A 112,719-nucleotide genomic window follows, 5' to 3' on the forward strand; every position below is an offset into this window, starting at 1 on the left:
CTGACTGTGCCCGAAGCAGGACGGGCGGTGCGGGAGGCGCGCTCAGGCCGTGGCCACGCGCTTGAGGCGCAGCACCTTGACGATGGAGACGAGCGCGCCCACCAGCAGCAGCACGGCCCAGATGAGCCCGAGGATGGCGACGATGATGGCGCCCACCGCGTCGGTGATGCTCACCAGGATGCCGGGCACCATCCCGTGGAGGAAGGACACCACGGCATTGGCGAGCAGGGACGTGAGGTAGAGCAGCACCAGCCCCTTGTTCTGCAGGAAGCGCTGGTGCGCGAGCACGAGGCACACGCCCGCCGCCAGCTTGAAGGTCATCAGCAGCCCCAGCGTGCCGGCCGCGCCGCCCCGGTTGAAGAAGCCCCACACCGCCAGGTAGGCGATGGTGCCGAAGGGCGCGGCGCAGACCAGGCTCACCATGGTGATGAGCAGGCCGATGGCCGCGAAGAGCAGGCCGATGCCGGTGAGCAGCGCCACCACCGAGCCAATCAGCGTGGCCAGCCCCTGCACGCGCCCGTGGACGCGCTCGGGGATGAGGAGGCTGGCGCCCATCAGCGCCAGCGTGAGCAGCAGCAGCCCGTCCACCAGCGCGAGGTAGGGAATGCCCATGCCCGGCGTGGGTGGGTTCTCCTGCTGCGTGCGGAGCACGTCTCCCATCTCCACGCCCTCGCCCTCGCATACGGACTTGTGCAGGGGCAGGCAGTCCTCGGGAAGTCCCGGGGGCGGTGCCTGGCAGGGCTTCGTGCCCTTGAGCGCCGAGCAGTCCGGCGGCTTCTGGGGAAGGAGCACGGGCGAGCCCACCTCCACGAGCACGGCGAGCACCAGCAGCACCAGCGCCGCGATGAAGAACGGTTTCCGCAAGCGGTCCATGCCCCATCCCCCGGATGGCGCGCGTCGGAGCGGCGCGCGCGGGGAGGATAGGCACGGCGTCGGAGGCCTCCGGGCCGCGGCCCGCGTGAGTGTCCGGGGGCACACGGGGCCTGCTCCCGGAGGGCAGGGCACTGCCGGTATGCTGCGGCGGCAATGTCCGAACCCGCACGCGCCCGAAGTTCCAGCCCGCCGGCGTCCCTGCTGACGCCCGAGGACCTGCGTCGCAAGCTGGAGGGGCGGCTGGAGCTCCTCGAGGCGATGCTCCCGCGCTACCGCTGGTTGGAGGAGGCGCTGGAGGACCGCGAGTGGCAGGGCCAGTTGCGGGCGCGGCCCGAGCATGTGGCCGAGGTACTGGAGCGCGACGCCGCCTGTGTGGAGGCGCTGGAGCGAGCGGCCCGGCGTGCGGAGCTGGAGGGCTGGCCGGAGGACTCGCCGGTGCTGGAGACCGTGCACGAGGCCCGCGTGCGCCGGGAGCGGGTGGAAGCCCGGGTGCGCGAGGCGTTGGCCTCGCTGGCCCCGGTGTCCGGCACGTCCTCGCTGGAGGCCGACCTGCGCCGGCTGGCGGAGCTGGTGAGAGACCCGGTCTCCTTCGTGCGGCAGCCGGGAGAGTCCTTCTCTCTCCTGATGGGCCAGACGGAGACCCTGACGCGGTACTCCATCGGCTTCCTCTATCCGCTGGGGCTGATGGCGCTGCTCTGTGTCGCGCTCGCGGCCCTCGTGCTGGAGCAGCCCCTGGTCGGCCTGGCGGCGGTGGTGACGGGGGCGGGGCTGCTGGGCATGGTGGGGAGGTTCTCCCGGTGGATGCGCCCGGGGTCCGTCTGGTTCACCCCCGAGCGGCTGGTCTGGGTACCGCCCTCGGGAGAGCCCGTCGCCGTGAGCCTGGGCTCCATTCCGGAGGGCGGCATCCGCCTGGAGGGCAGCGGGCTGCGGGTGGAGGGAGACCGGCTCGTGCGGCTCCCCCGGCTCGGGCGGAAGCACGCGAAGCGGCTGCGCCTGTGGCTGGAGCTGTACCGCCACCCCGATACGCGGGCGAGGACGGCGCTCGTGGAGCACGCGACGGAGGCGGTGTGCTTCCCGGCCATGCTCCGCCGTGACAAGAAGTGGCAGCAGGGCCATGCCGTGCTGATGCGGCGCATGCTCTTCTTCCTCCCCGGGACGGACGCCGGCCCCGCCCTGCTCCGGGCCGCGACAGGACGGGTGCTGGACTCTCCCGTCGAGCTGGCCTGGGTGCTGGACGCCCTGCGCTGGCAGCCCGAGTCCGACCTCGACGCGTACCTCCTCCGGGCCGTGAAGGCGACGCGGGGCGCCGCATGGCCGGCGGACCTCGCGCGCCGCTCCAGGGACCTCTCGACGCCGTACGACGTCCACATCACCTACCAGGACGAGGTGGTCGTGGGCCGCGTGCAGGGCTCGCAGCTGCCAGACACCGAGCGAATCCTCGCCACCTGGGACGGCGTCCCCGTGCCCTTCCCCCGTCCGGGGGGCCACGCCTAGGCTCGCCGGCTCCCATGTCCGAACGCACCCGCACCGGCGGCGCCTCCCGCGAGGGACTCTCCGAAGAGGACGTCCACCGCAGGCTGGAGGGACGGGCGGAGATCCTCAAGGCCGCGCGTGCGCGCTACTCCACGCTGGCGTCGGTGCTGGGCGCGCGGAGCTGGAAGCGCCAGCTGCGGGCCCGGCCGGAGCTGGTGCCGGAGTGGCTGCGTCACGCGCCCGACGTCACCGAGGCGCTGGAGCGCACGCTGCGCCGCGCGGAGCTGGAGGCCTGGCCCGAGGACACGCCGGTGCTGGTGAGCGCCCGCGAGCTGGCGGAGCGGGGGAGCCGGTTGTCCGCGCTGGCCCGGCGCCGGCTGGCCTCGCTCGCGCCCGTGTCCGGAGCTCCCTCGCTCGAAGCGGACCTGCCCCGGCTGGACGCGCTGGTGCGGCACCCGGCCCCGCTCGCGCTGGCGCCAGGGGAGGTGCTCGTCTTCGACGGTCAGCAGAAGTGGCAGGCCTCGCCCAACATCTCGCCCCTGGTGCTGCTCCTGCTGCTCACCAGCGTGTGGCTCCTGGTTTTCGCCATGCTGGCCGACGCACTCTTCGACGCCGGCGGCGCGGCCCTGCTGCTGATGCTGCTCACCGTCGTGCCGTGGCTGGTGGTGGCGATGCGCTCCGGGCGAGCGATGCTGACCAGCGAGCGATTGGTGTGGAAGCCGATGCTCGGAGAGCCGGTGGCGGTGCCCCTGGCCTCCATTCCCACGGGCGGTATCCACCTGGACCCGAGGCTGCTCAACGTGCGTGTGGACGGAGCGCGCCGGGCCGAGGTGCGACACCTGCAGGACGCTCCGCAGCTGGCCGTGCTCCTGGAGCTGCACCGTCAGGCGCCCCTGCGCGGAGCTGCGCGGGCCGGGGTGCGTCTGGGGGACGTGGCCATCTACCCTGCCGTGCTGCGCGAGGGGACGGAGCGGCGGCCGGGCCAGGCCGTGCTCCGCCCGGACGGCGTGGCCTTCCTCCCCGAGGGCTGTGGCGCGGCGGCGCTCCAGGCACTCACGGGGACGGCCACGGCGCTTCCGGTGGAGGTGGAGTGGGTGCTGGAGCAGCTCCGGTGGCTGCCGGACACGGAGTTCGACGCGTGCGTGGCGCGCATGGTGGAAGCCACGGGCGGCCAGCGCTGGTCGGCCTGGGACGCGAGCTACCGCGAGGGCGCACCCGTCTGGCAGGAGGTCCGCATCACCCGGGGCGACGCGGTCCTGACAGGCGGGGTGGACTGGTCCCGGCAGGCCGCCACCGAGCGCCTCCTCCGCTCCTGGCCCCGAGGCGCGTGAGCCCGAGCGCGGCTGCTCGCGCTCACGGCGAGAGGATGAGCTCCACCAGCAAGTCGTCCTCTTCGTCCTCCTGGACGGCCGCATCGGCGTCGTTCACGTCGTACCCCTTGAACGAGAGGCCCGTGGGCACGTCCTGGCCCAGGCACGACACCGCTCTCGGCGCGGTGCCCACGCCATCTCCGTCCGCGTCGGGGTAGAGCACGGCCCAACGGAAGAGGGTTGCCTGGGTGTCGTCGCAGTCATTGCCCGCCGCCTGGGTGAAGTAGGGCGCCAGGAGGGTGGAGCCCGTGCACACCGTGCCCCGCTCGGGAGTGGTGTGGCCGTCCGTGTCGCGGTCCACGTGGAAGTAGGAGCGCGTCGTCCAGCGCGTGCCGTCCTCCGGCTCGCAGTCCGTCCCGGTGGCCGACCAGGGCGCGCGCACCGTGCCGTCCGTGCACAGCGTCGTCGCTTCACCCGAGCCCACGCCGTCCGCATCCATGTCCGCCCAGGCCTGGAGGCGCGTGTGCTCGGTGGGGACCGCGTCGTTGCAGTCGTCGCCGTTGGCGGAGGTCTTGTAGTCGGACGGAAGCGCCGCGCCGGAGCACAGCGTTCCCGCTTGGGACACCGTGAAGCCGTCTCCGTCCACGTCCCGGTGCGAGAAGGCCAGCGTCTGCCAGGCCGTGGCGTCCGTGGCCGCGCAGTCGGTGTCCACGTGGGAGTAGCCCTGGGGACGCTGGTGCCCGGCACACAGCGTCTCCTGGGCTCCGGAGCCCACGCCGTCGCCGTCGGTGTCCGGGTACACGCTCCAGCTCACCGCGACGTCGCGGTTCCCGTCGTCGCAGTCCTGGCCGCTCGGCCAGGCGTGATAGCCCTGGGGCAGCGCGCCCGCGGTGCACAGCACGCCGCGCTCCGGAACGGTGGCGCCGTCCCCGTCCCTGTCCCGGTGCTCATACGAGCGCCACTGCCAGCTCGTGCGGTCCTCGGGGGCGCAGTCCTCTCCCTCCCACGCGTAGCCCGGGTCGGGCATGGCACCCGAGCACCGTGAGGTCACCGCCCCGACGCCGAAGCCGTCCCCATCCGTGTCCACGTAGACGCTCCGCATCACCCAGCGCATGCGGTCCGCATCGTCACAGTCCAGGCCACTTTCCAGGGTGTGGTATCCGAGCGGCAGCCGGACGACGCACAGCGTGCCCTGCTCGCGCACGGTGGCGCCGTCCAGGTCCGCGTCCCGGTGCGAGTAGGGGAGCGGCTCCGCGCGCTGGAAGTCGTCGGGTGCGCAGTCGCCCTCCCGCGCGGCGTAGCCCGGAGGCGGGCGCGCGCCCAGGCAGTAGGACACGCTCTGGCCACTGCCCACGCCGTCCCCGTCCGAGTCGAGCCAGCCCGTCGTGGACTGCTGGTAGCGGGCGTCCGTGTCATCGCAGTCCGGAGCGCCGGGCTGCTCCTGGTAGCCGTCCACGGAGTTGCCCACGCAGCCCGTCACCGGGCCCTGGGCCGTCGCGCCGTCACCGTCCAGGTCGGGATGGAGGCCCTCCACCCGCCGCCACCGCGTGGAGTCGACGTCGTCGCAGTCGCCCGCCTTCAGCGCCCAGCCCTGGGGCAACGCCCCGCCGATGCACAGCGGTGTCACGGGCCCCGTGCCCACGCCGTCGCCATCGTCGTCACGGAAGCCGTCCAGGTTCCGCCAGCGCTCCGCGGAGTGGGCGGCGCAGTCGACGGAGTCCGCCGTGCCGTCACCGTCCGAGTCCCCGCCGTCACGCGTGCCGTCACCGTCCGTGCACCCGGCCTGGAGTCCCACCACGGCCAGCACCAGGGCCAGCCATGTGCTTCGCATCGTGCCCATGAGAGGAATCCGTTCCCCGCCGTGTGCCCGGAGGGGCCTAGCGACGCGTCAGCCGGCAGGTGGGAGCGAAGGTGCTGCCGTTCTGTACCATCGTGAGGAGGTAGAGCCCCGGCTTGTTCATGGCGAGCAGGGCCAGCCGGTCACAGCGCGCCACGTGCTGGCCGACGTCGAAGGCGGTCGTGCTGAGGTTGTAGGAGAAGAACAGGGTCCGGGGGGCGCTCTCGCCCTGGAGGATGCCGGTGACTTCAATTCGGCTGTGGGTCGCGACGAGGTAGCTGTCCACCGTCTCGAAGACGTAGGGCGTGCCCACCTGCGGAGTCTCCGCAGCCGCCAGGGCGGAGGGGGCCAGCCCCAGGGCCGCGGACAGCAGCGCGGCGAGACGGAGGGAGCGGTTCTTCAACATCGCGGAATTCCTCGTGAGGGCGGCGGGGGACGCGGGTGCTTGGAGGGCGCTGCCCTGAATACGCAGCGAGCGGATTTTCCTGACCATTTTCCAGGCCCTTCCGGCGTCCTTCCGACGGAGCCGGCGGCCCCGGCCGCGCTTCGCCTTGTCACGGGCCGGCCCCTGCAATACGCCTGGAGGCATGTCCTCCTCCGCGCCCGCTCCCGGGCTCCCCGCCGACTTCCTCCGAGCCATCTCCGAGGGCTTCCCCGCCGACTTCCTCACCCGGGAGCCCGGCGAGCTGCAGGAGTACGGCCGCGACTGGACGCGCGTGTACACCCCCGCCCCCAGCGCGGTGGCCCTGCCCCGGAGCACCGAGGAGGTGTCCCGGCTGCTGGCGCTGTGCCACCAGCACCGCGTGGCCGTGGTGCCCTCCGGAGGCCGCACGGGGCTGGCGGGCGGCGCGGTGGCGGCCCGGGGGGAGGTGGTGCTGTCGCTCCAGCGAATGGCGCGCCTGGGGCCGGTGGACCTGCTCGGCAACACGGTGCGTGTGCAGGCGGGCGCGGTGACGGAGGCCGTGCACCACCACTGCGCCGGGCATGGCCTCACGTGGCCGGTGGACTTCGCCTCCAAGGGCTCCAGCACGGTGGGCGGCAACATCGCCACCAACGCGGGCGGGGTGAAGGTCATCCGCTACGGCCTCACCCGTCAGTGGGTGCTGGGGCTCCAGGTGGTGACGGCCCAGGGCCAGGTGCTGGAGCTCAACGGCGCGCTGGAGAAGAACAACACCGGCACGGACCTGCGGCAGCTCTTCATCGGCAGCGAGGGCACCCTGGGCGTCATCACCGAGGCCACCCTCAAGCTCACCCAGCTACCGGGGAAGCTGGACGTGTTCCTCTTCGCCGTGCCGGACGTGGCCGCGGTGCTGCGGCTGTTCCGCGACGCACGCCAGCAGACGGCCTTCGGCATCTCCGCCTACGAGTTCTTCACGGACAGGTGCCTGGCGCGCCTGCAGCGCCACCGCAAGCTGCGCTCGCCCTTCGAGGCGTCCAGCGGCTGCTACGTGCTGCTGGAGGCCGAGCCCCGCGATGCGGCGGCGGTGGAGGCGTGGCTCGGCTCCCTGTTCGAGCGCGGGCTGGTGACGGACGGCACCCAGGCCCAGGGCGCGTCCCAGGCGTCGGAGCTGTGGGCGCTGCGCGAGGGCATCAGCGAGAGCCTCTCGGCCACCGGCCTGCCCCACAAGAACGACATCTCCCTGCCCGTGGCGGGGCTGGAGGACTTCTGCGCGGAGCTGGAGTCCGTCTTCAACGCGCGCTACCCGGGCTGGGAAATCTGCCTCTTCGGCCACATCGGCGACGGCAACCTGCACGTCAACATCATGAAGCCGGACGACATGGAGAAGGCCGAGTTCCTCGCCCGGACGAAGCAGGCCGACCCCACCATGTTCGAGCTGGTGAAGAAGCACGGCGGCAGCATCTCCGCCGAGCACGGCATCGGTCTGCTCAAGAAGGACTACCTCGGCTACTCGCGCTCGCCGGCGGAGCTGGAGCTGCTACGCGCGCTCAAGCGGGCGATGGACCCCCAGGGCATCCTCAACCCCGGGAAGGTCATCGACGCGTGAGGCGCGCGCGCCCGGGCGTCAGGACACGATGCGCGTCTTGATGTCCGTCGTCAGCCCGGCGATGGCGTCGCAGACGGGGCGGGACACGTCCTGGTCCAGGTCCATGACCAGGTAGCCGATGTTGTTGTCCGTGCTGAGCACCTGGGCGTGGATGTTGGCGTTGAGGTCCGAGACGATGCGGTTGATGTCGCGGAGCACGCCGGGGATGTTGCGGTGCACGTTGAGGATGCGGTGCGTGCCGGGGATGAGCGGCACTTCCACCTGCGGGAAGTTGACCGCGCCGGTGGTGGCGCCCGTCTTGAAGTACTTCAAGAGGCTGGTGGCCACCTCCTTGCCGATGGACGCCTGCGCCTCTTCGGTGGAGCCGCCGATGTGCGGCGTGAGCACCACGTTGGGCAGCCCCTGCAGCTCGGTGACGAAGCCGTCCGAGTTGCTCTCCGGCTCCTCCGGGTAGACGTCCACCGCGGCGCCGCCCAGGTGCTTGGAGGAGAGCGCCCGCGCCAGCGCGGGGATGTCCACCACCGTGCCGCGGCTGGCGTTGATGAGGCACGCGCCCTTCTTCATCCGTGCCAGCTGGTCCGCGCCAATCATCATGTGCGTGGACGCCACGGCGGGTACGTGCAGGGTGACGAAGTCCGACTGCGCCAGCAGCTCGTCCAGCGTGGGCACCGACTGCGAGTTGCCCAGCGGCAGCTTGGTCATCACGTCGTAGTACAGCACCCGCATGCCCAGCGACTCGGACAGCACGCCCAGCTGCGAGCCGATGTGGCCGTAGCCGATGATGCCCAGCGTCTTGCCGCGCACCTCGCGGCTGCCGGTGGCCACCTTGCGCCACTGGCCCGCGTGCACCTCGCGGCTGCGGTCGAAGAGCTGGCGCGTCAGGACGATGACCTCCGCCAGCACCATCTCCGCCACGCTGCGCGTGTTGCTGAACGGCGCGTTGAACACGGGGATGCCGTGGGTGTTGGCGGCCACCAGCTCCACCTGGTTGGTGCCGATGCAGAAGGCGCCAATGGCCAGCAGCTCCTCGGCGTGCACCAGCGCGGCGGCGGGCACCGTCGTCTTGCTGCGGATGCCCAGCAGGTGCACGCCCTTCAGCTTCTGCGCCAGCTCGTCCGGCTTGAGGGCGGAGGACGCCCGCTCCACCTGGAAGCCCTCGGCGGCCAGCATCTCCTCCGCCGACGGGTGGATGTTCTCCAACAGCAGGGCGCGGAACGGGCCCTCGTTGGTGATGGGACGCGTGGGCGAAGGGAAGCGGGCAGTGCTCATGTCGCTGTGCGTTAGACCTCGGCTCCAGGGCTGTCAAGGGCGGGGTGGGGGGGCCGGCGTTCAGGCGTCAGCGGGAGGGTAAAGGTGAACGTGCTGCCGGCCCCCACGACGCTCTCCACCCAGAGCCGGCCGCCATGGGCCTCCACCAGCCCCCTGGCGATGTAGAGGCCCAGGCCGCTGCCCCGGGTCGCCGTACTCCGCGACTGCCAGTGGCGCTGGAAGAGGCAGTGCTGCTCGTCCTCGGGGATGCCGGGGCCGGTGTCCCGCACGGCCACGCGCACCTCGGAGGCGTCCGCCACGGCCTCCACCGTCACCGTGCCCCCCGCCGGGGTGAACTTCACCGCGTTGCCCAGCAGGTTGGCCAGCACCTGGAGGACGCGCTCCCTGTCACACCGGGCCATCAACCCTGGGGACAGGTACAGCTCCAGCCGGAGGTCGCCGCGCGATGCCTGGGGCTCGATGAGGGCCAGCGCCTCGCCGATGAGCTCGCCCACCGGCTCCAGCCGGGGCTCCACGGCCAGCGGCTGGCCCGCGTCCAGGCGGGCCGCGTCCAGCAGCCGGGAGATGAGGCCGAGCATGTGCACCGCCGCCCGGTCCATGGCGGCCACGCGGCTCACCAGGGACTCCCCGCCGGGCAGTCGCGCCAGCTTCTGGTGCAGCACGGCGGCGCTCAGCCGCACCGTGGCCAGCGGGTTCTTCAAGTCATGGGAGACGATGGCCAGCACGTCCTCGCGCTCACGCGCCGCTCGCTTCGCTTCCCGGGCCAGCCGCGCATTCTCCATGGCCAGCCTCCGCTGCAGCTCGGCCTCCTCTCCTGCCTGCCGCCGGGCGCGCACCTGCTCCTGGTGCAGCCGGTTGCTCACCGCCGCGGCCCGCCAGACCACCGCCGTCAGCGACACCATCATCGCCATGGCGAAGAGGGGCCACGCCAGACGCGCATCCACCAGCCCCCGCCGCGCACCCAGGTCCACCAGCACACCCACGCCCACCGGGAGCAGGCCCGCGAAGAGCAGCCGGCGCGCCATGACTCCGCCCGCGGCGGCCGACGTCACCGTCGCCACGGGTCCCTGGTCCGGCCTCAGGAAGAGGATGCCCAGCGCCAGCAGGAGCTGCGCCGCCGCATTGTGGGGCGCGGCGCCGATGTCGCCCCCCAGGCGGTAGATGCGGTGCTCCGCGAAGGCATAGCCCAGGAGCACCGTCAGGGGGATGAGCAGGGCGGCCAGCGCGAGCAGCTGGGAGCGCGCCGTGCCCCGACCCCCGCGGTCCACGGCGAGCAGCGCCAGTCCCATCAACGTCATGCTCGAGGCCGTTTGGGGTGACATGCGGCGCCCCGGCAGCACGCCGGTCAGCTCCAGGTCCGGATGCCAGAGGTACGACAGGAGCGTGACGGCACCGGTCGCCGTCACCAGGACGGCGGCCAGTCCCGCCAGCACCTGGCGGGTGGGGCTGCCCCTCCGCAGCCAGCCGATGGCGATGATGATGAGCAGCAGGCACGTGGCGGAGGCGGGCACCATCGGCGGCACCTCCGTGAAGGCCGCCGTCACCACGTCCCTGCCCCGCAGGGCCCAGCCCGCCAGCACGACGACGCACAGGGGCAGCACCGCCGCCACAGCGACTCGTGGCAGCCTCCCCGCCCTGCGCCAGAGCCGTTGCTGTCGCGCTTCGTCCACGCCCGGCCCCCTGCTTCGGACCTTGAACCTATGAATCACCCCACGGGGCCGCCCGAGCAGGGGGGCGGACGCCGGCCTGGGGCGCTCGCCCCGGCCGCTCGAGGGCCTGCCAGGCGAGCGGGCTCGGGTCACGGTGTCGCGTGAGCCAGTGTGCGCGGAGGTGCTTCCGCTCCGTCTGGGGGCGTGGCCAAAGAGAGCGCGCGAGGGTCTTCCCAGTCGCAGCACAGCCCTGGGGAGCGTCAGGCCGAGCGCTCCCCGTTCTCCCGAAGAGTGCCCCCAAAAATGAACCATCTTCTCCCGCTGGTGCTGTGCGCCGCGCTCTCTCTCATGGGCTGCGGAGGCGATGCGGTGTCGTACTCGGCGCCGGTCGGCATCAACCTCAAGGCCAAGTCGTCCGACACGGTCAACGCCACCGTCACCGCCCAGAAGGGCATCTCGACCGAGTCGGGCAACCCCTTCAAGGTCTTCGTCGATGCTGCGCGCCAGGAGCTGGACGGCCAGTCGCCCTCTCGCGTGGAGCTCACCACGCTCACGCTCACCCTGGGCGCCGGCAGCGTGGGCGTGGCCTCGCTCGCCGACGTCTTCAGTGGCCGTGTGGACCTCCTCTTCCGCATGGAAGAGTCCAGCAACACCTACGTCGTCGGCCATGTGGAGGACCCCACGGGCAGCGGCCCGGTGTCGTTCCTCGTCGACTTCGACTCGACGGCGATGGCGCCTGACGACTACTCGCGCTTCCTCGAGAGCAAGTTCAACGTGGTCCTGCGTGGCTCGGCTGCCTCCACCTTCATGAACAAGGGCGCGGACGTCGACTTCCAGTCCACCTTCTCCTTCACCGCGTTCGAGTAGACGGGGCCGCAAGCGCTCCGTCATTCCTGGCGGCAGCCGGTTCCGCAGGTGCCCCGGCATGCGGTGGCAGACGGAAGTGCCCCTGACACCGTTGGCGTCAGGGGCACTTCTCGGTGCAGGAGCTGTCTCTCGTCAGGCCCTCGAGTGAGCTACCCACCCGTCATGCGCCGGAGGAAGCCGCCCAGTCCCTGCTCCTTGTTGCTCGGCCCGCCCTGTCTCTGAGGGAGTGGCGTGGGCTGGGGAGAGATGAGCCCGGTGGAACCCTGGCTCATCACCCCCGGTGCGGTGTCCGACGGGTACGCCCGCTCGACGGGTACGCTCGGGATGGTGGCGGTGTCCTTCGCCATGCCCTGCGCCGCCGGGCTGGCCGGAGCAGTGGCGTTGTCGTTGTGCGCCGTGCCCTGGGCTGCCGTCATGGAGGGCGCAGGGGCGGTGGAGGTGTCAGAGCGCACCGAGTCCTGCACCTCAGGCATGATGAGGGCCGAGGTGGGCTCGTCCACCAGCGCCACCGCCAGCCGCTTCATCTCCTTCTCCGGGATGTCCCGCAGGGTGATGAGCAGTTCGCCCAGGTGGTTGCGCGCATCCACCCGAATGCTCAGCCGGTCGGTGAAGTGCCGCTGGAGGTTTTCCCGGTAGTGCTGCACGCGGGCTGCGTCCTGCTCCGGCAGAGGCTTGGGTGGCGAGCGCTTGTGCTTCATCGCGCTCTGCAGCTCCTCCACGGAGCAGTCCGCGAAGGGCTTGGACAGCACCGTCCCGTCCTTCTGCGGCACTGTGATGGGCAGGGCGCCCGGCTCGCTCTCGGCCACCGTGACGCCTTCCAGCTTCGAGTATGCCAAGAGCGTGTAGAGGTTGCGCATGCCGTACTTCACCGCGACCTCCTCGGTGAAGGACCGGGCCACCGCGCCGTTCAGCGACAGCATGGCGCTGCTGATCACCTTGACCCGCTGCTTGAAGAAGTCCTGGGCGTCCTTGAATCCGCCCTTCTGCGCCAGCTCGCTGTCCACGACGTAGTTGTAGAGCCGGCCAATCTGGTGGCCGTTGCGTTGCCTCTGCTCGACGAGCTTCAGGATGCGCTTGTGCACCTGCTCAAGTGTGAGGTCACGGGAGGGCGCGTGCGTGTTGCTGTTGCTGCTGAGGTCTTCCATGGGTGTTCTCTCTGAATGCCGCGTGATTGCGACGCAGCAGCGGAGAGCAGAGGCCAGGCCAAGGTCATGAGCTTGTAGTTACGTGTGGTTATGCGCCAGCCTTGGCGATGCCACGTCCAGAACCTGGCCGTACCGTCCTATTCACGAGACGGTTGCCAGCTCCGCCTACGGTCGCGGCGAGTGCGGCTCAACGTGCCTACCTCTGCACGTGCAGAGGTGAAGGGCTTGTCGCCGCTCAACGGGTCTACCTCTGCACGTGCAGAGGTGAGGGGGCCTGTCGCCGCCCAACAGGTCTGCCTCTGCACGTGCAGAGGTGAGGGAGCCTGTCGCCGCCCAACGGGTCTACCTCTGCACGTGCAGAGGTGAAGGGCCTGTCGCCGCTCAACGGGTCTACCTCTGCACGTGCAGAGGTGAGGGGCTTGCCGCCGCCCAACGGGTCTGCCTCTGCACGTGCAGAGGTGAGGGGCTTGCCGCCGCCCAACGGGTCTGCCTCTGCACGTGCAGAGGTGAGGGGCTTGCCGCCGCCCAACGGGTCTGCCTCTGCACGTGCAGAGGTGAGGGACCCGGTCGTGGTTGAATGGTGGGGTCTACCTCTGCACGTGCAGAGGTAGACCCCGGGTTGTGGCGCAAGGACGCGAGAAGGGCGCTCGGGGCGGGCGTGCTCAGGCCATGGGCAGGGTGAAGGTGAAGGTCGTTCCCCGGCCCAGCTCGCTCATCACCTGGAGCTTGCCCCCGTGGGCCTCGATGATGCCGCGGGTGATGCAGAGGCCCAGGCCCACGCCGCTGCCGGGGACGCGCGCGGGCGGGCGCTGGAATCGGTCGAACAGGACGGGCAGCACCTCTGGGGCGATGCCCGCGCCCGTGTCCGACACGCTCATCTCCACCTGGTTCTCCCTTGGAGTGGCCGCGAGCTGGATGACGCCTCCCGCGGGCGTGAAGCGGACGGCGTTGCCCACGAGGTTGGAGAACACCTGGTGGATGCGGTCAGGGTCGCACCGCACGGCGATGTCCCGCGTGGGCGGGCGCAGCTCCAGGCCGATGCCGCGTTCGTGGGCCAGGGGCCCCAGCTCCGCGGCCTGCTCCATCAACGTGGTAATCGCCAGCGGCACCGGCGCGAGCCGGAAGGCGCCACCTTCGATGGCCGCGAAGTCGAGCAGGTCATGGATGAGCCGGTCCATGCGCAGCACCGAGCGGTTGATGGTGTCCAGGTGATTGCGCGCGCGGCCGTTGAGCGGCGCGAGCAGCGGCGCCAGCAACGACGTGGTCATCGTGATGACGCCCAGCGGGTTACGCAAATCGTGGGACACCATGGCCAGCAGCTCCTGGCGCAGTCGAGTCGCGGACTCGGCGGCCTGGCGCGCGGCGCGCTCCGCCGCGTAGAGCCGCCCGTTCTCCACGGCGACCGCGGTGGAGTCCGCCAGGGCCTGCAGCAGCGCGACTTCGCGCGCGCCCGGCAGGCGGTGCTTCGCCCAGTACGCGCCAATGGCACCAATGGGGTCCGCACGGCGGATGGGCACCATCGCCAGGCTCTTCACGAAGGTGGGGCGGTAGGCGTCGTGCGGGATGCGCTCGTCCGCGTAGATGTCCTCGATGACGGCCGCGGTGCGGTTCACCACCACCCAGCCGGAGATGCACGCCTGGATGGGGAAGCGGCGCCCCTTCCACAGCGGGGTGATGGCCTCCTCGTCGGCGTAGTGGACGTAGTCGCCCTCGCGCAGCACGAAGGTGACGCCATCCGCGCCACTCAGCTGGCGGGCGGCCCGGCGCACCAGCGCCATGATGTCCTCGAGCTCCCGGAGGTGAGCGAGCTCTCGGATGACCTCCAGCAGCACGAGTGCGTCATCGTGCGACAGGTCATCGAACGGAAGCGGGTCCTGGAAGCGGCGCAAGCAGGTCCTCCCTCGGTTGGATGGACTCAGCCAACACGCCTGGGAGGCGCAACGTTCATCCGCTCGTCACGTCTGGACGGAGGCACACCAGTCAGCCATGGGTTTGCTTTCATGGCCCGGCATATAGGGACGGCCCCGAGGGGTGACAACCGGGTGGGAGGGTGTCCGGCGTCAACCAGTTGACGAATGCAGGGGCCTCCAGGGCCCCTCAGGAGCCCTCGCGTGGGGGCTCCTGTCAGCGCGTCCCGTCGGAGGACTTCGGGGCCCGGTGAGCCAGGGGCGGCCACCACCCGGGCCCCGAAGGGGCAGCTGGCCTACTGGACGGTCCAGGCCACCGTGCCGCCGCAGCTTCCGCTGCCGTAGCAGCCGGCGCGAACCTGATACGTGCCGCCCGCGCCCGCGGGCACCACGTAGGTGGCGTGCGAGAGCTGGCCGCAGGAGTCGTCGTTGCCGCCCACCTGCTGGCCGGCGGCGTTGTACAGCCGCAGGTACGTGTCGCCGGTGCCGGAGGCGCCCGCGACGGTGCAGGTTCCGAAGGAGAGCGTCTGTCCGGCGGTGAGGGACAGGTCGTGCGGGGTGGTGTTCTGCTGGGCGCTGTTGGTGTTGCTGGCGCTGTAGCTGAACGAGCCGCTGGTGGCCGGCGGGGGGCCTGCCTCGAGGGTCCACACCACGGTGCCGCCGCAGCTGCCGCTGCCATAGCAGCCGGCGCGGATTTCGTAGTTGCCGGCGGTGGTGGCGGTGAAGCTCAGGTTGGAGCCCCGGCCGCCGCACGCGTCGTCGTTGGAGCCCACCAGGGTGCCGGCGGGCCCGAACAGGCGCAGGTACGTGTCACCGGTGACGACGGCGCCCGCCAGGCCGCAGGTGCCCAGGGTGATTTTCTGGCCTGCGGTGAGGGCCACCACCTTGTTGGTGGTGTTGGTGGTGGCGTTGCTGGTGTTGCTGGCCGTGTACGTGAAGTTGGTGGCCGGCGGCGGCGGCTCGCTGCTGCACAGCCGGGTGCTGGTGGACGCCGTGCAGAAGGCCTCCAGGGCGGGGCGCACGTAGGTGATGTCCTCGCCGCGGCAGCCGGCTTCCGTGCACACGTTGACGATGTAGCAGCTCCCGCTCGAGCGGTAGTCCGTCTCGCCGCGCACCAGGATGCCGGCCACCGTGTAGCCGCCCATCTCGTACACGCCGGAGCCGGAGTTGCCGCCGAAGGTGTCCGTGCTGGCGACGAAGTAGTCCAGCGTGCTGGCGCGCGCGTCACGCACCGAGCCGCCCGAGTCAATCTTGAAGGGGATGCCGCTGCCCGAGCCAATCACCGTCACGTTGGCGCCCACGGCCAGCGCGGTGGTGGCCGTGCGCACGGGGGCCGGCGTGAAGCGCGGGGTGGCCGCACGGTCCATGCGGACGATGGCGTAGTCCAGGTTGCGCCCGTTCGTCGTGGACTGCTGGCGCACGACGATGGACTGGCAGGAGAACACGTCCTGCGAGCTCACCGCCTGCAGGGCGGAGGCGGAGGTGCGGTAGAAGTTGAAGACGAAGCGCGTGTTGTTGCAGTCGCTGGCGCTGGTGATGCAGTGGCCGGCGGTGAGCACCAGGTTGTCGTCGATGAGCGTGCCCGAGCAGAAGGCCGGCGTCGGGTCGTCCAGGAAGCGCTCGCTGCTGCAGAGGCTGTACGCGCTGCGCAGCGTGGACGCGTTGAACGTCACCACGCCGCCGCTGGTCGTGAGGGCCGAGGGCCTCATCAGCGCCACCGTGGACTGCTGGGCCCGGGCGCGCAGGGTGGTGTCCGCGTGCGCGTACACGTCCGTGCGGTTGTCGGTGCCGTAGACGACGGGCTGCCGCTCCGTGCCCGTGGGCGGGGTGCCACTGGAGGGGCCGGCTTCGGGGGCCGGACCGCAGGCCGCGAAGGAGAGGGTACACAGCAGCACGCCGAGCAGCGTGCCGCGGACGTGGGTCCGGGTGGGAGACATGGAAGAGACCACTCCAGCGACAAGGGGGGCGCCTGTCCGGGGACAGGCCGACCCACTATAGGTGGAGCACCGGGGGTCTCGTCATCCGGGTCGCCCGGAACCGGGCGCGCAGGCTCAGTCCGCGTCGGGGTCCTTCAGCCACGCCAGCGCCTCGCCGCGCGTCTCGAAGGTGCGCGTGGGGATGGTGAGCATGGCCCGCTTCGTCATGCGCCAGGCCTGGAGGCCCGAGGGAGGGTCCACCACGACGCGCGCCGAGCGCACCATGCCGCGGAGCTGCGCGAAGGCGTTGAGGCTGGCCATGGCGCTCACCACGTCGCCCGGCATCACCCGCAGCTGCGACTGGTCCACCAGCGCGGACCACTCGCCCCCCAGGGAGGTGATGGCCTTCTTCACCTCGGTCAGGTACTCGGACAGGTCCTCCGCCGTGACCTGTGGGGGATAGACGACCTCGAGGATGCGGTCCTGCGCGTGGACGGTGATCTGGAAGGGCATATGCGGTGACGGCTCCGGGCGGGCGCGCCATCCTAGCCGCAGCCGGTGACATTCCGATACCTGACGATGCGGCCCCGCCCCGGCGGGTGGGCTGCCTGCCCTGTCCGGGAGTGCGGGAAATGTCAGACCCGGGTGGTACCTCCGTCGTTCCGGTTGCACCGGTACCGCCGCGCCAATGGGGCGTGGCGGCGGTCGCTCCCGGTCAGGGGGTCTCATGAACACGAAGCTCTACGTCCTGGGTGCGGTGCTGGGCGCCGCTCCGGGCCTGCTGCCGGAGGCGTCCCCGCCGCCGGTGGCTCCACCGCAGGAGTCGCGTCCCGACTCGCGCGGGGCTTCGCGCAAGGGTCGGGGCAGCCGCGCCACGGGCGCGCTGCCCGGAGGCAACCACGCCGTGGTGGTCCCTCCGCCCGAAGTGCCCGAGGCGCCGCGCGACGCGGGCGGCGACGGCCATACGCGAAGCGCGGGTGAGGCGGAGGTGCCGCGTCACCCGTGCGAGCTCATCACCATCATCCAGGTGCCCTGCGACGAGTCGAAGGCCACCTGCGAGTACACGTACTGGAAGTGCCCGGAGGTGGTGAACCCGCTCCGCTCGTAGGTCCACCCACAGCGCGGGCGGCCGGTTCCGCCCCCGCCAGGTGAAGTGAAAAGGCGCGGTGGGTCGGGCCCCTGAAGCGAGGGCCCGGCCCACCGCGCCGGTGTTTTTGAGCGGCAGGGGCGCTCAGTTCGTCGCGCTGGCCTTCTTGAGGTGCTGGTCCAGGAAGGAGCGCGTGCGCGAGTAGGCCTCGGCCTCGTTCTTCTTCTTGCTGAAGCCGTGGCCCTCGTCGGGGAAGACGACGTAGTCGACGGGCACGTTGTTCTTCTTCACGGCCTGGACGATTTCGTCGGACTCCACCTTCAGCACGCGCGGGTCATTGGCGCCCTGGATGACGAGCAGCGGCTTGCGAATCTTCTCCGCGTGGAAGAGGGGCGAGACGGAGCGCAGCATCTCCTCCTGCGTCTCCGGGTTGCCCATCTCCTGGTACAGCGCCTCGCGGAACGACTCCCAGTAGGGAGGAATGTTCTTCAGCGTGCGCAGCCAGTTGGACACGCCGAAGATGTCCACGCCCACGTTGAACTCGTCCGGGTGGAAGGCGAGGGCGGCCAGCGTCATGTAGCCGCCGTAGCTGCCGCCGATGATGCCGACGCGCGAGCTGTCCACGTACGGCAGGCTGGCGAGGTACTTCTTCGCCTCCAGGCAGTCCAGGAGCGGCTCCTTGCCGTGCTTCTGGTCGTCCGCGGTGAAGAACGTCTTGCCGTAGCCGGAGCTGCCGCGGTTGTTGATGCCGAGCACCACGTAGCCGTGGTTGGCCAGGTACTGGATGAATGGGAAGTATCCCTTGCGCGTCTGCCCGCCCGGGCCGCCGTGGACCCAGATGAGCGCGGGCACCTTGTTGTCCGCCGTGGCCTGGTGCGGCTTGTAGAGGATGTTCGGAATCACCATCCCGTCGAAGGACTTGAAGCGCACCACCTGCGAGTCCACCAGGTCCTTCGCGTCCACCTCGGGGTTGAGCGTGTCCGTCAGCCGCTGGACCTTCTTCGAGGCGAAGTCGTAGGCGTAGAGGTTGCTCGGGGAGCGGTCGCCATTCACGTAGAAGGCCATCCGCTTCTCGCTGCGGGAAATGGACACGCCGGTGAGGTCTCCCTCGGGGAGCTGGGGCAGGGTGAGCGGCTTGCCGGCCTTCACGTCATGCACGCGGATGACGGTGCGGCCGTCCTCGTTGATGCCGGTGACGCGCCAGGCGCCGTTCTTCGAGAAGTACGTGTAGACGATGTCCCAGTCCGCCTTCTCCACCTCCTCCAGCTTGCCGGTGGCCAGCACGTAGCGCACCACGCGCATGAACTCGGAGCCCTCGTTGGTCTGCATGTACAGCGCGGAGGAGGCCGGGTCGAAGGTGGCCGAATTCCAGGTGGCCGTGCCCTTGTGCGGGGTGAGGTGCTTCAGCTCCTTCGTGGCGACGTTGTAGAGGTGGACGTCGCTGTCGGCCGTGGTCCGGGACTTGCCCAGCGACACCCACTTCTCGTCCGGGGACACGGCGCCCAAATCGTAGCCGCCGTCGTTCTGGAAGAGCAGGGTGCGCGCGTACGTCTTCGCGTCGTACCGGTACAGGTCCATGTAGCGCTCGTCGCGCTCGTTGGTCTGCACGTAGAAGGCGGAGTCGTCATGGCTCCAGCCGGCGAAGTCGGCGCGGTGCTTGTCGCCCGGGGTGAGGTCCTTCTCCTTGCCGTCCGCGGTGTGGACGTAGAGGTGGCTCAGCTCGTTGCCCCCCTGGTCCCGCTCGAAGAGGAAGCGCGCGTCCTTGGGGAAGTAGCCCACGGCGTAGGTGCTGTCCGTGGTGGAGCGGGTGAGCTGGGTGGGCTTGCCGCCCGTCAGGGGCACGGAGAAGACGTTGTAGATGCCCGTCTGGTTGGACGTGAAGAGCACCCGCTTCTCGTCGGAGGAGAAGGACGCGCCGAACACGGACGTCGTCTTCATGAACTGCTCGACGGTGTACTGCTTCGACGGGCGCGAGGGGGCGCGGGCGGACGGCGCCTTCGCGGGCTTCGCGGGAGCCTCCGGGGCGGGCGCGGCCAGCGCCAGGGTGGGGACGAGCGCCAGGGCGGTGAGCGCTCGCGACAGGGTGGGCCAGGATGCCATGCGTGCTCCAGGACTGCGGGGAAGGGAAGGCGGGCGGTGCGGCCCGCGGGGGTGGGCTCAAGGCTTCGATGGGGCGGGTGCTGGCGCCTGCTGGGGATACCGGTCCAGGAAGGCGCGGATTCGAGCGGGGGCTCGGGAAGCGCCATGGAGTCGACAGTCCTCTTGTTACTCCGCGCCGCGTCGATGATTGCGCACGACTCCAGAAACAGGTGGGACACGCGGGCCCCCCGGGCCCGCGGGTGGCGAATCTGGCGCAACACCCGACACAAGGCGAGGTTCTCAACACGCCAGCTGCCGCCGGACTGTCATTCCGAAAGACCTCACGCGGAAAAGGTTTCACCCGGGCTGTGAACGCCCGGTGCAACCCTGCGAAAGCACAGGAGCACGCCGTGGCACGCCTGACGCATTCCCCTTCACGCCGGGTACGGGCCTGGGGGGTGCGGCGTGCAGCGCATGCGGTTGGGGGAGCTGCTGGTCCGCTGGGGACTGCTGACACCGGCGCAGGTGGACACTGCGCTGGCGTGGCAGGCCCGGGGACAGTGCCGGCTGGGCGAGGCGCTGGTGCACCTGTGCCTGCTGCGGCCGGAGCAGGTCCAGCGCGCCCTGTCGAGCCAGCTCCAGGTGCCCTTCGTCCGGGGCGAGGAGATGGCGAAGGTGCCGGCCGCGGTGGTGAGGAGCGTGCAGCCCCACGTGCTCGCCCGCTTGCGGATGTGCCCGCTGCGCGTCGAGTGGCACGGCGCCCGGGGGACGCTCTACGTGGCCACCCACCAGCCAGAGAACCTGCCCAGACTGGACGAACTGGCGTTCATCTCCAACTTCACCGTGCGCCCGGTCCTCGCGCTGCTGGAGGACATCGAACGGACGTTGCGCCTGCATGGCGTGTTCGGAAACCGGGAGTTGGCGCCCATCGAGCTGCCGCCGGACGACGGTTTCCGACTCGAAATCACCCGAGGAGGTGAGCTCTAGCCCGCTTCCGCCTGCTGTCCCGGAGTGAGCCGCCAGGGTCACGCCTGCCTGGCCGCCTGAAATGCGGGGCGGGCGGGGGACGTCCCTCCGGGAAGTGAAAGCCCACCCCTTCCGCGTTGTGTTGGCGATGCACGATACCCAGCCCACTCCTACCCCCAGCGCGAAGACTGTCCCTCATGGTGAGCGCAACCGGCTGGTCGTCCCCGCGCCCGAGCACTCGTTCCGGGATGTGCTGGAGGAAGCGCGAGACTGGCTCGACAACGTCCATGCGCGGATGCTGGAGGGGCCCGACGAGGTGCTGTGGCAGAACATGCACTCGCTGCACCTGGGCCTGCTCACCCTGCGTCGGCGGTGGACTCCGGAGGTGTGGCGGCGCTTCTGCAAGGAGACGGCGAAGAAGCACCCGCTGCGGCCCTTCCTGCACCAGTGCCCCTTCACGCGCCGCGCGTATGAGCGCCCTCGCGGGTACGCCGGCGACGCGGTCCTCATCGACTACCTCTACATGGACCACGCCTCGGACGAGCTGCACGCGGGGCGTGAAATCTACCGGTACATGCACCAGCAGCCCAGCTCGCTCAGCGTGCGCGAGCGGCGCGAGCTGCTGGCGCGCACCATCGACGACACGGCCGAGCGCGTCCCGGAGGGCTCCCGAATCCTCTCGGTGGCCTGCGGGCACCTGCGCGAGGCGGAGTCCTCGGTGGCGGTGGTGGAGCGGCGCGTGGGCGAGCTCATCGCCTTCGACCAGGACCCGCTGAGCCTCGCGGAGATTTCGCACCACAATCCGCATGAGGTGGTGAAGCCGGTATGCGGCTCGGTGCGCTCGCTGCTGTCCGGCAAGACGACGTTCCGGGACATGGACTTCGTCTACTCTGCGGGCCTGTACGACTACCTGTCGGACTCGGTGGCCACGCGGCTCACCGGGCTGCTGTTCGGCATGCTGCGCTCGGGCGGGAAGATGCTGGTGGCCAACTTCGCCATGTACCCGCCGGAGACGGGCTACATGGAGGCCTTCATGGACTGGTGGCTCATCTACCGCGACGAGGACGGCATGCGCGCGCTGCTGGGCGAGGTGCCCATGGACCAGCTTGCCGCCGTGCGCCTGTACCGGGACAGCCAGGACAACGTCATCTACCTGGAGCTGACCCGCCGCTGAAAGCGCGGCCCTTCAGTGCACGGGCCCGGAGCGGGGCAGGGTGACGGTGAAGGTGGAGCCCTGGCCCGGGGTGCTCTCCACGTCGATGGTGCCGCCCAGGGCCTGCACGATTTCGCGGACAATCCACAGGCCCAGGCCGAAGCCGCCGTAGTGGCGCACGGACACGGCGCGCTCGAAGCGCTCGAAGATGCGCTCGCGGTCCTCCTCGGCGATGCCGATGCCGAAGTCGCGCACCTTCAGCCGCACGTTCCCGTCGTCCTCCGCCATGTTGATTTCAATCGGCTTGCCGGCGCCGTACTTCATGGCGTTGGCCAGCAGGTTGCCCACCACCTGCTCCAGCCGCATGGCGTCCCAGCGGCCCACCATGACGGGCGAGGCGGTGTGCAGTCGCGCGGGGCACTCGGCGCGGGTGAGGGCCTCTCGGCTGCGCTCGAGCTGGCCGCGCACCAGCGCCACCAGGTCCACGTCCTCCAGCTTGATGTGGAGCTGGCCCTGGGCGATGCGGGAGATGTCCAGCAAGTCATTCACCAGCCGCCCCAGCCGCTGCGTCTGGGAGTAGGCGGACTCCAGCTTGGAGCCGAGCTTCTCGGGGGCCAGGGGCTTCTGTGCGCTGGCGCGCACCTGCGTCTGCAGCCCCTGGATGTGGAGCTGCAGCGAGGTGAGCGGCGTCTTCAGCTCATGTGCGGCGATGGAGAGGAAGTCGTCGCGCCTGCGTACCGCCTCCTGCTCGGCGCGGTACAGGCGGCCCTGCTCCTCGGAGAGGGCGGCGATGCGGGAGAAGTTCTCCGCGTTCTCCAGCGCGGCGCCCGCCAGCACGGTGACGAACTCGGCCAGCCGCTCCTCGTCTTCGCCGAACAGCGCGCCCACCTGCCGGTGGCTGGCCACCACGCACGCCACCGTCTTGCCCCGCACCTGGATGGGGGCGCACAGGAGCGAGCGCACCCCGAGCAGCTCCATGCTCTCGCTGACGCCACCCGGCAGTCCCTGTCCCATGACGGCGATGCGGCCCGTCTCCAGGGCGCGGGCGAGGGCCGTGCGGCTGACGCCCTGGGCCTCGACTTCCTCCTCGGGCAGCAGGCCGCGCGGGTCCAGCACCACGCAGTGCTCGGCGCGCAGCAGCTCCAGCATGGACTGGCGCGCGGCCTCGAAGACGGCCTCCCGCGACAGGGCGGACGCGAGCCGGCGGCCGGCCTCCAGCACGCGTGGGAAGCGGTCCACCAGCGACAGCGTGCCCACGCCGCCGTTGTCGCGCTCCATCCGCTCGGGGGCGACGCCTTCCTCCAGCGCCTCCAACTCGTGGGTGGCCTCCGCGGCATCCTCCGCGGCGCCGGGCCAGTCCAGCGCCTGGCCCAGCGCGCCGCGCGCCTGGAGCGTCAGCGCGCGCTCCTCGCGCATCTCCTGGCTCTCGGCGACGCTCAGGGCCTGCTCCAGGAAGCGGCGCGCGCGCCGGGGGTGGCCGCGCATGGCGGCCAGCAGGCCCCGCTCCCGCAGGGCGTGGGGGAGGTTGTTGTGGTAGGTGCGCGCGACCTGGTGGGCCCGCTTCGCCACCTCGTCGGCGCGCTCCAGGAGCGCCTCGCGGCGGGCGGGGTGCAGCGTGGAGGTGCCCTCCGCCAGCTGGCGCAGCGCGGTGGCCAGCCAGGGGGCGATGGGGGCCACGTACTCCTGCCGCAGGTGGGCCTCCTCCACGAGCCGCTCGGCGCGCTCCAACACCTCCACCGCGCCGGCGGGGTTGCCCAGGCGCAGCAGGCGGATGGCCTCCGCCTGCAGGACGCCCGCGTAGCTCTGCGGGTCCGGCTGGTCCGGGTTGGTCAGCTCGCCTTCCAGCAGCGAGCCGGGGATGCGGCCTCCGGCGGCCTTGGCCCATGCCTCCAGGCCCAGGCGCTGCGCGTAGCGGTCTCCCAGCGCGAGCGCCGCCGCGTGCAGGCGCTGGCTCGTCTCCAGCGCCTCCTTGAGGCGGCCCAGCCGGTAGAGGGACATCGCAATCTGGAAGGTGGCGTTGTTCACCTCCCACGGGTCGCCGGTGCGCTCCAGCAGGCGCACCGCCTCGCGGCACTTTTCGATGCAGTCGCGAAAGCGCGACGAGGCGTAGAAGGCCAGCCCGTAGAAGTGCAACGACTGTCCCTGGCCCCACACGTCGCCCTGCTGCCGGCGCAGGGCGAGGGACTTCTCCGCGTACGCGTACGCGCGGCTGAACCAGGGCAGGGTGGTGAGCGCGGGCGAGTGCGCCGAGTACGCCTGGGCCAGCTCCGGCGTGGGCGGGTAGCGCTCGGCCAGATTCAAATCGCGCAGGTGCGCCCACAGCACGGCCATGCGCCCGCGGCGGTACCAGTAGCCGTAGGCGAGCCGGCTGTAGAGCTGCACGGCCAGCATGTCCTTCTCGCCCTCTTCCAGGGGCCGGCGCGCGAGGAACAGGCGGGGGGCCACGGTGTGGCCCGCCTGCGACACGATTTCCCACAGCGAGCTGGCGCCGGTGAGCAGGCCGCGCGGGGGCACCCAGCGCCCCAGCAGCTTGAGGCTCTGCTCCAGGTACGTGTTGGCCTGGCCGAAGTCACCGCGCTTGAAGGCCAGCTCTCCCAGCTGGCCGAGGATGCGGGCCTGCTCTGGCCTGTCGCGGGCGAGGCCCTGCGCGCGCTCCAACTGCTGCCGCGCCTCTTCGTAGCGGCCGCGCAGCATGAGGACGTTGCCCAGGCCGGCAGCGATGCGGAAGCGGGTGCCCGCGTCGGCGCCCGGCGCGCCGCGCTCGGCGATGCGGTAGTTCAGCTCCGACGTCTCCAGGGCGAAGCGCTGGCGGGCCAGGTCCGCGGCCGTCAGGGCATAGGGCAGCGCCTGTGAGTACTCGCCCGCGGCGTCGAAGTGATAGGCCAGCTCGAAGGAGTCTTGCGGCGCGCCCTTCGCGGCGGCCCGCGCGGCCAGCCGGTGCAGCTCCTTGCGCTCCTGCGGCGTCAGCAGGTCCAGCAGCACCTCACGCAGCTTGTCGTGGACGAAGGTGTAGCGCGAGCCGTCCGCCCACAGCATGTGCCGACGGCGCGGCTCGTCCAGCGCGCGCACCACGTCCGCGGGCGTCGTCCCGGCCAGGGCCGCCATCCGCCCCAGCTCGAAGGCCTTGCCCAGCACCGCGCCCACCGACATGAGGCGCAGCGCGTCCGGGGGCAGCAGCCGCAGCCGCCGCACGAGGAAGGCGGCCGCCTGGCGCGAGGAGCGCGCGTGCGCCATGGCCTCCGCCTGCACCTCCCAGCCGTGCGGGCCGGGCACCAGCACGCCGTCCTCCACGAGGCCGTGCAGCACGGCGCTGGCCATGAAGGGGTTGCCCTCGGACAGGCGCGTCACCAAATCGGTGGCCTCGGGCGGCAGGGCGCCGGCCATGGACTCCGCCAGGCGCGTCACGTCGGCGGGGCCAAAGGCGGACAGGCGCAGGTGCGCGGTGGGGGCCAGCCGCCGCAGCACGTGCGTGGGGGAGATGTCCTCGCTGCGGAAGGAGACGACGACGAGCACCCGGCCCCGGGCCTGGCGGCGCGCGAGCGACCAGCCCTCCAGCGCGCGCAGCGTCAGCTCGTCCGCCCACTGGCAGTCGTCCAGTATCACCACGGCGGGCTCGTCCTCCGTGCCCAGCGCGCCCAGCAGCGCGGTGAGGGCCCAGATGCTGCGGCTCTCACCCAGCGACTCCGGGCCCAGGCCCTGGGGGGCGACCTGGGGCAGCGGGCACAGCGCGGGCTCCAATTGCGGCAGCACCGTGCACAGCCCGGCCTCCTGGCCCGCCAGCCGCTCGCGCAGCAGCTCCGTCAGCGCGGGCCGCTCCTTCATGGTGGTGGTGATGCCGGAGGCCACTCCGGCGAAGAGCTGGAAGGGGCGCTGCGCGGCCTGGTCCAGCGCCTGCCCCTGCAGCACCCACGCGCGGTGCTGCACGGCGCGCGCTGCGAACTCCTCCAGCAGGCGGCTCTTTCCGCCGCCGGACTCGCCCTCCACCACCACCAGCCGGCCCGGGTCCGTGCGGGTGCGCTCCAGCTCGCGCTCCAGCGTCGCCACCTCCTCGTGGCGGCCGACGAAGGAGGGCTCGGTGAGGCTGCGGCGCTGGTCATGCGCGCCGGTGATGAGCTCCGGCTCCGCCTGCCCGTGCGCCAGCGCGTCCTCGATGTCGCGCAGGTCCGCCAGCGCGGACTCGGCGGACTGGTAGCGGTCCTGCGGGTCCGTCTGGAGGAGGCGGGAGATGAGCTCCTCCAGCGCGCGGGGCACCTCCACGCCCACCGCGCGCAGCCGGGGCCGCGAGGCCAGGTGCTGGCGCAGCACCTCGCCCACGGAGGTGCCGTCGAAGGCGGGACGGCCGGAGAGCGCCTCGAAGAGGACGATGCCCACCGAGTACAGGTCCGACGTGGCCTCCACCGGACGGTTGAGCAGCCCGGCCTGCTCCGGCGACAGGTAGCGCGCCGTGCCCACGGGCAAGTCCCGCAGCGACGGGTCCAGCCGCTCGGTGCGGGACAGGCCGAAGTCCAGCAGGATGGCGCGCGAGAGGGGCTCGCCGGAGACGAGGAGGTTGGAGGGCTTCACGTCCCGGTGGAGGACGCCATTGCGGTGGGCCGCGGCCAGGGCGGTGAGGACGCTGCTGCCCAGGATGAGGGCCTCCGGCACGGTGAGCGGCCCCACCGACAGGCGCTCCTCCAGTGACTCCCCCTCAAGCCAGGGCGTCACCAGGTAGATGAGGTCGCCCGAGATGCCCAGATGACGGAAGGGTACGACCGTGGGGCTGTCCAGGCGGGAGAGCACGGCGGCCTCGTGCTCCAGCCGGTGACGTGCGGCGGGGGCGAGTGCCACGGCGGACGTCACCTTCACGACGACGCGCTCGCCGGTGCGCAGGTCGCTGCCAAGCCACGTGGAGATGCCGCGGCCGGTCTTCAGCCGCTGGGACAGCTCGAAGCGGTTCCCCAGACGCCTACCGGGTTGCGGCTCACCGGGCGCGGCGCCGGCGTATTGGAAGCCCTCAGCCATTCAGTGCCCTCGCCCCCAATCGAATCGCCCCTGCGATACGGTCGGCCGTGCGTCCCTCCAACAACCTTGGGTGCCGGAATGGACGGTGCCAAGGGGGAGGCAGGCGCATGCCTTCCGTGCACCGCCTGGGACATCAACAGCCGTACATGCTTCGCTTCCCACCTGCTCAGCAGCCCGGGTAGAGGCTGCTCGGAGACCGGGTAGGCGGCCGCGCCCCCGCTGGGCATCGCTGTCCGCGCGTTGACGCGGGGCGTAGACCCGGGGGCGGGCGGTGGAGGGAGCGGCCGGTCTTCCGGCATGTTCCTCCGGCGTGGTACGCGGACGCCGGGGGCCAAGGGCGCGGCGCGGCCTGCCCGGAGTCCGCCACGCCCCCCAGACATCCGCCGGGCAACACCAGAGGACACACTCCCCATGAAGCTCCTGACCACGCTCACCGCGGCGCTCGCGCTCGCGCTGCTCCTGCCCGCCACCCAGGCCGAGGCCTCCGACTACCCGCCGGACTACGCTGTCTGCAATGTGACGGATTCGAAGACGACGGGCTCCTTCGAGGTCATCCGCCGCACCACGAAGCTGCCGGGTCGCTTCGCCACGCTGACGGTGTCCTACCGGGGCTACCTGCGCAGCAGGTACCGGGACGACCAGATCAGCATCTTCGTGAAGCTCAACGGCCAGCACGCCACGCTGAAGGCCAGCTCGGGCACGAACAGTGACGCGTACATCTATCTGAACGCGGGCCCGCGCAACTGCGGCAAGTGCATGCGCTACATGAACACGCCGCTGTGCAACGCGCACTTCGCCGCGGGCGGCCAGGAGGGCGTGTGGGTGTGCGAGCAGCCCTCCGCCACGGAGAACCACATCTTCCTGTACGGCTGGGACCCGTACGGCAACCAGAATGCGTGGGACATCTACGTGGCCGCGACGGCCAACGGCGAGTGGGACAGCAACTCCGGCGCGAACTTCTACGCGCGGCTGCCGGTGCGGACTTCCTGCTGGTAACCCCTTAGATGGTGCATCAGGCGAATAGTCACGCTTGACACCCCCGGTCCCCCGGCGGAAAAGCCGGGCCACAGATGGCGGCCCCGCCGTTACCCCCATGGGCCGCCGGGGAGCCCGGGATTGAAGCTCGCGACGCTCAAGGACGGAACCCGTGACGGCCGGCTCATCGTCGTCAAGCGGGACAACACGGCCTACGCGCTGGCCACCAACGTGGCCCTGACGCTGCAAGCCGCGCTGGACGACTGGGACGTGAAGGAGCCGCAGCTGCGCGCGCTCGCCGCGCAGCTGGAGGCCGGCACGGTGCAGAGCCGCCCGCTGGACGCGCGCGGCCTCCACTCCCCGCTGCCCCGCGCCTACGAGTGGATTGACGGCAGCGCCTACCTCAACCACGTCATCCTGGTGCGCAAGGCGCGCAACGCCGAGCCGCCGCCCACGCTGAAGACGGACCCGCTCGTCTATCAGGGCGGCTCCGGCGACTTCCTCGCGCCCTCCGCCGACATCCCCCTGGCCGACGAGGCGTGGGGCCTGGACTTCGAGGGCGAGGTCTGCGCCATCCTCGGCGACACGCCCCAGGGGACGAAGGCCGCCGACGCGGAGAAGCACGTCAAGCTGCTGATGCTGGCCAACGACGTCTCCCTGCGCAACCTCATCCCCGACGAGCTGGCCAAGGGCTTCGGCTTCTTCCAGAGCAAGCCCGCCACCGCCTTCAGCCCCTTCGCGGTGACGCCGGACGAGCTGGGCGCCGCGTGGCATGACGGCCGCATCCACCTGCGCCTCCAGTCGGTGCTCAACGGCGTGCAGGTGGGCGACACCGACGCCGGCCCGGAGATGCACTTCTCCTTCTTCGACCTCATCCAGCACCTGTGCAAGACGCGCAGCTACACCGCGGGCACCATCCTCGGCAGTGGCACCGTGTCCAACGCGGACCGCGCGCGCGGCATCTCCTGCCTCGCCGAGCGCCGGATGATTGAGACGATTGAAGAGGGCAAGCCGAAGACGCCCTTCATGAAGCCGGGCGACACCATCGACCTCGAGATGCTGGACGCCGAGGGGAGCAGCGTCTTCGGCCGCATCTCCCAGACGGTGAAGAAGGTATGAAGGCGCTCCGGCTCCACAGCTACTGGCGCTCGTCCGCCTCGTGGCGCGTGCGCCTGGCCCTGAACCTCAAGGGCCTGAAGTTCGAGTACGTGGCGGTGCACCTGCTGAAGGACGGCGGGCAGCAGCACACGGAGGCCTACCGGGCCCTCAACCCCATGCGCACCCTGCCCACGCTGGAGTGGACCGAGGACGACGGCACCGCACGTCGGCTGTCCCAGTCGCTCGCCATCCTGGAGTACCTGGAGGCGCGCCACCCTTCGCCCTCCCTCCTCCCCAAGGACCTCTACCTCCAGGCGAAGGCCCGCATGCTGGCGGAGATGGTGAACTCCGGGATGCAGCCCATGCAGAACCTGTCGGTGCTGCAACGCATCAAGAACGAGCTCAAGGCGGACGAGAGCGCCTGGGGCGCGTACTGGAATACCCGGGGGCTGGAGGCGTTGGAGGCCGCGGTGAAGCCCACGGCGGGCCGTTATTGTGTGGGGGACGAGGTGTCGGTGGCGGACATCTGCCTGGTCCCCCAGCTCCATGGGGCCCGCCGTTTCGCGGTAGACCTGTCGCCGTACCCCACGCTGCTGCGCATCGAAGCGGCGTGCAATGAGCTTCCCGCCTTTCAGGCGGCCCACCCGGACCGGCAGCCCGACGCGGTGCCGGCCTGACACTCGCGGAACCGCAAGGAGTCCCGGACATGGCGAAGCTGGAGTCGCTGGGCATCAAGACGCTCGAGAGCATCCACTGGTACGTGCACGACCTGGAGCGCAGCCGGAACTTCTATACGAAGGCCCTGGACTTCGCGGAGCTGGGCGTGTCGTCGCCGGAGCTGGAGCAGCGCGGCCGGCAGAAGTCCGCCGTGTTCCAGGCGGGCGACGTCGTCCTCATGGTGAGCCAGCCGCTAGGCGAGGGCGGCCGCGCGTGGCGCTACCTGCGCAAGCACCCGGACGGGGTGGGCACCCTCAACTTCGAGGTGGAGGACGCGGAGAAGGCCTTCCGCCTGCTGGAGCAGCGGGGCGCCACCCTCATCAACGACGTCCAGCGCTTCACGGACTCGCGGGGTGGGAAGCTGGCGATGTTCTCCATCACCACGCCCTTCGGTGACACCACCTTCCGCTTCATCCAGCGCGACGGCTACAGCGACCTGTACCCGGGCTACATCCGCCACAAGACGCCCGGGGGCGGGAAGAACAAGTATGGCTTCGGCCGGGTGGACCACGTCACGTCCAACTTCCAGACGATGCGCCCCATGCTCCTGTGGATGGAGCACGTCATGGGCTTCGAGAAGTTCTGGCACATCGAGTTCCACACCGACGACGTGGCGGCGAAGGAGAAGCGCTCCCACGGCAGCGGCCTGAAGTCCGAGGTGGTGTGGGACCCGAGGAGCGGCGTGAAGTTCGCCAACAACGAGCCCTACCGCCCGTTCTTCAAGGCCTCGCAAATCAACCTCTTCAACGAGGACCACCGGGGTGACGGCGTGCAGCACCTGGCGCTCACGGTGCGGGACATCCTCACCTCGGTGAAGGACATGCGCCAGGCCGCGGGCATCGACTTCATGCCCACCCCGGGCACGTACTACGACGCGCTGCCCGAGCGCATCCAGCAGCTGGGCATCAAGAAGATTGATGAGGACATCCAGACGCTGCGTGATTTGGAAATCCTCATCGACGGCGACAAGGAGCGCAGCTACCTGCTCCAGATTTTCATGAAGGACGCGGCCAGCCTCTACAAGGAGCAGTCGGCCGGCCCGTTCTTCTACGAAATCATCCAGCGCAAGGGCGACCAGGGCTTCGGCGGCGGCAACTTCCGCGCCCTGTTCGAGAGCATCGAGCGCCAGCAGCAGTCCGAGGGGCGCACCTAGGCCGGGCTTGTTGGCGGTGCCGCGTCCTCCAGCGTGGCTGGAGGGCGCCGTGCCCGGGGGGCCTCGTGAGTGGCTCAGGGCGTGGCGTTCAGGGCCGCACCAAAGGCCCTGGCCGTCGCCGCGTCCTTGAGGAGCCAGATTTCCTTCAGCTCCTTCTCGCGCTGGAGCACCAGGTCCACGGTGGCGGAGCCGTACTCCTCGCGCTCCTTCGTCAACATCGGGTCCACCTTCAGGTCCTTCTTCCAGAAGGCGATGAGCGAGCGGGCCATGTCCCGGTCGGGCCCCTCGGGCCCGGCGGCCTTCGCCTCCAGTCCCTGGATTGCCGCCTTCACCGCGGCGCTCTCGGACTTGAACCGGGCCTCGGAGATGTTCCGCACCATCTGGTCCAGCGGACGGAAGTCCTCGCCGGCCAGCCCATGCTTCGCGCGCACCGCGTCGCCCTGCTCCTTCAGTTGCTGGACGTTGATTGTGAGGGTGGTGGCGCCGTCCTTCTCCTGGGACTTCTGCACGGCGCTGTCCGTCACCCGCAGCAGGGCGGCGTCCGACTCGCGGCGGTACTGGATGTAGCGGTCCAGCTTCTCCAGCGTGAGCGCGGGAGCCTCCCGGGCGGGTTGCTTTGCCGTCTGCTTCGGCGGGGCGCTCGGCGTGCCCGGCTCCTGGGGGCTGGCGTGTGCGGACAGGGCCAGACTTCCCATCAACATGGCTGCGGTCCACTTCATGGCGTCACTCTCTCCGGGGCCTCGCGCACTCGGGCGGTTGTGGGGGCACGGTATGCGAGTGGGGAGACCGTCGGAAGACACGCGGAAGGGAGGGGTGTAGGTCCTGCCCCTGCCCGTGTCTCTCCATTGTTGCGGAGCACCACCGGCCGGGACAGATAGGGTGCCTGCCATGTCGCCCCCGCAGCCCACCCTTCCCGAGGCCGTGGCCCCCGCCGCTCCGGACCGGGCCACCGCGCTGAAGGAGCTGGCACTCCTGTTCCTCCGGCTGGGCACCACCGCCTTCGGCGGTCCCGCGGCCCACATTGCGATGATGGAGGACGAGGTGGTGCGGCGCCGCCGCTGGCTCACGCGCGACGAGTTCGTGGACCTGCTCAGCGCCGCCAACCTCATCCCCGGCCCCAACTCCACCGAGCTGGCCATCCACATCGGCCACCGGCGCGGCGGCTGGCCCGGGCTGGTGGTGGCCGGTGTCTGCTTCATCCTCCCGGCCTTCCTCATCGTCGGCGCCCTCGGCTGGGCCTACGCGCGCTTCGGCAGCCTGCCCCGGGTGGACGCGCTGCTCTACGGCGTGAAGGCCGTCATCATCGCCGTGGTGGTCCAGGCGCTCTGGGGACTGCTGCGAAGCGTGGTGAAGACGCGGCTCGCCGCCGGGGTGGGGGTGGCCGCGGTGGCGGCGTCCCTCCTGGGCGTCCACGAGCTGCTCCTGCTGCTCCTGTCGGGACTCGCGGTGCTCCTGTGGCGCGCGGGCGAGCGGCGGCGGCGCGGCCCACCCCCCGGGCCGCCTTCGGAGCGGGCTCCGGAAGCGACGAGGGACTCAGCCCGTGGGGCGGGTTCCACCACGGCGGCCGTGCTGCCCCTATGGCCGCTCCCCGTCCTGGGCGCGGTGGCCACGGCCGTGCCCTTCTCGCTGCAGGGCCTCTTCCTCTTCTTCCTCAAGGTGGGCTCGGTGCTGTACGGCAGCGGCTACGTGCTGCTGGCCTTCCTGCGCTCGGACCTGGTGGAGCGCTACGGCTGGCTCACGGAGGCGCAGCTGCTGGACGCGGTGGCGGTGGGGCAGGTGACGCCGGGCCCCGTCTTCACCACGGCCACCTTCATCGGCTACGTGCTGGGCGGCGCGTCCGGCGCGGTGCTGGCCACGGTGGGCATCTTCCTGCCCGCGTTCGTCTTCGTCGCGCTGAGCGGGCCGCTGGTGCCGCGCCTGCGCCGCTCGTGGGTGGCGAGCGCCTTCCTGGACGGCGTCAACGTGGCGTCGCTGGCGCTGATGGCCGTGGTGACGTGGCAGCTCGGGCGCGCGGCGCTGGTGGACGCGTGGACGGTGGGGCTCGCCGTCGTGTCCGCGGTGCTGCTCCTCCGCTTCCGCGTCAACTCCGCCTGGCTGGTGCTGGGCGGAGGCGCGGCGGGAGTGCTGCTGGCGGGCGGCCTCGGCGCGGGGTGAGCCGGGGCCCGTGCCTTTGCGCCTCACCCTCCGAAGGAGCGGCGCTTCCGGGCGGCGGCGATGGCCAGCCCCAGCATCGCCAGGGGCACGCCCAGCACCACGGGCCACAGCCACAGCGGCTCGCCGCCGTGCACCACCGCGCGGAACTCGCGCCCTTCGGCGGGCGCGTCCAGCAGCTCCGACAGGGCGAGCTTCCACTCCACGGTGTCCTTCTTCTCGTTCACCGTGCCGTTCGTCTCGCCGATGCCCGGCCCGTGCACGCGCAGGGTGATGTGGTTGTTCGCCAGCAGGGCCCGCGTCATCCCCTTCGCGATTTCCTTCGCGGCCAGCTCCGTCTGGTCCTTGCTGCCCGTGGCGGAGCCGGCGCCCGCCAGGCCCGGGACGAAGCGCTGGGTGACGACGTAGTCGCCGCCGTCGCGCTCGATTCGGAAGTCCCAGGTCCCCGGGCCTTCCTTCCGCTCGCTCGCCGTGTCCTCCATCACCTTGCGGTACAGCTCCGGGAGCTTCGTGGCGTCCTTCACTGTCAGCTCATGGACGAGGTGGAGCTGCTCGCCCTCGTCATATTGCCGCAGCACGAGCTCCGTGACGTTCGGGTCCTTGCCCACCGACTCCTGGGCCGCCTTCCGCTGTTCGTGAATCTGGTCGACGAGGCTCTTCCCCCCTGCCGCCTGGGCCAGGACGCCCAGCGACTTCGGGAGGCCGATGTCGACCACCACGCGCGCGGAGCCGTCGGGGTGTATCCACAGCTCCTGCACGACGTCGAAGCAGCCGGTCAGCGTGAGCAGCGACAGCGTGGCGAGCATCCACCCGAGGCGGAGCATGGGACGCGGGGAGGCGGGAGCCATGAGGTCCTTCCGTTTCGCCGGTATGGAACCCGGCGACCGCATCCTACTGTGCCCGAGCGGACATACCCCGCGCCAGGACCCACCCCGGGAGGCCGGGCTTCAGGCGTTGAAGGGGAGGGCGGCCACCTTCGCGGTGGCGGGGCCCCCGGCCAGCGTCAGCTCCGTGCCCGGCTCCAGCGAGTCCCGGTGCACGTAGCCCAGCGCCACCTGCTGGCCCTTCACCGGCGAGCGCACCACGCTGGTGAGCCAGCCCACCTTCTTCTCCCCGCGCCGCAGCTCCGTGCCCGGCGCCACGTCCGCGTCGCCCAGCAGCAGGCCCGCCAGCTTGCGGTTCATGTGGCCGCGGAAGGTGGCGCGGGCGATGACCTCCTGGCCGATGTAGCAGCCCTTGTTGTAGGAGATGGCGCCCGCGAGGTTCGCCTCCAGGGGGATGGTGGTGTCCACCATGTCCTGCCCGTACCGCGGCACCCCGGCCTCCACGCGCAGCAATTCCAGCGCCTCGAAGCCCAGGGGCTTCAGCCCGTGCGCGGCGCCGGCCTCCGTCAGGGCCCGCCACACCGGCTCCAGCCCGGCGCGTGACACCCACACGTCCACCCCATGGGCCTCCACCGCGGTGCTCCCCACCAGCCAGACGTCCTGCCCGGCGAGCGAGCCCGGCCGGACGGCATGGTGGGCCAGGGGCTCGAAGGCGCCGCCCAGGAGGGTGGCCAGCACCCCGGCCGTCCGGGGCCCGAGCAGCCGGAGGAGGGCCAGCTCGCCCGTGGCCTCGTGCAGCTCCGCGTCCTCGGAGATGAGGTATTTGTCCAGGAACTCCCGGACCTTGGCGCCGGTGCCGGGCTCCAAATCCAGCAGCAGGTCCGCCTCCCGCTTGAGGATGCGGGCGTCCGCCACCATGGCCCCCTTGGCGTTGACCATGGCGGCGTAGGTGGCCGAGCCCACGGGCAGGCCCTTCACTTCCTGGGTCACCATGCCGTGCAGGAAGCTGGAGCGGTCCTCCCCCGTTATCCGGAGGATTTCGCGGTAGGAGGCGTCGTGGAGGGCGACGGCCTCGTGTGCCGCCCGGTACTCTCCCTCCGCGTCTCCATACCCGGCCACGGCCTCACGGCCGCCCACCTCCATGAAGCGGGCGCCCGTCGCCTCGTGAAGAAAATGCAGAGACAGCGGTTCCATGTCCGTCGCTATATAGAGGCGAAGGAGCGAATGCCACGATGGATGTGAAGCACCTGTCCGCCTTCCAGGGGTTCTCCGCGGAGAAGCTCCAGAAGCACAACGTCTTCCAGTCCGGGCGCTTCTTCCTCGACGTGTACTGCCTCGCGCCCGGGCAGGCCCAGAAGCCGCACCGCCATGCCACCTCCGACAAGGTATATGTCGTCCTCGAAGGCCGCTGCCGCTTCCGCGTCGGCGCCGAGGAAGAGGTGCACGGCCCTGGCGCGTCCATCCTTGCCCCTTCGGGCGCCGAGCATGGCGTCGCCAACGACGGCCCCGACTCCGCCCGCCTTCTCGTCCTGATGACCCCGCCCCCGGAGCACGCATGAGTCCGAAGTCCTCCAACAAGGCCCCCTCTCCCACGGCTCCCGTCCGCGGCGCGCTGGCGTTGCTGGTGCTGGGCCTCGCCGAGAGCGGGCTCGCCATCTTCCAGTGGATGCAACTGCTCACCCTGCGCGCCGGCGGCGCCACGGTGTGCGGCGTGTCCGACACGGTGAACTGCGAGACGGTGTGGAACTCGCCCTTCGCCAGCCGCCTCCATGAGCTGTTCGGCATCCCCGTCGCAGGCCTGGGCCTGGTGTGGGGCGTGGTGGCGGTGGGCCTGTCCGCGCTGTACCTCGCGTGGGCGCGCGCGGGCCGTCCGGTGCGTCCGGCGGCCAATGGCTTGAGGCTCGTCGCCCTGGCGGGCGTGGTGTCGGTGGGTGTCTTCGCCGTCGCCAGCGCCAACGCGGGCGCGCTGTGCCCCACGTGCCTGGGCACCTATGCCCTGGTGCTGGCCTTCGCCGGCGTGGCGTTCTTCGGGCTGCCCGGCCCGGTGGCGCCGGCGGCCGGGGAGTGGGGCCCCACGCTGAAGTGGACGGTGGGCTTCGCCGTCGCGGCCTTCGTGGCCATGCTGCTCCCCGGGCGGGCCACGCCCAAGGCGGCCACTCCCGGCTCGCTGCTGCTCCCGGAGCCCGTCGTCAGCGAGGGCGCGTCGAAGGGCACGCCTCCCGTGCCCGTGTCGCTGGAGGACTTCCTCAAGGGGCTGAACGCGGACCAGAAGCAGTTCATCGCGGACGGGCTGGCCCAGTACCGCGCCAGCGCGCCGCTGCCCGCCGTGGCGCCCGCGCGCAAGCTGTACGGGCCGGCGAACGCGCCGGTGAAGATTGTCGAGTGGACGGACAGCAAGTGCCCCCACTGCAAGGCGCTGGTGGAGGAGCTGGCCGCCCTCAAGAAGCGCGTGCCCGAGGGGAAGATGTCGCTGGAGGCCCGCCAGTTCCCGCTGGACGGCGCCTGCAACCCCGCCATTCCGCGCCGCGGCCCGGACGCGCCCAGCGTGCGGTGCAGCGCGGCCCGGGCGCAAATCTGCCTGGAGCCCGCGCCGGACTACTGGGAGCTGCGCGAGAAGCTCTTCGCCGCGCAGGCCTTCCTGGACACGGAGCGGGTGCTGGAGATTGCCTCCTCCGGCTCGGTGTCGCGCATGCAGCTGGACGCGTGCATGTCGAGCTCGGCCACGGCGGCCAAGCTGCAGGAGGACTCCGCCTACGCCATGAAGCACCACATCGGCGGCACGCCGCTGGTGGTCGTCAATGGCCGCCAGGCGCCGCCGTCCACGCCGCTGCTCTACGCGCTGGTGATGGCGGAGGGCAACGCGAGCGCCCCCGCCTTCGACGTGCTGCCTCCTCCGCGCCCCATGCCGGCCGGGGGGCATGACGACCACGCGGGCCACAACCACTGACGGGACGCACCGAAGGCCATGGGCAAGCGCGACAAGAAGGCCGAGGCGCCCACCGCCCCGGCCGCCCCGTTCAACAACCCGTTCGCCTCGCTGGCCCCCAAGCGCGAGGCGCTGCCCCAGGCGCCCGCCGCGCCCGTGGCCGCGCCCGCCGCGAAGCCCGAGAAGAAGGGCCCCGCGCGCGCCGTGGTGCGCATGGAGCGCAAGGGCCGGGGCGGCAAGGAAGTGACGGTGGTGGAGCACCTGGAGCTGCCCGTGCCCCAGCGCGAGGTGTGGCTCAAGGCGCTGAAGAACTCGCTGGGCTGCGGGGGCGTGGTGGAGGACGACGCGCTGATGCTCCAGGGCGACCAGCGTGAGCGACTGCCGGCGCTGCTGGAAGCTCGCGGCGTGCGCAAGGTGACGGTGGGCTGAAAACACAGCGGGCCCGGGCCGCTCGAAGCGCCCCGGGCCCGTGGGCCAGCACCTGCGCTGTCTTCGTTACAGCGCGGCGATGATGGCGTCGGTGAACTCGCGCGTGGTGGCGCTGCCGCCCAGGTCGCCGGTGCGCACCTGGCCGCCGCTGTAGACCTTTTGAATGGCGTTCTCCATGCGGCGGGCTTCCTCGCGCAGGTCGAGCCAGTCCAGCATCATCACCGCGGACATCATCAGCGCGGTGGGGTTGGCAATGCCCTTGCCCGCGATGTCCGGGGCGGTGCCGTGGACGGCCTCGAACATGGCGGTGCGCTCGCCGATGTTGGCGCCAGGCACCACGCCCAGGCCGCCCACCAGGCCCGCGCACAGGTCGCTGAGGATGTCGCCGTAGAAGTTCTCCGTCACCAGCACGTCGTAGCGCGTCGGGTCCTTGACGAGCTGCATGCAGAGGTTGTCGATGATGACCTCCTCGTAGGTGACTTCCGGGAACTCACGGCCCACCTTGCGGCAGCAGTCCAGGAAGAGGCCGTCCGACAGCTTCATGATGTTGGCCTTGTGCACGGCCGTGACCTTCTTGCGGGCGTGCTTCCTGGCGTACTCGAAGGCGAAGCGGGCAATGCGCGTGGAGGCCTTCTCGGTGATGATTTTCAGCGACTCCACCACGCCCGGGACGATGATGTGCTCCAGGCCGGCGTAGAGGCTCTCCGTGTTCTCTCGCACCACGATGAGGTCCACGTTCTCGTAGCGCGTCTTCACGCTGGGAACGCTCTTCACGGGCCGCAGCGACGAGTACAGGTCCAGCCGCTTGCGCAGGCCCACGTTGGCGGAGGGCAGGCCACCGCCGACCACCGTGCCCGTGGGGCCCTTGAGGGCGACGCCGCTGCGCAGCACCGCTTCCACCGTCTCGTGAGGGAGGTTGGTGCCGTACTTGGCCACCACCTCGGTGCCGGCGTCCTTGTGCTCGAACTCGAGAGGCACCTTGAGCGCCTCGAGGACGCGCACGGTGGCCGCCATCACCTCGGGGCCGATGCCATCGCCATTGATGATCGTGACAGTACGGGTGTTCGCCATGGGTGCGGATTCACAGCACAAAACCCCAGGGCCCGGAAGGACGAAAACGTGCCCGTTTCAGCGGGGGGCATGGCGGCCATGAGCCGGACGGCCCCTGACGCCAGGGCCGCCCGGCCGCTGTCCAGCCGGGAGAGCCCGGCTGCCCTTCAGTGCTCGGAGGAGGAGGACGGGCGGGAGGGCGGGGGGCGCCGGGTGGGCCGGCGGCGCTTGTGGATGGCGTAGGGCCGGTAGAAGGACTCCCAGAGGGCGGCGCGGCGGCCCCGGGGGCGCGTGCGCAGCTCGCCCATGGGGGCGCGGATGAAGAAGGAGGAGACGAACAGGTAGGTGGCGCTGATGGTCAGGAAGACCAGCAGGGCCATCACCAGGGGGCCGGGCAGCCAGGCCACGTGGGCGCGGTCCAGGAACTCCGCGAAGTCCTCTGGCGGCTTCGGGTGGCTGTAGACCTTCACGAACCACGTCACCATCAGGACCATGAGGATGGGGCCGTAGGCGCGGTTGAGCCGCGTGGAGATGGCGGAGAAGAGCGAGAGCTGGATTTGCGGTCGGGACATCTCCAGCGCCAGCTCCCGCATGGCATCCGGGTCCAGGGGCTCGCGCCGGAGCATGGGGGCCCACCAGCCGTCTTCCAGCAGCCGGACGCGGCGGTTCCACAAGTCGTAGTAGCGGTAGCGCCGCGCCTCGATGAGGAGGAACGACACCACCATCCAGATGCCCACCAGGAAGGTGACGTGCGAGCTCTGGGGGGTGGCGAAGCCGAAGGAGATGACCGCCGCGGTGGTGGTCAGCGCCCAGTTGGTGGTGGTGTCCAGGCGCGTGCGCCACGTATCGGAGCGGCTGAGCTCGCCACGGAAGAGCTGCGCCATGGCCTGCTGCGACAGCCAGGGCGGCTCCAGCAGGTCGTTCTTGTTGCGCTCGTTGCTTGCCATCCGTCCATGCAAGGTGGGCCGGCGCACTATCTGATGCAACGTTCGCATTGATTAATGCTCGAGGCCGTGGGCGGCGAGCAGCCAGGCAGGCGCAGGGTGGCCATGGCGAGCGGGCGTGCACACCTTTCCGGCTTGAAAGTGTCCGCCGTCAATCCCATCCAGGCGCTCTCGGAGCTCCTCCAGGAAGAGCGCGAGCGCGTGGCTCGCTTGTGGGCGAAGCGCCTGCGCACCGAGACGTATGAGGTGGACATCCCGGGCCGCGACTTGCGCGCTCCGCTGCGGCAGCTGCTGGACGAGCTGGTCCGGCTGCTGAGGGACAGGGGGGACGACGCGGTGCGGCTGTGGTCGGAGGTGGTGCGCTCGCACGGCGCCTACCGCTACAGCCAGAACTTCGAGCCCGAGGACCTGACGCGCGAGTTCAAGTCCCTGGAGGCGGTGCTGCTGCACGTGTACGGGCGCCGCAACGGGGGACAGATAGAGCCCGAGGTGGCGGAGCTCATCTCCGAGCTGGTGTGGGAGGCGGACGCGTCCGCGCAGGCCTCCTATGCGCGGGTGCTGAAGACGGAGGAGGTGCGCTTCCGCGAAGCGGCGGTGATGGAGTCGGTGCTCAATCAGGTGGACGTGGGCATCCTGCTCGCGGAGGTGGACGGCACCGTGTCGTTCGCCACGCCGCCGGTGAGCCGGCTGATGGGGCTGCCCATGCGCGCGGTGGTGGGGGCGCGGGCGGCCAACACGCTCAGCCCCGTGCTGTCGCAGGTGAACGCGCGCCACCTGACGGGAGAGCCGTTCAAGGTGGCGGACATGCCCTTCCTGCGCGCACTCAAGGAGAAGGGGGCGGTGCGCGGGGTGATGATGGTGGTGGAGCGCCCCATCGGCGGCGAGGCCACGCTGGAGCTGAGCGCCACGCCCGTGTGGGAGGAGGAGGGCGAGCTGGCCGGCGCCATCCAGACGTTCACCGACCGCACCGAGGCGGTGAACAAGACGAAGGCGCTGCAGAGCGCGCACGGCGAGCTGCGGCGGCTGCAGGGGCGGCTGTTGCAGCGCACCCGCCAGCAGGCGCTGGGGCAGCTGGCCAGCGGCGCGGCGCATGCGCTCAACAACTTCCTCAACGTGCTGCGGCTGCGCATCACCCTCTTGCAACGCGAGTTCAAGGCCGAGCACCTGGAGTCGCTCGACAAGACGGTGGGGCAGATTGGCGAGCTGGTGGCGCGGCTGCAGGAGTTCAACGTGCAGCGCACCCAGGAGCAGCCCACGGACGTGCCCGTGGACCAGACGGTGCGCGAGGCGCTGGAGCTGGCGCGCGGCGAGCTGGAGCAGCGCGAGCACCCGGTCCATGTGGACCTGGACCTCGGGAGCCCGGGGCAGGTGCGGGCGGACGCGGGCTTCTTCCGCGAGCTCATCGTGAACCTGCTGCTGTCGGCGAGAGACCGCATGGAGGGCGGCGGCCGGCTGCGCGTCACCACCCGCGCGAGTGGCGAGCCGTGGCTGACGCTGCGAATCGAGGACGAGGGCCCGCCGTACGCGGTGGAGGAGCTGACGCAGCTGTTCGACCCGCTGCGGCGGGACGCGGGGGCGCCGCAGCTCTCGCTGTACCTGGCCGTGGCGCGCGCGCAGGTGCAGCGCTGGGGTGGCGAGCTGACAGCGGAGAACAGCAGCACGGGGGCGGGGGCGGCCTTCGTGGTGCGGCTGCCGCGCGTGCATGCCGCGGTCGCCGAGGCGCCCCGCACGGAGGCGTCGCGCGCGGAGGTGACTCGGCCGGAGGCGCCCCGGCGCTTCCAGCAGACGCGCCGCGTGCTGGTGGTGGACGACGACCTGGACAACGCGAGGATGATGGCCGAGGTGCTGGGCGAGGAGGGCTACGAGGTGCAGGTGGCCAACAGCCCGGAGGTGGCGCTGGGGATATGGGACCGGCGCCGCTTCGACGCCGCGCTGCTGGATGCCGTCATGCCGGAGATGAGCGGCTGGGAGCTGGCGCGCGTGCTGCGCGAGAAGACGCCCCAGGCCTTGCTGGCCATCGTCACCGGCATGGATGTGCGTGGGCAGAACCGCGCGAACCTGGCGCTGGTGGACGCGGTGTTCCGCAAGCCCATCGACGTGGGCGCGCTGGACGACTTCCTCGGACAGTCGGATGGGGGCGCGGGCGAGGGTGGAGCCACCGGAGAAACGGGCCCGGGGGCGGACGCGGACCCCGCGGGGACTCAGCACTGAGGTTCGCCTCACTCCCGCAGTCGCGAGCGGGCGCCGGGCGACAGCCGGAGGAGCTCGGGCGGGGACTTGAGGCGGCGCCGCAGCGTTGGCTCGACGCGCTCGCTCCAGTCCGGGGAGACGGTGAGCCGTGACAGGCGCTCCTGGAGGGCCTCCGGGCCGGGCGCGGCTGAGAGCCAGACGAAGACGTGCTCGCCTTCCCGGACGGGCAGCCTGGCGAAGGTGTTGGGGCTGTACTCCGTCTGGAAGTACCCCGAGACGAGAAGGCCGGCGGCCTCCAGCGCGGGCTTCACGTCCTGCTCGAAGAAGCGCACGAAGGCTTCATCCACCGGGGCCTCGAGGGAATACACCGTGGCGATGACGACGCTCCTGGGGAGGGCGGTGGCTCCCACCGGGGGACGCGCGGCGAGGTGCCGTCCGAAGTCGGAGTCGGAGCGGCAGGGCTTGAGCAGCAGCACGTTGGACGCGTCAATCATGGTGCCATTCGCCGTCTCGCGGTTCGCCTTCCAGATGGGGCCTCCGTAGAAGTCGGTGAGTCCCTGGTGCCGCGAGCCCATGTCGGAGAAGCCGCGGAGCCAGACGAAGCGGTCCGGCCGGTCGAGGTCCCGGAACTGACCTGGGATGGGCATGCCGACGGCCTCCTGGCCTTCGATGAACTCGCGCTCGAAGAGGTCCACCAGCGTGTCTCGCTGGCCGGGCTTCAGCGTGTACTGCCGGAGCTCGATGATGGGGCAGCAGGACTCGGTGGGGTTCGTGGGCATGGGAGGTGTCCCCGCGCAGGCCAGGGTGAGCAGCAGGAGTGCGTGTGCGAAGTTCGGGGGCCGTGGCATGTCGTTCCTCGTCGGGGCTGGCGCGCAATCTCCCTTCTGGAGTGGTCACCCTCAATGACCGCTTTGGCCGGTTCTTCCATGACCACTATCCTGGGGGTATGAAGAAGGCTCCGACGGGCATCCTGCCCATCCTCTCGGTGGACCGCCGCTCGCCCCTGCCGCTGTACCGGCAGATCTACGAGGGCTATCGCGAGGCCATCGTCGACCGCCGGCTGCGCGCGGGAGAGCGGCTGCCGTCGACACGGAGCCTGGCCACGGAGCTGGGCATCTCCCGCATCCCCATCCTGGGTGCGTTCGAGCAGCTCCTGGCCGAGGGCTACTTCGAGAGCCGCGTGGGCGCGGGGACCTTCGTGGCCCACTCGCTCCCCGACGAGGCGCCCCTGCCCGACGCGCGCTCCACCTCGCGGAGCACCGCAGGTCGACCCGGTCGGCGCGTCCTCTCCGAGGCGAGTGCCGTCCTCGGAGACGGAATCACGCCCGAGCCGTGGCACGGAGGCTGGGGCGCGTTCCGCGTGAGTCAGCCCGCGGTGGACCACTTCCCCTTCCAGGTCTGGTCGGCGCTGCTGGCGCGGCACTCGCGAAACCCCACCCGGAGCCTGCTCACCTACGGCGACCCCATGGGCCACCGGCCTTTTCGCGAGGCGCTCGCCGCGTACCTGCGCACGTCGCGCGCTGTGCGGTGCGAGGCGGAGCAGATCATGGTGGTGAGCGGCTCGCAGCAGGCGCTGGAGCTGTCGGCCCGCGTGTTGTTGGACTCGCGCAGCCCGGTCTGGGTGGAAGAGCCGGGCTACGCCGGGGCGAAGGATGTGCTCACCCTGGCGGGCGCCCGGATGGTGCCCGTCCCGGTCGACGACGAGGGGCTGGATGTGAGCGCGGGCATCGAGCGCTGCCCGAATGCGCGGGCCGTGTACGTCACGCCGTCGCACCAGTATCCGCTCGGGGGCACGCTGAGCGCGTCGCGTCGGCTTCAGCTCCTCGACTGGGCTCAGCGGAGCGGGGCGTGGATTCTCGAGGACGACTACGACAGCGAGTACCGCTACGAGAGCCTTCCCGTGTCGGCGCTGCAGGGGCTGGATAGGGACTCGCGCGTCATCTACATCGGGACGTTCAGCAAGGTGCTCTTTCCCGCGCTGCGCATCGGCTACATGGTGCTGCCGGCGGACCTCGTGCCGCGCTTCGTCCGGGTGCGCGACGCGATGGACATCTTCCCGCCGACGCTCTTCCAGGCGGCGCTGACGGACTTCCTCACCGAGGGACACTTCGCGCGCCACCTGCGGAAGATGCGGCAGCTCTATCGCGAGCGGCGGACGACGCTCGTGGAGTCTCTCTCGAAGGAGCTGGGCGACACGGTGCGGGTGCTCGGTGCGCAGGCGGGAATGCACCTGGTGGCGGAGCTGCCGAAGCGGCTCAGGGACAGGCCGCTTTCAGAGCGCGCCGCGAAGGAGGGCATCTGGGCCATGCCGCTGTCCGCCTGCTACCTGGAGGAGGCGTCACGACAGGGACTCGTCCTGGGGTACGGAGGGACGGAGGCCGCGCGCATCCCGGAAGCGGTGAGACGGCTTCGCAAGGCCTTCCGCACGGGGTGACCTGGGAGCGCGTAGCGCAGCGGGCCGGGGCACCTGTGCGGCAACACGCATTTCCCCGCCCTGTCACAAGGGTGTCACAAGGAGCGAATAGACTGTGCGGCGTGGGAGGTGACCATGACGTGGGTGCTCCAAGCGGCAGTCGTGCTGGCAGTCCCGTTGACTCTCCTCGGCGCCGTCAGGACAGGCGTCTACCTTCACCGGAAGGCCCAGGAGAGCAGGCGGGCCTCCGCGGCAACGGCCATCGACCTCCAGCTCAGCAGCATGCCCGGCATCAGCGAGTTCAAGGGCTGGTGGGGGGACCAGGTCGACGGCTTCAGGGACTGGTTGGCGGACCAGGTTGACGGAACGTCGAGCGGCGACAGCTCCTCGAGCGGTGAGGCTTCATTCGACGGGCATGGAGACGCGTCCGCTACGGGCACTGACTGAGCGCCAGCGCCCCGGCGCTGACAGCGGGATTTGGGCCCGCCGGGATGGGGCACTAGATTCGCGCGGGTGAGCTCCCCCCATGAACTGGAGCGCGTCCGCCGGAAGGTGGAGGCGGGAGATGTCCTCGGCGACGCGGAGCTGGAATTGCTGCGCGCGGAGGCCCGGCGGACTCCGGGCCCCTCGCCGAGGCTGGCGGTGGCCCATGCGCTCATCAACGCGGGCGCCGAGCGCGAGGCCCTGCCGCTGCTGGAGACGCTCCGCCGCGACTTCCCCCGGGACGTGCCGGTGCGCCTGGGGCTGGCGCGCGCGCTCCTCGGCCTGGAGCGCCACGGCGACGCGGAGGCGCTGCTGCGCGAGGTGCAGGCGCAGGAGCCAAGCGACCCGGAGGTCCTCAAGGTGCTCGCGGTGCTGGGCCTGCGGCGCGGCGAAGCCGACAAGGCCCGCGCGTATATAAAGGAGGCGCTCTCCAGGGACCCCTTCGACGACGAGGCGCGGCTGCTGAAGGAGGAGCTGGAGTCCGCCGACCTCCCACCTCCGCCTACTCCCCAGGAGCAGGTGCTGCGCCCGGAGTTCACCGCCGCGCTGGCGGCGGCGCTGGGCCGGGCCCGGGTCGCCTTCCGGCGGCAGGGGAAGGACCTGCTGGTGAAGCTCGCCTCGGGCGGGGTGGGGCGCGTGGACGTGGGCTCGCTGTACGCGGCGTGGTGTGAGGTCTCGGGCACGGAGGGCCTCACCGCGTACGTGGACGCGTTGGCGGCACGGCTGGGAGGACTGTCCTCGGGCCTGAGCGCGGAGGGCGCGGCGCTGGAGTCACGGCTGCGCCCGGTGCTGCGGCCCGCGGGCTTTGTCGCCCGGGCGGTGGGCGCGCTGCACCGTCCAGGCCCCGCGGGCCTGGAGGTCTTCTACGTGCTGGAGGACGCAGACTTCGTGCGCTACCTGCCGGAGTCCGCACTGGCTCCCGCCGGGCTGTCCGCGGAGGCGGTGGACGCGGCGGCGTGGCGCAACCTGGAGGCGGGCCCCACGCTGGTGCGGCCTGTCGTCATCGACCAGGGGGAGGTCCGGCTGGCGGAGACCTTCTCCGGACTGTGGGCGGTGGCGGAGGGCGACGGCCACGACGGAGCGCGCCTGCTCACCGCGTCGCAGCGGCGCCGGTTGGTGGAGGAAGCGGGCGATGCGCCGCTGTGTGTGGCGCTGGGCCGGAGGGAGCTGGCGCTCGTGTGCCGCGAGTCGGACGCGGCCGCGCGCGAGGCGCTGGAGCGGCTGGTGCCCGCGCTGGATGGGATTCCCGGCGTCTTCCGCCTCACCGCCGAGGGCCTCTCCGTCGCGTGAGGCGCGGCGTCAGCCCGCGGTGGCCGTGGGCAGGGTGTCCACGAAGAGCACCTCGCGGTAGCCGAGGGTGAGCAGCAGGCCCCGCAGCGAGCGCTCCGCGGAGTCCCGGGCGCGCTTGCGGAGGCGTGAATCCGCGCGCACCTCCTGTTCGAAGGCGAGGCGGGCCTTCTCCAGCAACTGCGCCGTCTGCGCGCTGTCCAGGTTGGAGTCGATGACCTCCGTCTCGCCGGGGCGCAGCTCCACCTTCACCTCCAGCGGCGGCAGCACCACGTACACGCGGGTGCCGGCCACCTGGAGGTGGGACGCGTCGAAGCGCTGGAAGTCGAAGCCCAGGTGCGCGTCCGCGAAGACGATGGCGCGGCCATGCGGGTTCTCGATGGCGTGCCGTGCCCAGATGAGCACGTCCTTCCACAGCACGTCGGTGGCCTGCGGCTCGGGCGTGAAGGCCACCTTCTTGTAGAGGGCGACGTCGAGCGTCTCCAGCCGGGCCACGTCGCGCATCTGCTGCACCACGGCCGGCGTGTCCGGCAGCAGGGTGGGCGGCGGGCGGAGGAGCAGCCAGGCGCCCAGTGCTCCGAGCGCGGCACCCAGGATGACGGTGAGGACTCGTGACAGGTGCGCCATGGGGGCAGTGTACCTCCTTCCCTGGAGCGGGAGTCTGGGGCACGGTGCGCGGGTGTGCGCGGCGTGTGTCGTGGAGGAAGCAGTGTGGAGCTGACGGACGACGAGGTCGAAGCGCTGGGGACGCGGGGATATTTCCTCCGCGCCGCGTTCCTGGGCGAGGCGCGGGCGCGCGCGGTGCGGGACGAGGCCCTGGCGCGCGTGGACGCCGGAGGGCTGAGGCCCGCGGGCATCCGGCGCGGCGCGGACCACGCCCGGGACACGACGGTGCGTGGAGACCTCATCGACTGGGTGCGGCCGGAGCCGGGCACACCGCTGGGCGCGCTGTGGGACGCCTTCCGCGAGCTGGGCGAGGCGCTGTCCTCGGGCGCGTACCTGGGGCTGGGGCGCTTCGATTTGCAGCTCGCCTGCTACCCGGGCGGAGGAGCCCACTACGCTCGCCACCGCGACGCCTTCCCCGGGCAGTCCAACCGACGGGTCACGGCCATCTGGTACGCCAACGCCGGCTGGGCATCGGCGCACGGGGGCGTGCTGCGGCTGTACCCCGAGGATACTGCGCCCGTGGACGTGGAGCCGTCGCTGGACCGGCTGGTGGTGTTCCTCAGCGAGCAGGTCGAGCACGAGGTGCTGCCCGCCTTCGCCCCACGCCTTGCGCTCACCGCCTGGTACTACGGACGGGACGCGGGCTGACGCCAGCTCACATCGCGGGCGCCAGCAGGACGACGGAGTAGCCCACGGACGTCTTGTTGCCGGGGTTCTCGTACGAGTGCTTCTGGTCGCCCCGGAAGACGACGACGTCGCCGGGCTGGAGGTGGAAGCGCTCGCCGCTGGCGATGAGCAGCAGCTCGCCGGACTCGCAGGCGAGGTACTCGCGGGTGCCGGGCGTGTGGGGCACGCCGGTGATGCGCACCTGGGGCGGCAGCTCCATCCGGTCGAACTCCATGCCGGGCAGCGGGTCGGGCAGCAGCTTGCGCAGCAGGCCCGCGCCGCGCATTCGGACGGGGAGGCTGGCGCGAGGGTAGTGGCGGGCGCTCGCCCGGGGCTTCGCGATGAGCTCCTCCAGCGACACCTGCAGTGCCCCGGCCACGCGGTGCAGCACGGACAGCGTGGGGTTGGCCGCGCCCGACTCGAGGTTGGCCCACGTGGCGCGAGGCACGCCCGCCAGCTTCGCGAGCTGGGCCTGCGTGGCCCCGCGCGTCTCGCGCAGCGTCCGGATGTTGCGCGCCAGCCTGTCCGGCAGGTCTTCGTCGCTCATGGGATTGGCAATCTGCCAAGGCATTGGCGCCCGTGCCAATCCCTAATCGCGAGGCGTGTATCCCTCCTGGCAAGGAGAACACACGCATGAAGCTATTGGGAAAGGCCGTCCTGGTGACGGGAGCGAGCCGGGGACTGGGGCAGGCGCTGATGGCGACCTTCGCCCGCCGGGGAGCCCGGGTGGTGGGCGTGGCGCGGCACGCCGGGGAGATGGAGGCCGCCGCCGCGGCCCTGCGCGCGGAAGGGCTGGAGGCCCACGCGCTGGCGTACGACGTGGGGGACAAGGAGGCCATCTATCCGCTGGTGGGCGCGGCCACCGCGCTGGTGGGCCCCATCGACGTGCTGGTGAACAACGCGAGCACGCTGGGGCCCACGCCGCTGCCGCTGCTCCTGGACACCGCGTGCGAGGACCTGCAGCGGGTGCTGGAGGTCAACGTGGTGGGCCCCTTCCGGCTCACCAAGGCGGTGGCGGGCAGCATGGCGGTGCGAGGGCAGGGCCTCGTGCTGAGCATCTCCTCGGACGCGGCGGTGTCCGCGTACCCGCGCTGGGGTGCGTACAGCGTGTCCAAGGCGGCGCTGGAGCACCTGTCGCGCATCTGGGCCGCCGAACTGGAGGGCACCGGCGTGGCCTTCCTCAACGTGGATCCGGGGGAGATGGACACGCGGATGTACCGCGACGCGGTGCCGGACGCGGACTACTCGAAGCTGGGCAGGCCGGAGGCGGTGGCGGCGCGCCTCGTCGCGCTGGTGGAGGGGCGGGTGGAGTCACTGCCCTCGGGCACCCGCCTGGAGGCCTCGAAGCTGGAGGCCGCATGAAGCCCGCGACCTGGCCCAATGAGCACCCGGAGACGGGACGCCTGCTGCACGTGGAGCCTCGCGCGGGCCGCTTCTCCGACGCGCGGGTGGCGGACCTGCCCTCGCTGCTGCGCGCCGGAGACCTGCTGGTGGTGAATGACGCCGCCACGCTGCCCGCCTCGCTGCCCGGCCGCACCGAGTCTGGGGAGCGCATCGAACTGCGGCTGATGTCGCGAGAGCCGGACGACACCTGGACGGCGGTGCTCTTCGGCGCGGGAGACTGGCGCAAGCGCACCGAGGACCGGCCTCCTCCGCCACCGCTGCCGCCCGGCGCGAGCCTCGTCGTCGGCGGGCTGAAGGCGCGCGTGGTGGAGGTGCTGCCCCCGTCACCCCGGCTGCTGCGGGTGGCCTTCGAGACCCGGGGTGCCGCGCTGTGGGCCGCGCTGTACCGGGGCGGCCGGCCGGTGCAGTACGCGTACACGGGGGGCCCGCTGGCGCTGTGGCACGTGCAGACGGTGTATGGCGCGCGTCCGTGGGCCGTGGAGGCTCCGTCCGCGGGCCTGCCCCTCACCTGGAGCCTGCTGCTGGCCCTGCGGCGCCGGGGCGTGCGGCTGGCGTCCCTCACCCACGCGGCGGGGCTGTCCTCCACGGGGGACGACGCGCTGGACGCGGCGCTGCCCCGGCCCGAGCGCTCGGACATTCCCGCCGCCACGGTGGAGGCGGTGATGGCCACGCGTGCGGCGGGCGGGCGCGTGGTGGCGGTGGGGACCACGGTGGTGCGGGCCCTGGAGGGCCGCACGGCGCGGTACGGAGGGACGCTGGTGGCGGGCGAGGAGGTGACGGACCTGCTGCTGGGGCCGGGCTACGTCCCGCGCGTGGTGCACGGGCTGCTCACCGGGGTGCACGAGCCGGGGAGCAGCCACCACGCGCTCCTGCAGTCCTTCGCGCCGCTGCCGCTGCTGAAGCAGGCGGCCGCCCACGCCGAGGCGAGCGGCTACCTGGGGCACGAGTTCGGGGACTCGTGCCTCCTGTTGGATGCGTGAGGAAGCCTCGTCACTGAAGCTGGCCGGGCTCCAGCTCCACCTTCACCCAGCCCGGCTTGCGCAGGTCGAAGTTGCGGTAGGCGTCGATGGCGCTGCCCATGGGCTCCACGTGCGACAGGATGGCCGTGGGGTCCACCACGCCGGTGCGCACCAGCTCCAGCAGCTTGGGGATGTACTTGCGGTGGTTGCAGTTGCCCATCCTCAGCGTGAGGTTCTTGTTCATCGCCATGCCGATGGGGAACGTGCGCACCTGTTGCGGGTAGACGCCGATGATGGACAGCGTGCCCGCCTTGGCCAGCGCGTCCACCGCCCACAGCAGCGCCTGCGCGGGGGCATCGCCCGGCACCCAGTTGTTGCCGTCCGGGTTCGTCTTGGGGGCGGCCTCCTTTACCTCGCGCTTGAACTCGGCCTTCTCGGCCTTGGCGGCCTTCTCCGCCGGGCCATGGTGGGCATGCATGGAGTCCACGCCCACCGCGTCGATGGCCCGGTCCACGCCGATGCCGTTGGTGAGGCGCTTGAGCGTCTCGACAGGGTCTTCCTGGTCGAAGTTGATGACCTCGGCGCCCTGGGCCCGCGCCAGCTCCAGCCGGTCCTCGTGGCAGTCGATGGCGAAGACGCGCCCGGCGCCCAGCAGCTTCGCGCTGACGATGGCGAACAGGCCCACCGGCCCGCAGCCGAACACCGCCACGGTGTCGCCGTTCTTGATTTCCGCCAGCTCGGCGCCGAAGTAGCCCGTGGGGAAGATGTCGGAGACGAGGATGGCCTGCTCGTCGGTGACGCCCTCGGGGACCTTCACCATGCCCACGTGCGCGAAGGGCACCCGCACCTTCTCGGCCTGCATGCCGTGGAACGGCCCCGTCGTCGCCGGGCCGCCGAAGAAGGCCGTGCCCGCGGCGGGCCCGTTGGGGTTCGCGTCGTTGCACTGGGAGTGGTAGCCCGAGCGGCAGTAGACGCAGTTGCCACAGGCGATGGTGGAGCAGATGACCACGCGGTCACCGACGCTGAAGTTGCGCACGTCGTCGCCGACCGACTCGACGTAGCCCACGCCCTCGTGGCCGAGGATGGTGCCCGGCTTCATGCCCGGCATGGTGCCGCGAATCATGTGCAGGTCCGTGCCACAGATGGCGCTCGCGCTCAGCTTGACGACGGCGTCCGTCGGCTTCTCGATGTTCGGCTCCTCCACCTCGTCGAGCCGGATGTCCCCAATCCCATGGAAAACGACAGCCTTCATCGCGCGCGCTCCTGCCCCCCGCGGGGCCCTGGTCCCAAAGCGGACGGGCCCGCCGGAAGGCGGCCCCGTGCGCTTGGAGGCTGGCCATGGCCCTGGGTGGGGGCAAAGCGCGCGCCGCTTCCTCTTCCGGACAGCAGGCGGCGGAGCGGGCGCTAGCGGCTGGAGCCCTGGTGGACGTGGAACGACAGCCGCTTGCCGAAGACGCGGCGGAAGTTCATCACCTCGTGCTCCACGTTCCACAGCTCCAGGTCCACGGGCTGGCGCGCGTGCAGGTGCAGGGCGATGCCCTCGCGGCCGTTGGAGACCTTGAAGTCCTTGATGGGCTGGTGGTGGCTGAGGTCCAGCGAGTTGGCCACGCGCAGCAGGGTGGCCAGCTTGCGCACGGTGCGGGCCTCGGTGGGGTTGAGGCCATCCATGCCCGAGTGGGTCAGCTCCGGCGGGCTGCGCCGGTGGTAGCGGGCGATGCGGGCCACCAGCTCGCGCTCCCGGTCGGCGAGGCCGGGGAGGTCCGCGTTCCGGATGAGGTAGTAGGTGTGCTTGTGGTGGCGCTCGTAGCTGACGGCGTGGCCGACGTCGTGCAGCAGCGCGGCGACCTCCAGGTAGGGGCGCACCGACAGCGGGAGCTGGTGGAGCGAGGCCAGGCTGTCGAAGAGGCTGAGGGAGAGGCGGGTGACCTGGCGCGCGTGCTTCTCGTCGAAGAAGAAGCGCTGGCCCATGGCGACGGCGGCATCCGCGAGGCTGTGGTCCTCGCGCTCCGTGTCCTGGCGGTAGAGCAGGTCCACGAGGATGCCGTCGCGCAGGCCGCGGTTGACGGCGCTGACGGACTCCACGCCCAGGTGCCGGGCCACGGCCTCCAGGATGACGGCGCCGGAGACGATGATGTCCGCACGGCGCGGGTCAAAGCGCTTGCGGCGGCGCTCGGGAGGCATCTCCGCGAGCGTGTCCACCGTCTGGGTGAGCTGGCGCACGGTGGCGTTGCCGCTGCTCTCGCTGGCGGCGAAGGACACCACGGCGTTGATGGTGCCGGAGGAGCCGAGCGCGATGCGGGGCACGTTGGTCAGCTTCTCGGGCAGTATCTTGCGCAGCGCCTCGTAGACGAAGCTGCGCATGAGGCGGAGCTGCTTGGGCGTCACCGTGCGGGAGGCGTCGAAGACCTCGGTGAGGCGCACGGAGCCGAGCGCGAGGCTCCACAGGTTGTCGGGCTTCTCGCCCACGGCGGTGGCGATTTCGGTGCTACCGCCGCCGATGTCGATGAGGAGCGAGCGGGAGCCGGGCGGCTTGCGGTGGAGCACGCCGAGGCAGATGAGACGGGCTTCCTCCTTGCCGCTGACGACTTCCAGGTTGAGGCCGGCCTCCTCGCGCACGCGGCGGACGATGTCGCTGCTGTTGCGCGCCTCGCGCAAGGCGCTGGTGGCCACGGCGCGCACGTGGGCCTTGTGGCGGCGGCAGAGGGCGGCGTAGCGGCGCAGGGTGGACAGGAGCCGCTCGGCGGTCTCCTCCGGCATGGCGCCGGTGGCGAAGACGCCCTCGCCGGGGCGGATGGGGTCTCGCTCCTGGTGCAGCGTCTCGAGCGAGCCATCGGTGTCCGGGCGGGCCAGCTCCAGGCGCACGGCATTGGTGCCCACGTCGATGGCGGCGAGAACGGGCTGGAGGGGGGCAGTGGGCATGGCGTGCACCGAGTGTAGGGCGCGACGCCACGTGACGCAGCGGGAACCGACAGGGCTGTCAGACAGGAGGAACTCGTGTGACAGCCGTGTAGCGAGGAGAGGCTCAGTCGAGGAAGCGGCGCTCCCAGCGGCGGGCGTCGTCCGGATTCATGCCGAGGACATATTCCCCTTCACCCCAGAGGGTCCACGGCTCCAGCACGCGGGCCAGCTCACGGTAGGCGGGAAGGTCCTTGCCCTGCTCGGTGTCACCGGCCTCCGGCCAGGGGCCGAGGGTGACGACGGCGCGGTCTCCTTCCAGCTCCTGCACGGTGGTTCCGGGCGTGTGGAGGCGGGAGCGCAGGCCGGAGACTCCGCCCAGTTCGCCGAGCACGGGCTGGCCGAGAAAGGTCAGCCAGGAGGGGCTTCGGACGCGAGTGCCGATGCGCATGGAAGTGATGCTCGGAAGGAGCACATCCATCCCCGGGTAGCGGAAGCAGTACTGGCGGACCTCACGTGCCACGCCTGCCAGGTCCAACTGGCAGTTGAAGGCGAGGCCCGCGTTGCCAGAGTTGAAGGGAAGAGGTGCGGCAAGTTCGAGCAGGAACTCGCGCACCACCTGTGGCCCCTGCTCCAGGAATTCGGTCGGCAGCCAGAAAGAGACCACGCACGTTTCTTCAGGGGTGTGCGCCAGTGATGGGAGCTTGAGCTCCCGGCCCAGATACTCAATCCGGAAACGGGCTTCACTGCCGGAGTCAGCGGTCAAATAGAGCGAGCCCCAGGGCTCTTCCACCATGTTGCGGTAGGTGTACTCCCAGCCACTCGCATCAAGACGTTGCCACTCCGCGTCCGCGTCCGCATACCAGCTCAGCGCATGCGCACCGACGGCACGGCGGTATGTATCGAGGGAACGCAGTACGCCGGGGGCGGCTTCTGAATGGGGGCGTCGCATGTGGAAACAGGCGCAGAGCCCTTCTCGAATCAAGACATGCCCATTCTTCGCGAGGACACGGATTCTCGGATGATGCTCGCTCATGGCATGACTCCCAGCCTGGGAACGACACGAAAGACGCCTTCCTGCGGATTCAATGCCTCCCTATACACGTCGTTCTGCCATTTCCCATCGTGCACATTGCCCCGGGGATACCGACGCCAGGGCGGGGCGTCATCGATACTCACGCAAGGAAACTTGAAGTCGTAGACAGCAAGCGTTCGGCCTGGGTCGTCCGTGTGGATGACGATGTCGGGCACGATGGACCCCTTCAGTTCCTCACTGGGGCCGTGCTGCAACAGGGACTGCTCCTTTTCGCGGCTCCTACCTTGTGCATCTCCGTGCCGAGCTTCATGGCAAAGGTCACAGGCTTGCCCTGAGCATCATTTCCCACCACGGTCCTGCACTGCTCCGGAGTGGGACGCTTCCCGTCGAATAGCTCCAAGAGCACCGCCGAGCGCGCCACGTCGGCGCACTCCGCCAGCGCCCGTTCGAGAAGGTTCTGCTGTTCCTTCGTCAGCACCCGCAGTACCGCACTGCCTGTGGTGCCCACCGAAGCCAACACCCGCGCGCCCTGCGCCCCCGGCACGAGCGCCTCTACCCCCGTCTGGGCACATCGCGCCGGATTCACCCGACAGCCCGCCGTCAGCGAGTCCAGCCGGTATCCATCCGCTCGCCCACGCTCCGGCGTCCCCGCGCATCCCACGAGCGCGGCACAAACCACCACCCACAAGGCTCGCATGTCCCCTCCAGAGAGAGGACGCTACGAACCCGACCCGCCCCTCCAGAATGAGGGGAACCCACAGGCCCGCGGTGTCACCGCTTCCGACGCCGACCGATGAAGCTGGCGAACCGCTCAGCGAACCGCGCCACGGCCAGCCCCACGACATCCAGCAGCCACCGCTGCAACCCCGAGCGCCCGCACTGCTCCAGGAACACGCGCCGCGACACCGCCATGTGCTTCTCCAGCCACAGCGCCGCCTCCGCCGAGACGCGCGGCTCCTCCACCTCCACCAGCGTCTCCAGATTGACGAGCGACAGCGGGTCCAGGTTGAAGCTGCCCACGAGCAGCTTCTTCCCGTCCATCACCGCTGCCTTCGCGTGCAGCGTGGACGCCGTCCACTCGTAGATGCCCACGCCCGCGCGCAGGAAGTCGCGGTACAGCCGCATCGTCGCCGCGCGCGCGAACACCACGTCGCTGCGCCCGGCCAGCAGCAGCGACACCTTCACCCCGCGCCGTGCCGCGCGCTTCAGCGCCCGCACGAAGCTCATGTCCGGAAGGAAGTACGCGTGCGCCAGCACCACCTCGTGCCGCGCGCCATCAATCGCCTTCAGGTACCGCTTGCGCAGCCGGTGTCCTCCGCCGAAGCCCGACAGGAACAGGCTCACCGGGCCCGACGTCAGCGAGGACGCTCCCGCGTGCAGCTTCGCCCCGAGCTGCCGGCAGATGTCGCCCCGCAGCTCCACCGCCAGGTCCGCCCAGCCCGGCTCGTCGCCGTGCGCCGCGTACTCGTCCCCGATGTTGATGCCACCCAGGAACGCCACCGCGTCATCCACCAGGAGAATCTTGCGGTGGTTGCGCCACGAGCGGCCGGTGAACAGCGACGTGAGCGGGTTGTACACGCGCACCTTCGCGCCCGCGGCCTGGAGCGTCTCCGTGAGGTGGCTGCTGGCCTTGATGCTGCCCCAGCCGTCCACCACCACCTTCACCGTCACACCCCGCCGCGCCGCCGCGATGAGGGCCTCGACGAAGCGCGCACCCACGCCCTCGCGCTCGAAGGTGTACACCTCCAGGTGCACCCGGTGCTTCGCGGAGGCGATGGCCTCCAGCATCCGCGGGTACGCCGCCGTCCCGCCGTCCAGCAGGGTGATGCGCTCCGCACCGTCCTCTGCGACAGGGATGGGGGCGGGGAACGGGACGGACAGCGGGGACAGGGCGGCTTCGGTGCTCATGGACGTCCCACCCTACCGCTCCCGGTGCGGAAGCGGCACGGCCTCCGGGTGACACCGACGCTGTCCCACCTGCGACGACGTCAGTCGTCGTGCTTGCGAGCGCCCTTGCCCTTGCCCTTGTGACGGCACTCGTCGCCATCCCAGTACTGGCTCGGGTGGCACTGCTTGCTGCTGACCTTGGACTTCTTCGACTTGGACGGAGAGGACTGCGCTTCCTTGAGGCCGCGGTGGTAGATGCAACCCTGGAGCGAGACCAGGGCAAGGACGGGGACGAGGAGGCGAAGGGTCTTCATGGGGGAACGCAGGGTAGCGGACTCCACCGTGGAGTCATCTCCCCCCGGACCCGCTCGCCCGGCTGGTGGCCACACCGCCCATCGACGCTGCGCGCGTGCTCCGCTACCCTCCGGCCCGTGCCCCCCGCAGAGAAATCCGTCCGTCATCGGAAGATTGGTGCCTACCGCGTCCTCGGAGAGCTGGGACGCGGCGGCATGGCCGTCGTGTACCGCGGCCTCCATGAGATGGTGCAGCGCGAAGTGGCCATCAAGGAGCTGCTCCCGGAAGGAAAGCGCGACAAGGAGACGCTGTCGCGCTTCCGCCGCGAGTCGCTCGCGCTGGCCGCCTTCCGCCACCAGAACATCGTCACGCTCTACGATTTGGTGGAGAAGAACGACAGCCTCTTCATGATTCTGGAGCTGGTGGATGGGCCCACCCTCCACACGCTCATCCGCGAGGGGCCGCTGCCTCCGGACGTCACCGGAGTCATCGCCGCGCGCATCGCCAGCGCGCTGGACCACGCGCACTTCCGCCACATCATCCACCGCGACCTCAAGCCCGCCAACGTCATGCTCACCAAGTCCGGTGAGGTGAAGCTGATGGACTTCGGCATCGCCAAGGACGTGGGCCTGGAGGCGCTCACCCAGCAGGGCATGGCCGTGGGCACACCCTCGTACATGTCCCCGGAGCAGGTGACGGGCGCGCCGCTCGACGGGCGCACCGACATCTTCTCGCTCGGCGTGCTCCTCTACGAGGCCCTCTCCGGCGCGCGGCCCTTCCACGGCAAGACGGCGGGCGAGGTGTTTGCCCGCATCCGCGACGGCAAGTACACGCCGCTCTCCAAGGCGGCGCCCAACGTGCCCGCCCCGCTGGCGCGCATCATCCAGCGCGCCATGGAGGTGAAGCCGGAGGACCGCTTCCCGGACGCCGCCGCCATGCGGCGCGAGCTGGACGTCTTCCTCGCGCAGGAGGTCCAGGTGTCCCACGCGGCGCTGCTGGTGGCCTTCCTGCGCCACCGCAACAAGCTCACCGAGACGGAGGCCCAGCAGCTCCTGCGCCCGCAGGAGCTGGACGCGGCGGTGGAGGTCTTCGACACGCCCCGTCCCAGCTCGGGCGGGACGCTCAAGTGGGTGCTGGCCGCCGCCGCCGCGGTCATCACCGCGGCGGGCACCGGCCTCTACCTCAGCCAGTCCCAGTGGGCGTCGTACATCGAGCAGCTCATCCGCTAGAGGCGGGAGGAGAAGTCCATGGGGCGCATCGTCACCTTCGTGCTGGGCCTGGGCATCGTCGTCGCGGTGCTTTGGTACGTGATGTACAGGCCCATGCAGGTACAGCCCGAGGCAGCCCCCGCCCAGCGCCTGGAGAACGTGCGCCGGGCCGCGGACCAGGTGGAGGCGGACCTCCAGAAGAAGGCTGACGACCTGCTCAAGCAGAAGCAGGAGTAGGCCCGGCCGGGGCCGCTCAGCCCTTCTTCTTCTCGTGCGTGACGGTGACGATGGTGCCGATGCCGCCGCGCACGAAGAAGTCGCCCACGACGGTGAGCTTGCGCGGCTGAATCGCCTTGATGATGTCGTCGGCGATGGTGTTGGTGACCTTCTCGTGGAAGGCCCCCTCGTTCCGGTAGGCCCACATGTAGAGCTTGAGGCTCTTGAGCTCCACGCAGAGCTGGTCCGGCACGTACGTAATCTTGAAGCGTGCGAAGTCCGGCTGGCCCGTCAGGGGGCACAGGCAGGTGAACTCCGGGCAGTCGAAGGCGATCTCATAGTCGCGATCGGCTGCCGGGTTGGGGAAGGTCTGGATGTCCTTGGTCGGCTGCGAGGGCATGGCGCTGTCGTCTACCACACCGACGCTGAGTGTCATCCTCCCCGTGGATGTCGGCTTGCTGGCTGCCCTGGAGGGCATCTGTCGGCCCCCCAACGTGCCCGGCGTCCACCAGCGGGGAATCCGGGGGGAGGGTCGGTTGCAAGCCCGGGGAGGCGCTCATAATCCCCACAGGGCCTCTCCCCCCGTTCCGAGCACATGCCGCTTCCCTCCGACGTAGAAGATGCCTTCTCGTGCCTTCCGCTGTCCCTGGTGCGCGTGGGGACGGACCTCCGCGTCCAGTGGTGCGAGGAGGGCTTCGCCTGCAAGACGGGCGTGGAATTGCGCGCCGGAGGCGAGCTGCTCGGCGCGCTGGAGCGGGGGCGCAGTTTGGATGCGGTGGAGCGCGCCATCCGCGAGGGGCGCCCCCACACCGGCCACGTCATCACCCGCGCGCTGAGGCAGGTGCGCGTGCAGGTGCGGCCCGCGAAGGCGGGCGAGAAGCCGGGCGCCTGGCTGGTCGTCGAGCCCTCAGGAGTGGACGACGAGGGGGCCTTCTCCCAGGCGGTGCAGGAGATTGCCCGCGCGGTGGGCGAGACGCTGGAGGTGGACAGCGTGTGCGCGGCGGCCGTGGTGGCGCTGGTGCGCTGCGCCCAGGTGCGGCGCGCGGAGGTCTTCCTCTGCGAGCAGGAAGGCCAGGGGCTGCGCCGGGCGGCGGTGTCGGACCTGGCCGGCTCGGACTCGCCGGAGGACACCTTCGACGCGGAGGACGACCCGTTCCGGCAGGCGCTGGCCTCGCGCCAGGCGCAGCTCGGCATCCAGCGCGGCTACGGGGACGCCATGGGCTCCATCTTCGCCGCGGTGCCGCTGTGCGCGCCGCGCCGGACGGTGGGCCTGCTGCTGCTCTACAAGGAGCAGGGCACGTCCTTCTCCGTGCGCGAGCTGGAGCTGTGGAGCGCGGCGGCCAACCAGCTCGCGGTGGCGGTGGAGAACGCGCGGCTGTTGCGCGAGGCGAAGGCGGCGCTCCAGGTGCGCGAGGAGTTCATGTCCATCGCCAGCCACGAGCTGAAGACGCCGCTCACCCCGCTGAAGCTGGGCCTCTACACCATGGAGCGGCGCATCTCCGCGGGGCAGCCGGTGGAGCTGGCCTCGGTGCTCAAGTCCAAGCGGCAGGTGGACCGGCTGGCGGGGCTGGTGGACGACTTGCTGGACGCCTCGCGGCTGGATGCCGGGAAGCTGGCGCTCAACCTGGCGCCGCTGGAGGTGGGGCAGTTGGTGGCGGAGGTGGTGGACCACTTCCGCGCCGCCTTCGAGCGTCCCTTCAACGTCGAGGTGCCGCGCGAGCGCGTCTGGGTGCAGGGGGACAGGGACAGGCTGGAGCAGGTGCTCGTCAACCTGCTGGAGAACGCGCACAAGTACAGCGACGCGGGCGAGCCCATCACCGTGAGGGTGGAGCGGCTGGCGGGTGACGCGCGCATCCACGTGCAGGACCGCGGCATCGGCATCCCCGGCGCGGACCAGGCGCAGGTGTTCCAGCGCTTCTACCGGGCGCGCAACGTGTCGCACCGCAACTTCGGCGGACTGGGGCTGGGCCTCTTCATCAGCCACTCGATTGCGAAGCTGCACCGGGGCTCGCTGTCGCTGTCCAGCTCGGAGGGCCACGGCAGCACCTTCACGGTGAGCCTGCCGCGCATGTCGGCGCACGAGGTGAAGCGGCTGCCGCGCCGGGTGCTGCTGCTGGACGAGGACCTGGCGCAGGAGTCGGTGGCCGAGCGGGTGCTGCTCGCGGAGGGCTTCGAGGTGCTCACCGCGCGCAACGGCGCCGAGGCGCTGCGCCGGGCCACGCACCTGCCGGTGGACCTCATCGTCCTGTCCACCAGCGCCACGCACGGGCAGGCGGGCGTCTTCCTGGAGACCTTCGCCACGCTGCCCCGCGCGCGGCCCGTGCCGATACTGCTGGCCGGAGATGAGCGGCCCTGGTGGGCGCAGGAGAGCACCTCGCTGTGCAACCGCCCGTACCGCGCGGACGAGCTGGTGGCGCGGGTGCGCAACGTGCTGATGGTGGAGCGGCGCCGTCCCTCGGAGCTGGCGGCGTCCGGGTCCGAGTCGCCGCTCGTGGGCCTCAGCTCGCGGGCTTGAGGACGCCGAAGTTCGCGGGGATGACGTCGGCGCGCGCCAGCAGCTCGCGGGCGCGCGGGTGGAGGAACGTCTCCAGCTCCACCTCCCGCTGGGCGGCGTAGCCGCTCTTGAGCGCCTCCGGCCGGTAGCCCGGGTGGCACATCAGCTCGATGACGCCGTCCTCGGGCAGCGAGGCGAGGTGTGCCTCGAAGCGCTCCAGCGTCCAGTACGCCTCCGCGCCCGCGTCGCCGATGAAGTGCGCGTTGGTGGCCACGCCCTGGGCCTCCAGCGCGCGCCGCATGTCCGCGTCGGTGGAGCGCACCGGCAGCCGGGCGGCGCGAGCGGCGCGGGCCAGGCCCTGGAGGACGCCGGGGTTGCGGTGCAGGTGCTTGTGCACGTCCACGTGGGTGGCCGGGTGGCCGAGCAGCCCCGCCAGCCGCGCGAGCTGGGCGAAGGACTCCGCCTCCACCACGTCCGGTGGGAGGCTGGCGGCGCGCGACTCCACGAAGCCGCCGTCCTCGCCGAGCAGCGCGCGGGGGAAGCCGCTCCACACCGGCGTGCCCCGGGCGAGGTTGAGGTGCAGGCCGATGGCCAGCCCCCGGGCCTCGCGCGCGGCGGCCTCGGAGTAGGGTGTGTTCACCATGAAGGTGGCGGAGGAGACGACGCCCTCCCGCATGGCGCGGAGGATGCCTCGGGTGACGGCCGGGTCGTAGCCCAGGTCGTCGGCGTTGATGATGAGGGCGCGGGCACTCATGGCTGGGCTTCTCCTCTAGGGCCGGGGGCGTTCCTTGAAGAACTTCCATGCCTCACGGGTGGCTTTCAGGTCCAGGGTGCCATTGTTGAAGCCCGCGTAGCCGGGCCAGGCGTGCCTGCCTCCCTGAACGGTACACAGGGAGACGGTGGCGCTCGCCGGGGTGCAGCCGGTGTAGGCGGTGCAGGTGCTGTCGCCCTGCTGGTACGTCTGCACGGTGCCGCTGCCACAGCCGTTGCGGCCCGCCCAGCGCCGTACGGACTCCTCGGCGGAGGGGTAGGCGCTGCCGAAGGAGCCGAAGTTGTTCCCGCCCGCGTAGTAGACGACTGCGTCCGCCGTGCCGTGGAAGTGCAGCACGGGCACCGGGCGCGAGGGCGTGCAGGGGCTGGTGCCCTCCGGGCCGGCCACGGGGGCGACGGCGGCGAAGCGGCTCGCGCGCTCACAGGCCAGCCGGTAGGTGAAGAAACCGCCGTTGGAGAAGCCCATGGCGAAGGTGCGCCGGGTGTCCACGCACACACGCGTGTCCAGGTGCGCCAGCAGCGCGTCCACGAAGCCCACGTCGTCCGCGACGCCCCGGGCCGGGTAGCAGCAGGCGCCGCCGTTCCAGCTCCGGAGGTCCGGCGAGGTGCCGAGGCCAAGCTCCGGGGCGTTGAGCCCGCGCGGGTACACGGCGAGGAAGCCCTCGGTGTCGGCCAGCGTGGACAGCCCCGTCAGTGACTCCAGCTGCCGCTCACTGGAGCCGAGGCCGTGGAAGGCGAGCACCGCGGGCGTGGGCCGGGTGGCGTCGTAGCCGGGCGGGACGTGGACACGGTAGGCGCGGGTGCGGCCCCCGTGCTCCACCGTCCAGTCATAGGTGCCGGGCCCCACGGTGAGGCCGGTGCACGTGGTGCGCTCCGGCACGGGGGGTTCCACGGCGCTGCCCGAGTCCGGAGTGCTTGGGGCTTCCCGGCGGGAGTCGTTGGCGGACGAGCACGCGGCGAGCAGGGCGAGGGTGGCGAGGAGACGTCGGGGGTGCACGCAGGGGAGGGTAACGGGGCCTTGAAGCCGCGGACGGACATTCTCGTCGGGCAGTTACGGAGTGCTCACCGGCGCCGTCATGGAGGAGCGGCTCGAGTCCGTCGCGGCAGGGCCGAAGCGCGGCGCGCTCGGCCGCGCCCTCGTGGTGGAGGTCGCGGCGCTCCTTGCGAAGCTCATGCTTGCGCCACGGCGGACCCTGGGCGCCGCTTCTGACTGGGGAGCAGGCACCGGGGACTCGCCTCCCGGGGACCGGAACCGGCCCCGGGAGGGACTGCCATTGCTTAGTACTTGCAGCAGTCAATGTACGCGTCGATGCACGCCTGCCTGCAAGCCTCGTCGCCATTGCAGGCACCGATGCACACGACGCGGCCCGCGTTGCAGTACGACGGACAGCTGAGCGCGAGGGGTTCCGAACAGACAGCCTCGACCTCCTCCAGGGGCGCGGGCGCGGAGTCCCCCGCGGCCAGGGCACCTCCCGTCATGCAGAGCAGCAACAACGCGATGGATGGAGTCTTGTTGTGACGCATCTCTGTCTCCTCCTGGGGAATCACGGGTGGTTCACCCAGAAGCCTATACAGTTCAATTGCAGCAAACAATGCGAGGACTCCAGCCACCGTCGCGCTCCAGGCCTGCCTGGACCTCAACCGGGGTTCTCCATCGCACGCTGTTGCCGTCCCATCGCCCTTGAGCGCCAAGCAGGGAATGCGGTCATCGTCATGGCGAAGGGCACCCGACAGTGCATGAAGCCATTGCACGCATGGGGCTGAACGGTGTTGCCATGGGCAGTGGAATCCCCGTACCGAGCCTGCACGGCTCGACAGGCGAAGTGCAGCTCACTTCGCCGTCGAGCACTCCGCCGCGAGGGCCGTCGCGCGGTCGGGGAACCGCTCCGCCAGCGCGCGCTTCACCGCGTCCACCTCGGCCGCGTTGCCCGTGTGGGCGTGGAGCTGGCAGCGGGCGGTGAGGGCGCGCGGGTCCTCGGGGGCGAGCCGGTCCGCCTCCTGGTAGGCGCGCTCGGCTCCGGCGGTGTCGCCCTGCCGGAAGAGGACGGCGCCCAGGTAGTAGTGCGCCACGGACAGCCGGGCGTCCTTGCGAATCGCGCGCTTGAGGAGGCTGGCGGCCTCGTCCACGCGCTGCTGGCGGAAGCGCACGAAGCCCAGCTCGGCGAGGCACACCGCGTCGTCGTCATTCTCGCGAGTCCACGCGGCCAGCACGGTGGCGGCCTCGTCCAGGCGTCCGCTCTGGGAGAGGAGTCGGCCGTAGCGCGGCGCCACCTCGCGTGAGCGCGGCTTCTGCGAGTGGGCCTTCGCCAGCGCCGCCAGCGCCCCCGGCACATCGCCCTGGCGCTCCTTCAGCTCCGTCAGCGCCAGCAGGGGCCGGACATCCCGGGGCGCCAGCGCGAGGGCGTCGTCGATGGCGCGCTGGGCCCGCTTGCCCATGCTCAGCTCCGTGGCCGCGCGCGCTTCGAGCAGGTACGCCTCCACGTCCTTCGGGAACCGCGAAGTGTAGGCCCCCGCCAGCTCCAGCGCCTGCGGGTGCGCGCCCGCGGCCATCAGCAGGGTGCCCGCGCGGGCCAGCTCCGCGGCGGTGGCGCGAGCATCCGCGCCGAGTCCGTCGAGCGCGGACACCTTCGCCTCGGGCGTGGAGGCGGCCTCGGCCTTCGCCAGCCGCTCGGCCGGAGGAACCGCCGGGCGCGTGAAGTACCAGGCCCCTCCGCCCCCGAGCGCGCCCAGCACCAGCACCGCCGCGAGGATGGCCCCAAGTCGTGACGGCTTGCGGCCCGAGGCGTCAGCGCCAGCCTTCACGTGAGAGGACTGGGCCGCTCTCGTGGAGGCGTCAGCGCTCGGACTCGCGGTGGCGCCGGAGCCCGGCTGCGCGGGAGGCCGTGCGAAGGGCTCCTGCGCCTCGGAAGCTCCCGCACCGTGCGCGGCTCCGTCATGCGACGCGGGCTCCGCATGAGGTGCCGCGCTGACAGGCCAGCCTCCCATGTCCATGTGCCCCGGGCGGACATGGAGCGGAGGCGTGCCCCCGTGGGACGGGTCCGCGAGCCGGGCGCGCCGCAGGGCCAGCCGCTTCGTGTCCTGGTCGGGAGGGAAGAGGGAGTCCACGTACGCGGCGAGCTGCTCGTACGAGGCCACCTCGGCAGCGCCGCCGATGGCCTCCATCGCGTCGATGAAGGACTCGAGGCTGTCGAAGCGCGCGGCCGGATCCCTGGCCAGCGCGGTGAGGCACACCAACTCCAGCGCGGCGGGCACGGACGGGTCGAAGGCGGTGGGCGGCTTCGGGCGCCCCTCGGCGATGCGCCCCAGCACCTCCTCGGCGGTGAGGCCCGTGAAGGGGCGCCGGCCGCAGAGCTGCTCGTACAGCATGACGCCCGCGGCGAAGAGGTCCGCGCGGTGGTCCACCTGCCGGCCGGCAATCATCTCCGGCGACATGTAGAAGAACTTCCCCTTCAGCACGCCGGGCTCCGTGCCCGAGCCGAGCGCGTCCGCCTTGGCGATGCCGAAGTCGATGACCTTCACCGCGCCATTCACGCCCACGTGGATGTTGTCCGGGGTGAAGTCGCGGTGGACGATGCGCAGCGGCCGGCCCGCCTCGTCCACGGCGCGGTGCGCGGCGTCCAGGCCCCGGCACGCGTCCACCAGCACGCGCAGGGTAATCCCCAGCGGCACGCGCTGGCCGTGCTCGGCGGCCTCCTGGCGCAGCTCCGCGAAGGAGCGCCCCTCCAGCAATTCCATGGCGATGAAGGGCTCGGTGCCCTCCACCCCCAGCTCCAGAATCGTGACGACGTTGGGGTGTCGCACCTGCGCGGTGATGCGCGCCTCGTTGAGGAACATCTGCACGATGCGCCGGTCCGAGGCCAGGTGCGGCATCAGTCGCTTCACCGCCACGGCCGGGCCGCGCGTCCCGTCCTCCTCGATGCGCCTCCCGAGATACACCTCCGCCATGCCGCCTGTCGCGATGCGCGCGGACAGTCGGTAGCGGCCCACCTGATGAGGGTTCTGCTCCGGCTCCAAGGTAGCGGCAGTCTACGTGGACGGGCCCACCCGCGTCCTGTCCCTGGCGCGCTTCCTGGTCGCCCGCCCGGTCCTCGCGACACCTACTTTCGGCGCTTCCAAAAGAAACTTGCCCGGCCGCACCGCACGGCCCACGCTGGCCATTTACGGTCGCGCGAAGACGGAGGCCGGCATGACGGGCGCGGACACGCTGCTGTGGCTCGTACACGCAGCGTCAACGCTCTTCATGCTGGGTGTCATCGCCGTCATCCAGTGGGTGCACTACCCGCTCTTCGCCCGTGTGGGTGTCGCGGGCTTCCCCGCCTATGCCAGCGAGCACGGCCGGCGAATCACCTGGGTGGTGGCCGGGCCCATGCTCGTGGAGCTGGCGACCGCCATCTGGCTCGTCTTCCGGCCCCTGCCGCCCGGCGTGCCTGGCTGGATGGCCTGGGCGGGGCTCGTGGCCGTGCTCGTCCTCTGGGGGTCCACCTTCCTCCTCCAGGTGCCCCAGCACGAGGCGCTCCGGGTGGGGTTCGACCCCGAGGCGCACCGCCGCCTGGTGTCCTCCAACTGGCTGCGCACAGTGTTGTGGGCGCTACGCGGGGTGTGGGTGCTCTACCTCCTCGCTCGCGCAATCGGACGGGAGTGCTAACGTCCTGACCGTTTCCGGCCCACGGGAGGAGGGCCCCTGACACGCACTCGCTGCGTCCGGAGGGATGTTGGGCACCGTCCTCAAGGGTGGTTACGTCGTCGAGCTGGAACCCGCGCTGGTGGAGCGAGTGGACCTGCGCATCGAAGGTGAGCGCATCGTCGCCCGCGGGCCGGACCTCACCCCCGCTGCCGACGACGAGGTCGTCGCCCTCTCCGGCAAGCTCGTCTTCCCGGGCCTGGTGAGCGCGCACCACCGCCTGCACGCGGTGCTCGGTCGTGGCATGCCGCACCCCGCGCTGGAGAACTACCAGGACCTGCTGGAGAAGGTGCTCTGGCCCTACGAGAACGCGCTGGATTTGGACGCGGTGCAGGTGGCCGGGTGCGCCGGTGGCCTCGAGGCCCTCCAGTGCGGCACCACCACCGTGTGTGACTTGCACTCGTCGCCCAGGGCGGTGGCGGGCTCGCTGGTGCGGCTGGCGCGCGGGCTCCACGAGGTGGGCGTGCGCGGCGTGCTGTCCTACGCCGTGTCGGACCGGCTGGGCGCCGTGGGCCGCGAGGAGGCCCTGGAGGAGACAGTCAGTTTCGCGAAGAAGGCGAAGGGCCGCTTCCGCGGGCAGGTGGGCGCGGGGCCCTGCTTCACGCTGGGGCCGGACGGCCTGCAGGGGTTGGTGGAAGCGCTGAAGACGCTGGGCACGGGCGGGCTGCACCTGCCGCTCGCCGAGGACCCGCTGGACGAGCGCCTCTCCACGGAGCGCTATGGCGCCTCGCCCGTGGCGCGGCTGCTGGAGGCAGGCCTGCTGTCGCCCAAGAGTCAGTTGGCGCACGTGGGCCACCTGGAGTGGGCGGACCTGGCGCAGGTGATTGCCACCGGCGCGTGGATTGTCCACACGCCGCGCTCCAACCAGGGGCTGGAGGTGGGCTACGCGCCGGCGCTGAAGTTCGGCCACCGGGCCACGCTGGGCGCGGACGCCGTGTCCGCGGACCTCTTCGCGGAGGCGCAGGCGGCGTACCTGCGCTCGCGCGAGGCGGGGCAGCCCATCGACGTGCTGCGCTACCTGGCCAACGGCCACCGGCTGGTGTCCCAGCTCTTCGAGGTGCCCGTGGGGCCCATGCGCGAGGGCGCGCTGGCGGACCTGCTCGTCCTCGACTACCTGCCGGCCACGCCGCTCACCGGGGAGAACCTGGCCTGGCACGTGGTGTTCGGCCTGGGCAGCCGGCACGTGGAGGCCGTCATGGTGGACGGCGTCTGGCGCATGTGGGCACGCCGGCCGCTCTCCGTGAATCCCACGGTGGTGGCGGAGCAGGCCCGCGAGGCCGCCGCCGCGGTGTGGGCACGGCTCGCGGAGACGAAGTAGCCGCCCGCTTGCCTTCCCGCTGGGAAGTCCGGTTTAGTCCTTCGTCATGATCTTCCCAGTACTTGTCGCGGGCCTCTTCAGTGGGGCCATTCCGCAGGTGGGGGACACGGCGCCGGACTTCACAGTGAAGGACACGGCCGGCAACGTGTACACCCTGTCGGAGATGGTGAAGCAGGGGCCCGTCATCGTGGCCTTCTTCCCCAAAGCCTTCACAGGGGGTTGAACCCGCGAGCTCTCGGCGTACCGGGACAGGTACTCGGACATCGAGAAGCTCCACGGCCAGGTCCTGGCCGTCAGTACGGATGACTCAGAGACGCTCGCGCGCTTCAAGGCGGAGCTGAAAGCCCCGTTCCCCTTCATTCCCGACCCGGAGGGCAAGGTCGTCTCGGCATTTGACGTGAAGATGCCGCTGCTCTCGATATCCAAGCGGTACACGTTCGTCATTGGCGAGGGACGGAAGATTCTGAAGGTGGAGACCGGCAGTGACGCCATCGACCCGAATGGGGCGATTGTGTCGTGTCCCATCCGCAAGCCCGGCGCGAAGCCGGCGGGCGCGGACGCGGGGACGCCGGACGGAGGGGCGAAGTAGGCCCCGCGCGCCTCACGTCTCCCGTGAGGCGCGCCACCCGCTCAACACCCAGAGCTGCACGGCCACCATCGCCGCGGTGACGAGGAACATCACCCACGTCATCGCGGACGCGTACCCGATGCGCAGGTACTCGAAGCCGTTCTGGTAGATGTAGAGCGGCAGGAAGGTGGTGGCGTAGCGCGGGCCGCCCTGGGTGATGACGAGCGCGGGGACGAACGTCGTCTGCAGGCCCTCCACCACGTCGCGCGCGGCGAGCAGCGCCAGCGTGGGCGCCATCAGCGGCAGCGTCACCTTGCGGAAGACGGTGAGCGCGCTGCCGCCCTCCAGCTCGCACAGCTCGTACAGCTCCTCCGGCAGCTCGCGCCGCGCCGCAAGCAGCACCACGAACACCTCGCCGAGCTGGAACACGGTGAGCGCCACCAGCGCCCCGCGCGCGCCCCACGGCGTGAGCAGCCACCCGCTCTCCGCCACGCCCGTCGCCTTCAGCACCAGCGCCAGCGGGCCGTACAGCGGGTTGAGCAGCCACAGCCACAGCAGCGCGTAGGCGATGTCCGGCACCACCGTGGGAAGGAACACGGCGGCGCGTGCCATGCGCCCGCCCTTGTGCAGCAGCAGCGCCAGCCCCATGGCAACGCCCAGGCGCAGGGGCACCGCCATGGCGGCGAAGAGCAGCGAGTTACCCAGCGCCGTCCAGAAGAGCGGGTCGTCCCACAGCCGGAGGAAGTGCGCCGCGCCCACGAAGCGCGGGGCGCTCAGCGCGTCGTACTCGGTGAAGGCCAGTCCCAGGGCGAGCAGCGCGGGCAGGCCCACCAGCAGCGCCGCCGCCGCGAGGAACGGCGCCGCCAGCCAGAGCATGGCCTCCCGGCCGCGAAGGGAGCCTCCCGTCATGGGGCTCCGTGGACGGGAGGCGCCGAGTCGAGGATGCCCTGCACGGCCTCGTTCAGCTCCTGTCCGAGCGTGTTCACCTCGTCCCGCTGGCGCAGCAGCCGGCGCATGGAGCCACCGGCCTCCTGGGCGGGCCGCACCTCGTTGGAGTCCTCCGCCGCCAGCTTCGTGCCGCCAGGAGGCACCGTGTAGAACCACTCCTCGACGATGGCGTCCGCGCGCGTCTCCACCTCGTTCCACACCGCCACGTTGGGCAGCCGGCGGATGTGGAGGATGGAGTCCAGGAAGACGCGGGCGGAGGCGGGGCGCTGGTTCGGGTCCAGGAACGCGGGGCCCTCGGCCACGGTGCGCAGCGACGGCACGGTGCGCCCGCCGCGCGCCACCAATTCCGCGCCCACGGGGCCCAGCGCGAACTCGACGAAGCGGAAGGCGGCGTCCTTGGCCTGGGACGCCTTGGACATGCAGTAGGCGTCCGAGTGGAGCACGGTGGCCACCTTGTGGTGGCGGGGCAGGGAGGCCACGTCCCAGTCCAGGCCGGGCACGTCGCGCAGCGTGGGCACCAGCCGGCGGCTGTTGAGGTGCATGCCCAGTCGGCCCGCGGCGAAGCGCGCCTCGTGGTTCTCCGACTTCGCCTCCTCCAGCGTGGGCGTCACCTTGAAGACGCGCTGCAGGCGGAGCACGAAGCGCAGCGCCTCCAGTGAGGTGCTGTTGAGCAGCTCCAGGTGGCGCGGGTCGTTGACGTCGTTCACCACGTCGCCGCCGGCCTGCCAGATGAAGGGCGCCAGGCGGGACAGGGTCGGCTCGAAGGCGAGCCCGTGGACGTCCACGCGCCCGTCACCGTCCTCGTCGCGGGTGAGCGCCTGCGCCGTCGCGCGGAAGTCGTCCCACGTCCAGTCCGGCTTCGGCGGAGGCACGCCCAGGCGCTGGAAGAGGCCGCGGTTCCAGTAGACGACGAGGCTGGAGACGTTCTGCGGAATGCACGTCAGCGCGCCATTGAAGCGGAAGGCCTCCACCGCCTGCGGGTAGAGGTCGCGCTCCTTCAGCACGGTGCTCTTCTCCAGGCGGGGCCCCAGCGGCTCCAGCACGCCCTTGGCGGCGAACTGGCCGAAGCGCCGGTAGTTGAGGAGGAAGAGGTCGGGCGGGGTGCCACCGGAGAAGGCGGTGGTGAGCTTCGCCATGTGGTCCTTCTGCTTGCCGATGGGGACCAGGCGCACCTTCACATCGGGGTTCTTCGCCTCGAAGGCGGTGATGAGCTGGCGGTAGCCGCCCACCTCGGCCGGGTCTCCGAAGAGCTGGAGCGTCAGCTCGGTGGGCGCGGGGGGGCCTGCCTTCGGGACCTCGGCGGCCTTCTCCTCGCGCTTGCAGCCCCCCAGCAGGGCCAGCCCCGTCAGGGCCAGCGTCGCGGTCCACCTCATCGCCCGAGCCATCCGCTTCCCCTCTCCTCGCCAAGGAACATGCGCTGCGCGCCCAGGAAGGCGAGGACGGCGGGCAGCGTAACGACGACGGCACCGGCGAGCAGCACGGGCCACTGCGTGGAGCCGAGCAGCTCCAGCGCGTGCAGGGCGAGGGGCGCGGTGAGCGCGTCCTCTCCGCTGAGGTACAGCAACGGGTCGATGAAGTTGCTCCACGACAGCACGAAGGCCATCAGCGCCACGGCGGCGGTGGTGGGGCGCACCAGCGGCAGGGCGATGGAGCGCCACAGCCGCACCGGGCCGGCGCCCTCCAGCCGCGCGGCCTCGAACAGCTCCGGGGGCACGCGCCGGAAGGCCACCATGTAGAGGAGCACGAAGAGGGGGCTGCCGCCCATGAGCGCGGGGGCCACCAGCGGCACGGCCGTCCCGGTGAGGCCCAGCACCTTGAAGACGGCGAAGCGCGTCAGCCAGACGGCGGTGCCGGGCACCATCTCCAGGAGCAGCACCGCGCCGGCCAGCGTCCGCCAGCGCCACCCGGACGCCTGCGCCATGGCCAGCCCCGCCCAGGACGCGGTGAGCACGCTGAGCGGCACCATGAAGACGGCCAGCAGCACGGAGTTGAGGAGCGCGCGGCCGAAGGGCACCAGCTGGAAGGTGGCGGCGTACGCGGCCAGGCTCGCGCCCTGGGGCAGCAGCTCCACCCCGCGAGGCGGCGGCAGCCCCGGAGGGCGCAGCGAGCCGGTGAACATCACCACCAGCGGCGCGAGGAACAACGCCACCAGCACCCCGACGAGGAGTGCCCGGGACGAGGCGCGGAGGAGTCGGACGGGAGGCGGCATCGCGGGGAGGCCCCATTCGCGCCCACCGGGTGGCGCGCCGTCAAGCCGTGAATCGGGCCAAGGCTCCGTGCCGCGCAGGTGCAGGCAGGCAGGCGGAGCGCGAGGGGCGGCTCCGGCCCCGTGTCAGGGACCGCCCGTGTTCATCGCCTGGCCGGGCACGCCACCGGGCGCCGCGCGAGGGACGGGCGCCCGTGGCGTCATCACCTTGCGGAACCAGGTGAAGGTCTCCACCAGCCCCTCCTCCAGGGACACTCTCGGCTCCCAGCCCAGCAGCGTCTTCGCGCGGGTGATGTCCGGCTTGCGCTGCTGGGGGTCATCCCGGGGCAGGGGCTTGAAGACGATGCGCCCGTCGCCACCGTGCACATTCCGCACGGCCTCGGCGAGCTCGAGAATCGTCAGCTCCCTCGGGTTGCCCAGGTTCACCGGCTCGGCGACGTCGGACAGGGCCAGCCGCACCAGCCCGTCGATGAGGTCCCACGCGTAGCAGAACGAGCGCGTCTGCGTCCCGTCACCGAACACGGTGAAGTCCTCGCCGCGCAGCGCCTGGCTCACGAAGGTGGGCACCACGCGGCCGTCCTCCAGGCGCATCTTCGGGCCGTAGGTGTTGAAGATGCGGGCAATGCGCGTGCGCAGGCCGTGCATGCGCGCATACGCCATGACGAGCGCCTCGCCGTAGCGCTTGGCCTCGTCGTACGCGGAGCGCGGCCCCACGGGATTCACGTTGCCCCAGTAGTCCTCCCGCTGCGGGTGGACCCGCGGGTCGCCGTAGATTTCGGAGGTGGACGCCTGGAGGAACACGGCGCGTTTCTCCCGGGCCAGCCGCAGGCCGTTCTCCGTCCCGACGGAGCCCACCCGCAGCGTTTCAATGGGCAACCGCGCGTAGTCGATGGGCGAGGCCGGCGAGGCCAGGTTGAAGACGCAGTCCACCGGCCCCTCCACGCGCAAGGGCTCGGTGACGTCGTGGAGCACCACCCGCAGCTTCCCCAGCGGAGCCACGTCCGCGAGGTTGCGCTCGTTGCCGGTGAGGAGGTTGTCGAGGCTGATGACCTCGTCCGCTCCGTCCCGCAGGAGTCGCTCACAGAGATGGGAGCCGAGAAACCCCGAGCCCCCGAGGACGACTGCTCGCCTGCCCTTGAAGTCATTCATGCGCGCGAAGGTTCCGCCCGGGAGCAGGGGCGGCTAGCCGTTCCGCGGGGCAGGGTGGCGGGGACGGTCGGCTCCTGGACGCACGGGCCACGGCCGCATCCGTTCTCCGGCACTCCGCGCGTTCAGCACCACACGGCGCCGGAGCGCGGCTATCGCCCCCGAGTGGGGGCAGGTGGGCGCCGGCTGTCGAAGACCTGGGCTGGCGAGTCGTCCACGCGTGTGTCCTCGAAGGCGCCGCCGGTGTACTCGGCGATGACGCTTCGCCAGAAGGCGATGGCGGAGCGGTTCTCGGGGAGCTGGGAGATTTCCCACACGCCACGGTAGCGGTCGAAGATGGCGCGGGCGGCGAGCCGGCCCAGGCCCCTGCGCCGCTCGCCGCGGAGGATGAAGAACTCGCTCATCCGGAAGTCGCGCCCTGGCGTCATGTACGGGAAGGGCGCCTGTCCCACGAAGGCGAAGCCGACGATGCGGCCCTCGAAGCGCAGCAGGAGGGGATGCACCTCCGGCGCGCCGGCGAGCCAGGTCGGCAGGAAGTCCGGCCGCCAGTGCCCCTCTTCGTCGAGCCGGTACTCGACGCCGAACTCGCTCAGGTCATGCAGGTAGAGCGGGTAGAGGTTGCGCAACAGCGGGTGCTCAGCAGGGGTCGCGCGGAGAATGTCCATGGAGAGCCTCCCGGGTGCCCAGCATGACCGGGCGGCCTCTTCCCGGCCAGGACACTCTGGAGTGAGTGTTGGGGAAGGGTACACATGGGAGAGCGTTGGAGGGGATTGATGCTCGTCTCCGGCGTGCTCTGCCCTGGAGCCATTGGTGCTCAAACACATCTTCGACGCGCTCGGCGCAGGGCAGGCGTGGCGCTGGCGCTCGGTGGTGCTGGGCGCGGGCCCCATGGCCCGCCCCTTCCAGCCCCGACGCCACACCCGCTTGAAGGGGAGGGGCCGCCCTTCACGGTGCGGCGACCGCGCCGGCCGCCCTCCTGAGGAGGCCACAGCTGGCGCGTCTTCTTCCGACAGGGCCTACGGCGCCGGGAAGAGCTGGCTCTGCGGGATGGCGACCCTCGCTCCACCCGGCGGCGTCCACAGCAGCTTCGCCTGGGACTGCCCGCCCGCGTCGTAGAACTCCATCCTCACGTCGTAGCGCTGGCCCGCGTTGAGCGTGACACTCACGCAGTCCTCGATGGGGGAGCGGTAGAACCACCGGTCGATGACGAGCGAGCCATTCACCCACAGGCGCACGCCATCATCCGCCACGGTGCAGAACGTGTACGCCCCGCCGCTGCCCGTCGTCAGCACCTGTCCCGTCCACCGCGCGGAGAACACGTCCCCCAGGGACGCATCTGGCGAGCCGCCACCCCAGTCGAAGTTCACCGTGGCATCCGTGCGCGTCACCCTCAGGTTCGCAGGGTCCAGGGACTGGTCCGCGTAGTACTGGCCCTTCAATCCCGACCCCACGGTGCTGGTGGCAGGGAAGAGCTGGCTCTGCGGGATGGCGACCCTCGCTCCACCCGGCGGCGTCCACAGCAGCTTCGCCTGGGACTGCCCGCCCGCGTCGTAGAACTCCATCCTCACGTCGTAGCGCTGGCCCGCGTTGAGCGTGACACTCACGCAGTCCTCGATGGGGGAGCGATAGAACCACCGGTCGATGACGAGCGAGCCATTCACCCACAGGCGCACGCCGTCATCCGCCACGGTGCAGAACGTGTACGCCCCGCCGCTGCTCGTCGTCAGCACCTGTCCCGTCCACCGCGCGGAGAACACATCCCCCAGGGACGCATCTGGCGAGCCGCCACCCCAGTCGAAGTTCACCGTGGCATCCGTGCGCGTCACCCTCAGGTTCTGCGTGGAGAGATATGTGTCGGCGAAGTACTCGCCCCTCAGTCCGGTGCCACTCCCGCCGGCGCCCACGGCACGCGCGGCATTGATGCGCCCGCAGCTCCAGTCCGTGCCGGTGGTCGCCGTGCGGTCCGCGGTGGCACAGATGCGGTCCCGGGTCTGCTGGTTGGTGAGCCCCTGTGCGGCGAGCAGCCCCGCCAGGCCCGCCACGTTGGGCGCCGCGATGGAAGACCAGCTCTGGTTCGCATAGCCGCTGCCAACGTCCGTGGTGCGCAGGTAGTCCCCGGGGGCCGCCACATGCACCCAGGTGCCGTAGGTGACGCCGCCGCCATTCCAGGTGTAGCGGCTGTCGTCGCCCTTGCTGGCTGTCACCGCGAAGCAGTTGGCGGACGCGGCCGGGTACAGCTTCGTCGGGCTGTTGCCGTTGCCAGCCGCGCACGCCATGAAGGCGCCCCTACCCCACGCGTAGTTGATGGCGTTCTCGATGGCGAAGGAGTTGCCCGGGCCGGCGAAGCTCAGGTTCATCACCCTGGCGCCCTGGTTGGCCGCCCAGACGATGCCGTCGCTGATGCTGGTGGCGGTGGCTCCATTGGGTCCAAAGACACGCACCGGGAGGATGAGGCACTGCGGGCACATGCCCGCCACACCCGTGCCGTTGTTCGTCACCGCCGCGGCCACGCCCGCCACGCGCGTGCCGTGGTCCTCGCTCGCGCTGTCGTTGCTCGGCGGCGTGCCCGGCGCGATGAAGTCGTAGCCGGCCAGCATCTTCGCCGCGAGGTCCGGGTGGTTGAGCTGGATGCCGGTGTCCACGATGGCGATGATGACGCTGGAGCTTCCCTGCGTGATGTCCCAGGCGCCGTAGGCCTGCACCGTCGCCAGGTTCCACTGGTAGTCGGCGCTGCCCTGCGTGGCCGGATTGGCGTACGGGTCATTCGGCGTATAGGCGAGCTGATAGAGGTAGTTCGGCTCCACCGCCTCCACCGCCGGATGGTGCCTCAGTGCATTTAGCAGCGCCTCCGCCGCGCGCGGGGACGCCGCCCTCAGTGCGGGGAACTCGGCGGCGTCGATGTCCAACGCCTCGCTGCGGTGGAAGAATGCACCGCCATGCTCCCGGAGCAGCGCCGCCTTGTCGGCGGCACGCAGGCCCGCCCGGAACTTGAGGAGGAACTGCCCCGGCACCGCGGGGGCCTCCGCTCCCACCGTCTCCAGTGCGCTGGCCAGCGCGGGCCCGGCCACGAGCGCCGCAAGACAGACACCGACGGACAGACAGCGGGTCCACCACCTCGCAACGGCTATTGCCAAGACAGACCTCCTCGGGAGAACGACCCCGGGAGCGTAGGCACGAAATCCATGGTGATGTCGAATGGCTGGAAATTACATGCTTTCACGTATCCCGTCCTGGCGCTTGGGAGGGGCAGGGCCCGCACCAGGAAGTCGCGTGCCGCCCCGCTTCCAGAGGTCTGGGTCGCCCACTTCTACTGATGCATCACGGTGGCATCCCGGGTCATCCGCGCCCCGTCGAATCCGCCAGGGAGTTCACGCTAAAGGTGCGGCATCTCCGCGTCTTTTCGTTGAGGGGGAGCCTCCATGTCTCGATTCCTTCGCCTCGCCCCGGGCTGTCTCCGGGTGTGTGCCCTGCTGCTGACGCTGCTGTGCGCGCGAGCCCACGCGCAGGCCCAGCCGGGCGCCGTCACCGTTGTCGGCACCTTCCAGTCCGAGCTCGGCTGTCCGGGTGACTGGGATGCCGCCTGCGCCAACACGCACCTGGAGCGGGACCCGGTGGATGGCGTCTGGCGCAGGCTCTTCACCGTCCCGGGCGGGCCCCAGGAGTTCAAGGTCACCCTCAACGACTCCTGGGAGGAGAACTACGGAGCCAACGCACAGCGCGATGGCGCCAACCTCGCCTTCAGCCACACGGAGGCAGAGCTTGCCGTGAAGTTCTTCTACGACCCTGTCTCGCACTGGGTTACCAACTCGTCGCTCACGCCCATCGCCGTGCTCGCGGGCTCGCTGCAGACCGAGCTGGGCTGTCCCTCGGACTGGGCTCCGGCGTGCATGCTCACGTGGCTCAAGGACATTGACGGGGACGGCGTGCAGGAGCTCATCATCCCCTCGCTCCCCGCGGGCACCTATGAGCTGAAGGTCGCCCACCACGAGAGCTGGGCCGAGAACTACGGCGCGGACGGTGTGTTCGACGGAGCCAACATCTCGTTCACCGTGCCCGCGCCCGGTCAGCCCATCCGCTTCCGCTACGAGACCTGGAGCCACCGGCTCGCCATCCAGGTCGCCGCGCCGACCATCACCACGCTGGGTGTCTCCGCCAATCCCGTGCACGTGGACGAACCCGTGACGCTCACCGCCACCGTGGCGGTGACCGGGAGCACGGCCTTCGCGGCCGGCACGGTGACGTTCAAGGCGGACGGAGCTGAGCTGGGCACCGCCCCCGTCGGCCCGGACGGCACGGCCACGCTGACGTTGGCCACCGGCATCGGCAGGGGAACCGTCTCACTCACCGCCGAGTACGGCGGAACCTACGAGCCGAGTGTCTCGGTGCCGGTGGTCCTCCACGTCCGCTATGGGAGCGTGACCACGCTGACCGTGACTCCGTCGGGCACCAGCCCTCACGGTTATGGGGTCTTCCTCCGTGCCGAGGTGCGCGCGGAGAACGCGAACCGTGACGGGTTCCCGGATGGTGAGGTCACCTGGCTGAACGGCGACACCGTCCTGGGCACCTCGCGGCTTGATGAGCACAGGAACGCCTCGCTGACTACGGGGGCCCTGCCGGTGGGGGAGCTCCGGCTCTCCGCGGTGTTCAGTCCGGAGGCGCCGTTCCGTCCTTCTCGCGACGAAGTCGTACACACAGTCACCCGGGCGCATGTGGATGTCCTCTTCGGAGTGGACGACCACGAGGTGCCCCTGGGGATGCCCATGACCTTCCGCGCCCAGGTTCGTCGCAGTGGCTTTCCTGGGGTGACGGCCACGGGCACGGTGGATTTCGTGGTGGTGTCGGAGGGCCCGCGGCAGGTCCTGGGAACCGCTCCGCTGGACGCACAGGGTGAAACCAGCGTCGTGGTGACGGGGCTGCCCATCGGAACGTATGACGTGAGGGCGGACTACTCGGGCGATGCGTCGTACCTGCCTCAGCAGTCGCTGCCGTCCTGGCAGACCGTCACCGTCGCGGAGTCTCGAATGGTCGTCACGGCGTCCCCGACGACGAGCGTCTACGGCCAGCCGGTGGACATCCGGGTGGAGGTGCGCCCCGTCGCCGCTTCCGTCGAGCAGACGCCCGCGGGGGAATTCCGTCTCGAATTTCGTAACGAAGTGGAGGTCCCGGCGGGCAGTGCCCAGGGGCAGCTCGACGCCGAAGGCCGCGCCAACACCAGCACTCTGCGGCTCCCTCCTGGACGCTTTTGGGTGTCCGGCACCTACGAAGGCGGCCCTGTCTTCGGCCCGAGCACCTCGGCCGAGGTCGCCTTCACGGTGCTGCGCGGCCCGTCGCAGGTGGCGCTGGCCTCCTCGCGGAATCCCTCTGACAGCGGAGAGGCCGTCACCCTCACCGCGCAGGTCTCCGCGGCATCGCCCGCGACGGGAACACCGGAAGGCAGCGTCACGTTCCTGGACGGCACGACTCCACTGTCGACCGTGCCCATCGACTCGCAGGGCGTGGCGACGTACACCACCTCGGCCCTGGCGGCGGGGGAGCGTGGCCTCACCGTGGCGTACTCGGGCAACACGCGCTTCGAGCCGGGCACGTCCGTCACGCTGGCGCAAATCGTGAGGCCCGCCGGGACACCCGACGCGGGCTCGGGTGAGGCAGACGCGGGCTCCGGGAACAGTGACGCGGGCTCCGGAGACACGGATGCCGGCACTTCGACCGGGGACGCGGGGAGCACGCCGGGCGATGCGGGGACGCAGGCGCCAGATGCGGGTGCTGGCAACCCGGATGCCGGCACCACCGCCCCCCTGCCCTCGGAAGGCGATGAGGGCTCGGGATGCGGCTGCGGTGCGGGCAGCGGGGGCTCACCCCTGCTCCTGCTCGGCATGTGGATGGGCCTCACCGCCCTCCAGTCGCGCCGGCGCTCGCGCGGCTCCACGCGGGGCTGATCCGTCCACCGGGCCTGGCATCGCTCCGCTTGCGATGCCTACAAGCTCTTCCCAGGCGCTGCGCCGCTGGAGGGCGCCGCAGGCTCCCTTTTCGGGGGCTTCCGCGGTCGCGGCCCCAGCGCGCGCAGCGGGGTGTCTTGGCCCAGGGTGATGAACGGTGCCCACGAGTGAGGGTGGGGCTTGGTGGCACGCAGCCAGCGCATGGCCTCGCGCAGGGCGGTGGCGCGGCCCTGTCCCGCGAGCAGGTTGCGGTAGTAGGCCTCCATCAGCGTGCTTGTCGTCTCGTCATCCACCTTCCACAGGCTCATCACCACCGTCTCCGCTCCGGCGACCACGAGCGCGCGGCGCAGCCCGTAGACGCCCTGGCCGAGCTTGACGTCGCCTCGGCCGGTGTCGCAGGCGGACAGGACCACCAACTGGGTGCCCCACAGGTTGATGCCGGTCAACTCCAGGGCCGTCACCAGCGCGTTGTCGGGCGGAGGCTGAGGGGCGTTGGCGCTGGAGTCCGTCAGCGCGCTCGCCCCCGCGAAGAGAAGGCCGGAGCGCAGCAGGGGATCCGGAGGACGCGAGGCGAGCGGGTCCTCGCCCAGCGCACCGAAGCTGCCCACGGCTCGGGAGCCCGTGGGCGCGGGGGTGTCCTCCAGGAAGAAGCCATGGGTGGCCAGGTGGAGGATGCCGGGAGTCGACAGGTGCATCAGCCGCTCCTTGGTGGCCTCGGGGCCCAGGAAGAGCTGGGCCTGGGGAAGCAGGCCCTGGATGGCCCGGGCCTCCTGACGGGTGCCCGGCAGTGGGGTGGGGGCCCAGGCGCGTTGCGCCAGACCCGCGCGCAGCGTGGAGAAGAAGTGCTCGACGGAGGAGGAGCGCTCCCTCGGAGCTGAGGCGTCCCCGAGAAGGTTCGCGGACGGCTGGGGCGGGGCGCTGAAGTCCGGGTCGGCGAAGACGACCACCGAAGCAGCGGGGTTCTTTTCCCGGGCGCGAGGCAGCAGGTCCTTGCCGGAGGTGAGGTAGGTGACGTCGAAGGTCTCGACGAGGAAATGGTGGCCATCGTGCAGGGCGGCGAAGGGCACCAGGGCCAGCTGTCCATCCGGCGCGAGGAAGAGGCGGCGAGTCTTCCCCAGCAGCGGAAGCAAGGGTTGGAAGGCGAGCGAGTAGAGCGCCTGCGCTTGGGTCTCGAAGGCCGCGTCCCGGTTGGCCAGGGCGTCTCGCAGTTGCGAGGCGGCGGCGTCGATGGGCTCAGCGGGGCCAAGGTCGAGGGCGCGAAGGGTTGCATCCGGCAGGAGCACCAGCACCAGGTAGCGCAGTTGTCCGTGGCGCTGTGCCGCGGGTGTGCCGGGGCTGGGCGCGAGCGGGCGGTCCACGTAGGTGATGAACTCGACGAGGGCACCGTCCCTGGGCAGGGCCGCGGCGACCCGGTCGACAATCTCTGCGGGAGCCGGCAGCGCGGCCAGTGCGCGCAGGGGCGCGGAGCGTCGGGCCAGGGTGGCTTCGAGCGCATCACTCTGCTCGGCCAGGTCCTTGAGATGCTGTTGGTAGGCGCCCACGGGCCGTGCGCCAGGGCCCTGGAGCGAGAGCTGGGCCAGCTGGGCGCGCAGCCCACGCAGCCGCTCGAAGGGCTCGCGCTCCTTCGCGCCCAGGCTCCGGTAGAGGGTACGGGAGATGGCGGCCGTCTCCTCGACGGAGCGGCCCTTGAGGAGCAGGGCGGCTCCCAGGGCCAGGCGTCTGACGCTCGCGTTATCCGGATGGGCGCGCACCAGGGCATAGAGCCGCTCCTCGTCGGTGCGCAGCAGTTGGAGGAGGCTGGCCAGACGTGCCTCGGAGAGGACGAGCGCCTCCTGGCGCAGGCGCCGCTCGGACACGGCGAAGGCGCGTGTGAACAGCGGCAGGGCCTCGGCGAGGCGATGCTGGGCCAGCCGGAGGAGCGCGAGGTCGTTGAGCGATTGGGCGACGGAGGGATGGTGCTTGCCGCGGGTCGTTTCCCGGATGGCGAGCGCGCGCAGGTGGAGCGGCTCGGCCCGTTCATACATCCCCTGCGCCACGTAGAGGAGGGCGAGCTTGTGGAGCGACTCGGCGACGTCGTAGTGGTTGGGGCCGAGGGCCGCCTCCCGGAGGGCGAGCGCGCGCAGGAGGAGCGGCTCGGCCTCGGCGTACCTCCCCTGGTTCACGTAGAGGATGGCGAGGTTGTTGAGCGAGGTGGCGACGTCGTGGTGCTTGGGGCCAAGGGCCGCTTCCCGAAGGGCGAGCGCGCGCTCGTGGAACGGCTCGGCCCGGTCGTACCTCCCCTGGTCCACGTAGAGGTTGGCGAGGTTGTTGAGCGAATCGGCGACGAGGGGATGGTGCTTGCCGAGGGCCGCTTCCCGAATGGCGAACGCGCGCTCGTAGAGCGGCTCGGCCCGGCCATACATCCCCTGCTCCACGTAGAGCATGGCGAGGTTGTTGAGCGAATCGGCGACGGTGGCATGGCTCTTTCCGAGGGCCGCTTCCCAGATGGCAGTCGCGCGCTCGTAGAGCGGCTCGGCCCGGTCGTACAGCCCCTGCTCCATGTAGAGAAAGGCGAGGTTGTGGAGCGCATCGGCGACATCGGGATGGTGCTTGCCGAGGGCCGCTTCATAGATAGCGAGTGCGCGCTTGTAGAGCGGCTCGGCCCGGCCATACAGCCCCTGCACTTTGTAGACGATGGCGAGGTTGTTGAGGGACTGGGCGATGATGGGGTGGTTCTTGTCGAGCGCCGCCTCCCGAATGGCGAGCGCGCGCAGGTGGAGCCGCTCGGCCTCGGCGTACATCCCCTGCTCCTGGTAGAGGCTGGCGAGGTTGTTGAGCAGGGAGGCGACGAGGATATGGTTCTTGCCGAGGGCTGCTTCCCGAAGGACGAGCGCGCGCTCGTAGATCGGCTGTGCCCGGCCGTACATGCCCTGCTGGTGGTAGAGGATGGCGAGGTTGTTGAGCGAGGTGGTGACGAGGGGATGTTTCTTGCCGAGGGCCGCTTCCCGGATGGCGAGCGCGCGCACGTGGAGCGGCTCGGCCTCGGCGAGCTTCCCCTGGTCTGAATAGAGGTTGGCGAGGCTGTTGAGCGAGGAGGCGACGTCGGGATGCTTCCCGCCGAGGGCCGCTTCCCGGATGGCGAGCCCGCGTCGAAGCAGTGGCTCGGCTCGGTCAAGGTTCCCCTGACGCAGGTAGAGCCGACCGAGCAGGTCCAGACAGTCGGCGACTTCTGGATGGGTGCCCCCGAGCAGCGCCTCCCGCAGCTCGAGCGCACGTTCGACCTGCGCGACGGCCTCGGCGTACTTGCCCGCCTCGTTGAGCGTCGTCGCCTCGGCAAAGGCTTTCTGTGCCTCCTGCAGCCGCGCGTCCGGTGGCGGCTCCCCGGCCGCCGCTCCTGCCGCACAGCACAGGATGACCACCGTCATCCACCTGAGGACCTGCCCCAATGTCTTCCCCCTTTGGCATCAAGAGCCTTCGAGTCTAGCGGGACGCATCGGAGGGATGGCGGCCACCTTGCGCGGCTGCCTGGTCCGCGAGGCAGCGCAGGGCGGCTGACACGACTAGGAAGCCGGCCCGGGCTTCGTCACCATCTCCCGGGGCGGGAAGACGGCCTGTGCGGCACCGGAGACCAGCGGGGAGTCATCCTCCTGGAGCCGCGCCAGGCGGGCCAGTCGCTCCGGCGTCCACCCGCGCCCCGGCGCCGCGTCGTGCACCAGGCACCACACGGCCACGCGCCGCGCCTCCGCGCTCGTGCTGGCGGTGAGCCGTGCCTCCACGGCCTCCAGGTCCGCCACGGGAATCGCCTTCAGCACGCTGTGACACGCCTCCAGCGCGTCCGCATGAAGGTGCCCCGCTTCGCCCATCCGCGCCAGCCGCTCGGCGAACGCCACCGGCGCCAGGGCCGCCTCCGCGCACCGCACTCGCAGCGCCGCCAGTCGCGCGTCCTTCGACAGGACGCTCTCCGCCGCGCTCGCCGCCTGCATGTAGCTGGCGCGGGACTTCACGTTCAGGGCCAGCAACTGGCCCAGCGCCACGCTCAGCGCACGCCGGTCAGCGGCCACCGCCGCCAGCATCCCCTCCAGCCGCTCCAAGTCCCGCTCGTCGGAGCGCTGGAGGATGGCCCTCATGGCCGCGCCGACCTCGTCGTCATACGGCGAGGCCAGCCGCGCGCCGCAGGCGGACAGGATGGTGCGCTCGGAGTCCTTCACGGGGAGGTACGCCGCCCGCTGGAGCAGGTCGATGCGGGCCTCCGGCTCCGGCCGGGCCAGCACGCGCCCGAGCAGCGCGGACAGCTTGCGGTCCGACGCCTCGGTGAGCCGGTCCGCGGGGATGTCGCCCAGGCGCGAGGCCATGACCCAATCGGTGCCGTCCACCGCGCGGGCGAAGACGGCCCACGTCGGCTCGCGGTCCAGGTGGTCCCACAGGGCGCGCAGCATGGCGATGCGCACGTCCCGGTGCAGGGCCAGGCCGTCCAGCTCCAGCAGCCGCTCGTAGGCGGCATCGGCGCGCAGTTCGCCCAGCAGGCGCACCACCTCCTTGGCGACGGTGACCTTCGCCAGGGGCACGCCGGCCAGCAGGGCCAGCACGCGCGAGGGCGGCATGCCGTTGAAGGCCCGGCGCAGGCCGTAGATGGCCATGCGGGCGCGGGCGTCCTCCAGGCAGCGCAGCAGCGTGGGCACGCCCTGGCCCTGGTCACACCGCGCCATCACCCGGAGGGCCTTCTCCTGCACGGCCGGCCGCGAGTCCTCCGCCAGCGCGCACAGCCGGTCCATGGGCGCCCAGTCGATGGCCGCGAGCGTGGTGGTGGCCCACAGCAGCGTCGGCGTGTCCCGCTCGGAGTCGTCGAGCATCCGCCCCACGGCGTGCGAGTAGGTGGCGCTCTGCTCCGGCGTCCACCGGAAGAACCCGCCGTCGAAGGACAGGAGCCAGCCCGTCTTCCCCGTCGCGTAGCGGCCGGTGATGACGGGGGCGCCCAGGAAGGGCGTCAGCAAGTCCTGACGGCGCCGGTGCAGGTAGTGGTTCACCACCGGGAAGCAGATGACGCTGGCATCGGCCTTCAGCAGGGCGGGCAGCAGCCGGTCGAAGGCGCGCCAGTCCTTCTTCCAGAGCACGGAGAGCGCGGAGTGCGACTCCTTGCCCAGCCGCAGCGCCACGCGCTCCAGCCCGGAGACGAGCTCGAAGTGGAGGACCTCACCCTCCTCCTGCGAGGCCGCCAGGGAGACGACTTCCGAGTGCCAGCCCCGGTCGTACCAGCGCCGCACGGTGGCGCCCACCGTGGCCTCGAAGCGCTCGCGGCCGTACTCGGACAGCCACTGGCTGATGCCCAGCGCCAGCCAGGGCCAGGGCGCTTCGTCCCGGAGCTTCACCAGCAGGTCCGTCAGGCCCGTTACCAGGCTCGCGCGCTCGCCCAGGCTCCGCACCAGCTCGAGCAGCGGGCTCCCCCTCTCGCGTTGCGCCCAGGCCTGGGTGATGGCGAGGAGCAGGGGCGCGGCGGCGAGTACCTCGTCGCCCGTGAGGTGCTCACCCAACCGGGGATTGTGGATGACCCCGCGCTCCTTGATGAGCGTGGTCAGCCACGTCGCGCCCCAGGCCGCGTCCACGGCGAACACGCGCAGCAGCAGGGACTCCGCGAGCTGCGCCGTCCCATGGGAGAGGTCCGCCGCGTCGAGCGCGTCGCGCAGCATGCGCCCCACGGCCTCGGTGTGCTCGCGGCGCCACACGCGGCGGGGCCACTTCACGAGCGCGCCCAGCATCGCCGCGCGCACCGGGTCCTGCTCATTCTTTCGTGCCAGCACCAGGGGCAGGGCGCGGTCCACCAGGGCGGTGTCGTCGGGACGCAGGCCGGGGATGGCCAGCAGCGTCGTCAGGGCCGCGCCCCGCATGCCGCCCTCGGGGTGGCCCAGGTAGGACTGGAGGGCGGCCTGCGCCTCGTCCCAGGGCAGCAACTGCGCGTACTCCATGCGCTGCGGGGGGCGGGTGCCCAGGGCCACGACTTCGTTCAGGTGTCGGCGCGCCTCGCGCTCCCGCAGGTCCAGGGGGAGCGCGTGCAGCACGTCCAGCGGGATGACGCCGTCGCTGTCGCGCGCGGCAACGCTCCAGCGCGAGTACACGCGCTCGCGCACCGGGAGGTCGGTGATGGAGCGCAGCAGCACCGCGCCCCAGGCGGGCTCCACGTCCACGGCGATGCACCACGCATCGACGATGGCACGGTGCTCGGGCTCAGAGAGCCGGGTCAGCAGCGTCTTCGCATCCCCCAGCGAGGACGGCGCGTGGCGGACGAGCCACACGAGTGACTGCGTGCCCAGCCGGGGGGCCGCGCGGGCGAACATCTTCCAGAAGGCGGTGGCGTGCTCGTGCCGCTGGAGGAGCGTCAGCGCGGCCTCGGGCCGGTGCATGACCAGCCAGTTCCAGGCGTCCCCGGCCGGCTGGATGTGCCGGGCGAGCAGCAGCTCGAACAGCTCCAGCGCCGCGTCGGGCGCCCGGTCGGCGATGCGGCCCAGGTAGGCGTTGAGGCGCAGGCGCGTCACCGGGTCGGGCTCGCCGGGCACGGCTCTCAGGCGCGCGGCGAGCACCTCGGCGAGGATGTCGGGCGCGAAGCGCGACAGCCGGTTCCAGAAGCGCTCACTGGGCTTCTCCAGCGCGCGGGCGAGGTGCCGGCGGATGGCCCCGGGCGTCCCCAGCGGCACGGCATCCGCGAAGTCGGGCACACCCGCGCGGGCGGCGAGCCAGTCGAGGTACGCGTCGATGACGGCCTGCCGCCCCTGCCGCACCAGCCCCCGCTGGATGGCGCCCTCGCGGCGCATGGCGTAGGCCATCTTCAGGGCCTCCAGCGCCTGGGCGTCGTCACAGGCCAGGGGCACCAGCCGGAAGGCCAGCGCGCGGATGCGGCTGGACGCGTCGGACGTGGCGCGCAGCACATGGGCGCCGTCGCGCTGGGTGAACTGGGCGGCGAGCGCCAGCCGTCGCTCGTACGCATCTCCCTGGGCCAGTCCCTCCAGCGCGGCGTGCGCGCCCGGGTCCGTCGGCGCGCGGCGACCCAGCTCCACCACCTGGCGGACGCGGGCATCGTGATGGGTGGAGGACAGCTCGGCGCGCAGCTCGGAGAGGCGAAGCTCAGGCATGGCGCGAAGGATGCCCGGGTCGGCGGTTTCCTGACAAACCGGCCCCGTCCGTGAGGGCGGGTCCCCCACGGACGCGCGGCGGCTCAGTGCGCCGCTTCCGAGGGGCTGAAGGGGGCGTCCCCGTGCGAGTGGGCCTTCGCGTGCTGGGCGACGAGGAACCGCCGCACGGCGCCGCGGGTGAGCAGCCCGCAGGTGGGATTGCCCGGCGGGGTGCTGACGGGCAGTGCGTCCACGTCCTCCTGGTCCATGACGCGCAGGGCGTGGGCCAGGTCCGCATCGGGGGACAACAGGGGCAGCTTGTGGGCCAGGTCGCTGGCCACCAGCAGCGGGTAGACGGACTCGTCGCGCCACACCGCGCGCAGTTGCTCCACCTGAACGATGCCGTAGACGTGGCCGGCGGTGTCCAGCACGGGCAGGCTGCCCGCCTCGGAGGTGAGCAGCAGGTCCGTCAGCGCACGCAGCGGCGTCCCGGCGGGCACGGGGAGCACGTGTGCCATCACCGCGCGCACGGGCGTGCCCTCCATCAGGTCCAGGTCGCTCTGCACCTTCGGCGACTTGCGCTCGGTGAGGTAGTGGCAGAGGGCGGAGGCGATGGTGCACGTCACCATCAGCGGGAGGATGATGTCGTGGTTCCCACTCAGCTCGTAGAGCATCATCATCCCGGTGAGCGGGCCGCGGTTGAGCGCCGCCACGGCGCCGCCCATGCCCACCAGGGCGTAGGCGCCGCTGGGGCCGGTGCTGGCCGGGAAGAAGTAGTGCACCAGCGTGCCGAAGGCGCCGCCCGCCATGGCGCCGATGACGGCCGCGGGGAAGAAGGTGCCGCCCGAGCCGCCCGAGCCGATGGTGAGCGCGGTGGCCACCAGCTTCAGCACGCACGCGGTGACGAGGAAGAGGAAGGGCAGCCGGCCCATGGCCGCCAGGTTGATGTAGTCGTGCCCGCTGCCCCACACCGTGGGGCTGAGGAAGGCCAGCAGGCCCGTGCACAGCCCGCCCAGGCCCGCGCGCATCGCCAGCGGTCGCCGGGCCAGCCAGGGCGACAGCCGCCCTCCGCCGCGCCCGTGGAAGTAGTGCTCCACCCCGTGCAGCAGCCGCACGAAGGCGAAGGCCAGCAGCCCGCAGCCGATGCCCAGCCCCGCGTACGCCACCACCTCGCCGCCGCTGACCAGCTCGTACGGGACGCGGCGCAGCATGGGAGACTCGCCCAGCACGCCCTGGCTCACCAGGGTGCCGGCCACGCTGGCCAGGATGATGGGCGAGAAGACGCGCAGCTCGAACTCGCGGAGGATGATTTCCATCGCGAACACCGCGCCGGCGATGGGGGCGTTGAAGGACGCGGAGATGCCCGCGCCCGCGCCGCAGGCCAGGAGGATGGACAGCTCCCTGCGGCTGAAGCCCAGCACGCGGCCCACGCTGGAGGCGAACGCCGCGCCGCCATAGACGATGGGGCCCTCTCGCCCCGCCGAGCCGCCGCTGCCAATCGTTATCGCGGAGGCCAGCAGCTTCAGCACCCCGCGGTCCGCCGGCAGCACGTTGGCGCCGCTCTTCACCGCGCGGACCACCTCCGGCACGCCGTGGCCATGCGTCTCCGGCTTGTCGCGCAGCAGCCGGCCCACCGCCATGCCGCCCAGCGTGGGCGCCAGCAGCATCAACCACCAGGGCAGGTGCGGCAGCGTCTCCGGCAGGCTGTGCGAGTGGCCGAACACGCTGTTGAGCGCGGCCAGCGCCACCAGCGGGTAGTAGAGCGCCAGCGCGCCCAGCGCCAGCAGCGCCAGCAGCTTGAGGCGGCGCTTCACCTCGTCGCGCGGGCCGCCCGGCTGGATGACCCGGGCCAGCACCAGCGCGCCCAGCGCCAGCGGCGTGCCGATGATGGCGTACTCCGGATGCCAGCCCGCCGTGGAGAACGCCTCCATGAGCGACTTGAGCTGGCCCCGGCGCAGCGTGTGCGTCAGCTCGGCGGCGCCGAAGGTGAGCCCGGTGAACAAGCCGATGAGGTTGGCGAAGATGCCGGCCGCCAGCCCGCTGTAGAGCCCCACCACCGCGCCCGCCACCGGCAGCACCGAGGGGCCTGGCAGCCGCAGCCGGTTGGAGGCCTGGAGCAGGTCGTGGAGCAGGCTGCTCAGCCTCGCACGCAGGCGGAGCCACAGCGCGCGCCGTCGCGCCGCGTCGGGTATGGGTCCCTCACCTTTCATTGGGGCTCCCACTAAACAGGTGTGAAGGTGGGCTTCAAGTGCCGTGAGCGGGTTGTCCGGCCGTCGGCACTCCGTCCCGGGCGCTCGGCGCGCGCCCGTCAGGGGAGCGGGCGGCCGTGCTACCTACGGAGGGCCGGAGGTGTAGGGACATCTGTGTGGCGGGACTCCGGCATCGCCACGCGAGAGGGGCTTCGCATGCTCGCGCCAGGAGACGTGGCACCGGACTTCACCGTCCGGGACCACACCGGCCGGACGCACCGGCTGGCCGACTACCACGGGAAGAACGTGGTGCTGTGGTTCTACCCGAAGGCGGACACCCCGGGCTGCACGGCCGAGGGTTGTGGGTTCCGCGACCAGAAGAGTGAGTACGAGCAGAAGAACGCGGTGATTCTGGGAGTCAGCTTCGACACGTTGGAGGAGAACAAGGCGTTCGCCGAGAAGTTCGGGTTCAACTTCCCGCTGCTGAGTGACACGGACCGGGCGCTGGGGCTCGCCTATGGCGCCTGCGACGACGTGAAGTCGCCGAACGCGCGCCGGGTGGGCGTCATCATCGGTCCCGACGGGAAGGTGAAGGCGTGGTACCCGAAGGTGGACGCACGCGCCTTCCCCCAGGAGGCGCTGAAGCAGCTGTGAAGCCGTGAATGCCGTACCCGTGACACCGGGGCGCGTCCGGCTTCAACTCCGGGCGCGCCCGGGTCTCCTCACGACTTCGGGGCCAGCGCCACCGCCGCCGCGCCACGCACCGGCCCTCGGGTCTCCTGGAGCACGGCGACAGCGCGCAGCGACGGCCGCTTCCAGCCCGCCGCGAGCGGCACGCGCGCCTCCGCCACGTAGCCGCCCTCCGGGGCCGCCCTGGGCGCGGGCAGCGTCACCTGGGCGCGTACCACCGCCGCGTGCTCCAGCGTACGGCCGGAGTTCTCCCCTCGCGTCACCCGGGAGGACAGCCCCTCCTCCGTGAGCGCGGCCCACAGCTCGGTGCCCGCCGGGGGCGCGGCGTCGAGCCGCACGGTGAGCACCGCGGCGTCCCCCTCCACGCGGGCACTGACGCGCAGGGGCACCTTCGCCCGCTTCGCCGAGGAGGCCGCCTGCTCTCGCGCCTTTGCCTCGTCCCCCACGAAGCTCCGCTCCCCATCCACCACCATCTGCGGCGTGTAGACGCGGTTGTCGTCCCCATGGAGCGCGTAGCGCCGCTGCCGCGCGCTGAAGGCCGGCGAGGCGTACGCGTCCTTCCACCCCAGGTCGTCCCAGTAGTCCACGTGGAAGCCCAGGGGGATGAGCTCCACGCCCTCCAGCGGCTGGGCGCGGGCGAGCCGCGACAGGGCGGCGTCGGCGGGCGGGCAGCTCGAGCAGCCCTCGGAGGTGTACAGCTCCACCACGACGGGCGTGCGCGCGGCGGGTGTGGCGGTGAGCAGCAGCAGCGGCAGGGCGAGGAGCGCGGAGGTCATGTCCCGTCTACGCCCCCTCTCGGTCCGGGGTTACACCGCGCGGCCGTCCCCGCCCGCCTGGCCGCTGGCCCTTCAGGGGGCGTAGCTGCGGGTGGGCAGGCGCGAGCGCACCAGCACCGCCACCCCCGCCAGCACCAGCCACGGGAGGACGTGGGCGGACAGCAGGTGGCTCACCGTCCCGTCCGGGCAGTGCAGGTGGAGGATGAGCAGGCTCACCCCCGCGGCGGACAGGCCCGCGGCCAGCGCGCGCACGGGCTGGAAGGCGGAGCGGCACAGCAGCACCAGGGCGGCGGCCAGCGGCAGCACGGACAGCACCACCTCCGAGCCCATGCACCCCATCATCCCGCGCATGGGCGGCCGTATCTGGAGCCCCGAGCCGCCCAGCACCTGCGCCGCGGCGATGCCCACCGCCGCCAGGGCCACCAGTCCCCACGGCAGCCGCCGCCGCGTCGGAGCCAGCGCCGCGAAGGCGCCTCCGCCCACCAGCACCAGCGTGAGCAGTGCCACGCCGGCCACCACCATGGGCGAGGCGAGGTTGCCCACCAGCCGCCCGTCCCGGCCGAACCAGGCCAGCCCCGCGACCAGCACCACGGTGTAGACGGCCAGCAGCACCAGCAGCTCGCGCCACCACGGCGTCGGCTTCGGGTGCGCGGTCAGCTCCTTCAGGGCCTGCTCGCGCGCGGCATCCAGCCTGGGAGCCGGCACCGCACCCCCCAGCACGTCAAAGCCACCGACGAGGCTCTGGCAGTCCTCACACGAGGCCACATGCGAGGCCAGCTCCGCGGGCAGCGGTCCCCCCAGTGAGTCCATCACCCGAGAGCACTCCGGCTTCATTCCTGGGTCTCCTGATGCAGGGCGGTGAGCAGCTCACGCAGGCGCGCGTAGCCACGGTGGGCCCGGACCTTCACCGCGCTCTCGGTGAGGCCCATGGCGTCGGCGACTTCCGCGAAGCTCATTCCCTCGAAGCGGTGCAGGAGGATGGGGATGCGCTGCCCTTCCGGGAGCTGGGCCAGGGCGCGCTGCACGGCCAGCTCCAGCCCGCTGTCCCGGGGGGCCGGGGTGTCCGCGGGGACGCTCACGGGCAGCTCGCCCTCGGGCGTCAGCTCCTCGGGACGCCGGCCCCGGCGCTGGGAGTCCCGCGCCGCGTTGGTGGCGATGGCGTAGAGCCACGGCTTGAAGCGCGAGCCGGCCTGGAAGCGGCCCCGGGCGCGCACCAGCGACAGGAAGGTGAGCTGGACCAGGTCCTCGGCCGTGGCGGGGCTGCCCGTCAGCCGGGTGAGGTAGCCGTGCACGGGGCGGGCGTAGCGCTGGAAGAGCGCGTCGAACGCCGTGGAATCCCCCTCGCAGAACCGCGCCATCAGCACCTCGTCGGACCGGGCCCCGACAGAGTCTCGGGCCGGGTCTTCTCCGGTACGCAGGGGCGAGGCTCCGGGTTTCAGCGAGGAGGGCGGCAGGGGCACGCGCGGAGGACTGTACCCCGGCCGGACCTTGGCCGGGGTATTCCGGTTTGACCCCGGGTTACTGACGCTTGAGCAGGCCCTGGGGAGACGGCGCGGAGCCAGGCAGGTGGTCCGCAGCGGCGGCCAGCGCCTCGCGCACCTTGTCGCCCGCGACCTTCGCCGCGTCCCCTGCTGCCTTGGCGGCGTCCCCCGCGGCCGTCCGCGCCGCGACCAGCTGGGCCCGCGCGCCCCGGGCGCCCCAAAAGCGGGCGGGGGCGGCCAGCTCGGCGCGCTCCTCCGCCGTGTACTTCCGGAAGGCGTACTTCGTGGACTCCGAGGGCAGCCGCAGCCCCTCCACCACGCCCACCCAGGAGAGCGCCTTCAGCGAGTAGTAGCTGAGGTCCACCTCCCACCAGAACCAGCCCTGGTTGGCGGTGTTCTGGTGGTAGTGGTGGTTGTTGTGCCAGCCCTCGCCCAGGGTGATGAGCGCCAGCAGCCAGTTGTTCCGGCTGGTGTCCGTCGTCTTGTAGCGGCGCTTGCCGAAGATGTGGCTGAGCGAGTTGATGGTGAAGGTGCCGTGCCACAGCAGCGTGGTGCTGACGAAGAAGCCCCACACCAGCATGGAGAACCCGCCGATGAAGTAGAGCGCCACCGCCAGCAGCACCGGCGGCACCAGGTGCAGGCGGTTGAGCCACACCAGCTCCGGGTAGCGCGCGAAGTCCTTGATGGCCTCCATGCGCGTCTCCCCGTACTTGTCACAGAGAATCCAGCTCACGTGGCTCCACCAGAAGCCGCGCTGAATCGGCGAGTGGATGTCCTCCGGCTCGTCCGAGTAGCGGTGGTGGTGCCGGTGGTTCGCCGCCCACCACAGCACGCCCTTCTGCGTGGACGTGCTGCCCACCAGCGCCAGGATGAACTGGAACACGCGCCCCGTCTTGAAGGCCCGGTGCGAGAAGTACCGGTGGTACCCCGCGGTGATGCCCCACATCCGGATGATGTACAGCCCCACACACACCGCCACGTCCACCGGCTTCGCGCCCACCCAGAAGACGGCCAGGCACATCAGGTGGACGACGAAGAAGGGGATGGAGGACAGCTTGTTGAGACGCTCGTTGTCCGCGGGCAGGGCAGGGGAGGAAGTCTGCAAGGGAGCCTCGTGAGAGCGGGACTGGGACGGCGCGCAACGTGCGCAGTCCCTCCCCGCATCAACACCCCCTCCTGTCATGCCTCTGTCAGGACACGGCGGAATGCCTCAGCTCTGTCAGCCAGGCCTCGAAGTCCGCGTTCCCATGCAGGGGCGCCAGGTCCGCGTCCGAGGCGGCATAGGCCCCGTCGCTGAACCCCAGCTCCGTGGCGCGGCGCAGCATCCGCATCGCGTCGGGCGCGTTGCGCGCGCGGGCGAAAGCACACGCCGCGTCATAGGCGATGGTGGGGCTGGGCGTGTGGCGGAGCGCCGCCTCGCCCACCGCGGCGGCCTCGGAGTAGGCGCCGCGGATGAAGAGGACGCGCTCCGCGCAGGTGTAGGCCGCCGCCGGGTCCAGCCCCGGCAGCTTCAGCGCCTCCGGCTCGCGGCCCAGGCGGATGAGGGTGCCGGCGTACTCGTGCAGCACCGTGCGGTCCGACGACACCTGCCAGGCCTGCTTCCACCACTCCACGGCGCGCGCGTCGTCGCCCACCAGCGAGAAGGCCGCCGCCACCGCGTGCGGCTCCACCGGCAGGCCCTGCACCTGGGAGAAGTGGTCCAGCGCGGGCCGCCCCTGACCCTCCTTCAGCGCCACCCACCCGAGCAGGTGGTGCGCATGGCTCGCGAGCGCCTGCGTGAGGCCCTCTTCCGTCTCCAGCACCTGGGCGCTCAGCCGCCGCGCGTCGTCCAGGCGGCCCGCGTCGAGCGCCGCCTTCGCCTCGCGCAGCTTGTCCGCCAGAGGCCCCTGCAGCTTCGTGGCCTCGCGGGCCTTGTCGCCGCCGCGCATGGCCTCCGCCACCACGCGGAAGGCCCGCACGCCGTACATGCCGAAGATGATGGTGAAGAGCATGGAGCCCGTCTTCAGGCCGAACACCACGGCGGCCACGCACACCAGCAGGGCCAGCCCCTGCGCCAGGACGAAGCCGCGTCGCGGGCCGAACATCCGGGTCGCCAGGGTGGCGGTGATGTGCCCTCCATCCAGCGGCAGCACCGGCAGCATGTTGAGCACCGCCCAGAAGAGGTTGGCCACCATGAAGGTGAACAGGAAGAAGTCGAGCGCGGGCGAGCGGCCCTTGAGCAGGAGGTAGCCCACCCCGCTGGCCACCCCCAGCATCAGCCCGAAGAAGGGCCCGGCCGCGGTGATGAGCAGGTTGCGCTTCCACGGCAGGGGACCGGGCTGGTCATTGGGCAGCGTGTGGCCGCCCATCCAGACGAGGGCAATGCTCGGCCGGTAGCCGAACAGCCGGCTGGCCAGGGCATGGCCCAGCTCGTGGATGAGCACGGACACGAAGACGATGAGCATCCACGACAGGATGTAGACGACCATCGCGCTGGCGTGGCCGAGCGCGGGCGCCCCCTCCACCTGACGGAACGGCCAGCCTCCCTGGGCTCCGGCGATGGAGGTCCAGGCAATCATGGCGGACACCAGCAGGTGGCTGGGGTGGACTTCGATGGGAATGCTCCCAAGCCTGAAGCGGAACATGGCGACGGACCTTAACCGTTAGGCCCTGGTCGCGCAGGCTGTTGCGCACGTGTCCTGCAAGCTCCCGGTCAATCCGCTAGGTTCCCCGCCCTTCATGCCGCAGCTCGGTCCCTTCTCCCTGCCGAACCCCTACATCCTGGCCCCCATGGCCGGGGTGAGCGAGATGCCCTTCCGCGTCATCGCCTTCCGCCTGGGCGCCGCCCTCTGCCCCACGGAGCTCGTCAGCTCCCAGGGGCTGATGCGGGCCAACCAGCGCACGCTGAAATACCTGCGCTACGACGCCGGGGTGGAGCGGCCCTATTCGCTGCAAATCTACGGCGGCGAGCCCGAGGCCATGGCCCTCGCCGCCCAGGTGGGCAAGGCGTCCGGCGCGCAAATCATCGACATCAACATGGGCTGCCCGGTGAAGAAGGTGACGAAGAACGGCTCCGGCAGCGCGCTCCTCTGTGACGTGCCCCGCGCGGCCGACATCGTCCGGGCCATTCGCGAGGCCACCGGGCTGCCCGTCACCTGCAAGATTCGCTCGGGCTGGGACGCGAAGAGTCGCAACTACCTCCAGATGGCCGCCGCCCTCCAGGAGGCCGGCTGCGCCGCGCTCGCCATCCACCCCCGCACCCGCGAGCAGGGCTACTCGGGCCAGGCGGACTGGGGCGTCATCGCCGACCTGAAGCGCCACTTCCCGGAGCTGCCCATCATCGGCAACGGGGACGTGAAGACGCCCGCGGACGCGCTGCGCATGCAGGAGACCACCGGCTGCGACTTCGTGATGATTGGCCGTGCCGCGCTCGGCAACCCGTGGATATTCCGCGAGCTGCTGGGCGGCCCGCCCGCCACCCCGGAGGAGCGCTGCGCCCTGGTGCTGGAGCACCTGCGCGCGCACCTGGACTTCATGGGGGACCCGCTGGGCGCCGTGCGCTCCTTCCGCAAGCAGCTGGCGTGGTACGCCCACGGGCTGTACGGGGCCGCCGCCTTCCGCGCGGAGGTGAACGCGCTGGATTTGCCCTCGGCCGTGGAGGACTCCGTGCGCCGCTTCTTCGCCGCCGCCAACGCGGACCTCGAGGGCCCCGGCGAGGAGCAGGACGTGGACTACCGCGCGGCGCTCGGCTGAGCGCCCCGGGCCTCACGGAAGAAGAGAAGGCGCGGCCCCTCTATAAGGAGGGTGCCGCGCCTTCGCGCTTCAGACGGCTACGACAGCGCCGGGACTACAGCGCCGGCTTGTACGTGGAGACGGCCCACGCCATGCGCGTCACCTGGCCCGCCGTGAAGGCGTTCATGCAGGCGTCGTCGGTGTAGTCCATGAAGTTGTAGATGGGGTCCGCGCCGGCGCCGGAGCAGGTGTCGCGGCCCGCCGGGCAGCCGAAGGCGGCGGAGGCCTCGGCCGGGGTGTCATCCACGGAGTCGCCAGGGGCGGCGCAGCCGCCCTGGAACGTGTGGTACAGGCCCAGGTAGTGGCCGACCTCGTGCGTCGCCGTGTCGCCCAGGTTGTACGGGGCCGCGCTGCCGCCGGGCAGCGAGCTGTGCAGGAGCACCACGCCGTGCTGCTTGTTGCTCGCCGCGTAGGACCACGGGAAGGTGGCCCAGCCCAGCAGGCCCTGGCCCGGGGCCGCGGTGTAGATGTTCAGCGTCGTGGTCGGGTCCTTCGCCAGCGCCGTCTTCGCGTTCGACTCGTTCTTCGAGCCCGGCGCCATGCCGTACCACTTGGAGTTGCTGGTCCGGTCGATGGACGTCGTCTGGAACTGGAAGCCCTTGCCGGCGTAGGCCGCGTTCAGCACCGCCAGCTGCTGGGCAATCTGCGCGTCCGACACGCTGCCCGCGGTGCCGTTGGTGATGATGTGCCAGGCCACGTTCACCATGTTGTCGGCGGCGGCGCGCTTCTCGAACTTCGCGGCCTCCTCCGGCGTCGGGGCGCGGGCGGCGGCCTCCGGCCCGAAGTCCACCGTGGCGCACGCGCCGACCTTGTTCTCATCGAAGAAGGCCTCGTCGATGACCTGACCCCCGATGATCTGGAAGTCGGCGGCCTCGGCGGCGGGCTTCGGCTCCTCGCTCTGGCAGGCGGTGAGGCTCAGGGCGGTAGTCACGGCGACGACACTCGACCACATCTTCTTCATGAAGTTAGCTCCTGGAGGTGAGAAGCCGACCCCGGGATTCCTGAGAAAACGAGAAGCCCGTCCGGTTGGTCCCGCATCAAGCAGCTAATCGGTTGATGAAGTCAAGATGGTGTCAGTGTAATTATCACGATACTGCTGTAATTTCGTGGCAAAAAGTACAGAGTCCGCCCTGATTTCGGGCACATGGTGGACTCATTTCAACCAATGGGTCCACCTGCTGTCCCAATTCCGCACAGTCCCTTCCTTCAGGCCGGGGAGCCCGGAGGAACGAGCCGGCGGCCGACTGCCACGCTCCGGAAGTAGTCGCAGGCGGGGGTGGGGCGGCGCTCCAGGGTGTCGAAGTCCACGTGGTAGAGGCCGAAGCGCGGCCCCCAGCCCTCCAGCCACTCGAAGTTGTCGAGCAGGCTCCAATAGAGGTAGCCGCGCACGTCCACGCCCAGCTGCCGCGCCGCCAGCACCTGGGCCAGGTGCGTATGGAGGTAGTGGGGCCGGCGCGTGCCGCTCCGGTCATCGATGCCGTTCTCGGTAATCCACACCGGCCGCCCGTAGCGCTTCACCTCGCGCAGCGTCTGGAGGAAGCCCTCCGGCCAGTCCTCCCAGCCAATGTCGGTGAGGCCTCGGCCCTGCGTGTCGCGGTACTTGAACTCGATGAAGGGCGGGCGCGGCGCGAAGCGCAGGTGCGCGCGGGTGTAGTAGTTGACGCCGATGAACTCCACCGAGTCGCGCGCCCCGGGAATGTCCACGCGAGTGGAGGCCACGCCCGGCATGGTGACGCGCAGCTTCCCGGTGGCCAGCGCCTCATGGAAGGCATGGTTGTAGGCCTGGGCGCCCAGCCGCACGAGGGCGCGGTCCAGCGGGTGCCACCACCTGTCCGGCGCGAAGGCGAGCGTGTTCTGGGAGATGCCCAGCTCCACCCTCCCCAGCCGCGACAGCAGCTCCTCGCGCGCGGCCGCGTGCGCGCGCACCATGTTCTCCATCGCCCTCATGGTGGTGGGCCCGTCGGCGAGCCCCGGGGGAATGGCGCCCTGGAGGAAGCCGCCCAGCAGCAGCACCATGGGCTCATTGAAGGAGATGACCAGCGCGTCCAGCCCCTCCAGCAGCGCCGCGCACCGCCGCGCGTACTGGCGGAAGGCGTCCACGCTGGCCGGCTGGTGCCAGGGCGTCTCGCGGTGGAACCACGTCGGGTGGGTGAAGTGGTGGAGCGTCACCACCGGCCGCAGGCCCCGGGCCTTCATCTTCAGGAGCCGCTCCCGGTACGCCTCGAGCGCCGCGCCGTCGAAGCGCCCCCGCTCCGGCTCGATTCGCGCCCACTCCAGTGAGATGCGGAACGCGGTGGCGCCCACCGCGCTCGCCAGGCCGTAGTCCTCCTCGTAGCGGTGCCAGTGGTCCACCGCGCGGCCGCAGCGCGCGTGGGGCTCCTTCAGCTTCCCGGCCCGCTCCCACTCGGCCCAGTCGTTCTCGATTCCGCCCTCCACCTGGTACGCCGAGGTGGCGACGCCGAAGGTGAAGTCCGCGGGGAAGGTCAGCGCGTCGGTGCTCATGGGCGCGGAACGTAGACCGTGGTCGGCGCGAAAATCGCCAGAACGCGTCCGGAGCCGGAAAATCGGCCTCGCGCGCGCCGCATTCCCGCGCGTCCGAGTGTCCGCGAGGCGTCGTTTCCGGCCTCCGGAAGCGCCCGATGCCTAAAAATCGGCCTTGAAGCGCGTTGCAATACATCACCATGCGTTGACACACGCGCATGTCACCCGTACTCTTCACTTCAAGCACTCACTCCCATCAAGAAGAGTGCAGGGTCCTGGTTGACGGGGCCAAATTCACTGAACCCGGAGGTTCTGATGGCTGCCAAGAAGAAGACCGCCTCGAAGTCCGCGAAGGCGAAGAAGACCACCACCCGCAAGACCGCGGGCAAGACGGCCAAGAAGGCGGCGGCCAAGAAGGCCCCTGCCCGTAAGGCCCCGGCCCGCAAGGCCGCCCGCAAGTCCTCGCGGAAGGCCCCCGCGGCCCCGGCGACCCCGGAGTCCTGAGCAGTAAGAAGTCATGAACGGACGTGAGTTGACGTCCGGTGAACGGCTCGGCGAAACCCGCCGAGCCGTTTTCATTTCTGGCGCAGGAGGGGCCCGTGTCGCTGCGTCCCGTGGAGCTGCAGCAGGTGGTGGCGGAGGTGGGAGCAGGCCTCACCGGCGCCGTGGCCCAGAAGGCGTGGTGCCCGCTCCCCCGGCTGGCGTACGTAGAGCTGCGAGTGCCTGGTCGCTCGGTGGTGCTGTGCCTGTGCGCGGAGGGAGACCTGGCGCGGGTGTCGGTGGCGGAGGAGCGCTTCCCCACCCCGGGTGAGCCCGCCCCCTTCCAGCGGTGGCTGCGGCACGAGCTGACCGGCTTCAAGCTCCAGGCGGCCCGCTACCTCGAGGCGGAGCGGGTGGTGGAGCTCGACTTCGAGCGCGAGGACGCGCGCCGCCGCCTCGTGCTGGAGCTGAGCAGTCCGGGCGGGCTGCTCATCCTGAGCGACAGCGGCCGGGTGCTGATGCACTCCGGAGAGGGCTTCGCGCAGCGCCGCAACCTCTATCCGGGCGCGGCCTGGACGCCCCCGGAGCCGCTGCCGCCCGACGCGCTCGCCAAGGCGAAGGGCGCCGTCTCGCGCCTCGTGCCCGTCGAGGGCGAGGACCTTCCCTTCGCCCGCGCCGCGGAGCGCCTGCTGGGCGCACGGGACAAGACGAGCCGCGCGGAGACCATCCGCCGCCGGCTGGCGCAGCCGTACCGCGCGCGCCTCAAGCGCTCCTCGCGCACGCTGGAGAAGGTGCGCGTCGAGGCCTCGCGGGGGCCGGACGCGGAGAAGCACCGCGAGCTGGGCGAGCTGCTGGCGCAGAACCTCTACCGCCTCAAGCGCGGCGTCACCGAGGCCACGCTCACCGCCTATACGGAGGAGGGCACCCGGGAGGTGACGGTGACGCTGGACCCCAAGCGCACGCCGAAGGAGGAGGCGGACTGGCACTTCCACCAGTACCGGCGGCTCCTGCGCGGCGTGGAGCAGGCGCGCCACCGCGAGGCGGAGCTGGCGCGCGAGGTGTCGCTGGCGGAGAGCGCGCTCGCCCAGATTGAGCGGATGGACGAGTCCCTGCTGCTGTCGCAGGCGGAGATTCTCCAGCTCCCCACGGCCGGCGAGGCCGCGCAGGAGGGCCGTCCCTTCAAGGAGTACGTGGGCCACGGCGGGGCGCGCATCTGGGTGGGGCGGGGCTCGGAGGACAACGACACGCTCACCTTCAAGGTGGCGCGGCCGTGGCACCTGTGGCTGCACGCGCGCGGCGTGCCGGGCAGCCACGTGGTGCTCCCGCTCGAGAAGGGCCAGGAGGTGGCGCAGGAAGTCCTGCTGGACGCGGCGCACCTCGCGCTGCACCACTCGGGCGCCAAGGGCGAGCCGCGCGGCGAGGTGAGCTACGTGCAGGTGAAGTTCGTGCGCAAGGTGAAGGGCGGCGGGCACGGGCAGGTGAGCTTCACGCGCGAGAAGACCTTCGTGGTGCGCATGGAGCCGGAGCGGCTGGAGCGGCTGCTCAAGTCGCGCCACGCGGAGGCTCCCGCGTCCTGACGTCCCGGCCGACGTGCCCTCCGGGGAGGGCCGCGCGCGTGGGACGGACATGCGCCTGGTGGCCCGCCGTCTCTCGGCGCGGGCCGCGAGTCCCCCGGAATTGTTGGGACGAGGGCACGCGGGCGCGGTTGACGGGCTGACGGAGGGGGGGCAGGCAAGGGTCGCCGGCCTTGAGTCCCGGGGCTTGGCGGGTACGATGGGCAGCCGAGTGACCCCCGAGCACCTCCGCCAGCAGATGTCCTTCTTTCCTCGCGGCATGTCCGCGGCCAATCGCGCCGTGACGGCCGCCGAGTCGCAGCCGCGGGAGGTGCCGCCCGCTCCCGAGCTCGCGCCGCCGCTGCCCCGCCCTCCGCCGCCGCGCAACCGCGTGGCCGAGGAAGCGCCGCGCATGCTCAACCTCACGCCCACGCGTGAGGAGCTGTGGACGCGCGCCGAGGCGCTGGCCTGGAGGCTGAGCGCGGAGCTGGGCATGCCCGTGCGGCTGTCGGTGACGGACAACCGCTCCACCATGGTGTCCTTCCGCCGGGGCTCCAGCGCGCTGCAGCTGCGGCTGCACCACATGTTCCTGGACGCGCCCGAGCCGGTGGTGCGCGCGGTGGCGGACTACGCCGGCCGGGGCCACCGCGGCGCGGGCGGGGTGCTGGACGAGTACATCCGTGGCCAGCAGCCGCGCATCCGCCAGGTGCGTCGTGAAACGGACGCGGACCTCAACCCCCGGGGCCGCTGTTTCGACCTGAAGGCGCTTTACGACGCCGTCAACGACACCCATTTTCAAGGCCTCATCCAGGCCCGCATCGGCTGGGGGCGGATGCCCCCCCGGCGCCGCCGCAAGTCCATCCGCCTGGGCGTCTACGACCACCAGACGCGCGAGATTCGCATCCATCCGGCGCTGGACAGGCCGGAGGTGCCGGCCTTCTTCGTGGAGTTCATCGTCTTCCACGAGATGCTCCACCAGCTCTTCCCGAGCAACGCGCGAGGGGGCCGCCGGGTGCACCACCCGCGCGCCTTCCGCGAGCGTGAGCGGACCTACCCGCACTACGCCGCCGCATTGCGTTGGGAACGGGAGAACCTCGGCGTGCTGTTGCGCGGTTGATGGCTCATCTGCTCGCTGGCTCATTTACCGTTTTACCGAGCGAAACGCCCCGTGGAGCGTGCTTGACGCGTCCATGAGGTGCACCCATTCTCGCGAGCCCTATGCGAAGAGCGAAGATTGTCTGCACCCTCGGTCCCGCCAGCCAGAGCCAGGAGATGCTGGAAGCGCTCCTGGAGAACGGCATGGACGTGGCCCGGCTGAACTTCTCCCACGGCAGCCACGAGCAGCACGCGGAGAACATCGCCAAGCTGCGCGCCGCCTCGCTGAAGGTGCGCAAGGCGGTGGGCATCCTCGGTGACTTGCAGGGCCCGAAAATCCGCACCGGCCGCTTCGTCAAGGGCAGCACGGAGCTGAAGGAGGGCGGCACCTTCCTCATCACCACCGACGAGACGGTGCCGGGCACGGACGAAATCGTGTCCACCACGTACCCCTTCCTCGCGGCGGACGTGAATCCGGGAGACCGCATCCTGCTGGACGACGGCCTGCTGGAGCTGAAGGTCCTGGAGACGGACAAGCAGAAGCTCATCAAGACGCAGGTCATCCACGGCGGCGCGCTGAAGAACAACAAGGGCATCAACCTGCCCGGCGTGGCGGTGCGTGCCGACGCGCTGACGCCCAAGGACCGCGAGGACCTGGTCTTCGGCCTCAAGGCGGGCGTGGACTTCATCGCGCTGTCCTTCGTGCGCCAGCCCTCGGACCTGGACGCCGCCCGGCAGGCCATGGCCGAGGTGGGCCGCACGGTGCCCATCATCTCCAAGCTGGAGAAGCCCGAGGCCATCGCCCGGCTGGACGCCATCCTCGACAAGACGGACGGCGTCATGGTGGCCCGTGGCGACCTCGGCGTGGAGATTCCCCCCGAGGAGGTGCCGGCCGTCCAGAAGGACATCATCCGGCGCTCCAACCTGCGGGGCCTGCCCGTCATCGTGGCCACGCAGATGCTGAACTCGATGATTGACAACCCGCGGCCCACGCGCGCCGAGGCGAGCGACGTGGCCAACGCCGTGTTCGACGGCGCGGACGCGGTGATGCTCTCGGGCGAGACGGCGAGCGGCAAGTTCCCGATTGAGTCCGTGCAGATGATGGAGCGCATCATCCTCGCGGCCGAGTCGTCGGCGCGGGTGCAGCCTCCGGCGCGCTACATCGAAGCGCCGCTGGGGCTGCCGCAGCACTTCCCGGACGTGATTGCGCGCGTGGCGTGCGAGGCGGCCCGGGCGAGCGGCGCGTCGCTGATTGCCGCCTTCACCCTGTCGGGCGTGACGGCGCGGCTGCTGGCGCACTACCGGCCGCCGGTGCCGATTGTCGCCTTCAGCCCCAACCAGGAAGTGCGTCGCCGGCTGGCGCTGCTGTGGGGCGTGGTGCCGCGCGTGCTGGAGCCCATCCAGGAGACGGAGGCCATGGTGCGTCGCGTGGAGGAGGAGCTCATCGCGAGGGGCCTGGGCCGCAAGGGCGACCGCATCGTCATCGTCTTCGGAGCGCCGGTGGGGCAGCCGGGGAAGATCAACAGCCTCCGCCTGCACACCATCGGCTGAGCCGGGACGCGTAGCCGGTAGGGCATTGAGGAAAGGGGCCGGCGGGAGGTTTCCGCGGGCCCCTTTCGCGCGTCAGGCCTCCACCTTCGCGCGTCAGGCCTGCTTCTTGTCGTGCAGGGCGCGGCGGGGAATCTCGGCCTCGACGAAGACGGTGAACAGGGCCTTGTCGAGCTGGCCGGAGTCCGCCTCGCGCTTGAGGATGTCGAGCGCGAGGGTGTGGGGCACGGCCTTCTTGTAGGGCCTGTCGCTGGCGGTGAGCGCGTCGTAGATGTCGGAGATGGACATCATCCGGGACTGGATGGGGATGGCCTTCTCGGCGCGCGGGTAGCCGGTGCCGTCCATCTTCTCGTGGTGCGCGTAGGCGATTTCGGGCACGCGGCGCAGCGTGCGCGTCCACGGAATCTGGCTGAGGAAGCGGTAGGTGTGCTCGACGTGGCTCTCGATTTCCCGGCGCTCCTCGGGGGAGAGGGTGCCGCGGGTGATGGAGAGCGACTGGATTTCGCGGGGCAGCAGCAGCGGCTGTGCCTGCCCGTTGGCGTCGTCGAAGCGGAGCTGGCCCAGCTCATGGAGCCGCTCGAAGCCGCCCTGGGCGAGCACGGTGGGGCGGTTGCAGGTGAGGATGAAGTCGAACACCTCGTCGAGCTGCTTCAGCTCGGTGATGAGGCGCTCCTGCTCCTCGCCCTCGATTTCGGGGAGATTCTTGTCGCCGCGGACCTTCACTGCCTCCAACCGGCGGCGGTAGCTCTGGAGCTGCAAATCCTTGCGGGCGAGCTGGAAGCGGGCGCGCAGTCCCTCCAGCTCGTGGGGGTAGAGCTTCTCCGCCTTGACGAGCACCGGCTCGCGCACGCCCACCTTGCCGAAGTCGTGCAGCAGCGACGCGTAGCGCAGCTCCTGGAGCTCCACGGCGGAGAAGCGCACGTGGGCATGGGGCCCGGTGCTCAGGTGCTCCAGGGCCTGGGCCAGCGTCACGGTGAGGTCGGCCACGCGGCCGGAGTGGCCGGCGGTGGTCGGGTCTCTGGCTTCGATGGCGACGACGGAGGCGGAGACGAAGCCCTCGAAGAGGCGGTTGATTTCCTCGTGGAGGAGGGCGTTTTCAATCGCGCCGGCGGCCTGGGCGCCGAGGGCGAGGAGCAGCTCTTCGTCCTCGGCGTTGAAGCTGCCGCCATCGAGCTTGTTGAGGGCCTGGATGACGCCCGTCACCTCGCCGTTGGCGTCGCGCATGGGGACGCAGAGGATGGTCTTCGTCTGGTAGCCGCTGGAGACGTCGAACGAGCGGTTGAAGCGCGGGTCCGAGTAGGCGTCGGGGATGTTGATGACGGTGCCCGTCTGGGCGACCTGGCCGGAGATGCCGCTGCCCACGGGGAGGCGGATTTCGCTCTTGGAGCCCTGGGCGACCTTGCTCCACAGCTCATTGCGCTCGCGGTCGAGGATGAAGAGCGAGCAGCGGTCCGCCTCGACCACCTTGGTGGCTTCGAAGAGGATGAGGGGGAGGAGCAGGTCGAGGTCGCGCTCGGCGCTCATCGCCTTGGCGACGTCCAGGATGGACGTGAGCTTCGCCAGGCGGCGGCTCAGGTCGGGAGTAGGTGACTGGGCGGGCTGGGAAAGCACCGGGGGCGGCTCCGGGTGAAGCGGCCAGCGGCCGCGAGGGCCTCGGGGTTGTAGCACGGCCGACAGGGTGGCTGCCCGGGGGGCCCACCTGCTCGGTCACCTGCTCTTTGGTGGACGTCTGTGGGTACGTTCCCCGCGCCGAGTGACGGGGAGTTGGGTATGAAGCGCCGCATGAGCCGACGCCCCGTTCGCATCTCTCCCTCGTTGCTGTCCTGTGACTTTGGGCGTCTCGCGGAGGAGGTCCGGGCCATCGAAGCCGCCGGAGCCGATTGGATTCACGTGGATGTCATGGATGGCAGGTTCGTCCCGAACATCACGATTGGTCCGGTGGTGGTGGAGGCCATCAAGCGGGTGGCGACGAAGCCGCTGGACGTGCACCTGATGATTGTGGAGCCGGAGCGCTACGTGGAGGCCTTCGCGAAGGCGGGGGCGGACGTGATGACGGTGCACACGGAGGCGAGCCCGCACCTGCACCGGACGCTGCAGCAGATTCGGAAGGCGGGGGCGAAGCCGTCGGTGGTGCTGAACCCGGGCACGCCGCTGTCGGCGATTGAAGAGGTGCTGGGCGACGTGGACATGGTGCTGGTGATGAGCGTGAACCCGGGCTTTGGCGGGCAGAGCTTCATCGAGTCCACGGTGGACAAGGTGCGCCGGCTGCGGGCGATGTTCGACGCGCGAGGGCTGGACACGGACATCGAGGTGGACGGCGGCATCAACGCCGAGACGGCGAAGCGGGTGGTGGACGCCGGGGCCACGGTGCTGGTGGCGGGCAGCTACGTCTTCGGGGCGAAGGACTACGCGCAGGCCATCCGCTCACTGCGGCCGTAGGCGCCAGGCGAGGAGCCTGGAGAGGCCGCGCTGGCACAGGGGCGGACCGCGGAGCGATCAGGCGCGAGCGCGGACGACAGCGGTGGCGAGGCGGGCGACGCGGGTCATGAACGTCGGGTCAAAGGGCTTCACCTCGTAGTCGTCGGCGCCGAGCTCGAAGCAGACGTGACGGGTGAACTGGTCCTCGACGCCGCTGAGGATGATGACCTTGCAGTCGCGGGTGGCGGGGTCCTGCTTGAGCTGGGCGAGCAAATCCCGGCCGTCCTGGTGCTGGTTGATGTCCAGGATGATGACGGCGGGGCGGTGCTGACGGGCCAGCTCGAGGACGCGCTCCGAGGTGGTGTCCGAGATGCACGTCAGCCCGGAGCGCTTCCCCTCGCGCGCGAGCGCGGAGACGATGAGCGGCTCGTCATCGGAGATGAGGACGACGGGGGGGGACGCCATGGAGTCGTGCTGCTGCAATGCAGTGTAACCTTTTTAACGAAGCAAGACTTGTTCCTCTCCGGAAGTACCGGAATGTCGGGGAGTTGGGAAGAGGAGAAGCGGGTCATTCGGGCCATGCGGGTATGTCCGTACCCCGGGCAGGGGAGCAGGTAGGGGGAGGAAGAAAAGGTGATCCGAGGACGTTGACTCAGCCGGGCGGCTCGGGTACTACCGCCCGCGCTTCGCCGGTCCCGAGAAGGAACCACCGGCGGACGGACATATCGGGGAGTGGCTCAGCCTGGTAGAGCACTTGGTTCGGGACCAAGGGGTCGCAGGTTCAAATCCTGTCTCCCCGACCATTCAAAGGGCGCGGAATCCTTGGAGAAATCCTCGGTTCCGCGCCCTTCGTTTTCCGGGGTTGGAGCCCTGCTCACGCCGCGATAGCAGTCCGCTCCATTCCCGCCACTCCATCACCCCCGCTGGTACTCCGCCCTCTATGCCCATGTCTGTGGCGTGGGGGCTGCGGGCAGCCGGTCGAGCGCATCGCTGGGGGCTTCCACAACCAGCTGGCCGTAGGTGTCGGCCGTGAGCCGCAAGTCCGGTGCCAGATGAGGCGTGACTCACTCAACGGGCCTACCCGCTTTGTCGGTGACGACTCCAGTTGTGTCTGAGGCCAAGGCTCGCAAGAGAAGCTTCTGAGGGAGCCGCTCCATCCAAGAGGATTGGCCCTGTAAATGGCCAGCGTTCTCCGCTACCGAGCGTGCCCTGGAGTTCCTGGTGGGTCGAAGGCCAGCGCCCTCTTCATCAGCAGCAAGAAGGTGCGGCAGACCCTGGAGCAGCTGCGCGGACGCGTCGTACTTCACTTCCTGCCGCCCTACTGCCCCCCGGCCAACCGCATTGAGCGCGTGTGGCTCGACCTGCATGCCAACGTCACCCGCAACCACCGCTGCCGCACCATGAATCAGCTGATGGGACGGGTCCACGCCTACCTCGCCGCACGCAACGTCCAGCGCCGTGCCAGTCCATTCCTGCGTCGGGCCGAGCTCAAGCATGCCGCCTGAGCCCGTGCGAGAATCCCGATCCTTCGTTTAGTGGCGGCGCGGCTCGCAATCTCTGCCCATCCGCCGGTGCCCGCAGCCCTCGCACGCCTTGGGTACCAGCTCGACGACGTGCTGCACGGCCTCGGGCGGCAGGAGACTTCTCTCATGCTTTTTGTGCCCGGCTTTGCTTGGTTTTCCATGAGCGAAGAGAGGAGGCAGCGCGCGTCCCGGCCGGGCCCTGCAGAATTTCTGCATCAATTTCCACCTCACGGGCTCATTGCCTGTGAGGCGGGTCGCCGCTCGTCCCACGAGGCGGGCCTCAGCCTTGATGCGTATCAGCCACAGCACCACCCCATTGGAAGTGCTCCTTGTCATCGCGAGCGCGCGCAGGGAGGGCTGTTCGACATTGGCCCCGGCCGCGGCCCTTGTGGACACGTACCTGCCGAACGAACCCCACAACCTGCTCCTGCTCGCGCGGTGCGCGGAACAGCGGAGACAGTGGAGCACCGCAGTGGACTATCTCCGAAGAGCACAAGCCATCGAACCCCACGCCCCGGCCACGGAACGCCAGCTCCAGGAAGCGCTGTCGCGTGAATCATCGGGCGTCGAGGTCGGGGAGGCGCGTCCATGACGCGGCAGCAGCCCACGAGCCGTGCGGGCGCCGGAGCTGCGTCCCTGGTCCGCCGCCGGCTCCTGGGAGGTGCGTTCGCTGGGCTCGCGGCCTTGGGAGGCGTACTTCTGGCCCGCCGGGCGGGGCTGCGATTCTCCTCGGTGCAGGGACCGGACGCGGAACGCGTGCGGGAGGTGCTCTCGTTTCTAGAGGAACATGGGAAGGTGCCAGTCACAGCCTCCGGAGACGGCCGCTGGCAGCTCGAGAAGATCTCCCGAGCAGATGACTTCGAGCTTCGGGTCGTCAGCCGCGCGACCGGCGCCACCGTGGCCTCCACGCGGTCGCCCGACACGCAGCTTGCGCTCTCTTTCTGTCCGAAAGGGCAGACCGTGGCGTTCCTGGCCTGCTCGGGTGGAGATCGGCGCTTTGTCCTGTATCTCCTGGACATCGGCACGGGACGGGTCACCTCCGCCCAGACCCCTGTCACGCGGTCCGCCGCCTCTCCCATCCGCTGGTCACCCGATGGCCAACGCCTGCTCTACACCGTGACGTCGGGTCATTCGCAGACCGTTGTCTTCCACCTTCAAAGCGGCCAGTGGCAGCGCTTGGGGCCTCCCATGACAACGCGCAGCGAGCCGGCGTGGAGTCCGGATGGTCGGCAGATTGCTCTGGTTGGCGCCGAGCAGCCAGGAGCCTTGGCCCTCGTGTCGCTGGACCCGCCAGCCATTCAAACCCTTCACGTGGCCGAGCGGTGCGAACTGCGCCAGGTGTCCTGGCGCCCGGATGGCCAGGCTCTGGCAGCGACCCTTCGTAGGGAGGCCGATGAATATTCTTCCCTGGTCGAGGTGGATCTGCGAACCGGAAGCCAGACCGTGGTGGCCCAGGTGCCGGGGGATGTGAGCGAGCCCAGATACCTCGGCTCCTCCGAGCTCTTGTTCCGAGTGAGCTCCGGGGGAGATGCGAGGCTGATGAGCGCTCGAACCGACACCCAGACGCTGCGCCCCCTGGGGCCGGCCTCCGGCGTGGTGAACATGCGGAGTGGCGCCACCGAAGGGGGGCGTGTCTTCGCGGTGCATGTCGGCCGGACGAGCCCTCCGGCGCTGCTGGAGGTGTCCTCAGGCCAGGAGCCCGTGGTGGTAGCGCGCGCGACGTCGGCGTGGGTCTCCCCGTGTACGGATGTCGAGATTCGCGCGAGGGATGGACTGGGGCTGCCAGCCACCCTGTGGCGCTCGGGCACCCAGGCCGTGTCCAGGCCCGCCGCGCTGGTCGTGGTGCATGGAGGGCCCAGGCTGCAGGAACTGCCGGTATGGGACGCCCGGGTCCAGGTGTTGCTCCGCGCGGGCTGCCATGTGCTGAACCTCAATTATCGAGGCTCGACGGGGTATGGCGCGCGCTTCGAGCGGGCGGGGAACGATCAGGAGCGCACCCTCGATGTCCTGGCCGCGCGTGACTACTGTGTCGCCCAGCTCGGCGTGCCACGCGAGCGCGTGGTTCTTCTTGGCACCAGCTATGGAACATCGCTGGTGGCCGCCGCCTTGGCCGCCGAACCGGATTGCTGCGGCGCGGCCGTCCTGGTGTCCACGGTGAGCCTGGCTCACATCGCCCGCCGCCCCCTACGGGCCTTACCGCGCCTGGTGGCGTTTCACGGCGCGAACGACAATGTGCTCGCGCCCGCACGGGCCCGGCGGGAGATAGAAGAGTGCCTGGGTCCCGAGGCCCTCTCACGCGAAGGGTCGTGGAGCGTCTTCGAGCACGAGGGGCATCACTTTCACCGCCTCCGTTCCTGGTCGCAGGTCTACTCGGCCATCCCTGCTCTCTTGGGCCAGGTCGCTGCTGAACGTGCATGAGGGGTATAGAGAATCGCGCAACTGAGGCCAGCAGCTACGGGCGAGCGGTGGTGGCCGGCGCCGGAGGAGGGATAGCCAGCGCCTCCACCAGCCCCTGTGCCACCGCGGCGGCAAAGGCGTCCAGCGTGCGCTCCTCCTTCCAGCGCTCGTTCTCCTCGTAATCGAGCGCGTGGTACGTCTCGATGATGACCGAGGGGATGCGCGGCCGGCGCAGCACCATGACGCGGCGCTCGGGGACGTGCCGGTCCACGAAGACGCCGGGCTGGGCGGCGTCCCCGTCATACAGCCCCGTGTAGTCCGCGCCGTCATAGGGGCGGAAGCCCGCTGCCTTCATGTGCCGCGCCAGCGCCCGGGCGAGGGAGGCGCGGTGCGTCTTGAGGGGCTCAGCGCCCTCGTCCGACCAGAGCACGCTGTAGCCAGGTGTGGCGTCCTGCCGGGGGCACTGGCGCTCCGGCGTGGCCTGCCAGCGCTGCGCCTGGCCTCGTGCGTCCGAGTGCAGGCTGACGAAGGCGTGCGCCTCCCAGGCCTCCGCCGCCGCCACCCGGGACGGGTAGTCCACGCGCTGCCCGGGGGCGTCGCGGCTGAGCCTCACGACGAAGAGTCCCGTGGCCTCCAGTCGCCGCTGGAGCTCCAACCCGACCCGCAGGGTGAAATCCTGCTCGTCCTCGCAGAGGACGGACCGATTGCCGGTGTTGCCGGGCGCGCCGTGCCCTGCATCCAGGTAGATGCGCTTCTGGCGGAAGCCCCGGGGCACCGTCACCGCGAGCTTCGTGAGTGGAGCGCCAGGCGCGGGCCAGGCGCGGGCAGGGGCCTCGAGGGAGGGAGGCGGCGTCACCTCCATGGGGAGGGCGGGAGACTCGGTGTGGGGAGTGGAACGCACCGGCTCGGCACATCCCGCGAGGAGGGCCAGTCCCAGCAGCATTCGGAGGGGCTTTAGCATAGGGGCGATTGCGACGCCCAGGTGGGGCGCGGCGTTCCCGTCATCCTCGCACAAAGAAATCGGGCAGGCCCCGTGAGGGAACCAGCCCGCTCAGGACTCACCCCCGCCCGGAGCGCCAGGAATCGGATTCCCGCGGCCGCCGGGCGGTGTTGGTGGGCTTCACGAAGGGTGACACGAAGGGTTGCTGAACGCAGGGCGCATGTGGGCATCTGCTGGGTGCATGCCCGAGCCCACTGCCTCCGTGTCGGCTCCCGGGGCCTGCCGGCGTCCAGTCGCGCGTGTCGACGACTCCTCCTCGTGCACCGCGAAGCCCATGATGCGTCGACTGAAGACGTCCACCACCAGGTACAGGTAGAGGAAGGCGCCCTTCACCGGGCCCTTCAGGTAGGTGATGTCCCAGCTCCATACCTGGCCAGGCCCGGTGGCGGTATGCTCGGCCTTCGGCCTGGGCATGGGGGCCTTGGCATGGCCGCGGTGGGCCAGTTGTCCCTCCTGGCGCAGCACCCGGTAGAAGCTCGCCTCGCTGGCCAAGTACTCGCCTCGGTCGGCCAGCCGAAGGCGTTCGTGTACGGCACTGCTTCCTGCCTGCTCTCGCCCCCAGGGCGTCATCTGCTAGGCACGTCAGCCGAGGCGACAAATTCCCTGACACAGGGGGCCATGCCCATCGCTGTCTTCCGTTGGGATGGGGCCACCGACGTCGACTTCAAGTGGTTGGGCTCGCGGGAGATCGAGTAGCCTGCGGCATCCGTGCTCGCGCTTGAGCTCTGAGAAAGACGGAGGGCCGCGAGACGGTTCCGTCCTCATCAACGCACTCCGTGCAAGGCGGAAAGCAATGCGGGGCCATGGAAAGCGCCAGGAAATTCATTCCTCGGATTTATTTCTCCTGAGCTCAAACGGAAAACTTCTCGGAAGCGCCTGATTTTCCTCACGTCCCGCGCCCTTGGAGGGGGGCAATAAATCGGCGCTTCCGAGCAGTCTGAAGATTCTCTGCATCAATTCCCTTCTCGTCGGCTCTCTCAATCTGTTGAGGGGAGTTGCTCGGCCCCACCAAGCGAACCCAGGACGAGCCAAACACCCCTCAGGCAGGACCGGGAAGCAGTGTGTCCGCTGCCCGTGAGTCAGTACAAAAGCTTCACCCACGCTAGATAGACCCCCGATTGGAGAAACATGATGAGAGCGATTACTTCCCTGACGATTGCGCTGGCCTGCATCCTGGCCGCATGCGGCGAGCCGGTACAGGAACTCAACGATGCTCCTGTGGTCAGCCTCCCCATCGAGGGGCTGACCACGCGCGCCTCCTCCCTGGACGAAGACCAGACCTACGATGACTACATCCAGGAAGTCATTGTCCCGGGAACGCTGCTCGACAGCAATAATGATGGTTTCGGCGATTGGTATTTCGATGCGTATGATCCGGACTACCAGTTGTATTTCGGCCAGTTCGAAGCCTCCGCACCGCCTTCTCCCCCTCCCGACACCACTCAATGCTCGAACGCGTGTGCGAATACCTATAACGCCGCCAACGCCCTCTGCAGCAGCATTCCCGACCTGAAGAGGAAGGCGATCTGTTATGCGGCCTCCACCGTCGCATACGCTGGCTGCCTTTGGTATTGCGGCTAGTCAGACCCTCCCCGCTGTAGTCTGCCGTCATTGCTCAACACCTTTCTTGGAGGGTGTTGAGTGATTGCTCGCCCCCCCGACCCAGGAATTCGTATCCACCATGGCCAATGAACCAGGCGAAGCTCAGTCATCTGGAGCAAGGGGGGCGTTCGCATGTCTCGTGGTGGGGTTGTTCGCCACGCTGATGGTGATGGCCCCTCGTGCGTGGCACCTGACGGACCGGTTCGCGTCTCCCAAGGGCGTGCTCTTCCACGCCACCGCACTGGTCGCGGGGGGGGCTTGTCTGGCCTCGGTGCGGCGCTGGAGATTCGACGCCGTGGACGTCTCGGTGGGGGCCTTCGCCGCTCTGGGGATTCTGTCGGCGCTCACCGTCGCGCACAATCCCTGGCTGGCATTGGGCGCGGTGGGAATGACGCTCTCGGGCGGTATCCTGTTCGTGTGTGCGCGGGCATTGGCGGAAGGTGGACGCCGGGGCGCGCTGTTGCTCGCGGTCATGATGGCCGCCGGCCTGCTCGCGTTCTCCATGCTGCTGGAGGCTCATGGCCCCTTGGAGGGCCTCTCGATGAAACGTGCGCCGGGAGGAGTGCTCGGTCACCGTAACCGCGCGGCGCACCTGCTCGTTCTGTCTCTTCCGGTGGCATGGCTCTGTTTCACCCGGGCGCGGGATCGCCGGGTGCTCGGTGTGCTGGCGGCCAACGTGGTGGTCATGGGTGCGGCCATCACGCTCTCCCGCTCCCGCGCTGCGTGGTTGGCCGTCCTGGTCATCGGCCTGGGGATGGTGGGGAGCTGGGCCCTCAGGGCTCGCGACGTCAGCGGGACACGGAAGCGTACCGTGGGCTTCGTGGTGGCCCTGCTGGTAGGCGCGGGCGCGGCGCTCGTCATCCCCAACACCCTGGACTGGCGTACCTCGTACCTGGATACGCTCTCCCGCATCGGCGAGCACCAGGCGGGTTCGGGCCGGGGGCGGTTGGTCCAGTACGCGAACACGCTGCGCATGGTCGCGGAGACTCCTCTGCTGGGAGTGGGGCCTGGAAACTGGATGGTGCACTATCCGCGTTATGCCACCTCCGGGGACCCTTCCCATGCCCCGGACGAGCTCGTGCCAGTGTCTCCGTTGCCGCAGTCGGACTGGATGGGAATGCTCGCCGAGCGGGGCGTGCTCGCCGTGTTGGCACTGGCCACGGTCGCGGGGTTGCTGTTCGTGGAGTGCTGGCGCCGTGCACGCGAGGAGACATGTCCGGAGCCGCGCACCGAGGCGCTCGCGCTGATGGCCGTGCTGGTGGGGCTGCTCGTCCTGGGCGGGTTGGATGCGGTGCTGATGACTCCCACGGCCGCCTTCTTCGTGGCCGTCATCGTGGGAGCGCTCGCACGTCCGCAGCGGGAGTGGGGGGGACTCGGCTCGGGCGCGGTGTGGCGGGGGGCGGCGATGGCCGCGGTATTGATGCTGACGAGTGGCCCTCTCGTGTATGGCACCGTGAAAGGGTGGGCCCGGCGGTTGGCCTACCTCCAGCCACTGACGACCGGGCGTCTGACTCAAGCGATACGCCTCGACCCCGGCAACTACGAGGCCCGTGTGCTCATGGGCGGGGTGCTGGCCCGGGCTGGCCAGTGCGAGCAGGCACTCGCGATGCTCCGCCAGGCCAACCACCTGCTGCCGCATGCCGAGGCGCCGATGCGGATGTGGTCCCGGTGCGGTCAGCAGATGCCGGGCCAGGAGCTGTCAGCTCGCCAGTCCAATGAAGACAGCAACGGCCAGCACCGTGCGAGCCGAGGAGGGGTTCAAGACGTTGTCACCCAATCCGTGGAAGGCAAGGACCTGCCTCGAAGCCGACTCCCTCGGGCAGGTTCTGGGAGCCAGCCGGACGGTCAAAGTCAGGATGAGCCGTTTGAAGTGCTCGGGTCCCAGGAATGCGGCATGGGTCGCGACGCGGGTGCCCGTGCTCGAGGCGAGCAACGAGATGTTCTCGGCGGGGACTCCCAGCTCATCGGTCAAGTACCGCCTTCCATCCTGCCTATGCTCGGCCCATGACCATGCAGCAAAGGACTTCCGCGAGGTCCACTCGCTCGGACGGGTCCCGGCGCTGCGCACCGACGATGGCGACATCCTCACGGAGAACGCAGCCATCCTGCAGCACGTGGCGGAGGTGTTCCCCAAGGCGAACCTCGCGCCCACGGACAGCAGGGGCCGTGCACGGCTGCAGCAGTGGCTGTGCTTCATCGGGACCGAGCTGCACAAGGCGCTCTTCGTGCCGCTCCTCGAGGAGAAGGCGCCCGAGGCCGCGAAGGCCTACGCGCTGGAGAAGGGCGCCTCATGGCTCGACTTCCTGGAGAAGCCTCTGACCGGGCGCGAGTTCCTGCTCGACCGCTTCAGCGTCGCCGACGCGTACCTGTTCACGGTGCTGAACTGGTGCGTGGTGACGCCTGTCGACCTGGAGAAGTGGCCGGCCATCAACGCCTACGTCGCGCGCCTCCGGGAGCGGCCGAGCATCGTGACGGCCTTCGCGGAGGAGGCGAAGCTCTACGCGGAGGAGCTGAAGCGGCACCAGGCCGCTGCGTGAGCCTTCCACGGCAGGCGGGTATCAGCGCCATCTCCCAGGGGATGGGCGTCGCTGCTGGCCTGCCCGGGCCGGCCTCAGCATGTGAGGCTTCGCCTGGCTCGAAGGCGAGCCTCCTGGGGCACCAGGCTGTGGCGGGGCAGGCTCCTCGCCCTGTCGTGAGCGGCAGCGCAGGGCGAGCTGACCCGGTGCGGCCGCCTCGGGGAGCAGCTGCGTGGCCGCGGCAAGGTGCGGCGCCGCGCGGTCACAGCTTCCCTTCACCGTCCAGCGAAGCGCCAGGGTCATCCGTGAGGGGTAGTCGTCCGCGGCGAACCGGGAGACGCGCTCCTCGACGGCCTCGAGGTGCGGAGTGGTTCGCGCCGACTCGCGGAGGACGAGCCGTGCCACTTCGCGAGCCGCTCCCAACGCTCCCAAGGCGCACAGGGTGACTGCAACCCCCCCGCGGAGGGCCCGGGGAGTGCTCGCCGTCAGCACGGCGACATGCCACGTGTCATCCGGCTGTCTTGGGAGCAGCACGCCCAGGAGGACCGCGGCGACGCAGGCCGCGCCGGGGGTGACGAGCACCGCGTCGATGGCTCCGAGCCACGCCAGGGCAAGGAACGTCGCCGCTGCCGTTCCCCCCGCGAGCGCGTCTTCCCGCGTGGGCGCGCGCAGGAGCGCGCGGCCGGTAAGCAGGAGCACCCGAAGCGCGACGAGTGCCAGCAGCGCGCAGGCCATGAAGCCCCGCTCGGACAGCACCGCAATCCAATCGCTGCTGGGATGGCGGTTCGTGGGCTCGAAGCTGCCTCGGTGCACGGAAGGGTCGTCCGGTGCCGCGAAGCGCGGGTAGTGGACGGACCAGTTCCCCGGACCGGTGCCGAGCGGCCAGTACTCGCGGGCCATGAGCAGCGAACGTTCATACTGCACCATGCGCCCATGGCCACTCCCCGTGTCCGCCTCCACGAGTGTCGCGAGGGTGTCGCGGTAGGGATGGGGCGAACGCCAGTTCAGGCGGTTGGGGAGCACGAGCGCCGCTGCGCCGCCGAGCATGAGCGCGACGAGGACGACGGCCCCCCGCCGCCAGGGGCTCCCGCGGCCCGCGCGCCGGGTGGCAGACCCGACGACGCCTGTGAGGAGCACCACCGCCAGCCCTCCCCCGAGCCACGCGCCGCGTGACCGCGCGAGCACGAGCACGTAGCCCGAGGCGAGGGCCGCCGCGAACGCGAGGACCCGGCCCCATCGCCGCTCCCCTAGCGCGAGTAGTGCCGTCGCCGGCAACCCCAGCACCAGCAGGTGCGAGAGCGCGTTGCGATTGCCCAGGGGCCCGCCGGGTATCCGGTGCGGCGTGGAGAGCCGGAACGTGAGCCGGAAGGCCTCGAGTGTGGCGACGAGCGCGGCGAGGAGGAGCGTGGCGACGACCGCGGTGAGCACGCTCTGACGCGACCTCGCAGGCAGGGTGCGCGCCACGAGGAAGGCGAGCACGCCGCCCGCCGACACCCCCATTGAGGACCAGGCCAGCGAGCGGTTCACGGCGACTGTCAGCACCGAGAGCACCCCCAGCGCGAGGAAGAGCAGCAGCCCTCCCGCTTCCAGGTCCAACCGGCACTCGGGTTCCCGTGCGACGACGAGGGCCGCCGTGACGAAGG

At 70.8% G+C, this 112,719-nt stretch carries 92 protein-coding genes, 1 tRNA gene and 1 pseudogene (1 of these 94 running past the window's edge); 42 read left to right on the plus strand and 52 right to left on the minus strand.

Going from position 1 to position 112,719, the window contains the following annotated elements; translation table 11 throughout:
* Positions 1 to 42 precede the first annotated feature (42 nt).
* Positions 43 to 873 (minus strand): hypothetical protein, encoded by an 831-nt coding sequence (locus G4D85_RS23815; RefSeq protein WP_164015844.1) that lies wholly within the window; start codon positions 871 to 873, stop codon positions 43 to 45.
* 153 nt (positions 874 to 1,026) lie between these two features.
* Between G4D85_RS23815 and G4D85_RS23820 the strand changes: the two genes are divergently transcribed.
* Positions 1,027 to 2,367 (plus strand): hypothetical protein, encoded by a 1,341-nt coding sequence (locus tag G4D85_RS23820; RefSeq protein WP_164015846.1) that lies wholly within the window; start codon positions 1,027 to 1,029, stop codon positions 2,365 to 2,367.
* Between the two features lie 14 nt (positions 2,368 to 2,381).
* On the plus strand, positions 2,382 to 3,677 hold the full coding sequence (locus tag G4D85_RS23825) for a hypothetical protein (protein ID WP_164015849.1): 1,296 nt from the start codon (positions 2,382 to 2,384) through the stop codon (positions 3,675 to 3,677).
* Between the two features lie 22 nt (positions 3,678 to 3,699).
* Here the strand turns inward: G4D85_RS23825 and G4D85_RS23830 are convergent, their stop codons facing one another.
* Both G4D85_RS23830 and G4D85_RS23835 read right to left on the minus strand, forming a co-directional pair.
* On the minus strand, positions 3,700 to 5,496 hold the full coding sequence (locus G4D85_RS23830) for a hypothetical protein (RefSeq protein WP_164015851.1): 1,797 nt from the start codon (positions 5,494 to 5,496) through the stop codon (positions 3,700 to 3,702).
* Positions 5,497 to 5,533: 37 nt separating this feature from the next.
* Positions 5,534 to 5,899 (minus strand): hypothetical protein, encoded by a 366-nt coding sequence (locus tag G4D85_RS23835; RefSeq protein WP_164015853.1) that lies wholly within the window; start codon positions 5,897 to 5,899, stop codon positions 5,534 to 5,536.
* A gap of 181 nt (positions 5,900 to 6,080) precedes the next feature.
* Here G4D85_RS23835 and G4D85_RS23840 point away from each other — a divergent pair, with 181 nt between their 5' ends.
* Complete coding sequence (locus G4D85_RS23840; protein WP_164015855.1) at positions 6,081 to 7,499, plus strand: FAD-binding oxidoreductase; 1,419 nt, start codon at positions 6,081 to 6,083, stop codon at positions 7,497 to 7,499.
* Positions 7,500 to 7,517: 18 nt separating this feature from the next.
* Here the strand turns inward: G4D85_RS23840 and serA are convergent, their stop codons facing one another.
* Complete coding sequence (gene serA / locus G4D85_RS23845) at positions 7,518 to 8,768, minus strand: phosphoglycerate dehydrogenase (protein ID WP_164015857.1); 1,251 nt, start codon at positions 8,766 to 8,768, stop codon at positions 7,518 to 7,520.
* A gap of 11 nt (positions 8,769 to 8,779) precedes the next feature.
* Positions 8,780 to 10,438: a sensor histidine kinase gene (locus tag G4D85_RS23850; RefSeq protein ID WP_164015859.1), complete on the minus strand. Its 1,659-nt coding sequence runs from the start codon at positions 10,436 to 10,438 to the stop codon at positions 8,780 to 8,782.
* 282 nt (positions 10,439 to 10,720) lie between these two features.
* On the opposite strand from G4D85_RS23850, the gene G4D85_RS23855 reads away from it, so the two are divergent.
* Positions 10,721 to 11,284, plus strand: a complete 564-nt coding sequence (locus G4D85_RS23855) for a hypothetical protein (RefSeq protein ID WP_164015861.1) — start codon at positions 10,721 to 10,723, stop codon at positions 11,282 to 11,284.
* 149 nt (positions 11,285 to 11,433) lie between these two features.
* Here G4D85_RS23855 and G4D85_RS23860 read toward each other — a convergent pair whose 3' ends face one another.
* The 4 genes from G4D85_RS23860 to G4D85_RS23875 form a co-directional block, all read right to left on the minus strand.
* A complete protein-coding gene (locus tag G4D85_RS23860) occupies positions 11,434 to 12,429 on the minus strand; it encodes a hypothetical protein (RefSeq protein ID WP_164015863.1) in 996 nt (331 codons plus the stop codon).
* A 662-nt stretch (positions 12,430 to 13,091) separates the two neighbouring features.
* Positions 13,092 to 14,318 (minus strand): sensor histidine kinase, encoded by a 1,227-nt coding sequence (locus tag G4D85_RS23865; RefSeq protein WP_164015865.1) that lies wholly within the window; start codon positions 14,316 to 14,318, stop codon positions 13,092 to 13,094.
* Between the two features lie 314 nt (positions 14,319 to 14,632).
* Entirely contained in the window at positions 14,633 to 16,273 is a 1,641-nt protein-coding gene (locus tag G4D85_RS23870; RefSeq protein ID WP_164015867.1) for a trypsin-like serine peptidase, read from the minus strand.
* A 114-nt stretch (positions 16,274 to 16,387) separates the two neighbouring features.
* Complete coding sequence (locus G4D85_RS23875) at positions 16,388 to 16,765, minus strand: SpoIIAA family protein (protein WP_164015869.1); 378 nt, start codon at positions 16,763 to 16,765, stop codon at positions 16,388 to 16,390.
* 214 nt (positions 16,766 to 16,979) lie between these two features.
* Here G4D85_RS23875 and G4D85_RS23880 point away from each other — a divergent pair, with 214 nt between their 5' ends.
* Positions 16,980 to 17,360 carry a hypothetical protein gene (locus G4D85_RS23880; protein ID WP_164015871.1) on the plus strand — a complete coding sequence of 127 codons (381 nt, stop codon included), beginning with the start codon at positions 16,980 to 16,982 and terminating at the stop codon, positions 17,358 to 17,360.
* Positions 17,361 to 17,483: 123 nt separating this feature from the next.
* On the opposite strand, the gene G4D85_RS23885 is transcribed toward G4D85_RS23880, so the two are convergent.
* A complete protein-coding gene (locus G4D85_RS23885; protein ID WP_164015873.1) occupies positions 17,484 to 19,439 on the minus strand; it encodes a S9 family peptidase in 1,956 nt (651 codons plus the stop codon).
* 453 nt (positions 19,440 to 19,892) lie between these two features.
* Between G4D85_RS23885 and G4D85_RS23890 the strand changes: the two genes are divergently transcribed.
* The gene (locus G4D85_RS23890) at positions 19,893 to 20,405 is read left to right on the plus strand and encodes a cyclic di-GMP-binding domain-containing protein, MshE-related (RefSeq protein WP_164016106.1); all 513 of its coding nucleotides are present in this window, start codon (positions 19,893 to 19,895) and stop codon (positions 20,403 to 20,405) included.
* A 127-nt stretch (positions 20,406 to 20,532) separates the two neighbouring features.
* A complete protein-coding gene (locus G4D85_RS23895) occupies positions 20,533 to 21,558 on the plus strand; it encodes a class I SAM-dependent methyltransferase (protein WP_205525671.1) in 1,026 nt (341 codons plus the stop codon).
* A 12-nt stretch (positions 21,559 to 21,570) separates the two neighbouring features.
* Here G4D85_RS23895 and G4D85_RS23900 read toward each other — a convergent pair whose 3' ends face one another.
* Positions 21,571 to 26,538: an ATP-binding protein gene (locus G4D85_RS23900; RefSeq protein WP_164015875.1), complete on the minus strand. Its 4,968-nt coding sequence runs from the start codon at positions 26,536 to 26,538 to the stop codon at positions 21,571 to 21,573.
* A gap of 411 nt (positions 26,539 to 26,949) precedes the next feature.
* Here G4D85_RS23900 and G4D85_RS23905 point away from each other — a divergent pair, with 411 nt between their 5' ends.
* The 4 genes from G4D85_RS23905 (at position 26,950) to hppD (ending at position 30,481) form a co-directional block, all read left to right on the plus strand.
* Complete coding sequence (locus G4D85_RS23905; protein ID WP_164015877.1) at positions 26,950 to 27,534, plus strand: hypothetical protein; 585 nt, start codon at positions 26,950 to 26,952, stop codon at positions 27,532 to 27,534.
* A 120-nt stretch (positions 27,535 to 27,654) separates the two neighbouring features.
* Complete coding sequence (locus G4D85_RS23910) at positions 27,655 to 28,632, plus strand: fumarylacetoacetate hydrolase family protein (RefSeq protein WP_164015879.1); 978 nt, start codon at positions 27,655 to 27,657, stop codon at positions 28,630 to 28,632.
* On the plus strand, positions 28,629 to 29,288 hold the full coding sequence (gene maiA / locus G4D85_RS23915) for a maleylacetoacetate isomerase (protein WP_164015880.1): 660 nt from the start codon (positions 28,629 to 28,631) through the stop codon (positions 29,286 to 29,288). The genes G4D85_RS23910 and maiA overlap by 4 nt, the downstream gene beginning before the upstream one ends.
* A 29-nt stretch (positions 29,289 to 29,317) precedes the next feature.
* A complete protein-coding gene (gene hppD / locus G4D85_RS23920) occupies positions 29,318 to 30,481 on the plus strand; it encodes a 4-hydroxyphenylpyruvate dioxygenase (RefSeq protein WP_164015882.1) in 1,164 nt (387 codons plus the stop codon).
* A 74-nt stretch (positions 30,482 to 30,555) separates the two neighbouring features.
* On the opposite strand, the gene G4D85_RS23925 is transcribed toward hppD, so the two are convergent.
* Positions 30,556 to 31,200, minus strand: coding sequence for a hypothetical protein (locus G4D85_RS23925; RefSeq protein WP_164015884.1), 645 nt, complete (start codon positions 31,198 to 31,200; stop codon positions 30,556 to 30,558).
* 169 nt (positions 31,201 to 31,369) lie between these two features.
* On the opposite strand from G4D85_RS23925, the gene chrA reads away from it, so the two are divergent.
* Entirely contained in the window at positions 31,370 to 32,635 is a 1,266-nt protein-coding gene (chrA, locus tag G4D85_RS23930) for a chromate efflux transporter (RefSeq protein ID WP_164015886.1), read from the plus strand.
* Between the two features lie 23 nt (positions 32,636 to 32,658).
* On the opposite strand, the gene G4D85_RS23935 is transcribed toward chrA, so the two are convergent.
* Together G4D85_RS23935 and ygfZ are read right to left on the minus strand one after the other, a co-directional pair.
* Positions 32,659 to 33,480 (minus strand): hypothetical protein, encoded by an 822-nt coding sequence (locus tag G4D85_RS23935; RefSeq protein WP_164015889.1) that lies wholly within the window; start codon positions 33,478 to 33,480, stop codon positions 32,659 to 32,661.
* A gap of 99 nt (positions 33,481 to 33,579) precedes the next feature.
* Positions 33,580 to 34,650: a CAF17-like 4Fe-4S cluster assembly/insertion protein YgfZ gene (gene ygfZ / locus G4D85_RS23940; RefSeq protein ID WP_164015891.1), complete on the minus strand. Its 1,071-nt coding sequence runs from the start codon at positions 34,648 to 34,650 to the stop codon at positions 33,580 to 33,582.
* Between the two features lie 38 nt (positions 34,651 to 34,688).
* Between ygfZ and G4D85_RS23945 the strand changes: the two genes are divergently transcribed.
* From G4D85_RS23945 to G4D85_RS23955, 3 genes are read left to right on the plus strand one after another with little or no spacing between them, the layout of a single operon-like run.
* A complete protein-coding gene (locus tag G4D85_RS23945) occupies positions 34,689 to 35,015 on the plus strand; it encodes a cupin domain-containing protein (RefSeq protein ID WP_164015893.1) in 327 nt (108 codons plus the stop codon).
* Entirely contained in the window at positions 35,012 to 36,403 is a 1,392-nt protein-coding gene (locus tag G4D85_RS23950; protein WP_164015895.1) for a vitamin K epoxide reductase/DsbA family protein, read from the plus strand. The genes G4D85_RS23945 and G4D85_RS23950 overlap by 4 nt, the downstream gene beginning before the upstream one ends.
* A gap of 18 nt (positions 36,404 to 36,421) precedes the next feature.
* A complete protein-coding gene (locus tag G4D85_RS23955; RefSeq protein ID WP_164015897.1) occupies positions 36,422 to 36,811 on the plus strand; it encodes a translation initiation factor in 390 nt (129 codons plus the stop codon).
* A gap of 66 nt (positions 36,812 to 36,877) precedes the next feature.
* On the opposite strand, the gene G4D85_RS23960 is transcribed toward G4D85_RS23955, so the two are convergent.
* Both G4D85_RS23960 and G4D85_RS23965 read right to left on the minus strand, forming a co-directional pair.
* A complete protein-coding gene (locus G4D85_RS23960) occupies positions 36,878 to 37,882 on the minus strand; it encodes an isocitrate dehydrogenase (NAD(+)) (protein ID WP_164015899.1) in 1,005 nt (334 codons plus the stop codon).
* Positions 37,883 to 38,028: 146 nt separating this feature from the next.
* Positions 38,029 to 38,808, minus strand: coding sequence for a DUF2270 domain-containing protein (locus tag G4D85_RS23965; RefSeq protein ID WP_164015901.1), 780 nt, complete (start codon positions 38,806 to 38,808; stop codon positions 38,029 to 38,031).
* 102 nt (positions 38,809 to 38,910) lie between these two features.
* Here G4D85_RS23965 and G4D85_RS23970 point away from each other — a divergent pair, with 102 nt between their 5' ends.
* Positions 38,911 to 41,016, plus strand: coding sequence for a response regulator (locus G4D85_RS23970; protein ID WP_275900312.1), 2,106 nt, complete (start codon positions 38,911 to 38,913; stop codon positions 41,014 to 41,016).
* A gap of 8 nt (positions 41,017 to 41,024) precedes the next feature.
* Here G4D85_RS23970 and G4D85_RS23975 read toward each other — a convergent pair whose 3' ends face one another.
* Positions 41,025 to 41,843: an NIPSNAP family protein gene (locus G4D85_RS23975; protein ID WP_240359456.1), complete on the minus strand. Its 819-nt coding sequence runs from the start codon at positions 41,841 to 41,843 to the stop codon at positions 41,025 to 41,027.
* Positions 41,844 to 41,941: 98 nt separating this feature from the next.
* Here G4D85_RS23975 and pdxR point away from each other — a divergent pair, with 98 nt between their 5' ends.
* From pdxR to G4D85_RS23990, 3 genes are all read left to right on the plus strand, one after another.
* Complete coding sequence (gene pdxR / locus G4D85_RS23980; RefSeq protein ID WP_164015905.1) at positions 41,942 to 43,429, plus strand: MocR-like pyridoxine biosynthesis transcription factor PdxR; 1,488 nt, start codon at positions 41,942 to 41,944, stop codon at positions 43,427 to 43,429.
* A gap of 114 nt (positions 43,430 to 43,543) precedes the next feature.
* Positions 43,544 to 43,855 (plus strand): hypothetical protein, encoded by a 312-nt coding sequence (locus tag G4D85_RS23985; protein WP_164015907.1) that lies wholly within the window; start codon positions 43,544 to 43,546, stop codon positions 43,853 to 43,855.
* 66 nt (positions 43,856 to 43,921) lie between these two features.
* Positions 43,922 to 45,181: a tetratricopeptide repeat protein gene (locus G4D85_RS23990; RefSeq protein ID WP_164015910.1), complete on the plus strand. Its 1,260-nt coding sequence runs from the start codon at positions 43,922 to 43,924 to the stop codon at positions 45,179 to 45,181.
* 9 nt (positions 45,182 to 45,190) lie between these two features.
* Here G4D85_RS23990 and G4D85_RS23995 read toward each other — a convergent pair whose 3' ends face one another.
* Positions 45,191 to 45,805, minus strand: a complete 615-nt coding sequence (locus G4D85_RS23995) for a DUF4230 domain-containing protein (RefSeq protein ID WP_164015912.1) — start codon at positions 45,803 to 45,805, stop codon at positions 45,191 to 45,193.
* An 84-nt stretch (positions 45,806 to 45,889) separates the two neighbouring features.
* Here G4D85_RS23995 and G4D85_RS24000 point away from each other — a divergent pair, with 84 nt between their 5' ends.
* Positions 45,890 to 46,492, plus strand: coding sequence for a 2OG-Fe(II) oxygenase (locus G4D85_RS24000; protein WP_164015914.1), 603 nt, complete (start codon positions 45,890 to 45,892; stop codon positions 46,490 to 46,492).
* 7 nt (positions 46,493 to 46,499) lie between these two features.
* On the opposite strand, the gene G4D85_RS24005 is transcribed toward G4D85_RS24000, so the two are convergent.
* Complete coding sequence (locus G4D85_RS24005) at positions 46,500 to 47,057, minus strand: helix-turn-helix domain-containing protein (protein ID WP_164015915.1); 558 nt, start codon at positions 47,055 to 47,057, stop codon at positions 46,500 to 46,502.
* Between the two features lie 86 nt (positions 47,058 to 47,143).
* Between G4D85_RS24005 and G4D85_RS24010 the strand changes: the two genes are divergently transcribed.
* Both G4D85_RS24010 and G4D85_RS24015 read left to right on the plus strand, forming a co-directional pair.
* Positions 47,144 to 47,872, plus strand: coding sequence for an SDR family NAD(P)-dependent oxidoreductase (locus G4D85_RS24010; protein WP_164015918.1), 729 nt, complete (start codon positions 47,144 to 47,146; stop codon positions 47,870 to 47,872).
* Positions 47,869 to 48,894 (plus strand): S-adenosylmethionine:tRNA ribosyltransferase-isomerase, encoded by a 1,026-nt coding sequence (locus G4D85_RS24015; protein ID WP_164015920.1) that lies wholly within the window; start codon positions 47,869 to 47,871, stop codon positions 48,892 to 48,894. The genes G4D85_RS24010 and G4D85_RS24015 overlap by 4 nt, the downstream gene beginning before the upstream one ends.
* A 10-nt stretch (positions 48,895 to 48,904) precedes the next feature.
* On the opposite strand, the gene G4D85_RS24020 is transcribed toward G4D85_RS24015, so the two are convergent.
* The 6 genes from G4D85_RS24020 to G4D85_RS24045 all read right to left on the minus strand — a co-directional run bounded on the left by G4D85_RS24020 (position 48,905) and on the right by G4D85_RS24045 (position 55,005).
* The gene (locus G4D85_RS24020) at positions 48,905 to 50,125 is read right to left on the minus strand and encodes a zinc-dependent alcohol dehydrogenase (protein ID WP_164015922.1); all 1,221 of its coding nucleotides are present in this window, start codon (positions 50,123 to 50,125) and stop codon (positions 48,905 to 48,907) included.
* Between the two features lie 152 nt (positions 50,126 to 50,277).
* Positions 50,278 to 51,792 carry a Ppx/GppA phosphatase family protein gene (locus G4D85_RS24025; protein ID WP_164015924.1) on the minus strand — a complete coding sequence of 505 codons (1,515 nt, stop codon included), beginning with the start codon at positions 51,790 to 51,792 and terminating at the stop codon, positions 50,278 to 50,280.
* Positions 51,793 to 51,895: 103 nt separating this feature from the next.
* The gene (locus G4D85_RS24030) at positions 51,896 to 52,804 is read right to left on the minus strand and encodes a DUF3396 domain-containing protein (RefSeq protein WP_205525672.1); all 909 of its coding nucleotides are present in this window, start codon (positions 52,802 to 52,804) and stop codon (positions 51,896 to 51,898) included.
* A 226-nt stretch (positions 52,805 to 53,030) separates the two neighbouring features.
* Positions 53,031 to 53,501: a hypothetical protein gene (locus tag G4D85_RS24035; protein WP_240359457.1), complete on the minus strand. Its 471-nt coding sequence runs from the start codon at positions 53,499 to 53,501 to the stop codon at positions 53,031 to 53,033.
* 74 nt (positions 53,502 to 53,575) lie between these two features.
* Positions 53,576 to 54,712: a phospholipase D-like domain-containing protein gene (locus tag G4D85_RS24040; protein WP_164015926.1), complete on the minus strand. Its 1,137-nt coding sequence runs from the start codon at positions 54,710 to 54,712 to the stop codon at positions 53,576 to 53,578.
* An 80-nt stretch (positions 54,713 to 54,792) separates the two neighbouring features.
* The gene (locus G4D85_RS24045) at positions 54,793 to 55,005 is read right to left on the minus strand and encodes a hypothetical protein (protein ID WP_164015928.1); all 213 of its coding nucleotides are present in this window, start codon (positions 55,003 to 55,005) and stop codon (positions 54,793 to 54,795) included.
* A 195-nt stretch (positions 55,006 to 55,200) separates the two neighbouring features.
* Here G4D85_RS24045 and G4D85_RS24050 point away from each other — a divergent pair, with 195 nt between their 5' ends.
* On the plus strand, positions 55,201 to 56,214 hold the full coding sequence (locus tag G4D85_RS24050) for a serine/threonine-protein kinase (RefSeq protein WP_240359458.1): 1,014 nt from the start codon (positions 55,201 to 55,203) through the stop codon (positions 56,212 to 56,214).
* A gap of 18 nt (positions 56,215 to 56,232) precedes the next feature.
* A complete protein-coding gene (locus G4D85_RS24055; protein WP_164015932.1) occupies positions 56,233 to 56,430 on the plus strand; it encodes a hypothetical protein in 198 nt (65 codons plus the stop codon).
* A gap of 16 nt (positions 56,431 to 56,446) precedes the next feature.
* Here G4D85_RS24055 and queF read toward each other — a convergent pair whose 3' ends face one another.
* Positions 56,447 to 56,809 carry a preQ(1) synthase gene (queF, locus tag G4D85_RS24060; RefSeq protein WP_163999736.1) on the minus strand — a complete coding sequence of 121 codons (363 nt, stop codon included), beginning with the start codon at positions 56,807 to 56,809 and terminating at the stop codon, positions 56,447 to 56,449.
* 195 nt (positions 56,810 to 57,004) lie between these two features.
* Here queF and G4D85_RS24065 point away from each other — a divergent pair, with 195 nt between their 5' ends.
* Complete coding sequence (locus G4D85_RS24065; RefSeq protein ID WP_164015934.1) at positions 57,005 to 58,924, plus strand: hybrid sensor histidine kinase/response regulator; 1,920 nt, start codon at positions 57,005 to 57,007, stop codon at positions 58,922 to 58,924.
* On the opposite strand, the gene G4D85_RS24070 is transcribed toward G4D85_RS24065, so the two are convergent.
* From G4D85_RS24070 to G4D85_RS24085, 4 genes are all read right to left on the minus strand, one after another.
* Positions 58,908 to 59,657 carry a carbohydrate deacetylase gene (locus G4D85_RS24070; protein WP_164015936.1) on the minus strand — a complete coding sequence of 250 codons (750 nt, stop codon included), beginning with the start codon at positions 59,655 to 59,657 and terminating at the stop codon, positions 58,908 to 58,910. The two genes, G4D85_RS24065 and G4D85_RS24070, sit on opposite strands and share 17 nt — an antisense overlap.
* A 15-nt stretch (positions 59,658 to 59,672) precedes the next feature.
* The gene (locus G4D85_RS24075; protein ID WP_240359459.1) at positions 59,673 to 60,554 is read right to left on the minus strand and encodes an extracellular catalytic domain type 1 short-chain-length polyhydroxyalkanoate depolymerase; all 882 of its coding nucleotides are present in this window, start codon (positions 60,552 to 60,554) and stop codon (positions 59,673 to 59,675) included.
* A gap of 398 nt (positions 60,555 to 60,952) precedes the next feature.
* A complete protein-coding gene (locus tag G4D85_RS24080) occupies positions 60,953 to 61,198 on the minus strand; it encodes a hypothetical protein (RefSeq protein ID WP_164015940.1) in 246 nt (81 codons plus the stop codon).
* Positions 61,199 to 61,504: 306 nt separating this feature from the next.
* Positions 61,505 to 63,688 carry a serine/threonine-protein kinase gene (locus G4D85_RS24085; RefSeq protein ID WP_164015943.1) on the minus strand — a complete coding sequence of 728 codons (2,184 nt, stop codon included), beginning with the start codon at positions 63,686 to 63,688 and terminating at the stop codon, positions 61,505 to 61,507.
* Positions 63,689 to 63,860: 172 nt separating this feature from the next.
* Between G4D85_RS24085 and G4D85_RS24090 the strand changes: the two genes are divergently transcribed.
* From G4D85_RS24090 to G4D85_RS24100, 3 genes are all read left to right on the plus strand, one after another.
* The gene (locus G4D85_RS24090; protein WP_164015944.1) at positions 63,861 to 64,319 is read left to right on the plus strand and encodes a hypothetical protein; all 459 of its coding nucleotides are present in this window, start codon (positions 63,861 to 63,863) and stop codon (positions 64,317 to 64,319) included.
* A gap of 67 nt (positions 64,320 to 64,386) precedes the next feature.
* Positions 64,387 to 65,673, plus strand: a complete 1,287-nt coding sequence (locus G4D85_RS24095; protein ID WP_164016112.1) for an amidohydrolase family protein — start codon at positions 64,387 to 64,389, stop codon at positions 65,671 to 65,673.
* Between the two features lie 46 nt (positions 65,674 to 65,719).
* Positions 65,720 to 66,262, plus strand: coding sequence for a peroxiredoxin (locus G4D85_RS24100; protein WP_164015946.1), 543 nt, complete (start codon positions 65,720 to 65,722; stop codon positions 66,260 to 66,262).
* Positions 66,263 to 66,274: 12 nt separating this feature from the next.
* Here the strand turns inward: G4D85_RS24100 and G4D85_RS24105 are convergent, their stop codons facing one another.
* The 6 genes from G4D85_RS24105 to G4D85_RS24130 form a co-directional block, all read right to left on the minus strand.
* On the minus strand, positions 66,275 to 67,150 hold the full coding sequence (locus G4D85_RS24105; RefSeq protein WP_205525673.1) for a carbohydrate ABC transporter permease: 876 nt from the start codon (positions 67,148 to 67,150) through the stop codon (positions 66,275 to 66,277).
* Complete coding sequence (locus G4D85_RS24110) at positions 67,147 to 68,562, minus strand: ABC transporter substrate-binding protein (protein WP_205525674.1); 1,416 nt, start codon at positions 68,560 to 68,562, stop codon at positions 67,147 to 67,149. Before G4D85_RS24110 ends, G4D85_RS24105 begins: the two co-directional genes overlap by 4 nt.
* A complete protein-coding gene (locus G4D85_RS24115) occupies positions 68,559 to 69,398 on the minus strand; it encodes a carbohydrate ABC transporter permease (RefSeq protein WP_164015950.1) in 840 nt (279 codons plus the stop codon). Before G4D85_RS24115 ends, G4D85_RS24110 begins: the two co-directional genes overlap by 4 nt.
* Before the next feature lie 123 nt (positions 69,399 to 69,521).
* A complete protein-coding gene (locus tag G4D85_RS24120; RefSeq protein ID WP_164015952.1) occupies positions 69,522 to 70,544 on the minus strand; it encodes a UDP-glucuronic acid decarboxylase family protein in 1,023 nt (340 codons plus the stop codon).
* Between the two features lie 149 nt (positions 70,545 to 70,693).
* The gene (locus G4D85_RS24125) at positions 70,694 to 71,206 is read right to left on the minus strand and encodes a GNAT family N-acetyltransferase (protein WP_164015954.1); all 513 of its coding nucleotides are present in this window, start codon (positions 71,204 to 71,206) and stop codon (positions 70,694 to 70,696) included.
* A 351-nt stretch (positions 71,207 to 71,557) separates the two neighbouring features.
* The gene (locus G4D85_RS24130) at positions 71,558 to 73,675 is read right to left on the minus strand and encodes a PA14 domain-containing protein (RefSeq protein WP_164015956.1); all 2,118 of its coding nucleotides are present in this window, start codon (positions 73,673 to 73,675) and stop codon (positions 71,558 to 71,560) included.
* 285 nt (positions 73,676 to 73,960) lie between these two features.
* Between G4D85_RS24130 and G4D85_RS24135 the strand changes: the two genes are divergently transcribed.
* Positions 73,961 to 76,477 (plus strand): Ig-like domain repeat protein, encoded by a 2,517-nt coding sequence (locus G4D85_RS24135; RefSeq protein WP_164015958.1) that lies wholly within the window; start codon positions 73,961 to 73,963, stop codon positions 76,475 to 76,477.
* 38 nt (positions 76,478 to 76,515) lie between these two features.
* Here the strand turns inward: G4D85_RS24135 and G4D85_RS24140 are convergent, their stop codons facing one another.
* From G4D85_RS24140 to G4D85_RS24150, 3 genes are all read right to left on the minus strand, one after another.
* Positions 76,516 to 79,881: a CHAT domain-containing tetratricopeptide repeat protein gene (locus G4D85_RS24140; protein ID WP_164015960.1), complete on the minus strand. Its 3,366-nt coding sequence runs from the start codon at positions 79,879 to 79,881 to the stop codon at positions 76,516 to 76,518.
* Positions 79,882 to 80,016: 135 nt separating this feature from the next.
* Positions 80,017 to 83,577 (minus strand): hypothetical protein, encoded by a 3,561-nt coding sequence (locus G4D85_RS24145; RefSeq protein WP_240359460.1) that lies wholly within the window; start codon positions 83,575 to 83,577, stop codon positions 80,017 to 80,019.
* A gap of 83 nt (positions 83,578 to 83,660) precedes the next feature.
* Positions 83,661 to 85,766, minus strand: coding sequence for a chloride channel protein (locus G4D85_RS24150; RefSeq protein WP_164015962.1), 2,106 nt, complete (start codon positions 85,764 to 85,766; stop codon positions 83,661 to 83,663).
* Between the two features lie 195 nt (positions 85,767 to 85,961).
* On the opposite strand from G4D85_RS24150, the gene G4D85_RS24155 reads away from it, so the two are divergent.
* Entirely contained in the window at positions 85,962 to 86,399 is a 438-nt protein-coding gene (locus tag G4D85_RS24155; RefSeq protein WP_164015964.1) for a peroxiredoxin, read from the plus strand.
* Between the two features lie 68 nt (positions 86,400 to 86,467).
* Here G4D85_RS24155 and G4D85_RS24160 read toward each other — a convergent pair whose 3' ends face one another.
* The 5 genes from G4D85_RS24160 to G4D85_RS24180 all read right to left on the minus strand — a co-directional run bounded on the left by G4D85_RS24160 (position 86,468) and on the right by G4D85_RS24180 (position 91,316).
* Positions 86,468 to 87,211 (minus strand): DUF1223 domain-containing protein, encoded by a 744-nt coding sequence (locus G4D85_RS24160; protein WP_164015966.1) that lies wholly within the window; start codon positions 87,209 to 87,211, stop codon positions 86,468 to 86,470.
* A 72-nt stretch (positions 87,212 to 87,283) separates the two neighbouring features.
* Complete coding sequence (locus G4D85_RS24165) at positions 87,284 to 88,045, minus strand: NrsF family protein (protein WP_164015968.1); 762 nt, start codon at positions 88,043 to 88,045, stop codon at positions 87,284 to 87,286.
* Positions 88,042 to 88,569, minus strand: coding sequence for an RNA polymerase sigma factor (locus G4D85_RS24170; protein WP_164016119.1), 528 nt, complete (start codon positions 88,567 to 88,569; stop codon positions 88,042 to 88,044). Before G4D85_RS24170 ends, G4D85_RS24165 begins: the two co-directional genes overlap by 4 nt.
* Before the next feature lie 160 nt (positions 88,570 to 88,729).
* On the minus strand, positions 88,730 to 89,797 hold the full coding sequence (locus G4D85_RS24175; protein WP_164015970.1) for an acyl-CoA desaturase: 1,068 nt from the start codon (positions 89,795 to 89,797) through the stop codon (positions 88,730 to 88,732).
* An 85-nt stretch (positions 89,798 to 89,882) separates the two neighbouring features.
* Positions 89,883 to 91,316: a M50 family metallopeptidase gene (locus tag G4D85_RS24180; RefSeq protein WP_164015972.1), complete on the minus strand. Its 1,434-nt coding sequence runs from the start codon at positions 91,314 to 91,316 to the stop codon at positions 89,883 to 89,885.
* Positions 91,317 to 91,410: 94 nt separating this feature from the next.
* Here G4D85_RS24180 and dusB point away from each other — a divergent pair, with 94 nt between their 5' ends.
* Positions 91,411 to 92,424 (plus strand): tRNA dihydrouridine synthase DusB, encoded by a 1,014-nt coding sequence (gene dusB, locus G4D85_RS24185; RefSeq protein ID WP_164015974.1) that lies wholly within the window; start codon positions 91,411 to 91,413, stop codon positions 92,422 to 92,424.
* 94 nt (positions 92,425 to 92,518) lie between these two features.
* Here the strand turns inward: dusB and G4D85_RS24190 are convergent, their stop codons facing one another.
* The gene (locus G4D85_RS24190; RefSeq protein ID WP_240359461.1) at positions 92,519 to 93,424 is read right to left on the minus strand and encodes a zinc metalloprotease; all 906 of its coding nucleotides are present in this window, start codon (positions 93,422 to 93,424) and stop codon (positions 92,519 to 92,521) included.
* A gap of 245 nt (positions 93,425 to 93,669) precedes the next feature.
* Positions 93,670 to 94,965: a glycoside hydrolase family 1 protein gene (locus G4D85_RS24195; protein WP_164015976.1), complete on the minus strand. Its 1,296-nt coding sequence runs from the start codon at positions 94,963 to 94,965 to the stop codon at positions 93,670 to 93,672.
* A 294-nt stretch (positions 94,966 to 95,259) separates the two neighbouring features.
* On the opposite strand from G4D85_RS24195, the gene G4D85_RS24200 reads away from it, so the two are divergent.
* The 4 genes from G4D85_RS24200 to pyk all read left to right on the plus strand — a co-directional run bounded on the left by G4D85_RS24200 (position 95,260) and on the right by pyk (position 99,623).
* Positions 95,260 to 95,448, plus strand: coding sequence for an excinuclease ABC subunit A (locus G4D85_RS24200; RefSeq protein WP_164015978.1), 189 nt, complete (start codon positions 95,260 to 95,262; stop codon positions 95,446 to 95,448).
* Between the two features lie 95 nt (positions 95,449 to 95,543).
* On the plus strand, positions 95,544 to 97,001 hold the full coding sequence (locus tag G4D85_RS24205) for an NFACT RNA binding domain-containing protein (protein WP_164015979.1): 1,458 nt from the start codon (positions 95,544 to 95,546) through the stop codon (positions 96,999 to 97,001).
* 235 nt (positions 97,002 to 97,236) lie between these two features.
* Positions 97,237 to 98,094, plus strand: coding sequence for a hypothetical protein (locus G4D85_RS24210; protein ID WP_205525682.1), 858 nt, complete (start codon positions 97,237 to 97,239; stop codon positions 98,092 to 98,094).
* A 101-nt stretch (positions 98,095 to 98,195) separates the two neighbouring features.
* Positions 98,196 to 99,623 (plus strand): pyruvate kinase, encoded by a 1,428-nt coding sequence (gene pyk, locus G4D85_RS24215; protein ID WP_164015983.1) that lies wholly within the window; start codon positions 98,196 to 98,198, stop codon positions 99,621 to 99,623.
* Positions 99,624 to 99,716: 93 nt separating this feature from the next.
* Here the strand turns inward: pyk and G4D85_RS24220 are convergent, their stop codons facing one another.
* Complete coding sequence (locus tag G4D85_RS24220) at positions 99,717 to 101,231, minus strand: GAF and HD-GYP domain-containing protein (protein ID WP_164015985.1); 1,515 nt, start codon at positions 101,229 to 101,231, stop codon at positions 99,717 to 99,719.
* Between the two features lie 171 nt (positions 101,232 to 101,402).
* On the opposite strand from G4D85_RS24220, the gene rpe reads away from it, so the two are divergent.
* A complete protein-coding gene (rpe, locus tag G4D85_RS24225; protein WP_164015987.1) occupies positions 101,403 to 102,059 on the plus strand; it encodes a ribulose-phosphate 3-epimerase in 657 nt (218 codons plus the stop codon).
* A gap of 57 nt (positions 102,060 to 102,116) precedes the next feature.
* Here the strand turns inward: rpe and G4D85_RS24230 are convergent, their stop codons facing one another.
* Positions 102,117 to 102,503: a response regulator gene (locus G4D85_RS24230; protein ID WP_205525675.1), complete on the minus strand. Its 387-nt coding sequence runs from the start codon at positions 102,501 to 102,503 to the stop codon at positions 102,117 to 102,119.
* 261 nt (positions 102,504 to 102,764) lie between these two features.
* Between G4D85_RS24230 and G4D85_RS24235 the strand changes: the two genes are divergently transcribed.
* Positions 102,765 to 102,841 (plus strand) — tRNA-Pro (locus G4D85_RS24235).
* 375 nt (positions 102,842 to 103,216) lie between these two features.
* Positions 103,217 to 103,543 carry a transposase gene (locus tag G4D85_RS24240; protein WP_240359463.1) on the plus strand — a complete coding sequence of 109 codons (327 nt, stop codon included), beginning with the start codon at positions 103,217 to 103,219 and terminating at the stop codon, positions 103,541 to 103,543.
* 30 nt (positions 103,544 to 103,573) lie between these two features.
* On the opposite strand, the pseudogene G4D85_RS49605 reads toward G4D85_RS24240, so the two are convergent.
* Positions 103,574 to 103,759 (minus strand): annotated as a pseudogene (locus tag G4D85_RS49605) (IS66 family transposase); the annotation flags it as partial.
* 597 nt (positions 103,760 to 104,356) lie between these two features.
* On the opposite strand from G4D85_RS49605, the gene G4D85_RS24245 reads away from it, so the two are divergent.
* A complete protein-coding gene (locus G4D85_RS24245; protein ID WP_205525676.1) occupies positions 104,357 to 105,979 on the plus strand; it encodes a S9 family peptidase in 1,623 nt (540 codons plus the stop codon).
* 34 nt (positions 105,980 to 106,013) lie between these two features.
* Here the strand turns inward: G4D85_RS24245 and G4D85_RS24250 are convergent, their stop codons facing one another.
* Together G4D85_RS24250 and G4D85_RS24255 are read right to left on the minus strand one after the other, a co-directional pair.
* Positions 106,014 to 106,901, minus strand: a complete 888-nt coding sequence (locus G4D85_RS24250) for an N-acetylmuramoyl-L-alanine amidase family protein (protein ID WP_240359464.1) — start codon at positions 106,899 to 106,901, stop codon at positions 106,014 to 106,016.
* 177 nt (positions 106,902 to 107,078) lie between these two features.
* Positions 107,079 to 107,450 (minus strand): DDE-type integrase/transposase/recombinase, encoded by a 372-nt coding sequence (locus tag G4D85_RS24255; protein WP_164015995.1) that lies wholly within the window; start codon positions 107,448 to 107,450, stop codon positions 107,079 to 107,081.
* A 636-nt stretch (positions 107,451 to 108,086) separates the two neighbouring features.
* On the opposite strand from G4D85_RS24255, the gene G4D85_RS24260 reads away from it, so the two are divergent.
* The 3 genes from G4D85_RS24260 (at position 108,087) to G4D85_RS24270 (ending at position 111,097) form a co-directional block, all read left to right on the plus strand.
* Positions 108,087 to 108,539, plus strand: a complete 453-nt coding sequence (locus G4D85_RS24260; RefSeq protein WP_164015997.1) for a hypothetical protein — start codon at positions 108,087 to 108,089, stop codon at positions 108,537 to 108,539.
* A gap of 169 nt (positions 108,540 to 108,708) precedes the next feature.
* Complete coding sequence (locus tag G4D85_RS24265; RefSeq protein ID WP_164015999.1) at positions 108,709 to 110,568, plus strand: O-antigen ligase family protein; 1,860 nt, start codon at positions 108,709 to 108,711, stop codon at positions 110,566 to 110,568.
* 106 nt (positions 110,569 to 110,674) lie between these two features.
* Positions 110,675 to 111,097 (plus strand): glutathione binding-like protein, encoded by a 423-nt coding sequence (locus G4D85_RS24270; RefSeq protein ID WP_240359474.1) that lies wholly within the window; start codon positions 110,675 to 110,677, stop codon positions 111,095 to 111,097.
* A 21-nt stretch (positions 111,098 to 111,118) separates the two neighbouring features.
* On the opposite strand, the gene G4D85_RS24275 is transcribed toward G4D85_RS24270, so the two are convergent.
* On the minus strand, positions 111,119 to 112,719 hold the 3' portion of the coding sequence (locus G4D85_RS24275) for an O-antigen ligase family protein (protein WP_164016001.1). It continues 136 nt past the right edge of the window; the window shows 1,601 of its 1,737 coding nt (coding positions 137-1,737); its start codon lies off the right edge, out of view — the gene reads right to left on this strand; it ends in the stop codon at positions 111,119 to 111,121.

Source organism: Pyxidicoccus trucidator (assembly GCF_010894435.1).
Taxonomy (GTDB): domain Bacteria; phylum Myxococcota; class Myxococcia; order Myxococcales; family Myxococcaceae; genus Myxococcus; species Myxococcus trucidator.

What these genes read in the sequence shown, in the direction of transcription:
- G4D85_RS24250 (WP_240359464.1), bottom strand. Translation starts at nt 106,901, where the DNA reads ATGCTGCTGGGACTGGCCCTCCTCGCGGGATGTGCCGAGCCGGTGCGT.
- G4D85_RS23895 (WP_205525671.1), top strand. Translation starts at nt 20,533, where the DNA reads ATGCACGATACCCAGCCCACTCCTACCCCCAGCGCGAAGACTGTCCCT.
- G4D85_RS23995 (WP_164015912.1), bottom strand. Translation starts at nt 45,805, where the DNA reads ATGGCGCACCTGTCACGAGTCCTCACCGTCATCCTGGGTGCCGCGCTC.
- G4D85_RS24070 (WP_164015936.1), bottom strand. Translation starts at nt 59,657, where the DNA reads ATGAGTGCCCGCGCCCTCATCATCAACGCCGACGACCTGGGCTACGAC.
- G4D85_RS24035 (WP_240359457.1), bottom strand. Translation starts at nt 53,501, where the DNA reads ATGCGAGCCTTGTGGGTGGTGGTTTGTGCCGCGCTCGTGGGATGCGCG.
- G4D85_RS24110 (WP_205525674.1), bottom strand. Translation starts at nt 68,562, where the DNA reads ATGAGGTGGACCGCGACGCTGGCCCTGACGGGGCTGGCCCTGCTGGGG.
- G4D85_RS23985 (WP_164015907.1), top strand. Translation starts at nt 43,544, where the DNA reads ATGACGTGGGTGCTCCAAGCGGCAGTCGTGCTGGCAGTCCCGTTGACT.
- pdxR (WP_164015905.1), top strand. Translation starts at nt 41,942, where the DNA reads ATGAAGAAGGCTCCGACGGGCATCCTGCCCATCCTCTCGGTGGACCGC.
- G4D85_RS23905 (WP_164015877.1), top strand. Translation starts at nt 26,950, where the DNA reads ATGAAGCTCCTGACCACGCTCACCGCGGCGCTCGCGCTCGCGCTGCTC.
- G4D85_RS24125 (WP_164015954.1), bottom strand. Translation starts at nt 71,206, where the DNA reads ATGGACATTCTCCGCGCGACCCCTGCTGAGCACCCGCTGTTGCGCAAC.
- G4D85_RS24240 (WP_240359463.1), top strand. Translation starts at nt 103,217, where the DNA reads ATGGCCAGCGTTCTCCGCTACCGAGCGTGCCCTGGAGTTCCTGGTGGG.
- G4D85_RS24045 (WP_164015928.1), bottom strand. Translation starts at nt 55,005, where the DNA reads ATGAAGACCCTTCGCCTCCTCGTCCCCGTCCTTGCCCTGGTCTCGCTC.
- G4D85_RS24025 (WP_164015924.1), bottom strand. Translation starts at nt 51,792, where the DNA reads ATGCCCACTGCCCCCCTCCAGCCCGTTCTCGCCGCCATCGACGTGGGC.
- G4D85_RS24140 (WP_164015960.1), bottom strand. Translation starts at nt 79,881, where the DNA reads ATGACGGTGGTCATCCTGTGCTGTGCGGCAGGAGCGGCGGCCGGGGAG.
- G4D85_RS24150 (WP_164015962.1), bottom strand. Translation starts at nt 85,766, where the DNA reads ATGAAAGGTGAGGGACCCATACCCGACGCGGCGCGACGGCGCGCGCTG.
- G4D85_RS23860 (WP_164015863.1), bottom strand. Translation starts at nt 12,429, where the DNA reads ATGGAAGACCTCAGCAGCAACAGCAACACGCACGCGCCCTCCCGTGAC.
- queF (WP_163999736.1), bottom strand. Translation starts at nt 56,809, where the DNA reads ATGCCCTCGCAGCCGACCAAGGACATCCAGACCTTCCCCAACCCGGCA.
- G4D85_RS23965 (WP_164015901.1), bottom strand. Translation starts at nt 38,808, where the DNA reads ATGGCAAGCAACGAGCGCAACAAGAACGACCTGCTGGAGCCGCCCTGG.
- G4D85_RS24155 (WP_164015964.1), top strand. Translation starts at nt 85,962, where the DNA reads ATGCTCGCGCCAGGAGACGTGGCACCGGACTTCACCGTCCGGGACCAC.
- G4D85_RS23955 (WP_164015897.1), top strand. Translation starts at nt 36,422, where the DNA reads ATGGGCAAGCGCGACAAGAAGGCCGAGGCGCCCACCGCCCCGGCCGCC.
- G4D85_RS23950 (WP_164015895.1), top strand. Translation starts at nt 35,012, where the DNA reads ATGAGTCCGAAGTCCTCCAACAAGGCCCCCTCTCCCACGGCTCCCGTC.
- G4D85_RS23815 (WP_164015844.1), bottom strand. Translation starts at nt 873, where the DNA reads ATGGACCGCTTGCGGAAACCGTTCTTCATCGCGGCGCTGGTGCTGCTG.
- G4D85_RS23825 (WP_164015849.1), top strand. Translation starts at nt 2,382, where the DNA reads ATGTCCGAACGCACCCGCACCGGCGGCGCCTCCCGCGAGGGACTCTCC.
- G4D85_RS23840 (WP_164015855.1), top strand. Translation starts at nt 6,081, where the DNA reads ATGTCCTCCTCCGCGCCCGCTCCCGGGCTCCCCGCCGACTTCCTCCGA.
- G4D85_RS24145 (WP_240359460.1), bottom strand. Translation starts at nt 83,577, where the DNA reads ATGCCTGAGCTTCGCCTCTCCGAGCTGCGCGCCGAGCTGTCCTCCACC.
- pyk (WP_164015983.1), top strand. Translation starts at nt 98,196, where the DNA reads ATGCGAAGAGCGAAGATTGTCTGCACCCTCGGTCCCGCCAGCCAGAGC.
- G4D85_RS23855 (WP_164015861.1), top strand. Translation starts at nt 10,721, where the DNA reads ATGAACCATCTTCTCCCGCTGGTGCTGTGCGCCGCGCTCTCTCTCATG.
- G4D85_RS24120 (WP_164015952.1), bottom strand. Translation starts at nt 70,544, where the DNA reads ATGAATGACTTCAAGGGCAGGCGAGCAGTCGTCCTCGGGGGCTCGGGG.
- G4D85_RS23885 (WP_164015873.1), bottom strand. Translation starts at nt 19,439, where the DNA reads ATGGCATCCTGGCCCACCCTGTCGCGAGCGCTCACCGCCCTGGCGCTC.
- G4D85_RS24090 (WP_164015944.1), top strand. Translation starts at nt 63,861, where the DNA reads ATGACGGGCGCGGACACGCTGCTGTGGCTCGTACACGCAGCGTCAACG.
- G4D85_RS24165 (WP_164015968.1), bottom strand. Translation starts at nt 88,045, where the DNA reads ATGAAGCCGGAGTGCTCTCGGGTGATGGACTCACTGGGGGGACCGCTG.
- G4D85_RS24160 (WP_164015966.1), bottom strand. Translation starts at nt 87,211, where the DNA reads ATGACCTCCGCGCTCCTCGCCCTGCCGCTGCTGCTGCTCACCGCCACA.
- G4D85_RS23830 (WP_164015851.1), bottom strand. Translation starts at nt 5,496, where the DNA reads ATGGGCACGATGCGAAGCACATGGCTGGCCCTGGTGCTGGCCGTGGTG.
- G4D85_RS24055 (WP_164015932.1), top strand. Translation starts at nt 56,233, where the DNA reads ATGGGGCGCATCGTCACCTTCGTGCTGGGCCTGGGCATCGTCGTCGCG.
- G4D85_RS23870 (WP_164015867.1), bottom strand. Translation starts at nt 16,273, where the DNA reads ATGTCTCCCACCCGGACCCACGTCCGCGGCACGCTGCTCGGCGTGCTG.
- G4D85_RS23935 (WP_164015889.1), bottom strand. Translation starts at nt 33,480, where the DNA reads ATGGCTCCCGCCTCCCCGCGTCCCATGCTCCGCCTCGGGTGGATGCTC.
- G4D85_RS24200 (WP_164015978.1), top strand. Translation starts at nt 95,260, where the DNA reads ATGGCTGCCAAGAAGAAGACCGCCTCGAAGTCCGCGAAGGCGAAGAAG.
- hppD (WP_164015882.1), top strand. Translation starts at nt 29,318, where the DNA reads ATGGCGAAGCTGGAGTCGCTGGGCATCAAGACGCTCGAGAGCATCCAC.
- G4D85_RS24210 (WP_205525682.1), top strand. Translation starts at nt 97,237, where the DNA reads ATGTCCTTCTTTCCTCGCGGCATGTCCGCGGCCAATCGCGCCGTGACG.
- G4D85_RS24020 (WP_164015922.1), bottom strand. Translation starts at nt 50,125, where the DNA reads ATGAAGGCTGTCGTTTTCCATGGGATTGGGGACATCCGGCTCGACGAG.
- rpe (WP_164015987.1), top strand. Translation starts at nt 101,403, where the DNA reads ATGAGCCGACGCCCCGTTCGCATCTCTCCCTCGTTGCTGTCCTGTGAC.
- G4D85_RS24195 (WP_164015976.1), bottom strand. Translation starts at nt 94,965, where the DNA reads ATGAGCACCGACGCGCTGACCTTCCCCGCGGACTTCACCTTCGGCGTC.
- G4D85_RS23880 (WP_164015871.1), top strand. Translation starts at nt 16,980, where the DNA reads ATGAACACGAAGCTCTACGTCCTGGGTGCGGTGCTGGGCGCCGCTCCG.
- G4D85_RS23890 (WP_164016106.1), top strand. Translation starts at nt 19,893, where the DNA reads ATGCGGTTGGGGGAGCTGCTGGTCCGCTGGGGACTGCTGACACCGGCG.
- G4D85_RS24010 (WP_164015918.1), top strand. Translation starts at nt 47,144, where the DNA reads ATGAAGCTATTGGGAAAGGCCGTCCTGGTGACGGGAGCGAGCCGGGGA.
- G4D85_RS24170 (WP_164016119.1), bottom strand. Translation starts at nt 88,569, where the DNA reads ATGGCGCGGTTCTGCGAGGGGGATTCCACGGCGTTCGACGCGCTCTTC.
- G4D85_RS24180 (WP_164015972.1), bottom strand. Translation starts at nt 91,316, where the DNA reads ATGTTCCGCTTCAGGCTTGGGAGCATTCCCATCGAAGTCCACCCCAGC.
- G4D85_RS24015 (WP_164015920.1), top strand. Translation starts at nt 47,869, where the DNA reads ATGAAGCCCGCGACCTGGCCCAATGAGCACCCGGAGACGGGACGCCTG.
- maiA (WP_164015880.1), top strand. Translation starts at nt 28,629, where the DNA reads ATGAAGGCGCTCCGGCTCCACAGCTACTGGCGCTCGTCCGCCTCGTGG.
- G4D85_RS24190 (WP_240359461.1), bottom strand. Translation starts at nt 93,424, where the DNA reads ATGAAGAAGATGTGGTCGAGTGTCGTCGCCGTGACTACCGCCCTGAGC.
- G4D85_RS24065 (WP_164015934.1), top strand. Translation starts at nt 57,005, where the DNA reads ATGCCGCTTCCCTCCGACGTAGAAGATGCCTTCTCGTGCCTTCCGCTG.
- ygfZ (WP_164015891.1), bottom strand. Translation starts at nt 34,650, where the DNA reads ATGGAACCGCTGTCTCTGCATTTTCTTCACGAGGCGACGGGCGCCCGC.
- G4D85_RS24105 (WP_205525673.1), bottom strand. Translation starts at nt 67,150, where the DNA reads ATGACGGGAGGCTCCCTTCGCGGCCGGGAGGCCATGCTCTGGCTGGCG.
- G4D85_RS24005 (WP_164015915.1), bottom strand. Translation starts at nt 47,057, where the DNA reads ATGAGCGACGAAGACCTGCCGGACAGGCTGGCGCGCAACATCCGGACG.
- G4D85_RS23960 (WP_164015899.1), bottom strand. Translation starts at nt 37,882, where the DNA reads ATGGCGAACACCCGTACTGTCACGATCATCAATGGCGATGGCATCGGC.
- G4D85_RS23875 (WP_164015869.1), bottom strand. Translation starts at nt 16,765, where the DNA reads ATGCCCTTCCAGATCACCGTCCACGCGCAGGACCGCATCCTCGAGGTC.
- G4D85_RS24080 (WP_164015940.1), bottom strand. Translation starts at nt 61,198, where the DNA reads ATGCGTCACAACAAGACTCCATCCATCGCGTTGTTGCTGCTCTGCATG.
- dusB (WP_164015974.1), top strand. Translation starts at nt 91,411, where the DNA reads ATGCCGCAGCTCGGTCCCTTCTCCCTGCCGAACCCCTACATCCTGGCC.
- G4D85_RS24260 (WP_164015997.1), top strand. Translation starts at nt 108,087, where the DNA reads ATGATGAGAGCGATTACTTCCCTGACGATTGCGCTGGCCTGCATCCTG.
- G4D85_RS24050 (WP_240359458.1), top strand. Translation starts at nt 55,201, where the DNA reads ATGGCCGTCGTGTACCGCGGCCTCCATGAGATGGTGCAGCGCGAAGTG.
- G4D85_RS23945 (WP_164015893.1), top strand. Translation starts at nt 34,689, where the DNA reads ATGGATGTGAAGCACCTGTCCGCCTTCCAGGGGTTCTCCGCGGAGAAG.
- chrA (WP_164015886.1), top strand. Translation starts at nt 31,370, where the DNA reads ATGTCGCCCCCGCAGCCCACCCTTCCCGAGGCCGTGGCCCCCGCCGCT.
- G4D85_RS23925 (WP_164015884.1), bottom strand. Translation starts at nt 31,200, where the DNA reads ATGAAGTGGACCGCAGCCATGTTGATGGGAAGTCTGGCCCTGTCCGCA.
- G4D85_RS24040 (WP_164015926.1), bottom strand. Translation starts at nt 54,712, where the DNA reads ATGAGCACCGAAGCCGCCCTGTCCCCGCTGTCCGTCCCGTTCCCCGCC.
- G4D85_RS23835 (WP_164015853.1), bottom strand. Translation starts at nt 5,899, where the DNA reads ATGTTGAAGAACCGCTCCCTCCGTCTCGCCGCGCTGCTGTCCGCGGCC.
- serA (WP_164015857.1), bottom strand. Translation starts at nt 8,768, where the DNA reads ATGAGCACTGCCCGCTTCCCTTCGCCCACGCGTCCCATCACCAACGAG.
- G4D85_RS24135 (WP_164015958.1), top strand. Translation starts at nt 73,961, where the DNA reads ATGTCTCGATTCCTTCGCCTCGCCCCGGGCTGTCTCCGGGTGTGTGCC.
- G4D85_RS24115 (WP_164015950.1), bottom strand. Translation starts at nt 69,398, where the DNA reads ATGCCGCCTCCCGTCCGACTCCTCCGCGCCTCGTCCCGGGCACTCCTC.
- G4D85_RS23820 (WP_164015846.1), top strand. Translation starts at nt 1,027, where the DNA reads ATGTCCGAACCCGCACGCGCCCGAAGTTCCAGCCCGCCGGCGTCCCTG.
- G4D85_RS23900 (WP_164015875.1), bottom strand. Translation starts at nt 26,538, where the DNA reads ATGGCTGAGGGCTTCCAATACGCCGGCGCCGCGCCCGGTGAGCCGCAA.
- G4D85_RS23970 (WP_275900312.1), top strand. Translation starts at nt 38,911, where the DNA reads ATGGCGAGCGGGCGTGCACACCTTTCCGGCTTGAAAGTGTCCGCCGTC.
- G4D85_RS24030 (WP_205525672.1), bottom strand. Translation starts at nt 52,804, where the DNA reads ATGAGCGAGCATCATCCGAGAATCCGTGTCCTCGCGAAGAATGGGCAT.
- G4D85_RS23975 (WP_240359456.1), bottom strand. Translation starts at nt 41,843, where the DNA reads ATGCCACGGCCCCCGAACTTCGCACACGCACTCCTGCTGCTCACCCTG.
- G4D85_RS24230 (WP_205525675.1), bottom strand. Translation starts at nt 102,503, where the DNA reads ATGGCGTCCCCCCCCGTCGTCCTCATCTCCGATGACGAGCCGCTCATC.